The sequence below is a fragment of the Citromicrobium bathyomarinum genome, from assembly GCF_038594605.1.
In the GTDB taxonomy this organism is placed as follows: domain Bacteria; phylum Pseudomonadota; class Alphaproteobacteria; order Sphingomonadales; family Sphingomonadaceae; genus Alteriqipengyuania; species Alteriqipengyuania bathyomarina_B.
The window spans coordinates 779,895-869,287 of sequence record NZ_JBCFZM010000002.1; the positions used below are offsets into that span (position 1 = coordinate 779,895).

General features: G+C 65.8%; 102 protein-coding genes and 1 tRNA gene (1 of these 103 only partly in view). 59 read left to right on the forward strand and 44 right to left on the reverse strand.

Annotated elements, in window-relative coordinates; genetic code table 11:
- Positions 1-291: the beginning of a Rossmann-fold NAD(P)-binding domain-containing protein gene (locus AAG612_RS10925; protein ID WP_342510128.1), read on the reverse strand. It extends 492 nt beyond the left edge of the window; the window shows 291 of its 783 coding nt (coding positions 1-291); it begins with the start codon at positions 289-291; the stop codon falls past the left edge of the window.
- Between the two features lie 47 nt (positions 292-338).
- On the opposite strand from AAG612_RS10925, the gene pepN reads away from it, so the two are divergent.
- From pepN to AAG612_RS10970, 9 genes are all read left to right on the forward strand, one after another.
- A complete protein-coding gene (pepN, locus tag AAG612_RS10930; RefSeq protein ID WP_342510130.1) occupies positions 339-2,981 on the forward strand; it encodes an aminopeptidase N in 2,643 nt (880 codons plus the stop codon).
- Entirely contained in the window at positions 2,974-3,753 is a 780-nt protein-coding gene (gene pgeF / locus AAG612_RS10935) for a peptidoglycan editing factor PgeF (protein ID WP_342510132.1), read from the forward strand. The genes pepN and pgeF overlap by 8 nt, the downstream gene beginning before the upstream one ends.
- 216 nt (positions 3,754-3,969) lie before the next feature.
- Complete coding sequence (gene petA / locus AAG612_RS10940) at positions 3,970-4,548, forward strand: ubiquinol-cytochrome c reductase iron-sulfur subunit (protein WP_342510134.1); 579 nt, start codon at positions 3,970-3,972, stop codon at positions 4,546-4,548.
- Between the two features lie 18 nt (positions 4,549-4,566).
- Entirely contained in the window at positions 4,567-5,856 is a 1,290-nt protein-coding gene (locus AAG612_RS10945) for a cytochrome b (protein WP_342510136.1), read from the forward strand.
- Positions 5,857-5,884: 28 nt separating this feature from the next.
- Positions 5,885-6,754, forward strand: a complete 870-nt coding sequence (locus AAG612_RS10950) for a cytochrome c1 (protein ID WP_342510138.1) — start codon at positions 5,885-5,887, stop codon at positions 6,752-6,754.
- A 46-nt stretch (positions 6,755-6,800) separates the two neighbouring features.
- Positions 6,801-7,331: an adenine phosphoribosyltransferase gene (locus tag AAG612_RS10955; protein WP_342510140.1), complete on the forward strand. Its 531-nt coding sequence runs from the start codon at positions 6,801-6,803 to the stop codon at positions 7,329-7,331.
- Positions 7,332-7,445: 114 nt separating this feature from the next.
- On the forward strand, positions 7,446-9,302 hold the full coding sequence (locus AAG612_RS10960; RefSeq protein ID WP_342510142.1) for a cation:proton antiporter: 1,857 nt from the start codon (positions 7,446-7,448) through the stop codon (positions 9,300-9,302).
- Positions 9,303-9,327: 25 nt separating this feature from the next.
- A complete protein-coding gene (locus AAG612_RS10965) occupies positions 9,328-9,951 on the forward strand; it encodes an OmpA family protein (RefSeq protein ID WP_342510145.1) in 624 nt (207 codons plus the stop codon).
- A gap of 80 nt (positions 9,952-10,031) precedes the next feature.
- A tRNA-Gly gene (locus AAG612_RS10970) sits at positions 10,032-10,105 on the forward strand.
- Positions 10,106-10,137: 32 nt separating this feature from the next.
- On the opposite strand, the gene panC is transcribed toward AAG612_RS10970, so the two are convergent.
- On the reverse strand, positions 10,138-10,998 hold the full coding sequence (panC, locus tag AAG612_RS10975) for a pantoate--beta-alanine ligase (RefSeq protein ID WP_342510147.1): 861 nt from the start codon (positions 10,996-10,998) through the stop codon (positions 10,138-10,140).
- Between the two features lie 99 nt (positions 10,999-11,097).
- Between panC and AAG612_RS10980 the strand changes: the two genes are divergently transcribed.
- From AAG612_RS10980 to AAG612_RS11000, 5 genes are read left to right on the forward strand one after another with little or no spacing between them, the layout of a single operon-like run.
- The gene (locus AAG612_RS10980; RefSeq protein ID WP_342510149.1) at positions 11,098-11,910 is read left to right on the forward strand and encodes a division plane positioning ATPase MipZ; all 813 of its coding nucleotides are present in this window, start codon (positions 11,098-11,100) and stop codon (positions 11,908-11,910) included.
- Complete coding sequence (locus AAG612_RS10985; RefSeq protein ID WP_342510151.1) at positions 11,907-12,203, forward strand: J domain-containing protein; 297 nt, start codon at positions 11,907-11,909, stop codon at positions 12,201-12,203. Before AAG612_RS10980 ends, AAG612_RS10985 begins: the two co-directional genes overlap by 4 nt.
- Positions 12,200-13,603, forward strand: a complete 1,404-nt coding sequence (gene pgmG / locus AAG612_RS10990; RefSeq protein ID WP_342510153.1) for a phosphoglucomutase/phosphomannomutase PgmG — start codon at positions 12,200-12,202, stop codon at positions 13,601-13,603. Before AAG612_RS10985 ends, pgmG begins: the two co-directional genes overlap by 4 nt.
- 46 nt (positions 13,604-13,649) lie before the next feature.
- Positions 13,650-14,687, forward strand: a complete 1,038-nt coding sequence (locus tag AAG612_RS10995) for a DUF2059 domain-containing protein (protein ID WP_342510155.1) — start codon at positions 13,650-13,652, stop codon at positions 14,685-14,687.
- Between the two features lie 39 nt (positions 14,688-14,726).
- Complete coding sequence (locus AAG612_RS11000) at positions 14,727-17,165, forward strand: ligase-associated DNA damage response DEXH box helicase (RefSeq protein WP_342510157.1); 2,439 nt, start codon at positions 14,727-14,729, stop codon at positions 17,163-17,165.
- 9 nt (positions 17,166-17,174) lie between these two features.
- On the opposite strand, the gene AAG612_RS11005 is transcribed toward AAG612_RS11000, so the two are convergent.
- The 5 genes from AAG612_RS11005 to AAG612_RS11025 form a co-directional block, all read right to left on the reverse strand.
- A complete protein-coding gene (locus tag AAG612_RS11005) occupies positions 17,175-17,603 on the reverse strand; it encodes an ExbD/TolR family protein (protein ID WP_342510159.1) in 429 nt (142 codons plus the stop codon).
- A gap of 153 nt (positions 17,604-17,756) precedes the next feature.
- Positions 17,757-18,197, reverse strand: coding sequence for an ExbD/TolR family protein (locus AAG612_RS11010; RefSeq protein ID WP_342510160.1), 441 nt, complete (start codon positions 18,195-18,197; stop codon positions 17,757-17,759).
- Positions 18,198-18,243: 46 nt separating this feature from the next.
- On the reverse strand, positions 18,244-18,780 hold the full coding sequence (locus tag AAG612_RS11015; RefSeq protein WP_342510162.1) for an ExbD/TolR family protein: 537 nt from the start codon (positions 18,778-18,780) through the stop codon (positions 18,244-18,246).
- 81 nt (positions 18,781-18,861) lie between these two features.
- Positions 18,862-19,608: a MotA/TolQ/ExbB proton channel family protein gene (locus AAG612_RS11020; RefSeq protein WP_342510165.1), complete on the reverse strand. Its 747-nt coding sequence runs from the start codon at positions 19,606-19,608 to the stop codon at positions 18,862-18,864.
- 86 nt (positions 19,609-19,694) lie between these two features.
- Positions 19,695-20,363: an energy transducer TonB gene (locus tag AAG612_RS11025; RefSeq protein ID WP_342510166.1), complete on the reverse strand. Its 669-nt coding sequence runs from the start codon at positions 20,361-20,363 to the stop codon at positions 19,695-19,697.
- Between the two features lie 323 nt (positions 20,364-20,686).
- Here AAG612_RS11025 and AAG612_RS11030 point away from each other — a divergent pair, with 323 nt between their 5' ends.
- Both AAG612_RS11030 and AAG612_RS11035 read left to right on the forward strand, forming a co-directional pair.
- Positions 20,687-21,556: a hypothetical protein gene (locus tag AAG612_RS11030; protein ID WP_342510169.1), complete on the forward strand. Its 870-nt coding sequence runs from the start codon at positions 20,687-20,689 to the stop codon at positions 21,554-21,556.
- Between the two features lie 54 nt (positions 21,557-21,610).
- Positions 21,611-22,942, forward strand: coding sequence for a homoserine dehydrogenase (locus AAG612_RS11035; protein WP_342510171.1), 1,332 nt, complete (start codon positions 21,611-21,613; stop codon positions 22,940-22,942).
- An 11-nt stretch (positions 22,943-22,953) separates the two neighbouring features.
- On the opposite strand, the gene AAG612_RS11040 is transcribed toward AAG612_RS11035, so the two are convergent.
- Complete coding sequence (locus tag AAG612_RS11040) at positions 22,954-23,535, reverse strand: hypothetical protein (RefSeq protein WP_342510173.1); 582 nt, start codon at positions 23,533-23,535, stop codon at positions 22,954-22,956.
- 63 nt (positions 23,536-23,598) lie between these two features.
- Between AAG612_RS11040 and glpX the strand changes: the two genes are divergently transcribed.
- The 15 genes from glpX (at position 23,599) to AAG612_RS11115 (ending at position 38,284) form a co-directional block, all read left to right on the forward strand.
- Positions 23,599-24,594 carry a class II fructose-bisphosphatase gene (gene glpX, locus AAG612_RS11045; protein ID WP_342510174.1) on the forward strand — a complete coding sequence of 332 codons (996 nt, stop codon included), beginning with the start codon at positions 23,599-23,601 and terminating at the stop codon, positions 24,592-24,594.
- Positions 24,595-25,627: 1,033 nt separating this feature from the next.
- Positions 25,628-26,563, forward strand: a complete 936-nt coding sequence (locus AAG612_RS11050; RefSeq protein ID WP_342510176.1) for a ribose-phosphate pyrophosphokinase — start codon at positions 25,628-25,630, stop codon at positions 26,561-26,563.
- 19 nt (positions 26,564-26,582) lie between these two features.
- On the forward strand, positions 26,583-27,398 hold the full coding sequence (locus AAG612_RS11055) for an inositol monophosphatase family protein (RefSeq protein WP_342510178.1): 816 nt from the start codon (positions 26,583-26,585) through the stop codon (positions 27,396-27,398).
- Positions 27,398-27,847 (forward strand): gamma-glutamylcyclotransferase family protein, encoded by a 450-nt coding sequence (locus AAG612_RS11060; protein ID WP_342510180.1) that lies wholly within the window; start codon positions 27,398-27,400, stop codon positions 27,845-27,847. The genes AAG612_RS11055 and AAG612_RS11060 overlap by 1 nt, the downstream gene beginning before the upstream one ends.
- A 48-nt stretch (positions 27,848-27,895) precedes the next feature.
- Positions 27,896-28,654 (forward strand): SDR family NAD(P)-dependent oxidoreductase, encoded by a 759-nt coding sequence (locus AAG612_RS11065; protein WP_342510182.1) that lies wholly within the window; start codon positions 27,896-27,898, stop codon positions 28,652-28,654.
- 2 nt (positions 28,655-28,656) lie between these two features.
- A complete protein-coding gene (locus AAG612_RS11070; RefSeq protein WP_342510184.1) occupies positions 28,657-29,391 on the forward strand; it encodes an SDR family oxidoreductase in 735 nt (244 codons plus the stop codon).
- Positions 29,392-29,510: 119 nt separating this feature from the next.
- Positions 29,511-29,714: a 50S ribosomal protein L35 gene (gene rpmI / locus AAG612_RS11075; RefSeq protein WP_115490830.1), complete on the forward strand. Its 204-nt coding sequence runs from the start codon at positions 29,511-29,513 to the stop codon at positions 29,712-29,714.
- A 55-nt stretch (positions 29,715-29,769) separates the two neighbouring features.
- On the forward strand, positions 29,770-30,129 hold the full coding sequence (gene rplT / locus AAG612_RS11080; protein ID WP_010239708.1) for a 50S ribosomal protein L20: 360 nt from the start codon (positions 29,770-29,772) through the stop codon (positions 30,127-30,129).
- A gap of 113 nt (positions 30,130-30,242) precedes the next feature.
- Complete coding sequence (locus AAG612_RS11085; RefSeq protein ID WP_342510190.1) at positions 30,243-30,575, forward strand: GIY-YIG nuclease family protein; 333 nt, start codon at positions 30,243-30,245, stop codon at positions 30,573-30,575.
- Between the two features lie 40 nt (positions 30,576-30,615).
- Positions 30,616-31,737, forward strand: coding sequence for a phenylalanine--tRNA ligase subunit alpha (pheS, locus tag AAG612_RS11090; protein WP_342510192.1), 1,122 nt, complete (start codon positions 30,616-30,618; stop codon positions 31,735-31,737).
- Entirely contained in the window at positions 31,734-34,145 is a 2,412-nt protein-coding gene (pheT, locus tag AAG612_RS11095; RefSeq protein ID WP_342510194.1) for a phenylalanine--tRNA ligase subunit beta, read from the forward strand. The genes pheS and pheT overlap by 4 nt, the downstream gene beginning before the upstream one ends.
- Complete coding sequence (locus tag AAG612_RS11100; protein WP_342510196.1) at positions 34,142-34,891, forward strand: SDR family NAD(P)-dependent oxidoreductase; 750 nt, start codon at positions 34,142-34,144, stop codon at positions 34,889-34,891. Before pheT ends, AAG612_RS11100 begins: the two co-directional genes overlap by 4 nt.
- A gap of 140 nt (positions 34,892-35,031) precedes the next feature.
- Positions 35,032-36,594, forward strand: a complete 1,563-nt coding sequence (locus AAG612_RS11105; protein ID WP_342510198.1) for a peptide chain release factor 3 — start codon at positions 35,032-35,034, stop codon at positions 36,592-36,594.
- A gap of 109 nt (positions 36,595-36,703) precedes the next feature.
- Positions 36,704-37,288 carry a pyridoxamine 5'-phosphate oxidase family protein gene (locus AAG612_RS11110; protein ID WP_342510199.1) on the forward strand — a complete coding sequence of 195 codons (585 nt, stop codon included), beginning with the start codon at positions 36,704-36,706 and terminating at the stop codon, positions 37,286-37,288.
- Positions 37,289-37,393: 105 nt separating this feature from the next.
- Entirely contained in the window at positions 37,394-38,284 is an 891-nt protein-coding gene (locus AAG612_RS11115; RefSeq protein WP_342510200.1) for a hypothetical protein, read from the forward strand.
- Positions 38,285-38,319: 35 nt separating this feature from the next.
- Here the strand turns inward: AAG612_RS11115 and AAG612_RS11120 are convergent, their stop codons facing one another.
- The 4 genes from AAG612_RS11120 to AAG612_RS11135 are packed head-to-tail and all read right to left on the reverse strand — an operon-like array spanning position 38,320 to position 42,116.
- On the reverse strand, positions 38,320-39,912 hold the full coding sequence (locus AAG612_RS11120; protein ID WP_342510201.1) for a GMC family oxidoreductase: 1,593 nt from the start codon (positions 39,910-39,912) through the stop codon (positions 38,320-38,322).
- Positions 39,913-39,957: 45 nt separating this feature from the next.
- Complete coding sequence (locus tag AAG612_RS11125; protein WP_342510203.1) at positions 39,958-40,905, reverse strand: sterol desaturase family protein; 948 nt, start codon at positions 40,903-40,905, stop codon at positions 39,958-39,960.
- 7 nt (positions 40,906-40,912) lie between these two features.
- Positions 40,913-41,311 carry a hypothetical protein gene (locus AAG612_RS11130; RefSeq protein WP_342510205.1) on the reverse strand — a complete coding sequence of 133 codons (399 nt, stop codon included), beginning with the start codon at positions 41,309-41,311 and terminating at the stop codon, positions 40,913-40,915.
- A gap of 4 nt (positions 41,312-41,315) precedes the next feature.
- Positions 41,316-42,116, reverse strand: coding sequence for a TerC family protein (locus AAG612_RS11135; protein WP_342510207.1), 801 nt, complete (start codon positions 42,114-42,116; stop codon positions 41,316-41,318).
- 270 nt (positions 42,117-42,386) lie between these two features.
- Here AAG612_RS11135 and AAG612_RS11140 point away from each other — a divergent pair, with 270 nt between their 5' ends.
- From AAG612_RS11140 to AAG612_RS11170, 7 genes are all read left to right on the forward strand, one after another.
- Positions 42,387-43,190, forward strand: a complete 804-nt coding sequence (locus AAG612_RS11140) for a cold-shock protein (protein WP_342510209.1) — start codon at positions 42,387-42,389, stop codon at positions 43,188-43,190.
- Between the two features lie 161 nt (positions 43,191-43,351).
- Positions 43,352-44,545, forward strand: a complete 1,194-nt coding sequence (locus AAG612_RS11145; protein ID WP_342510211.1) for an aspartate aminotransferase family protein — start codon at positions 43,352-43,354, stop codon at positions 44,543-44,545.
- Between the two features lie 11 nt (positions 44,546-44,556).
- Positions 44,557-45,486, forward strand: a complete 930-nt coding sequence (gene argF / locus AAG612_RS11150) for an ornithine carbamoyltransferase (protein ID WP_342510213.1) — start codon at positions 44,557-44,559, stop codon at positions 45,484-45,486.
- Positions 45,487-45,545: 59 nt separating this feature from the next.
- Positions 45,546-46,475 (forward strand): Hsp33 family molecular chaperone HslO, encoded by a 930-nt coding sequence (hslO, locus tag AAG612_RS11155; RefSeq protein WP_342510215.1) that lies wholly within the window; start codon positions 45,546-45,548, stop codon positions 46,473-46,475.
- An 86-nt stretch (positions 46,476-46,561) separates the two neighbouring features.
- Positions 46,562-46,969 carry a DUF3617 domain-containing protein gene (locus tag AAG612_RS11160; protein ID WP_342510216.1) on the forward strand — a complete coding sequence of 136 codons (408 nt, stop codon included), beginning with the start codon at positions 46,562-46,564 and terminating at the stop codon, positions 46,967-46,969.
- A 55-nt stretch (positions 46,970-47,024) separates the two neighbouring features.
- Entirely contained in the window at positions 47,025-47,723 is a 699-nt protein-coding gene (gene queC, locus AAG612_RS11165; RefSeq protein ID WP_342510218.1) for a 7-cyano-7-deazaguanine synthase QueC, read from the forward strand.
- Between the two features lie 17 nt (positions 47,724-47,740).
- Positions 47,741-49,372 carry a spinster family MFS transporter gene (locus tag AAG612_RS11170; protein ID WP_342510220.1) on the forward strand — a complete coding sequence of 544 codons (1,632 nt, stop codon included), beginning with the start codon at positions 47,741-47,743 and terminating at the stop codon, positions 49,370-49,372.
- A gap of 30 nt (positions 49,373-49,402) precedes the next feature.
- Here AAG612_RS11170 and AAG612_RS11175 read toward each other — a convergent pair whose 3' ends face one another.
- The 18 genes from AAG612_RS11175 to AAG612_RS11260 form a co-directional block, all read right to left on the reverse strand.
- Positions 49,403-49,948, reverse strand: coding sequence for a superoxide dismutase family protein (locus AAG612_RS11175; protein ID WP_342510223.1), 546 nt, complete (start codon positions 49,946-49,948; stop codon positions 49,403-49,405).
- A gap of 89 nt (positions 49,949-50,037) precedes the next feature.
- Positions 50,038-51,159, reverse strand: a complete 1,122-nt coding sequence (locus tag AAG612_RS11180) for an OmpA family protein (RefSeq protein ID WP_342510225.1) — start codon at positions 51,157-51,159, stop codon at positions 50,038-50,040.
- A 223-nt stretch (positions 51,160-51,382) separates the two neighbouring features.
- Positions 51,383-51,835 (reverse strand): DUF2793 domain-containing protein, encoded by a 453-nt coding sequence (locus AAG612_RS11185; protein WP_342510227.1) that lies wholly within the window; start codon positions 51,833-51,835, stop codon positions 51,383-51,385.
- 23 nt (positions 51,836-51,858) lie between these two features.
- On the reverse strand, positions 51,859-54,009 hold the full coding sequence (locus tag AAG612_RS11190; protein WP_342510229.1) for a GTA baseplate fiber-binding domain-containing protein: 2,151 nt from the start codon (positions 54,007-54,009) through the stop codon (positions 51,859-51,861).
- The gene (locus AAG612_RS11195; RefSeq protein WP_342510231.1) at positions 53,997-54,425 is read right to left on the reverse strand and encodes an NlpC/P60 family protein; all 429 of its coding nucleotides are present in this window, start codon (positions 54,423-54,425) and stop codon (positions 53,997-53,999) included. The genes AAG612_RS11190 and AAG612_RS11195 overlap by 13 nt, the downstream gene beginning before the upstream one ends.
- The gene (locus AAG612_RS11200) at positions 54,425-55,240 is read right to left on the reverse strand and encodes a DUF2163 domain-containing protein (protein WP_342510233.1); all 816 of its coding nucleotides are present in this window, start codon (positions 55,238-55,240) and stop codon (positions 54,425-54,427) included. The genes AAG612_RS11195 and AAG612_RS11200 overlap by 1 nt, the downstream gene beginning before the upstream one ends.
- Complete coding sequence (locus AAG612_RS11205) at positions 55,237-57,570, reverse strand: DUF2460 domain-containing protein (protein ID WP_342510235.1); 2,334 nt, start codon at positions 57,568-57,570, stop codon at positions 55,237-55,239. The genes AAG612_RS11200 and AAG612_RS11205 overlap by 4 nt, the downstream gene beginning before the upstream one ends.
- A 108-nt stretch (positions 57,571-57,678) precedes the next feature.
- Entirely contained in the window at positions 57,679-58,254 is a 576-nt protein-coding gene (locus AAG612_RS11210; protein WP_342510237.1) for a tail tape measure protein, read from the reverse strand.
- The gene (locus AAG612_RS11215) at positions 58,247-58,441 is read right to left on the reverse strand and encodes a phage tail assembly chaperone (protein WP_342510239.1); all 195 of its coding nucleotides are present in this window, start codon (positions 58,439-58,441) and stop codon (positions 58,247-58,249) included. Before AAG612_RS11215 ends, AAG612_RS11210 begins: the two co-directional genes overlap by 8 nt.
- Positions 58,438-58,743, reverse strand: coding sequence for a gene transfer agent family protein (locus AAG612_RS11220; RefSeq protein WP_342510241.1), 306 nt, complete (start codon positions 58,741-58,743; stop codon positions 58,438-58,440). The genes AAG612_RS11215 and AAG612_RS11220 overlap by 4 nt, the downstream gene beginning before the upstream one ends.
- The gene (locus AAG612_RS11225; protein WP_342510243.1) at positions 58,740-59,147 is read right to left on the reverse strand and encodes a phage major tail protein, TP901-1 family; all 408 of its coding nucleotides are present in this window, start codon (positions 59,145-59,147) and stop codon (positions 58,740-58,742) included. Before AAG612_RS11225 ends, AAG612_RS11220 begins: the two co-directional genes overlap by 4 nt.
- Positions 59,148-59,258: 111 nt before the next feature.
- Positions 59,259-59,657, reverse strand: coding sequence for a tail completion protein gp17 (gene gp17 / locus AAG612_RS11230; protein ID WP_342510246.1), 399 nt, complete (start codon positions 59,655-59,657; stop codon positions 59,259-59,261).
- Entirely contained in the window at positions 59,657-59,812 is a 156-nt protein-coding gene (locus tag AAG612_RS11235) for a hypothetical protein (protein ID WP_342510248.1), read from the reverse strand. The genes gp17 and AAG612_RS11235 overlap by 1 nt, the downstream gene beginning before the upstream one ends.
- On the reverse strand, positions 59,809-60,348 hold the full coding sequence (locus AAG612_RS11240) for a head-tail connector protein (protein ID WP_342510250.1): 540 nt from the start codon (positions 60,346-60,348) through the stop codon (positions 59,809-59,811). Before AAG612_RS11240 ends, AAG612_RS11235 begins: the two co-directional genes overlap by 4 nt.
- 133 nt (positions 60,349-60,481) lie before the next feature.
- A complete protein-coding gene (locus AAG612_RS11245; protein WP_342510252.1) occupies positions 60,482-61,633 on the reverse strand; it encodes a phage major capsid protein in 1,152 nt (383 codons plus the stop codon).
- A gap of 105 nt (positions 61,634-61,738) precedes the next feature.
- Positions 61,739-62,131, reverse strand: coding sequence for an HK97 family phage prohead protease (locus AAG612_RS11250; RefSeq protein ID WP_342510345.1), 393 nt, complete (start codon positions 62,129-62,131; stop codon positions 61,739-61,741).
- A gap of 134 nt (positions 62,132-62,265) precedes the next feature.
- Complete coding sequence (locus AAG612_RS11255) at positions 62,266-62,574, reverse strand: DUF6127 family protein (protein WP_342510253.1); 309 nt, start codon at positions 62,572-62,574, stop codon at positions 62,266-62,268.
- A complete protein-coding gene (locus AAG612_RS11260) occupies positions 62,571-63,743 on the reverse strand; it encodes a phage portal protein (RefSeq protein WP_342510256.1) in 1,173 nt (390 codons plus the stop codon). The genes AAG612_RS11255 and AAG612_RS11260 overlap by 4 nt, the downstream gene beginning before the upstream one ends.
- A 55-nt stretch (positions 63,744-63,798) precedes the next feature.
- Here AAG612_RS11260 and AAG612_RS11265 point away from each other — a divergent pair, with 55 nt between their 5' ends.
- Positions 63,799-64,275 (forward strand): hypothetical protein, encoded by a 477-nt coding sequence (locus AAG612_RS11265; protein ID WP_342510258.1) that lies wholly within the window; start codon positions 63,799-63,801, stop codon positions 64,273-64,275.
- A gap of 152 nt (positions 64,276-64,427) precedes the next feature.
- On the forward strand, positions 64,428-64,733 hold the full coding sequence (locus AAG612_RS11270) for a GIY-YIG nuclease family protein (RefSeq protein WP_342510260.1): 306 nt from the start codon (positions 64,428-64,430) through the stop codon (positions 64,731-64,733).
- Between the two features lie 43 nt (positions 64,734-64,776).
- Here AAG612_RS11270 and AAG612_RS11275 read toward each other — a convergent pair whose 3' ends face one another.
- Positions 64,777-66,147 (reverse strand): DNA-packaging protein, encoded by a 1,371-nt coding sequence (locus tag AAG612_RS11275; protein ID WP_342510262.1) that lies wholly within the window; start codon positions 66,145-66,147, stop codon positions 64,777-64,779.
- Positions 66,137-66,643 (reverse strand): hypothetical protein, encoded by a 507-nt coding sequence (locus AAG612_RS11280; RefSeq protein WP_342510265.1) that lies wholly within the window; start codon positions 66,641-66,643, stop codon positions 66,137-66,139. Before AAG612_RS11280 ends, AAG612_RS11275 begins: the two co-directional genes overlap by 11 nt.
- 214 nt (positions 66,644-66,857) lie before the next feature.
- On the opposite strand from AAG612_RS11280, the gene AAG612_RS11285 reads away from it, so the two are divergent.
- Positions 66,858-67,499 (forward strand): YqaA family protein, encoded by a 642-nt coding sequence (locus AAG612_RS11285; protein WP_342510266.1) that lies wholly within the window; start codon positions 66,858-66,860, stop codon positions 67,497-67,499.
- Positions 67,500-67,537: 38 nt separating this feature from the next.
- Complete coding sequence (locus AAG612_RS11290) at positions 67,538-68,206, forward strand: aquaporin (RefSeq protein WP_342510346.1); 669 nt, start codon at positions 67,538-67,540, stop codon at positions 68,204-68,206.
- Here AAG612_RS11290 and AAG612_RS11295 read toward each other — a convergent pair.
- The 4 genes from AAG612_RS11295 to AAG612_RS11310 form a co-directional block, all read right to left on the reverse strand.
- A complete protein-coding gene (locus tag AAG612_RS11295) occupies positions 68,203-68,634 on the reverse strand; it encodes an OsmC family protein (RefSeq protein WP_342510267.1) in 432 nt (143 codons plus the stop codon). The genes AAG612_RS11290 and AAG612_RS11295 overlap by 4 nt on opposite strands.
- A 68-nt stretch (positions 68,635-68,702) precedes the next feature.
- Positions 68,703-69,488: a sulfite exporter TauE/SafE family protein gene (locus AAG612_RS11300; protein ID WP_342510269.1), complete on the reverse strand. Its 786-nt coding sequence runs from the start codon at positions 69,486-69,488 to the stop codon at positions 68,703-68,705.
- Positions 69,489-69,494: 6 nt separating this feature from the next.
- Complete coding sequence (locus AAG612_RS11305) at positions 69,495-70,019, reverse strand: rhodanese family protein (protein WP_342510271.1); 525 nt, start codon at positions 70,017-70,019, stop codon at positions 69,495-69,497.
- 8 nt (positions 70,020-70,027) lie between these two features.
- Positions 70,028-70,354: an ArsR/SmtB family transcription factor gene (locus AAG612_RS11310; protein ID WP_342510272.1), complete on the reverse strand. Its 327-nt coding sequence runs from the start codon at positions 70,352-70,354 to the stop codon at positions 70,028-70,030.
- Positions 70,355-70,422: 68 nt separating this feature from the next.
- Between AAG612_RS11310 and AAG612_RS11315 the strand changes: the two genes are divergently transcribed.
- The gene (locus AAG612_RS11315) at positions 70,423-71,307 is read left to right on the forward strand and encodes an MBL fold metallo-hydrolase (RefSeq protein WP_342510274.1); all 885 of its coding nucleotides are present in this window, start codon (positions 70,423-70,425) and stop codon (positions 71,305-71,307) included.
- On the opposite strand, the gene spt is transcribed toward AAG612_RS11315, so the two are convergent.
- The 3 genes from spt to AAG612_RS11330 form a co-directional block, all read right to left on the reverse strand.
- Positions 71,308-72,561: a serine palmitoyltransferase gene (gene spt, locus AAG612_RS11320; protein ID WP_342510275.1), complete on the reverse strand. Its 1,254-nt coding sequence runs from the start codon at positions 72,559-72,561 to the stop codon at positions 71,308-71,310.
- On the reverse strand, positions 72,561-72,803 hold the full coding sequence (locus AAG612_RS11325) for an acyl carrier protein (RefSeq protein ID WP_342510277.1): 243 nt from the start codon (positions 72,801-72,803) through the stop codon (positions 72,561-72,563). Before AAG612_RS11325 ends, spt begins: the two co-directional genes overlap by 1 nt.
- 86 nt (positions 72,804-72,889) lie before the next feature.
- Entirely contained in the window at positions 72,890-73,258 is a 369-nt protein-coding gene (locus AAG612_RS11330) for a response regulator (RefSeq protein WP_342510279.1), read from the reverse strand.
- 50 nt (positions 73,259-73,308) lie between these two features.
- Between AAG612_RS11330 and AAG612_RS11335 the strand changes: the two genes are divergently transcribed.
- The 4 genes from AAG612_RS11335 (at position 73,309) to AAG612_RS11350 (ending at position 75,887) form a co-directional block, all read left to right on the forward strand.
- The gene (locus tag AAG612_RS11335; protein ID WP_342510280.1) at positions 73,309-73,590 is read left to right on the forward strand and encodes a DUF3572 domain-containing protein; all 282 of its coding nucleotides are present in this window, start codon (positions 73,309-73,311) and stop codon (positions 73,588-73,590) included.
- An 80-nt stretch (positions 73,591-73,670) separates the two neighbouring features.
- On the forward strand, positions 73,671-74,249 hold the full coding sequence (locus AAG612_RS11340) for an HAD family hydrolase (RefSeq protein WP_342510347.1): 579 nt from the start codon (positions 73,671-73,673) through the stop codon (positions 74,247-74,249).
- Positions 74,246-74,710, forward strand: a complete 465-nt coding sequence (locus AAG612_RS11345) for a RidA family protein (RefSeq protein ID WP_342510282.1) — start codon at positions 74,246-74,248, stop codon at positions 74,708-74,710. The genes AAG612_RS11340 and AAG612_RS11345 overlap by 4 nt, the downstream gene beginning before the upstream one ends.
- 40 nt (positions 74,711-74,750) lie before the next feature.
- Positions 74,751-75,887 (forward strand): GNAT family N-acetyltransferase, encoded by a 1,137-nt coding sequence (locus tag AAG612_RS11350; protein ID WP_342510284.1) that lies wholly within the window; start codon positions 74,751-74,753, stop codon positions 75,885-75,887.
- Between the two features lie 3 nt (positions 75,888-75,890).
- On the opposite strand, the gene AAG612_RS11355 is transcribed toward AAG612_RS11350, so the two are convergent.
- Positions 75,891-76,217 (reverse strand): hypothetical protein, encoded by a 327-nt coding sequence (locus AAG612_RS11355; RefSeq protein ID WP_342510286.1) that lies wholly within the window; start codon positions 76,215-76,217, stop codon positions 75,891-75,893.
- Positions 76,218-76,541: 324 nt separating this feature from the next.
- On the opposite strand from AAG612_RS11355, the gene dksA reads away from it, so the two are divergent.
- From dksA to AAG612_RS11395, 8 genes are all read left to right on the forward strand, one after another.
- Positions 76,542-77,000, forward strand: a complete 459-nt coding sequence (dksA, locus tag AAG612_RS11360; protein WP_342510287.1) for an RNA polymerase-binding protein DksA — start codon at positions 76,542-76,544, stop codon at positions 76,998-77,000.
- A 140-nt stretch (positions 77,001-77,140) separates the two neighbouring features.
- Positions 77,141-77,518 (forward strand): PilZ domain-containing protein, encoded by a 378-nt coding sequence (locus AAG612_RS11365; protein ID WP_342510289.1) that lies wholly within the window; start codon positions 77,141-77,143, stop codon positions 77,516-77,518.
- Between the two features lie 48 nt (positions 77,519-77,566).
- Positions 77,567-79,045 carry an ABC transporter substrate-binding protein gene (locus AAG612_RS11370; RefSeq protein ID WP_342510291.1) on the forward strand — a complete coding sequence of 493 codons (1,479 nt, stop codon included), beginning with the start codon at positions 77,567-77,569 and terminating at the stop codon, positions 79,043-79,045.
- 47 nt (positions 79,046-79,092) lie between these two features.
- A complete protein-coding gene (locus AAG612_RS11375) occupies positions 79,093-79,509 on the forward strand; it encodes a DUF4112 domain-containing protein (RefSeq protein WP_342510293.1) in 417 nt (138 codons plus the stop codon).
- Positions 79,510-79,551: 42 nt separating this feature from the next.
- Positions 79,552-80,358: a tryptophan 2,3-dioxygenase gene (locus AAG612_RS11380; protein WP_342510296.1), complete on the forward strand. Its 807-nt coding sequence runs from the start codon at positions 79,552-79,554 to the stop codon at positions 80,356-80,358.
- Positions 80,358-80,987, forward strand: a complete 630-nt coding sequence (kynB, locus tag AAG612_RS11385) for an arylformamidase (RefSeq protein WP_342510299.1) — start codon at positions 80,358-80,360, stop codon at positions 80,985-80,987. Before AAG612_RS11380 ends, kynB begins: the two co-directional genes overlap by 1 nt.
- Complete coding sequence (kynU, locus tag AAG612_RS11390) at positions 80,980-82,257, forward strand: kynureninase (RefSeq protein WP_342510301.1); 1,278 nt, start codon at positions 80,980-80,982, stop codon at positions 82,255-82,257. Before kynB ends, kynU begins: the two co-directional genes overlap by 8 nt.
- Before the next feature lie 11 nt (positions 82,258-82,268).
- Positions 82,269-83,261, forward strand: coding sequence for an aldo/keto reductase (locus tag AAG612_RS11395; protein WP_342510303.1), 993 nt, complete (start codon positions 82,269-82,271; stop codon positions 83,259-83,261).
- Positions 83,262-83,308: 47 nt separating this feature from the next.
- Here the strand turns inward: AAG612_RS11395 and AAG612_RS11400 are convergent, their stop codons facing one another.
- The 4 genes from AAG612_RS11400 to AAG612_RS11415 all read right to left on the reverse strand — a co-directional run bounded on the left by AAG612_RS11400 (position 83,309) and on the right by AAG612_RS11415 (position 86,571).
- Positions 83,309-83,647, reverse strand: coding sequence for a hypothetical protein (locus tag AAG612_RS11400; RefSeq protein WP_342510305.1), 339 nt, complete (start codon positions 83,645-83,647; stop codon positions 83,309-83,311).
- A 94-nt stretch (positions 83,648-83,741) separates the two neighbouring features.
- Positions 83,742-84,731, reverse strand: a complete 990-nt coding sequence (locus tag AAG612_RS11405) for a S41 family peptidase (RefSeq protein ID WP_342510307.1) — start codon at positions 84,729-84,731, stop codon at positions 83,742-83,744.
- Between the two features lie 116 nt (positions 84,732-84,847).
- On the reverse strand, positions 84,848-85,672 hold the full coding sequence (locus tag AAG612_RS11410) for a universal stress protein (protein ID WP_342510309.1): 825 nt from the start codon (positions 85,670-85,672) through the stop codon (positions 84,848-84,850).
- A gap of 290 nt (positions 85,673-85,962) precedes the next feature.
- Positions 85,963-86,571 carry an HNH endonuclease gene (locus AAG612_RS11415; RefSeq protein WP_342510310.1) on the reverse strand — a complete coding sequence of 203 codons (609 nt, stop codon included), beginning with the start codon at positions 86,569-86,571 and terminating at the stop codon, positions 85,963-85,965.
- 128 nt (positions 86,572-86,699) lie between these two features.
- Between AAG612_RS11415 and gluQRS the strand changes: the two genes are divergently transcribed.
- The 4 genes from gluQRS (at position 86,700) to AAG612_RS11435 (ending at position 89,306) form a co-directional block, all read left to right on the forward strand.
- The gene (gene gluQRS, locus AAG612_RS11420; protein ID WP_342510311.1) at positions 86,700-87,536 is read left to right on the forward strand and encodes a tRNA glutamyl-Q(34) synthetase GluQRS; all 837 of its coding nucleotides are present in this window, start codon (positions 86,700-86,702) and stop codon (positions 87,534-87,536) included.
- Positions 87,537-87,539: 3 nt separating this feature from the next.
- Entirely contained in the window at positions 87,540-87,770 is a 231-nt protein-coding gene (locus AAG612_RS11425; RefSeq protein ID WP_342510312.1) for a hypothetical protein, read from the forward strand.
- Between the two features lie 19 nt (positions 87,771-87,789).
- Complete coding sequence (locus tag AAG612_RS11430; protein ID WP_342510313.1) at positions 87,790-88,365, forward strand: cob(I)yrinic acid a,c-diamide adenosyltransferase; 576 nt, start codon at positions 87,790-87,792, stop codon at positions 88,363-88,365.
- A 71-nt stretch (positions 88,366-88,436) separates the two neighbouring features.
- Entirely contained in the window at positions 88,437-89,306 is an 870-nt protein-coding gene (locus AAG612_RS11435; protein WP_342510314.1) for a 3-hydroxyacyl-CoA dehydrogenase NAD-binding domain-containing protein, read from the forward strand.
- Positions 89,307-89,393: the final 87 nt, after the last annotated feature.

Below are 89,393 nucleotides of genomic sequence, written 5' to 3' on the forward strand. Positions count from 1 at the left end.
TGCGCCCTGCTGATCGCCATAGACCCCGGTCGAGGACAGGTAGCCATACCAGGCCCGCCCGAAATCGCCGCCAAAGGTGCTCAGCACCGGGTCGAGGCCGCTCTCGCGATCGGGCGGAACGCTGGAAAGCACGTGGGTGGAGGAGCCAAGCGCGGCGTGCACGGCTTGCGCATCGGCGAAAGAGAGGTTGCCGTCGCTGCCGGTCGCGACCACTTCCCACCCAAGCGCCTGCACCTCTTGCGCGATCCGCTTGGCCGTATAGCCGAGCCCGAAGATGAATAATTTTGGCATCGCAGATCGCGGTGCCACAAATGCCCGCCTGAAGGAATGAGACAGCGATGGACCAGCCCAGCAATCCGCAGACCGCCGCCAACGGCCCCTCCGGCGCACCGATCCTGCCCGATGCCGCGCGCGAGCCGCATGAGCCTGCGATCATCCGGCGCAAGGATTACGAGCCGTTCGCATGGCGTGTGCCCGAAATCCGGCTGGATTTCGATCTCGGGCTGGAGACGACCCGGGTCGAGGCGACCCTGAAGGTTACGCCGAACCCGGACGCGGAGGCGGCGCCCGAAATTCGCCTCGATGGGGACGGGCTGGTTCTCGAAAGCGTGGCGGTAGACGGCGAGCAACGCACCGACTGGCGGCGCGAGGGCGAGGCACTGATCGTCCCGCTTTCGCCGGGCGAGCATGTGCTGAACGTCGCGACCCGCATCGCGCCCTCGGCCAACACGCAGTTGATGGGCCTCTACGCCAGCAATGGCATGCTGTGCACGCAATGCGAGGCGGAGGGTTTTCGCCGCATTACCTTCTTCCCCGACCGCCCCGATGTCCTCTCGGTCTATACCGTGCGGATGGAGGCCGACGCCGGGGCGTTCCCGGTGCTGCTGTCGAACGGCAATCCGGTCGAGCAGGGCACGCTCGAGGATGGCCGCCACTTTGCCGAGTGGCACGACCCGTGGCCCAAGCCGAGCTACCTCTTCGCGCTGGTCGCGGGCGACCTGGTGGCGCGGACCGACCGGTTCACCACTTGTGGAGGCCGCGAGGTCGAGCTGGGCGTCTGGGTCCGATCCGAAGACCTGCCGCGGACAAGCCACGCGATGGAATCGCTCAAGCGGTCGATGAAATGGGACGAGGAAACCTTCGGGCGCGAATACGACCTCGACCGGTTCAACATCGTCGCCGTGGGCGATTTCAACATGGGCGCCATGGAGAACAAGGGCCTCAACATCTTCAACACGAAATACGTGCTGGCGGATGAGGAAACCGCGACCGACGACGATTTCGACGCGGTCGAGGGTGTGATCGGGCACGAGTATTTCCACAACTGGTCGGGCAACCGCGTGACCTGCCGCGACTGGTTCCAGCTGAGCCTGAAGGAAGGCTTCACCGTGCTGCGCGACCAGCTGTTCAGCCAGGATCTGCATGGGGCTGCGATCAAGCGGATCGGCGATGTGCGGGTGCTGCGCGCGGTGCAGTTTCCCGAGGACAGCGGGCCCTTCGCCCATCCGATTCGCCCGGATAGCTACAAGGAAATCAGCAACTTCTACACCGCGACGGTCTATAACAAGGGCGCCGAGGTGATCCGCATGATGCGTGAGCTGGCGGGCGAAGCGGCCTTCCGCAAAGCCAGCGACCTCTATTTCGAACGCCATGATGGCGAAGCCGCGACCTGTGAGGATTTCGTGCGCTCGATGGAGGATGGCGCCGGCCTCGACCTTGCACAGTTTCGGCGGTGGTACGAACAGGCTGGCACACCGAAGGTGACAGTCGAGCAGGCTTACGCGGGCGATGCGATCACGCTGACCTTGCGCCAGAGCGTGCCTGCCACCCCCGGCCAGCCCGACAAGCAGCCGGTCCCGATCCCGCTCAAGGTCGCGCTGTTCGATCGCGAAAGCGGCGCGCATTCGGGCGAAACGCTTATCGTGCTGGACAAAGCCGAACAAAGCTTCACCTTCGATGGGCACACCTCTGCACCGATCCTCTCGATCAATCGCGGCTTCACGGCCCCGGTCGTGATCGAACGCGAAATTTCGCGCGACGATCTGGTCTTCCTGGCGGGCAACGACGACGACAGCTTCGCCCGCCACGAAGCGATGCAGGAATTGCTGCTCGCCTACCTCCTCGGCGATGAGAACGAGGATGCGCGCGAGGCGATCGGCACTGCGGCCGAAGCGATTCTCGCGGATGATGCGCTCGATCACGAAATGCGCGCCGAACTGCTCAGCCTGCCGCCCTTCGCCTATCTGGCAGAGCGTTCGGAGGTCTATGATCCGGGCGCGATGGTCGTCCGGCGCGAAGGCCTCAAGACATGGCTGGGCGAGCGGTTCGCGGATCGCTTCGCCTCGTTGCACGACACACTCGAAGCGCCCGCACGCGAGGCAGGGCCGGTGGGTAAGCAGGCGCGGCGGATGCGCAGCCTTGCGCTCGGGTATGTTGCAGCGGCAGACCCCGCAAAAGGCGCGCCGCGCGCGTTGGCTCAGTATCGCGAGGCGCAGGGGATGACCGAGCGCCAGGGCGCGCTGGCGGTGCTGGCCGGGCTCGACGGTCCCGAGCGCGAAGAGGCGCTGGCCGATTTCTACACCCGCTTTGCCGACAACGCGCTGGTGATCGACAAGTGGTTCACCCTACAGGCCACGGCTCTGCGCGAGGACGTGCTGGGCGAGATCGAGCAACTGGCGCAGCATCCTTCTTTCACCATGAGCAACCCCAACCGGGTGCGCGCGCTCTATGCGGTGATGGCGGGCAACCCGCTCGCGTTCCACGATGCAAGCGGAGCGGGCTATCGGATGATTGCGGACCTGATCCTCGAACTGAACCTTAAGAACCCGCAGCTGGCGGCGCGGTTCGTGCCCTCGCTCGGGCGATATCGCCGGGTCGAGCCGGGCCGGGCGGCGCTGATGCGCGCCGAGCTGGAGCGAATCGCCGAGGCGGGCGAGCTTTCGCGCGACGTCTCCGAACAGGTGAGCGCGAGCCTTGGCTGATCCGGGATCGGGCGGGCCTCAACCCTTCAGGGCCGCTGCGCTCGATGGCGTTCCGCACGGCTTCTTCGGCCGCGAAGGCGGCGTATCCATCGGCGCGGTCGCCGGGCTGCAGGTCGGCTTCGGGGCGGGCGACGATCCTGCGGCAGTCGCCGAGAACCGCGCGCGCGTCATTGCCGCCGTGCTGCCGGGGGCAGACCTTGCCACGCCCTACCAGGTCCACTCGCCCGACGTGGCTGTCGTCGCCGAGGCTGTCGAGGGCGATGAGCGTCCGCATGTCGATGCGCTGGTCACCGGGACGCCCGGCCTGCTCGTCGGCGTGGTCACCGCCGACTGTGCGCCCGTGCTGCTGGCCGACCGGCAGGCGGGCGTGGTCGCTGCTGCGCATGCAGGCTGGCGCGGCGCGAAGGAGGGCGTGCTGACCAATACGATCGAGGCGATGATCGCCCATGGCGCGACGCGCGGGAACATCGCTGCCGCCATCGGGCCCGCGATCGCGCAGGAGAGCTACGAGGTGGCTGAGGGCTTTCGCGACAATTTCTTGGCCGACGAAAGCGAGAACCATCGTTTCTTCGCCGATGGCGCGCCCGGACATTTCCAGTTCGACCTGCCCGCCTTCGTGGCGCATCGGCTCAGCGCAGCGGGCGTCACCGCGATAGAAGACCTCGCGCTCGACACCTATGCTGATCCCGCCCGCTTCTATTCCTTCCGCCGGGCGACCCACCGGGGCGAAGCGACCTATGGCAGGCAGGGCGCTTTCATCGGCTTGCGGTAGCGTTATTCCCCAAAAGACGTATCCTCTTGCATGGCCACGCACCTATGTTGCGCAAAAGGCCATTGGCAGCATGGGGCTTACACGCTAACAGCGCCCGCACATGGGAAGGGGGCCACCTCCCTGGCGCTTCCGGGCAAGGCCAACCGCCCGCTTTCCCTAACGATGCAATACGGGGTGGATTCGCAAGATCCGATGCCCCGCGACAAGGCAGGAACGATGGCAGAGGCAACCGGTGCCGCGACCGCGGAACCCCACGAAGCAGGCGACACCAGCGATGGCGTTCGCCGCCGCGACTTCATCAACATCGCAGCGCTGAGCGCGGCCGGTGTCGGCGGCGCAGCAGTGATCTTTCCGCTGGTGAGCCAGATGGCGCCATCGGCGGACGTGCTGGCCGAAAGCACGACCGAGGTCGATGTGTCGGCGATCCAGCCGGGGCAGGCGATCAAGGCGGTCTTCCGCAAGCAGCCGCTGTTCGTGCGTCGCCTCACGCCGCAGGAAATCGAAGAAGCGAATGCCGTGCCGCTCGGCTCGCTGCGCGATCCGCAGACACTGGAAGAGCGGACCAAGTCCGGTCATGTCGATATGCTGGTGACCATGGGCGTCTGCACCCATCTGGGCTGCGTGCCGCTTGGCGCCGCAGAGGGCGAGAACAAGGGCGAGTTCGGGGGTTATTTCTGCCCCTGCCACGGGTCGCAGTTCGACACCGCGGCTCGCATTCGCAAGGGCCCTGCGCCCAAGAACCTCGTGGTTCCGGACTACGAGTTCACGTCCGACACCACGATCGTTGTGGGTTAAGGCAGAGAAAGACGTAACATGAGTTTTCCCTGGGCCAAGGAATATACCCCGGCGAGCGGGTTCACCAAGTGGGTCGACGAGAAGCTGCCCCTGCCGCGCTTCGTCTACAACGCTGTGGGTGCGGGCTACCCCGTGCCGCGCAACCTCAATTACATGTGGAATTTCGGCGTGCTCGCGGGGTTCTGCCTCGTGCTGCAGATCGTCACCGGCGTCGTGCTGGCGATGCATTATGCCGCCAACGCGCAGGTCGCTTTCGGCACGGTCGAGCACATCATGCGCGACGTGAACTGGGGCTGGATGATGCGCTACATGCACGCCAACGGCGCCAGCTTTTTCTTCCTCGTGCTGTACATGCACATCTTCCGCGGTTTCTTCTATTCATCCTACAAGGCCCCGCGCGAGATGATCTGGCTGCTGGGCGTGGTGATCTTCCTGCTCGCCATGGCGACTGCCTTCATGGGTTACGTGCTGCCCTGGGGTCAGATGAGCTTCTGGGGTGCCAAGGTTATCACCGGGCTGTTTTCCGCCATTCCGCTGGTCGGCGAGCCGATCCAGGTCTGGCTCCTGGGCGGCTTCGCGCCTGACAATGCCGCGCTCAACCGCTTCTTCAGCTTGCACTTCCTGCTGCCCTTCGTGATCGCGGGTGTCGTGATCCTGCACATCTGGGCGCTGCATATCCCCGGGTCTTCCAACCCGACCGGCGTCGAAGTGAAGAGCGAGAGCGACACCGTGCCGTTCCACCCGTATTACACGGCGAAGGACGGCTTCGGACTGGGCATTTTCCTGCTGCTGTACTGTGCCTTCGTGTTCTTCATGCCGAACATGCTGGGCCACCCTGACAACTACATCGAAGCCAACCCGCTTTCGACGCCCGCACACATCGTGCCCGAATGGTATTTCTACCCGTTCTACGCGATCCTGCGTGCGTTCACCTTCGACTTCGTCCTCGAAGCGAAGCTGTGGGGCGTGCTCGCGATGTTCAGCTCGATCCTGCTGTGGTTCCTGCTGCCCTGGCTCGATCGTTCGAAGGTGCGCAGTGGCCACTATCGCCCGCTGTTCCGCATCTTCTTCTGGATCTTCATGGCCGATCTCGCGATCCTGTTCTATCTCGGTGGGGCCCCTGCCGAAGAGCCCTACGTGATGTTCAGTCAGCTCGCGACGGCATACTACTTCCTGCACTTCCTCGTGATCCTGCCGGTGGTCTCCTCGATCGAGAAGCCCAAGCCGTTGCCGTTCTCGATTACCGAGGCGGTACTCAAATCGGACAAGCAGGCCGTGCTGGGCGAAAACACCCAGCCCGCCACCTGAGACGACGGATAAAAGTTAAGGACACCCGATGATCCGCATTCTTGCAGCCTTGGCCGGACTCGTCTTCGCAGGCGTCGCTCTGATCTCGTTCGTTAGCGGCGCGATCACCTTCTTCAATGAAGAGCCGATCCACTCGGCCGAACACGAGTTCCACGCCCATCCCCATGCGCCCGAGGGCGGCTTCCAGTTCGACGGCCCGTTGGGCACGTGGGACCGGGTCCAGCTGCAGCGCGGCCTGAAGGTCTATGACGAGGTTTGCTCGGCCTGCCACAGCCTCAAATTTGTCGCCTTCCGCGATCTTCAGGATCTCGGCCTGAGCGAAGGCCAGATCAAGGCCTACGCTGCAACCAAGCAGGTGCCCGGGATCGACCCGAATACCGGCGAGGCAATCATGCGTCCGGGCGAGCCGACCGACTATTTCCCCTCGCCCTACCCCAACGCGGTGGCCGCCGCGGCTGCGAACAATAACGCGATTCCGCCCGATCTTTCGCTGATGACCAAGGCGCGTCACAACGGCAGCGACTACGTCTATTCGCTGCTGACGGGTTACGCCGATCCCGCCACCTACGAGCATGATGGCAAGCGTCTGATGGAAGAGTTCCCCGAGTTCGAAACTCCGCTCGGCCTCTATTTCAATCCGTACTTCGCGAACCTCAACCTTGCGATGGCGCCCCCGCTCGGTGTCGATGGGCAGGTGACCTTCGATGATGGCACCGAAGCCACCGTGTCGCAGATGTCGAAAGACGTCGCCGCCTTCCTGACCTGGACGGCGGAACCCAAGCTGGTCGAGCGCAAGAAGACCGGCTGGGCGGTGATGATCTTCCTGCTGTTCGCGACCGTGCTGGCCTATTTCGCCAAGCGCCAGATCTGGTCGAGCGTGAAGCCGAAGAAGGCCTGATCCGATCGCAATCGGAGAACCCGCGAATGCTGGCGCACTGCTCGATATGGAGCAGTTGCGCGCCAGCATTCGGACCGTGCCGGATTTCCCCAAGCCCGGCATCCAGTTCCGCGACATAACCACACTGCTGGCAGACCCGGCGGCGCTGAGCACCAGTGTCTCCCTGCTCGCCGATCACGTGCGCGCCTCTGGCGCAGACGCGGTTGCGGGGATGGAGGCGCGGGGTTTCATTTTCGGCGCGGCGGTCGCGATTCGCGCGGGGCTGGGCTTCGTTCCTATCCGCAAGCCGGGCAAATTGCCGGTCGAAACCGTAGGGGTCGAGTACGATCTCGAATACGGAACCGACCGGCTGGAGCTGGATCCGAGCGGCCTCCGGGACGGGATGCGGGTCGCGCTGGTCGACGATCTGATCGCCACCGGCGGCACCGCGCTGGCCGCCGCAAAGCTCGTTCAGCAATGCAGTTGCGAAGTTTCGACAGCCGCCTTCGTGATCGACCTGCCCGATCTGGGTGGCGCGGATCGACTGCGCGGGTCGGGCATCGATGTGAAGACGCTGGTTTCCTTCGAAGGCGACTGACCGAAGGGGCTTGAGCGAAAAGTCGGGGGCAAAAGTCCTTGGCACCCGGGGAGAACCGGAACACAATCGCTCAACCTGCCGTTGAAGGCAGGTCGAAGGGGGGCTGAAAGCACCATGGAATCGTCAGCACTCGTGATCGCCGCGATCGGCGCGCTGGGTATCGGCGCGCAGTGGATTGCGTGGCGGACCGGGTGGCCGGCGATCGTATTGATGCTCGCCGCCGGGTTCCTTGCAGGCCCCGTGCTGGGGCTGTTCGATCCGGAGGAGACCTTCGGATCGCTGCTGGAACCGATGATCGGTATCGGCGTGGCGCTGATCCTCTTCGAAGGCGGCCTGAGCCTGGATTTCCGCGAATTGCGCCATTCGGGCAGTGCGGTCTGGCGCCTCGCGACGATCGGGGTGATCGTGGGCTGGGCGCTGGGCGCGATCTCTGGCTACTACGTCGCCGGCATTGTCTGGCCGGTCGCGATCCTGTTTGGCGGGATCCTGGTGGTGACCGGACCGACGGTGGTCCTGCCACTCCTGCGGCAATCATCGGTGCAGACGCGACCCGCCTCGATCCTCAAGTGGGAAGCGATCGTCAATGACCCGACCGGCGCGCTCGCTGCAGTGATCGCCTACGAATACTTCCGCAAGGTGGCCGAACAACCGGGCGCGTCACTGTTCGAGGTCGTTCCGCCGCTGATCTTCGCCGCAGTTATCTCGGGCCTCATCGGCTACGCGGCGGCGTGGCTCATTTCCTACCTCTTCCCGCGCGGTGCGGTGCCTGAATACCTCAAGGTGCCGGTGCTGTTCTCGATGGTCATCGCGGTGTTCGTGCTGTGCAACATGATCGAGCACGAAGCCGGACTGGTCGCCGTGACCGTGATGGGTGTCGCGCTCGCGAACATGGACGTCTCCTCGCTGCGGAGCATCCATCCGTTCAAGGAGAACATCGCGGTCCTGCTCGTATCGGGCATCTTCATCCTCCTGTCCGCCTCGCTCAGCTGGGACGACCTGCAATATCTCAACTGGCGGTTCGGCGCCTTCCTCGTGGTGCTGCTGTTCTTCGTGCGGCCCGCTACCGTCCTCATCAGCCTGCTCGGCAGCCCGATCCCGTGGAACGAGCGCCTGTTTCTCGCCTGGATTGCACCGCGCGGGATCGTCCTGGTCGCGATCTCCGGTCTGTTCGCCCTGCGTCTGAACGAGCTGGGATACGGCGACGGCAACGTGCTGATCGGCTTGAGCTTCGCGGTCGTTGTTTCGACAATCGTGGCGCACGGCTTCACGGTCAATCTGGTGGCCAAGCTCCTCAAGGTCCGCGGGACCAGCCGCCCCGGTCTGCTGATTGCGGGCAGCACGGCGTGGACCATCGCCCTCGCCAAGCAGATGCATGCGCTCAAGACGCCCGTCATGATCGTCGATTCGAGCTGGCAGCGCCTTGCGGCCGCCCGGCGCGAGGGCCTGCCGTTCTATCATGGCGAGATTCTGAACGAAGCCACCGAGCACAATCTCGATCTCAACCCCTATCAGGTGCTGGTCGCTGCGACCGAGAACGAGGCCTATAATGCGCTCGTCTGCAACGAATTCGCGCACGAAATCGGGCGTGACAGCGTGTATCAGCTCGGCGAAGCGTCGGACCACGATCGCAGAGCCCTGCCGGACTCGCTGCGTGGTCGCGCGCTGTTCGCCTCCGGTTTCGGCGTCTCCGAGGTCGAGCAGCGGCAGCAGGAAGGCTGGACCTTCCGCCGCACCAAGCTGACCGAGGAATTCACGATCGACGACGCGCGCGAGAAGCTGGGCGACAAGGCCCAGATGCTCCTGCTGCTGCGCGAAAACGGCAATATGCGGTTCTTCACCCATGCCGCGAAGCCCGAGCCGCGCGCAGGCGACATCGTCATCACCTATTCCCCGCAACATCTTAAGAGAGCCGAAGCCGAATCTGCCAAGCGGGAGGCCGGATCCGGCGCCGGGAAGCCAAAACCCGCATGATATGGGAATCGAAGGAGAGGTGGCCATGCGTGGCCCGATAATTTTGATCGCGCTGAGTGCGCTTGTGATGGCTTGCGACAACGAGGAGCCCGCTCCCGCGCCCGAGCCGACACCGACCGAAACCGAAGCGCCTGACAGTCAGGAGCAGACATCGATCATCCGCCCGGAGATGGATGTCGAGCGTGCCCCGATTCCGCTGGAACCCTTACGGGTCACGGTTCCCTTTGCAGAGGGCGGATCGGACATCGACGATGCGGCGCTTGCCGAGCTGCGCGGCCTTCTGGAATCCGACCAGTGGAAGCAGGTCGAGCGGGTCATTCTGCGCGGCCATAGCGATGCCGCCGGACGCGACGCGGTCAACATGCGGATTTCCGAAGAGCGGGCGCAGGCCGTCGCGGACTGGTTGATGGAGCGCGGGCTGGAGGAAGACGAGATCAAGGTGATCGCCTTCGGTGCTCAGAACCCGATCCAGCCAAACCTGCTGCCTAACGGCGAACCGAACGAGCGCGGTCGGTCTGCCAACCGCCGGGTCGAGGTTACGATCCTCGTTCCCGAAGGCGCGACGATTCCCGATCCCGGCCCGACCGCGACGCCCACACCCAGCGGCCCTCCGACGGCCGCCTCCAACAGCGAAAGGCCCGCGCAATAGGCTAGCGGGCCGGTTTCAATTCGGATCGCGGAAGCGATTGACGCACGCCGCCCTGCGATGGCAAAGGCAGTGCCCGGAGCGCGGGTATAGCATAGTGGTAATGCTCCAGCCTTCCAAGCTGGCTAGAGGGGTTCGATTCCCCTTACCCGCTCCACACTACCTCAATAAGCCGAGGTCCCGAGAACCTCACGCTGCGCCGACCGCCATGTTGTCGATCAGGCGCGTGCCACCAATATGCGCCGCGACCAGCAGCCGTGCGGGCGCATTGTCGACGGCATCGATCCGTCGCAGCGATGCCGCATCGGCCAGCGCCGCATAATCGACCTTCGAGAATCCACCTTCGCGCAAGGCCGTCTCCAGCGCCTCGAGCGCTCGATCGACCGGCGTCCCGCTTTCGATTCTGGCGATGGCGTCGCGCATCGCTGCGGGCAGCGCGGCGGCCTGCGCGCGCTGCCGATCGTCCAGATACCGGTTGCGGCTCGACAGTGCGAGCCCGTCCGCCTCACGCACGGTCGGCACGCCCAGTATCGCGCCGACGGCCGGATGTGTGAGATCGAGATCGCGTGCCATCGTCCGGATCACGGCCAGCTGCTGCCAATCCTTCTCGCCGAACAGCGCAAGGTCGGGCTTCACCTGGTTGAACAGCTTGCACACCACTGTCGCTACGCCTGCAAAATGTCCGGGACGGCTGCTGCCGCAGAAATCCTCGCTGACACCGTCCACCGCAATGCTCGTTGCGAAACCGTCGGGATACATGGTCGCGGCGTCGGGCGCCCACAGCGCATCGACGCCCTCGGCTTCCAGCAGGCGCGAATCCGCCTCCAGCGTTCGCGGATAGGCATCGAGATCCTCGTTCGGACCGAATTGGGTCGGATTGACGAAGATCGAAACCACCACCCGATCCGCCTTGTCGCGCGCGGCGCGGACCAGCGTCAGGTGTCCTTCGTGCAGCGCGCCCATCGTGGGAACGAGCGCGATCGACTCGCCAGAACCGCGCCATTGGGCGACGCAGCTTCGCAGGTGATCGAGCCGGTGAATCGATTGCATGGGTCAGGCCCCTCCGATAGATGATTGCTAACCGCCTAGCGACCACCGGGCCGCTTTCGCAATCAGTCCGTTCGCAATCGTAAAAAGGATCGCCACCTCGTGACAGGCCGCCGCACCCACCGGATCGTGTTCGCTAACGAAAAGGGAGGGACGGGCAAATCGACCACTGCGGTGCATGTCGCGGTGGCGCTTGCCTATCAGGGTGCGAAGGTGGTCGCGATCGACCTCGATCATCGGCAGCGCACGATGCACCGCTATTTCGAGAACCGCGACGAAACCGCAAAACGCCGGTCGATCACGTTGCCGACCGCACGCTGCGAAGTGTTTTCGGACGGCGACGAGGCGGCGCTGGAAGAGCGCGCGCGCGAACTGGCCGACGGTGCCGATTTCCTGCTGTTTGACACACCCGGTCGTGACGACCCGCTGGCGCGGCATGTGGCGAAGGAAGCCGACACGCTGGTCACCCCATTGAACGACAGCTTCGTCGATTTCGACCTCATCGGGCAGGTCGATGCGGAGAGTTTCAAGGTCCGCCGGCTGAGCTTCTATGCAGAAGCGATCTGGGAGGCGCGGCTCGCACGCAGCAAGACCGCGATCGAGCAGGATCGCCCGCAGATGGACTGGGTGGTCGTGCGCAATCGTACCGGCCACACCGAAGCGCGCAACATGGTCCGGATCGAGCGCGCATTGTCCGAACTGAGCAAGCGGGTGGGCTTTCGCGTCTCTTCCGGCCTTTCCGAACGCGTGATCTACCGCGAGCTGTTCCCCTCCGGCCTGACCTTGCTCGACAAGGGTTATCTGGGCGATCTCGGCACCAGCCATCTGGTCGCGCGGCAGGAACTGCGCGAACTGGTGCACAACCTTCGCCTGCCCATGCCCGAAGGCGCGAACCGCGCGCTCAAAGCAGCATGATCAAGTTCCTCGTCCTCGCCGCAGTGCTCAGCGTGATCTGCCGCTGGGCGCTCGGACGTTGGCCGTGGGATTTCCTCAAGTCCAAGCCCACAAGAGGGCAGTCCGTGTTCCGCGCCCGCAAGGTGCTGGGCGTTTCCGCGCAGGCCAGCCATGCGCAGATCGTCGAGGCGCACAAGCGGCTGGTTCGCCAGGTCCATCCCGACAAGGGGGGGACGAGCGCGCAGGTGCACGAGGCCAACGCCGCGCGCGATATCCTAATCGATCACCTTCCGGAAAGTGAGAAACCCTCATGAGTCACAGCTTCGACCCGACCATCCTGCGCGAATACGACATTCGCGGAATCATCGGCGAAACGCTGGAGGCGGACGACGCGCGCGCGATCGGGCGCAGCTTCGGCACGCTGTTGAAGCGGGCGGGCGGGTCATGCGTCGCGGTCGGCTATGACGGTCGCCAGAGCTCTCCGATGCTCGAACATGCGCTGGTCGAGGGCCTGACCGCGAGCGGGTGCGACGTGGTGCGGATCGGCATGGGCGCGACGCCGATGCTCTATTACGCAGAAGCCTCAGCGCAGGATGTGGATGGCGGCATCCAGATAACCGGCAGCCATAATCCCCCCAACTACAATGGCTTCAAGATGGTGTTTCAGAGCCGGCCGTTTTTCGGGGAAGACATCCAGCGGCTCGGCAAGATCGCCTCTGCCGGCGACTGGGATGACGGGACCGGAACAGTGACCGACAGGCCGCTGCTCGATGCCTATGTCGAGCGGCTGCTGGAAGGGATCGACGGTATCGATGCCGCCGCCCTGGCCAACCTCAAGATCGGCTGGGACGCGGGCAATGGATCGTCCGGCCCCGCGCTCGAAAAGCTGGTCGCTCGGCTCCCGGGGGAGCATCATGTCCTTTACGCAGATGTCGATGGCACGTTTCCCAATCATCATCCCGATCCGACGGTGGAAGCGAATCTCGCCGATCTGCGGACGCTGGTCGCCGACAACAACCTCGATTTCGGTGTCGCATTCGACGGCGATGGCGACCGGATCGGGGCGATCGACGGCAAAGGCCGTGTCATCTGGGGCGACCAGCTGCTGATGATCTATGCGCAGGATCTGCTGCAGCGGCGCGCCGGGGCCACGATTATCGCGGATGTAAAGGCCAGTCGCGCGCTGTTCGATCATATCGCAGCGCATGGCGGCAAGCCGGTGATGTGGAAGACCGGCCATTCGCTGATTAAGTCCAAAATGAAGGAAACTGGCGCGCCGCTCGCAGGGGAGATGAGCGGCCACGTGTTTTTCGCCGACACCTATTACGGTTACGATGACGCGCTCTATGCCGCCGTCCGTCTGATCGCGGCGAGTGCGCGGCTGGGCCAGTCGGTCACGCAGCTGCGCGATGCCATGCCCGCAATGGTCAACACGCCCGAAATGCGTTTCCAAGTCGATGAATCGCGCAAGTTTGCCGCGATCGACGAGGTCAAGGCACGGCTGGCGGACAGTCCGGACGAGGTCGACGGGACCGATGGTGTTCGCGTCACCAATGCCGATGGCTGGTGGCTGCTGCGCGCCTCGAACACGCAGGACGTGCTGGTCGCGCGCGCCGAGAGCGAAAGCGAGGAAGGGCTGGCCCGGCTGATGGAGCAGATCGACGCGCAACTCGCGGCCTCGGGGCTGGAGCGCGGGGCGCAGGCCGGCCACTGACCGGCGCTTGCCAACGAAGTTCACGGGACGAATTGGGGGAATGGCGATGAAGAGATTTGCGATTGTTGCCGCGGTCGGTGCGCTTGCACTGGGTCAGCCTGCTTTTGCGCAGGACGGCGCAATGGAGGAAGTCGATCCCGACGCGCAGATCATGGTGGATGAGGAAGGCCCGGACGAAGGCGAAATGGATGCCGAGGCTCTCGCCATGGTTGCCTCGATCTTCACCGCCATGTTCCAGGCCGATCCGCTGACGCCCGAGGCCGAGGCACGGTTGCCGGTCGCCACTTCGATTGCGGCGAGCCTGGTGCCCGAGGGCGTCTATGGCGAGATGATGGGCCAGATGATGGACTCGTTTCTGTCTCCCATCCTGGAAATGGCGGAGATGGATGGCGGCGGCATGAGCGCGAGCGACCTGACCGAGTATACCGGCCTCCACGGGCAGGACCTCGACAGCCTTACTCAGGAAGAGCGGATCGAACTGACCGAGATGTTCGACCCGGTTTACGAAACGCGCAGCACGGCACAGTTCGACATGATCGTCAGCACCGCAGACGCCGTGTTCGCGACGCTCGAACCCGGTGTGCGCGACGGACTGGCCAAGGCCTATGCCAGCCGTTTCGATGCCACCGAGCTGGCGGAACTGCAGGCGTTCTTCGCCACGCCGGTCGGCGCGAAATATGCGCGCCAGAGCATGGTGATCAATACCGACCCGCAGGTGATCTCGGGCATGATGCAGTCGATCCCGAGCCTGCTGGAGCAGCTTCCGGTGCTGCTCGAAGGGTTCGAGGATGCCGAAGCGGGCCTTCCCGAACCGCGCGGTTACGAAGACCTTACGCCGTCGGAACAGCGGCGTGCGTCCGAAATTCTAGGGGTCGACCAGCTCGAGCTGCGCGAGAGCATGGCTGAGGTGGAAGCCAATGAAAAGGAATTGATCGAGGCCGCGGCAGCGGCCACTGAAGCCAACCTCGACGCAATGGCTGATGACGTCGATGCCGCAGCCGATGAAGCCGAGGCATCGGTGGACGAGGGCGAAGAGCAAGCCGAAAGCTTCGAGGACGCGATGGAGGATATCGGCGAGGAATAGCCGCTCGGCTCCATCGGCTGGCCCGTGCATTATAGTGTCATGACGGGCAACGGCATACCGCCAGAAATAGACGAGTGGTTCGCGGGTCGCGGGTGGCGCATCCGCAGCCATCAGCGCGCCATGCTCGAGGCGAGCGATCGCGGCGATCACGCGTTGCTGGTCGCGGATACGGGCGCGGGCAAGACGCTTGCCGGGTTCCTCCCCACGCTGGCCGACTTTACACCCACCCGCCTTGGGGATGCGAAGCCGCCTGACGGCCTCCACACGATCTACGTTTCGCCGCTGAAGGCGCTGGCGCAGGATGTGGCGCGCAATCTTGTCGCTCCGATCGAGGAGATGGGCTTGAACGTCCGCGCCGAAACGCGCAGCGGCGACACCTCGTCGGACCGCAAGAGGCGCCAGCGCGACAAGCCGCCGCACGTGCTGCTGACCACGCCCGAAAGCCTCTCCTTGTTGCTCTCCTACCCCGAGAGCTTCGCTATGTTCGCTGGCTGCAAGCGGATCGTCATCGACGAGATCCACGCCTTTGCCACCGGCAAACGCGGCGATTTGCTCGCCCTGTGCCTGGCCCGGCTCCTGCACATCGCGCCCGACATGCAGCGCGCGGCGCTGTCGGCTACGGTCGCCAACCAAGAGGGCTTTCGTGAATGGCTCGCGCCGTGGGGCGAGATCGATCGTGTGGCGGTGGTACAGGGAGAGCCCGGTGCGCCCGCCGAGGTCGAAATCCTCTTGCCGGAGGAGAGTCGCGTGCCCTGGGGCGGCCATGCCGCGACCTGGGCGATCCCGCAGCTCTACGATGTGCTGCGGGCCAACCAGACCACGCTGATCTTCACCAACACGCGTTTCCTTGCCGAGTACATCTTCCAGCACCTGTGGGATGTGAACGAGGACAAGCTGCCGATCGGCATCCATCACGGTTCGCTAAGTCGCGAAGCGCGCGAAAAGGTGGAAGCCGCGATGGCGGCGGGTGAGCTGCGCGCGCTGGTCGCTACCGCCAGCCTCGACCTGGGGGTCGACTGGGGCGATATCGACTGCGTGGTGCAGATGGGTGCCCCCAAGGGCTCATCGCGTCTGCTCCAGCGTGTGGGACGGGCCAACCACCGGCTCGACCAGCCGAGCCGTGCGCTGCTGGTTCCGGGCAATCGATTCGAATTCCTCGAAGCGCAGGCGGCGAAAGATGCGGTCGACGAAGGGCAGCGCGATGGCGAGGATTTCCGCCCCGGGGGGCTCGATGTGCTCGCCCAGCACGTAATGGCTTGCGCCTGCGCCGCACCGTTCGACGAGGACGAGCTGCTCCGGCAGGTGCGCAGTTCGCTCCCCTATGCGTGGGTGGACGAGGATGTGTTTGCGCGCGTGCTCAACTTCGTCGCCACCGGCGGCTACGCGCTCAAGGCCTATGACCGTTTCCAGCGGATCGTGCGTGATCGCAGCGGCGAATGGCGCCTCACCCATCCGCAGCATGCCGCCCGCCATCGCCTGAATGCCGGGATCATCATGGATGCCGAGATGCTGGAGGTGCGCTTTCGCAATGGACGCTCGCTCGGCCGGGTGGAGGAACGCTTTGCGGCGCAGCTCTCGCCCGGCGACACCTTCCAGTTCGCCGGCACCACGGTGGAGGTGGAGCAGCTGCGCGATATGGAGGTGATCGTGAAGGCCTCCGCCAAGGCTGCGATGATCCCCAGCTATGGCGGCGCGCGCATGCCGTTGACCACGCATCTGGCCGACCGGGTGCGTGCGATGCTGGTCGACCGGGCGGGCTGGGGACGCTTCCCCGACGATGTTCGCGAATGGCTGGAAATGCAGGACTGGCGCAGCGCGATGCCGGGGCCGGAGAACCTGCTGGTCGAGAGTTTTCCGCGCGGCGGGCGCGAGTACACGGTCTATTACACCTTCATCGGCTGGAACGCGAACCAGTCGCTCGGCATGCTGATCACCAAGCGGATGGAGGATCGCGGCCTGATGCCCGGCGGGTTCGTGGCCAACGACTATTCGCTAGCGGTATGGGGCCTCAAGCCGGTTTCCGATCCCGCGCCGCTGCTATCGCCCGATATACTCGCGGACGAATTCGTGGACTGGGTGCAGGATTCGCACCTGTTGCGCCGGTCCTTCCGGGAGGTCGCGGTGATCGGCGGGCTGGTCGAGCGGCAGCATCCCGGCAAGCGCAAGACCGGCAAGCAGGTCACCTTCTCGACCGATCTGATCTACGACGTACTGCGCAAGTACGAGCCCGACCATGTTCTGCTGGAGGCCGCGTGGGCCGATGCGCGCACGCGGATGACCGATGTGGGGCGGTTGGGCGATCTGCTCGACAGGGCACAACGGGACCTGGTGCATGTCGAGCTCGACCGGGTCAGCCCGCTCGCGGTGCCGGTGATGGTGATGATCGGGCGGGAGGCGGTTCCGCAAGGCTCGGTGGACGACGAGCTGCTGCTCCAGGCGGAAACCCTCGCGGGCGAAGCGATGCGGCCTGAGGCCTAGCCAGCGCGCCTACTCGGTTTCGAACTCGCGATACTTTTCGTTGCCGACGAAGCCGAACTTAGTGACCGGCGAGGCCCTGATGATATTGAGCGTACGCGCGGCCAGATCATAGCTCGCATTCGCTTCAGGCTCGAACTGCAACTCGGGCTCGGGGTCGAGTTCGCTGGACACTTTCAACAGCAGGACAAGTTGCTTCTCGTCCACTTCCTCGCCGTTCCACAACACGGCACCACCTTCGGTCACGACGATCTTGTTCGAAATCTCGCTCGGCTCGGCGACCGCACCGTTGGGGAGATCGACGTCAGTTGCATGGACGGCGATCGGGATCGTGATGACGAACATGATGAGGAGCACGAGCAGGACGTCGATCAGGGGCGTCATGTTCATCTGCGCCATCGGCGCGGATCGGGGCGAGTCTTGCGAAGCGGCGAAAGCCATCGTCATTCTCCCATGCGCGAGCCGTTTTGCGGCTCTGACCTTAGAGATAGTATAACATCGAGGGCATTTGTACAGCGCACACGAAAAAGGGGCGGATCGCTCCGCCCCTTGTCGACCGGCTGCGCTGGCGCGCCGCCTGTATTTTCGCGAAGTTTACTCGCCGCTACCGAAGGTGCGGTACTGTTCGTTGCCGACGAAACCGAACTTGGTCACGCCCGACGCCTTGATGATGTTCAGCGTGCGCGCCGACAGGTCGTAGCTGGCAAGCGCTTCCGGCTCGAACTGAAGTTCGGGTTCGGGCTCGATGTCGCGGGTCAGCTCGAGGTTGCGGACGAGCTGGCTCTGGTTGATCGTATCGCCGTTCCACAGGATTTCACCGTCCTGGGTCAGAACGATCTTGTTCTTCACCGGGTCGATCTGTTCCTCGGGCGGGGGGTTCGGATCGGGCTGCGGGAGGTCGATATTGACCGCGTGCGTAGCCACCGGGATGGTGATGATGAACATGATGAGGAGCACGAGCAGGACGTCGATCAACGGCGTCATGTTCATGTCCATCATCGGCGCGCCATCGTCACTGCCACCTGACATAGCCATTGTTGGAGTCTCCTAGTCCTTCACAGGGGCTGTTGAGCCCCAAAAATCAGCCGTTCGGATCGACCGGGTTCGAAATGAACCCGACGGTCGGATAGCCAGCGGCCTGAACGTTGTAGATCGCACCCGCCACACAGCGCCACGGGGCGTTCACGTCGCCACGAATGTGGACCTGCGGGATGAGGTCGGGCTCGGCCATGATCGCTTCTGCACCACCGGCACGCTGAACGATGTCGTCGAGCCGTTCGAACGCACGGTCGTAAAGCTCTTCCGAGCTGACCGGCGTGGTGTTGCCGAAGTAGACGCGGCATTCGCCATCGCGAGCTGCGCCGGTGAAGCCCGAATTGATCGTGCCGGCCGTACGGCCTTCGGAGTCGGTCGTGCTGACGGTGATCAGCAGGTTCTCGACCTTGTCTTTCGATTCGACCGATTCGAAGATCGGCAATTCGAGTTTCTCGATCGTCTGGATCGCGACCGGAACCGCGATCAGGAAGATGATGAGAAGCACCAGCATCACGTCCACCAGCGGAGTGGTGTTGATGTCTGCCATCGGCGTATTGCCGTCGCCTCCCGTGGAAATCGCCATGGTCTGCGTCCTATCCGTTAATATGCCTGCGAAACAATCGTTCGGGGCCGCGCGCGGCGGGCCGGGCGGCCCCGATACGGATTACTTCTTGGCGGTCTTGGCGGCCTGCTGCGCCGAAGCGGCAGTCATCGGGCGCACATTGCCGTTCGAATTGATGTAGGCCAGCAGATCGGTCGAGAAGCCGGTCAGCAGCTCCGCGATCCGCTTGTTGCGCGACATCAGCCAGTTATAGGCGAACACCGCGGGCACAGCGACGAGCAGACCGATGGCGGTCATGATCAGCGCTTCACCCACCGGGCCCGCGACCTTGTCGATCGAGGCCGAACCGGCGAGGCCGATGTTGATCAGCGCGCGGTAGATCCCGATCACGGTGCCGAGCAGACCGACGAACGGTGCGGTCGCGCCGACCGTCGCGAGGAACGCGAGGCCGCCGTTGAGGCGCGACATGATCGCGTCCTGCGAACGGCTGAGCGAACCGTGCATCCAGTCGTGCGCTTCGAGACTGTCGGTCATCTTGCCGTGCGAGGCCTGTGCGGCAACGCCGTCGTCGACCATCTGGCGCCATGCGCTGTTCTTGTCGAGCTTGGTGGCACCTTCTTCGAGGCTGTTCGCGCGCCAGAACTGCGTCCGGACCTTCTTGTACTGACCGAGCACCTTGTTCTGCTCGAGCAGCTTGGTGATCAGGATGTAGAACGAACCGACCGACATGATGACCAGCACGGCGAGGATGGACCAGGCGATCGGACCGCCCTGTTCCATCGCTTCCATGAAACCGAATTCAGTCTGCGGACCTGCCTCGCCGGCGGCCGCCATAAGATTGATGAACATCGCGAACTCTCCAAAAAAGAATAGCTGTTAACAAATTTTGGCACGCATCCTTGGTCGCCGGATGCGGGATGCGTGCCATCCTAAAATCAGTCCGGAAGCACCCACTGCACCGTACCGGAGAACGTACCGCCCCGGTTGAAGCGAGCGCGACGCTCGATCAGGCGGCAGGACGCGTCCTTGAGCTCACTCGGTGCCGAACCGCCGGTAATCGAACACCCGGTGACCCGGCCATTGTCACCGATGGTGAGGCGGAACGAAACGGTGCCCGTATAGTCACGCGAAACCCAGCTCGAACGGTAGTCCGAGGTCGTGATCCACGAACCGGCATTGTTCGTCGGCCGCAGCGGCTCTGCCGGGGGCGGCGGAGGCGGCGGCGGGGGCGGCGGCGGCGGAGGCGCGGGAGGCGCAACCGGTGCCGCTGGCGGAATGCGCAGCGCAGGCGGCGCAGGCGGCGGAATCGTCTGCTGCGTCCGGATCTGCGGCGGGTTGGTCGCCACGGAAACGGGTGGCGGCGGCGCAACCGGCGGCGGCGGAGCCGTTTCCGGCTGCGGCTGCTCTGGGGGCGGCGGTTCTTCCTCCGGCTCCGGCGGCGGCGGTTCCTCGATATCGACTGTCGTCACCCGTTCCACGACCTTCTTGGCGGCTTCGTAAGCCAGGCCGGTAATAAGGACGTAGCCGATGACGACATGAATGAGACCGACGATGATGATCGCGACAATCTTGTTGCCGCTCATCTGTTGATCTGAATAAGCCATGCAGTCGCATCACTCCATCAAGCACCGGGCGCGGCCCGGCGATCATGTCCGGCGGCTGCACCGGACGGCGATTGTCAAACTTCTCCAGCCAATTCTAATGCTGCTCCGGATAAACCGGAGACGCAATCAGTGCAGCCAGAGAAGCCTTGTTCGGGTAATTTCGTACCGTCCACCCGAACGAGGCGGGTCTTAAACAGGATGGCAATCCTCTGCAAACCCTTTGTAGGTTCAGTCAGGATTAACGGCCGGACCTGTCTGCAGCCTGACAATTATTCCGTCGAAACCCTACATGGGTCCGACCGCTATTAACTCTGGAGAGCGCCTTGAAGTTCCTCCCATCGATCATGTTCGCTGCCGCGCTTGCAACCGGTGTCTCTGCGGCGACGCCGCTCGCCGCGCAGAATCAGACCGCTCCGGCGGCCGCGCCGCAGCAGGCGACCGACCCCGATCTGATCGACCTTGCCGATCATGCGGAGCTTGTTCTGCGCGTAAAAATACGCCGCCAGAGTGATGTAGCGCCCGAGCGCGCCCCCGGCCTGCGGCCCGGATACGCCCGCTTTTACATCGAGGCAGATACGCTCAATCTCATTGCGGGCAGCGCCCCGGTGGGCGAGCAGGTGCGCTACCTCGTCGACCTTCCGCTCGACGCCCGCGGCAAGAAGCCCAAGCTGAAGAAGCGCGAGGCGCTCCTGTTCGCGCGGCCCGTCGCAGGGCGACCGGGAGAGATCCAGCTCGTCGCGCCGGACGCTCAATTGCTCTGGAACGAGGCGCTGGGGCAGCGCACCCGTCTCATTTTGGAACAGTTGGTAGCGTCCGACGCGCCCCCCCGGATTGTCGGCGTGCGCGATGCGCTGTCGGTCGCAGGGACGCTCGCGGGCGAATCGGAGACGCAGATCTTTCTCGAAACCCTGAACGACCAACCTGCCGCGATCAGCGTGGTACGCAGGCCCGGCATGGCGCCGGTATGGGGCGTGTCCTTCTCCGAAATCGTCGACCAGGCCGTGCGCGTGCCGCCCCGTGGCTCCCTGGCGCATTACCGGCTTGCCTGCGCGCTGCCGCGCTCGCTGCCCGGCGAAGCCAATCTGGCGCGCGATCCGGCCGACCGGGCGCGGGCCGCGGACGATTATCGCTATGTGCTTTCGCAGCTCGGCCCATGCCAGCGCCAGCGCGCGGCCCCGACGCTGGGATTGTAGATTCCGCGCGCAAAAGCTTGCCTTCGCAGGCATGACGCCTAAGCGGATGCGCCCATGACAGAACCAACAAGACCTGGGCCATTCAGACTGGGGATCGCGGGGCTCGGCACCGTCGGTACCGGCGTCATCCGCCTGCTCGACGAACATGCCGACCTTTTGGAAGCCCGTGCCGGGCGGCGCATCGAAGTTGTCGCGGTCAGCGCGCGCGATCGCTCGCGTGACCGCGGTATCGACCTCGACCGCTGGACCTGGTGCGCCAATCCGGCGGAGCTCGCAGGTCTCGCGGGGCTCGACGCGGTGGTCGAGGTCGTTGGCGGCACCGATGGCCCGGCGCTCGATCTTGCACAGGCGGCGCTGAAGGCCGGCCGTCCGGTCGTAACCGCGAACAAGGCGATGATCGCAGCGCATGGCTTCGCCCTCGCCGAAACGGCCGAGGCGAATGGTGCCGCGATCCTGTTCGAAGCCGCCGTATGTGCGGGTACGCCCATACTCCAGACCTTGCGCGAAGGCATGGTCGGCAACCGGGTCGACCGGATCGAGGGGATTCTCAACGGGACCAGCAACTACATCCTTTCCGCCATGGAACGCTCGGGCGAGGATTTCGCGGAGACGCTGGGCGAGGCGCAGCGCCTCGGATATGCCGAAGCGGACCCCGCGCTCGACGTCGATGGCGGCGATGCTGCGCACAAGCTCGCGATTCTCGCGGCGCTGGCCTTCGGGCTGCGGCCCGATTTCGCGGGGGTCGAGGTCGAGGGCATCCGCGATATTCGTGCAGCGGATATCCTGCAGGCCGAACGGCTCGGCTATTCGATCCGACTGGTCGCGATGGCCGATCTCGAGCGGCAAGAGGGCGCGCCGGCCCGCTTGCTCCAGCGCGTACGCCCGTGCCTGCTTCCGGCCGATCACCCGCTCGCCGATATCGACGGGCCGACCAACGCTGTGCTCGCGCAGGGCGACTATGCGGGGCCGATCCTCATCCAGGGCGCGGGCGCGGGCAGCGAATCGACCGCCAGCGCCATCGTAGCGGATATCGTCGCGCTGGCACGGGGAGAGGCGCGGCCTGCCTTTGCCGTGCCGAGCGCCGGGCTCGTGCCTGCCGAGCGCGCCGATTCGGGTGCGCGGGAGGCGCGCTATTACCTGCGCTTCGTCGTGGCCGACCGCCCCGGCGTGCTGGCCGAGCTCGCCGCCGCGATGCGCGACGCGCGGGTCAGCATCCAGAGCCTGATCCAGGAAGGCGAAAGCGTGGGCGAGGACGAGGCGGGCATCACCATCGCGGTGGTCACCCACAAGGCCCCGGCGCGCAATGTGCGCGAAGCACTGGCGCAGCTGAAGGATTCGCCGAGCATCGCGGAGCCGCCGCTCGCCATGCCGATCATGATGAGCTGAGCGGCGGCGGGTCAGCGCTCTGGCGGATCGCTCTCGGTCGTGCCGTCCCCAGTGTCCGCCTCGCTGGCGATGACCACCGCTTCGCCTTCGTCGTAGCGGCTGCCGCGCGGCGGAAGCCCGCGTGCGATCCGGTCCGCATCCGACCCCGGCGGAGCCTCGGGCAGGGCACCCACATCGATGTAATAGACCGGCGGCGGCGGACAGGGCGGCACCACGCACAGGCCGCTGACCGTTGCCGGGCCGGTGAAGATCCCCTCTCCGCCCACATAGGGTGCGGACCCATCCCAGCTCAGGTGGCTGTCGTCGCCCCGTTCGAGGCGCGAACGGCCCCGGAAACTCGCCGGATCGTCTTCGATCGGGGCGCACACGATGATGACCGTTCCGCCGTCCGCGTCGGTCTGCGATTCGACGCAGTCCGCGGGGCGTTCGGGGGGAGGAGCCTCCACCGACAAGACCTCTTTCGATCGCGCGATCAGTTGCTCGGCGACTTCGGAAGGCGTCGGCTTCTCCGCCTCGGACGACCCGAGCGATTGTGCGCTCGCCGGTATCGGCAACAGCAAAGGAGCGGCGAAAACCAGCGACCTTATCGACATCCGCACGCTCTCCGACTAGTCGCTTCAACGACTGCAAACGACACCCGAGGGGCTGAATCACCTATGAACACCGCAACCGCCGCGATGGCCAACGAACTCGCCAACGAACTTGATCGCGTGCTGGTGCTCGAAATGGTGCGTGTCACCGAGAAGGCGGCGATTGCGGCTTCTAGGCTGGTCGGTCGCGGAGACGAGAAGGCCGCCGATGCCGCCGCCGTGGAAGCGATGCGGCGCGCTTTCGACAAGCTCGACATCGACGGTACCGTGGTCATCGGCGAGGGCGAGCGTGACGAGGCGCCGATGCTCTATATCGGCGAGAAGGTCGGCGGCGCGCCCGGCACGGGCCCCAAGATCGACATCGCGCTCGATCCGCTGGAAGGCACCACGATCACTGCCAAGGCCGGGCCCAATGCACTCGCCGTGCTGGCGGCGGCCGAAGAAGGCAACCTGCTGAACGCGCCCGACACTTACATGGACAAGATCGCGGTCGGCCCCGGCTATCCCGAAGGCGTGATCGACCTCGCCAAGTCGCCGACCGAGAACGTGAAGGCGGTCGCGAAGGCCAAGGGCGTGGAGCCCGGCGATATCATCGTCTGCGTGCTCGACCGCCCGCGCCACGCCGACATGATCGCGGAGCTGCGCGCGCTGGGTTGCGGGGTCACGCTGATCGGCGATGGCGACGTTGCGGGTGTGATCGCGACCACCGACCCGAACACCACGATCGACATGTACATGGGCCAGGGCGGCGCGCCCGAGGGCGTTCTCGCCGCAGCCGCCTTGCGCTGCGTCGGCGGGCAGTTCAACGGCCGCCTCGTCTTTCGCAACGAGGACGAGCGCGCCCGCGCCGCCAAGTGGGGCATCGAAGACCTCGACCGGATCTACAAGCTGGAAGATCTCGCCAAGGGCGACTGCATCTTCGCCGCCACGGGCGTCACCTCGGGCTCGCTGCTCGAAGGCGTGAAGCGCCTGCCGGGCGGCCGGATGACGACTGAGAGCGTGGTCATGCGCTCCTCCAGCGGCACCGTGCGCTGGATTCGGAGCGAGCACCGCGCTCGGTAAGAAGCGGGGACGTGCCTCCGGAGCGACGGCCTTCGCACGCTCGACAGCGACTCGCGCTGGATCAACAGCGAGCACCGCGCGCGATAGTCTGTGGACTGGCGCGGTCGTTGCCTCGGGCATGAGGGCGCTCGCACGCCTGAGAACGGCTTGCGCTGGATGAGGAGCGAGCTCCGGGTGCGGTAGGCCGGGGGGAGGCTCCATCGGTGCCTCCCGCGCAGCGGCCCGAGCATCCGGGCTCCTTCGTGTCCTTTCGTCATCCCGGCCCCCGAGCCGGGATGGTGCTTTCTGCTTCTCCCTTTTGTGGGCAGCCGAAAGAAGCACCGACCCCGGGTCACGCCCGGGGTGACGTGTGTGTTGAGGCAGGCGCGGTGACACACAGACCGGGGGTGTTTGCAAAAGCCGTCCCTCCGGTTCGCGCTTGCGCGACTGCGACCCGGAGCTTTCCTTGGCCATCCGTCGTACCAGCCGCAACAGCGCGGAATTGTCGGCTTTCCGGCGGATGCCGACTATGCGTCCGCGATAGACGACCGGCTGCACCAGCGGCGTTTCGAGCCGTAAGAGCAGCGCCGCATCTGTCACCTTCCGGAAGTCTTCGCGTTCCGCCGCGACCCGGCCCGTACCCGGCTGCGTCAGCACCCGGTCCCACGCGGCGGCGAAGGACGCTGCGTCCGCACGCGCGCGCAGGCGATAGGCGCTCGCCCGGCTCATCCCGACGCTGCGTGCTGCCGCGCTTGCCGATCCGGTGAGATAGAGGTGGACGAGGAAGGCGCACTGGCGCACCACGCTCCACCCGTCGCGCCGCGCCCGCAGGGGCACGGGACGAAACCAGCCGGGGCGACGGCGGAGCTTGTGCGTCGGGGACCTGCCCATCGCCAAGCTTAGGCCACACCCCGCCGCCGGTAGGAAAGGGGTTTGTGGGGGGCACCGCGCCCGCCTGCGTAATCAGGTCGGCGCGATCCACACATTGCAATCGCGTGACGCGGGGGTTAGCCGCTGCGGGGACCCCTCTCTTCGTCAAAGGACCGCTCGCCCCATGAAACTGATGGCCGGCAATTCGAACCTGCCCCTCGCCCGCGCGATTGCGGCCTATCTTGAAATCTCGCTGACCGACGCCAGCGTGCGGCGCTTCGCGGACGAGGAAGTCTTCATCGAAATCCACGAGAACGTGCGCGGCGAAGACGTGTTCGTGCTCCAGTCGACCAGCTTCCCGGCGAACGACAACCTGATGGAGCTGCTCATCGCGATCGATGCGCTGAAGCGCGCCTCGGCCCGGCGGATCACCGCCGTGGTCCCCTATTTCGGCTATGCCCGGCAGGATCGCAAACCCGGCCCGCGTACGCCGATTTCGGCCAAGCTGGTCGCCAACCTCATCACGCAGGCGGGCGCGGATCGCGTGCTGGCGGTGGACCTGCATGCAGGCCAGATCCAGGGCTTCTTCGACATCCCGACCGACAACCTGTTCGCCGCGCCGGTGATGGCGGCGGATATCCAGGCGCGCTACGGCGACAAGGATCTGATGGTCGTCAGCCCCGACGTGGGCGGCGTGGTTCGCGCCCGCGCGCTGGCCAAGCGGCTCGACAACGCGCCGCTCGCGATCGTCGACAAGCGGCGCGACCGGCCGGGCGAATCGGAAGTGATGAACATCATCGGCCAGGTGAAGGGCCGCCACTGCGTGCTGATCGACGACATCGTCGATTCGGGCGGCACCTTGTGCAACGCCGCCGACGCGCTGCTGGAGCAGGGCGCCGAATCGGTCGCGGCCTATATTACTCACGGCGTGCTGTCGGGCGGCGCGGTGGCGCGGGTCGACGGTTCCAAGCTGACCGAACTGGTGGTGACCGATTCGATCCCGCCTGCCGAGGCCGCCAAGGACGCCAAGCGCATCCGCTACCTCACCATCGCCCCGCTGATCGGCGAAGCGGTACGCCGGATCGCCGACGAAAGCTCTGTGTCGAGCCTGTTCGACTGATGCGCGCCGGGTCGCCGCTATGAAGCTCGACGACGAACTGGCCGTCGCCCACCGGCTGGCGGACATCGCGCGCGAGGCGATTCGCCCGCATTTCCGCAAGGCTACGGCGGAATTCAAAGGCGATGCCTCGCCAGTCACCATTGCCGACCGCGATGCGGAAGACGCCATGCGGACGATCCTGATGGCGGAATATGCGCAGGACGGCGTGATCGGCGAGGAATATCCCGAGCACGAGGGCCGCTCGGGCCGCCAGTGGGTGCTCGATCCCGTAGACGGGACGATCAGCTTCATCGCCGGACGCCCGATCTTCGGAACGCTGATCGCGCTGCTGCACGACGGCTGGCCGGTGCTCGGCATTATCGACCAGCCGATCAGCGGCGAACGCTGGGTCGGGCGAATCGGCATGCCGACCACGCTCAACGGCAAGGACATTCGCACGCGGAGCTGCAAGAGCCTCGAGGCCGCGATTCTCGCCACCAGCAGCCCGCACTATTTCGATTCGCAGGGCGCGGATGCCTACATGCGGCTCGCCCACGCGGTTGGCGGCAACAAGCGGCAGGGTATGATCGTCTATGGCGGCGACTGCTATAATTACGGCCTGCTCGCGAGCGGGCATCTCGACATCGTGTGCGAATCGGGGATGAAGCTGCACGATTATGCCGCGCTGGTCCCGATCGTGGAGGGCGCGGGCGGCACCATGTCGGACTGGCAGGGCCATCCGCTGGACGCGAACAGCGACGGCACCGTCCTCGCGCTGGGCGATCCGGCGCGGCTGGAAGATGTGCTCGAAACGCTCGCCGGGCATTCGCACGATGCAGGAGAACACGGGCACTGATGCGCCACCCCGCGCAACGCCTCTTCGTCTACGGCGTGCTGATCCGCGAATTGGCGAAGGGGCGCGCGGGGGAGCTGATCGCGGGGCTCGACGCAGGGCGCCCCGCAAGCGTGCGCGGCAGGCTCTACGCTCTCGAAAGCGCGGCGGACGGGGGCTGGTATCCGATCCTGCTGCCCGAGTCGGACGGGGGCATCGTACGCGGCATTCTCCACGACGCGCGCAGCGTCGACTGGCCCGCGATGGACGACTTCGAGGATGCGCATGACGGGCCCGACGCCGAATATGTCCGGCGCGAGATTGCGGTGACGCTGGCCGACGGCGCGTCTGCCACCGCGTTCGTCTATTGCTATGCGCGCTCGATCCCCGCCGATGCAGAGCCGATTCCCGGCGGCGATTTCGCGGCATGGCTGTCGCAAACCGGGCGCGTGGCGATCGGCGGACGCGAATAAGTCTCGGAACCGTAGGCACTTTGTGTCCGCTCCGCGCGTTGCGGAGGCATGACTCAGAAAACCATCTTCATCACCGGCATCGGCAATGGCATCGGCCGTGCACTCGCCGTTTTCTACACCCAGCTCGGCTGGCGGGTCGCAGGGCTCGACCCCGACGACGAAGCGCTGACCGAACTTCGCGACGGGCTCGACGGCGATCTGCTGCTCGTTGCAGGCGATGCGGGGCGCGAGGCGGATGTGATCGACACCGCCGATCGTCTGTCCGAATGGCTCGACGGCGCACCGCTCACCTGCCTCGTCAACAATGCGGGCATCGCCAATCCCTATGCAGGGCCGCTCGAAGACCTGTCGCTGGCCGACTTCCAGAGCTGGATCGATGCCAGCCTGACTGCCGCGTTCCTGTGCAGCCGCGCGATGCTGCCCTTCCTGCGGCGCGGCGAGGGTGGCTCCGTCGTCAACATCTCATCCACCCGCGCGGTGATGAGCGAACCCGACTGTTTCGGCTATGCGGCGGCCAAGGGCGGGCTCGACGCGCTGACCCATGCGATGGCGGTCTCGCTCGGTCCGGACATCCGCGTCAACGCGATTCGCCCCGGCTGGATCGAGACGCGCAACTGGCAGAAGGAAGGGGCCCGCGAAAAGGTCGACCACCGCGAGCAGGACAAGGCGCAGCACCCGGCTGGCCGGGTCGGCCGTCCGGCGGATATCGCGGACACGGTGCACTGGCTGATCGGTGCAGGCTTCGTCACGGGCCAGGCGATCAATGTGGATGGTGGCATGACGCGCACAATGATCTACGAAGACTAGGCATGAGTGCGGGGGGACATCTCGATCTGACCGGCAGATGCGCGCTGGTGACCGGCGCGGCGCGCGGGCTGGGCAAGGCGATCGCCCTTCGCCTGGCGGAGAACGGCGCGCGCGTGCTCGTCTCGGGCCGCGACGAGGCGGCGCTTGCCGATGTCGGCGGCGGCACGCAGCCGCTGGCATTCGACCTCGACGATTCGCGCGAATGCGAGGCGGCGCTGCGCGAGGCGGGCGATATCGATATCCTCGTCAATAATGCGGGCATGCGCGACCGCCGCGCGCTCGCCGACCTGCCGCGCGAAGCCTTCTCCGCCATGCTCGAAACCAACCTCGCCGCGCCGTTCGACCTCGCTCGCCGGGTGGCGCAAGGGATGATCGAGCGCGGCTGGGGGCGGATCGTCAATGTCAGCTCGATCGCGGGCCAGATCGCGCGCGGCGATGCGGCCTATACCGCGAGCAAGGGTGGATTGGACGCGCTCACCCGCGCGCTGGCAGCGGAGCTCGGGCCCCATGGCATCACGGTCAACGCGGTCGCGCCGGGATACTTCGCGACCGAAACTAATGCGGACATGGTCGCCGACGAGGATATCGCCGCGCACCTGAAACGCCGGACTTCGCTCGGCCGTTGGGGCCAGCCGGAGGAAATCGCGGGCGCGGTCGCCTTCCTCGCCTCGCCCGACGCAAGCTACATCACCGGGCAGGTGCTGGCGGTCGATGGCGGCTATCTCGCGCACTTCTGACTTGCCTTTGCGCGCAAAATCGCTAGATCGCGCGCCTTCACCGACACGTATTTCACCACCGGCCTGGCTGAAAGGGCTGCCAGGGCTGGTTCGGACGTGTCTCTGCAAAGGAGATGAAAATGCCCAAGCTGAAGACCAAGAGCGGTGTGAAGAAGCGCTTCAAGTTCACCGCGACCGGCAAGGTCAAGCATGGTGCCGTTGGTAAACGCCACCGCCTGATCAGCCATAATGCGAAGTATATCCGCCAGCACCGTGGCACCGACCTGCTTGCCAAGCAGGATGTCGACCACATCAAGAAGTGGGCCCCCTACGGGCTGAAGTGATCGCTTGAGAGATACGTCTCTCGCGTCACCCGACTTTGTCGAAAGGATATAGAATATGCCTCGCATCAAACGCGGCGTCACCACGCGCCAGAAGCACAAGCGGCTCCTAGACCAGGCCAAGGGCTATCGCGGTCGCCGCAAGAACACGATTCGCGTTGCCCGTCAGGCGGTCGAAAAGGCCGGCCAGTACGCCTATCGCGACCGCAAGGTTAAGAAGCGCAACTTCCGCGCACTGTGGATCCAGCGCATCAACGCGGCCGTGCGCGCCGAAGGCCTGACCTATTCGCAGTTCATGCACGGCACCAAGCTGGCCGGCATCGAGCTGGACCGCAAGGTGATGGCCGACCTCGCCATGAACGAGGAAGCGGCCTTCAAGGCGATCATCAAGCAGGCCAAGGACGCGCTTCCGGCGTAACCCGAGCCAATCTGCTTGAACGAACAAGGGCGCCAGGCATTGCTTCGGCGCCCTTTTTCTTGTCCGCCCACGTCATCCCTGCGTAAGCAGGGACCCAGCTCCGGGAGTGGCGGATGACACGGGGCTTGCAACCGGCGGTCTATCTTCTCGCCTCGCGCCGCAACGGCACGCTCTATGTCGGCGTGACGTCGGACCTCAGGAAACGCATCGCCGAGCACCGCGATGGGTTGATTGAAGGGTTCACGAAAGACTACGGCGTGACGCGTCTCGTCTGGTTCGAAGAGCACGCCACGATGGACGCAGCGATCCTGCGCGAAAAAAGGATCAAGAAATGGAAGCGCGAATGGAAGATCAACCTCATTCGCGAGCAGAATGCCGACTGGCGGGATCTGGCGGTGGATTTGGGCTTCGGCATGTTGCCGCCAATTCCTTCGTGTCGATCCTGAACGATGGAGATGGGTTCCTGCCTGCGCAGGAATGACGAGCATGACAGATTCTTCCGAACACGAAGCAAAGCTCACCCAGACGCTCGAGCGGCTGCACGCCGCCGACGATCTCGACACTCTCGAGGCGATCCGGGTGGAGGCGCTGGGCAAGCAGGGCTGGCTCAACGCGCTGATGAAGACGCTGGGCAAGATGAGCCCCGAAGAACGCCAGACCGAAGGGCCGCGCCTGCAGGGGATGCGTGCGCGCGTTGCCGACGCGATCGAGGACCGCAAGGCCGTGCTCGAAGCTGCCGCGCTCGAAGCGAAGCTGGCGACCGAGATTCTCGATCTCACGCTGCCCGCGCCGCAAGCGCCGCAAGGATCGGTCCATCCGGTCAGCCAGGTGATGGACGAGATTGCGGAAATCTTCGCCGATCTGGGCTTCGCAGTCGCCACCGGCCCCGAGATCGAGGACGAGTGGCACAATTTCAGCGCGCTCAACATGGCGGAAACGCACCCCGCGCGCGCCGAGCACGACACGTTCTATTTCCACGATCGCGATGCCGACGATCACCGCATGCTGCTGCGCACGCACACCTCGCCGGTGCAGATTCGCACGATGAAGGGGTTGTCCGCGAACAAAGGCGAGCCGGTGCGGATCATCGCCCCGGGCCGCGTCTATCGCAGCGACAGCGATGCGACCCACACGCCGATGTTCCATCAGGTCGAAGGCCTCGCGATCGACCGCGACATTCACCTCGGCCATCTCAAGTGGACGCTGGAAACCTTCTTCAAGGCTTTGTTCGAGCGTGACGATATCGTCCTGCGCCTGCGCCCGTCCTACTTCCCCTTCACCGAACCTTCGGTCGAGTTCGACGTCGGCTATTCGAACGAGGGCGGACGCCGAGTCGTCGGTGGCCACGGCGATGCCGAAGGGCACGACTGGATGGAGCTGGGCGGAAGCGGGATGGTTAATCGCCGCGTCCTCGAACACGCAGGATACGATCCTGACGAGTGGCAGGGCTTCGCCTTCGGCCTCGGGATCGATCGCCTCGCCATGCTCAAATACGGAATGAACGACTTGCGCGCCTTCTTCGATGGCGATGGCCGGTGGCTGTCGCACTACGGCTTCTCGCCTTTCGACCAACCGACGCTTTCGGGCGGGGTAGGAGCACGCGCATGAAGTTCTCGATCGAATGGCTCAAGTACTTCCTCGACACCGATGCCACGGTGCAGGAGATCGCGGATACGCTCAACGCGATCGGCCACGAGGTCGAGGGGATCGAGAATCCGGCGGACACCCTCGCCGGGTTCAAGGTTGCCGAAGTGCTCACCGCAAGCCCGCATCCCGATGCGGACAAGCTGCAGGTGCTCTCGGTCTCGACTGGTGAGGGCGATCCGCTGCAGGTCGTCTGCGGTGCGCCCAATGCGCGCGCGGGGATGAAGGGCGTGCTCGGCCTGGCCGGTGCGGTGGTGCCCGCCAACGGCATGGAACTGCGCAAGTCCAAGATTCGCGGCGTCGAATCGAACGGCATGATGTGTTCTGTGCGCGAGCTTGAGCTGGGCGAGGAGCACGACGGGATCATCGAGCTGCCCGCCGATGCGCCGACCGGTGCCGATTTCGCCGAATATCACGCCGCCTCGCCGATCATGGACGTGGCGATCACCCCCAACCGCCCCGATTGCATGGGCGTGATGGGCATTGCACGCGATCTCGCCGCAGCAGGGCTCGGCACGTTCAAGCCGATCGAAGTCTCGCCGGTTGCGGGCGAGGGCGCATGCCCGGTCGAGATACGCACCGACGATGCCGAGGGCTGCCCCGCCTTCTACGGCCGCGTGATTCGCGGCGTGAGCAACGGCGCTTCGCCTGAGTGGATGCAGCGTCGCCTGAAGGCGGCGGGCCAGCGGCCTATTTCCGCGCTGGTCGACTGCACCAACTACCTGATGCTCGCCTTCGGGCGGCCCGCGCACGTCTATGATCTCGCCAAGCTCAACGGCCCCGTGGTCGCCCGCCGCGCGCAGGACGGCGAGCAGATCGAGGCGCTGAACGAGAAGAGCTACACGCTCGATTCGACCATGACCGTGATCGCCGACGACACCGGCGTGCACGACATCGGCGGGATCATGGGTGGCGAGCATTCCTCGGCCCAAGCGGATACCGCCGACGTGCTGCTCGAGATCGCGTATTTCGACCCGGCGCAGATCGGCGTAACGGGCCGCAAGCTCGGCCTCGCGACCGATGCGCGCAGCCGCTTCGAGCGAGGGGTGGACCCGGAGTTCCTCGACGACGGGCTCGCGATCCTGACCGATCTGGTGCTCAAGACCTGCGGCGGGACGCCCACCGAGGTCGTGCGTGCGGGCGAGCCGCCGGTCGAGGGCAAAGTCGTCACCTTCGATCCGGCGATGACCGCGAAGCTGGGCGGTGTCGAGGTGGCAGAGGATCGCCAGCGGGCCATCCTGACCGCGCTCGATTTCGAGGTCGCGCAGGACTGGACCGTCACCTGCCCGCCGCGCCGCCACGATATCGAAGGGCCTGCCGATCTGGTCGAGGAAGTCGTCCGGATCGAAGGGCTCGACAAGGTCGCCAGCGTTCCGCTGACCCGCGCGCCGGGTGTCGCCAAGCCGACCGCCACGCCCCAGCAGAAGCTGGAGCGCCGGGTCCGCCGCGCCGCCGCTGGGCGCGGTCTGCACGAGGCGGTGACCTGGTCGTTCCTGCCGGTGCCCGAGGCGGAGCATTTCGCCGATGGGGCGCAGCTGTGGGTGCTCGACAACCCGATCAGCGAAGACCTGAAGGCGATGCGTCCCTCGCTGCTGCCGGGCCTGCTGACTGCGGCCAAGCGCGCGTCGGATCGCGGCGCGGCGGGTGCGCGGCTGTTCGAGATCGGGCGGCGCTATTTCCGTGGGGAAGGCGGCCATAGCGACGAGCGCGCGACGCTCGGCCTCGTCCTCGCGGGCGAGAAGACGCCGCGCGGCTGGGCGAATGGCAAGGCGCAGGGTTTCGACGCCTACGACGCCAAGGCCGAAGCGCTCGCGCTGCTCGAAGCGGCGGGCGCTCCGGTCGACAACCTGATGGTGATGCCTGTCCTGAGCCCCGCCGAAGGGGGTGAAGCGGGCTCGCAGTTCCATCCCGGCCAGTCGGCCACGCTGCGGCTCGGCCCCAAGAAGGTGCTCGCCCGCTTCGGTGCGCTGCATCCGAACACGCTCAAGGCGTTCGATATCGATGGGCCTGTGGTCGCGGCGGAGATCTTCCTCGACGCGATCCCTGCGAAGAAGAACGCCGGCTTCGCGCGCGCTGTCTTTAGTCCGCCTGCGCTCCAGCCGGTGATGCGCGACTTCGCGTTCCTGGTCGACAGTTCGCTGCCTGCGGGCGATCTCGTGAAAGCGGCCAAGGGCGCGGACAAGCAGGCCATCACCGATGCGCGCATCTTTGATCGCTTTGACGGGCAGGGCGTTCCGCAAGGCAAGACCTCGCTCGCCCTCGAAGTGACGCTGCAGCCGGGCGAGAAGAGCTTCACCGACGAAGAGCTGAAGGCGATCTCGCAGGCTATCGTCACGGCAGCAGAAAAGCTGGGGGCGGAGTTACGGGCATGAAGACGGCGCTGATTACGGGAGCGACCTCGGGCATTGGCGAAGCGACTGCGCGCCTGCTCGCCACCAATGGCTGGCGGGTGATCGGCACCGGGCGGCGGCAGGAGCGGCTCGACAAGCTGGCCGACGAGCTTGGGGCGGATCGCTTCCTCGGTCTCGCGTTCGATGTCCGGGATGCCGAGGCGCGCAATGCCGCGATCGACGGGCTGCCCGAAGACTGGGCGCAGATCGACCTGCTGGTGAACAATGCAGGGCTGGCCAAGGGCCTCAACCCCGCGCAGTCCGCCGACCTGTCCGACTGGCAGGTGATGATCGACACCAATGTCACCGCGCTGGTCGAACTGACGCGCAAGATGCTGCCCGGCCTGATCGCGCGCAAAGGCGCGATGGTCAATATCGGCTCGGTCGCGGGCAGCTACGTCTATCCCGGCGGCAACGTCTATGCGGGCTCAAAGGCCTTCGTGAACCACTTCACGCTGGCCTTGCGCGCGGACCTGCACGGCACCGGCGTGCGCGTGACCAGCATCGAGCCGGGTATGGCGGAGACCGAATTCACCACCGTGCGCACCGGCAGCCAGGACAAGTCGGACGAGTTCTATTCGGGCGCCCACCCGATGACGGGCGAGGACATTGCCGAGACGATCCGCTGGGTCGCCGAACTGCCGCCGCACCTCAATATCAACCGGCTGGAGATCATGCCGGTGACGCAGGACTTCGCGGGCTTCCGCGTGGCGCGGGACGAGAACTGACCCACAGAACGTCACCCCGGGCTTGACCCGGGGGCGGTGCTTTTCTTCGGTCCAAGTCGTTGTCATTTGCGTCATACCAGAAGGAAGCACCAACCCCGGCTCGGGGGCCGGGGTGACAAGAATTTTGTAACGAGACACCTATGACCTCCGAACGCCGTACCTTCGCGATCATTTCGCACCCCGACGCGGGTAAGACCACGCTGACCGAGAAGTTGCTGCTTCGCGGCGGGGCGATCCATCTTGCGGGCGAGGTCAAGGCGCGCGGGGCCGCGCGCAGGGCGCGCTCGGACTGGATGAGTATCGAGCAGCAGCGCGGCATCTCGGTCACGTCTAGTGTGATGACGTTCGAGCGGAACGGGATCACCTTCAACCTGCTCGACACGCCGGGGCACGAGGATTTCTCCGAAGACACCTACCGCACGCTGACAGCGGTCGATTCGGCGATCATGGTGCTCGACGCGGCGGCCGGTATCGAGGCGCAGACGTTGAAGCTGTTCGAGGTCTGCCGCCTGCGCTCGGTCCCGATCATCACCTTCATCAACAAGATCGACCGCGAGGGGCGCGAGCCGTTCGAACTGCTCGACGAGATTGCCGAAAAGCTCGCGCTCGACACCGCGCCGATGAGCTGGCCGGTGGGCATGGGCGGGCTGTTCGAAGGCGTCTACGACTTCGAGGAGAACGAGCTGTACCTGCCCGAAGGTGACAGCAAGGAATTCCAGGGCAAGACCGTGAAGGTCGACGGACCCGAAGACGAAAAGCTCTCCGAATATCTCAGCGCCGATGGCGTCGCGCGGGTGGCCGAGGAAGGGCTGCTGGCGCGCGAGGGCTATGCTCCGTTCGATTTCGAGGCCTATCGCAATGGCGACCTGACGCCTGTTTATTTCGGCTCCGCGCTGAAGGAATTCGGCGTCACCGCGATCATCGATGCGATTGCCAAATACGCACCGGCCCCGCGCCCGCAGCCGACCGATGAGGGCGAGATTGCGCCGGACCGTGACGAAGTGACCGGCTTCATCTTCAAGGTGCAGGCCAATATGGACCCCAACCACCGCGACCGGATCGCGTTCATGCGGCAGGTTTCGGGCACCTTCAAACGCGGCATGAAGCTGACGCCGAGCGGCCTCGGCAAGCCGATCGCGGTGCATTCACCGATCCTGTTCTTCGCGCAGGACCGCGAGATCGCCGACAATGCCTACCCGGGCGACATTATCGGCATTCCCAACCACGGAACCTTGCGCGTGGGCGACACGCTGAGCGAGAAGAACGAGGTCCGCTTCACCGGCCTGCCCAACTTCGCGCCCGAAATCCTGCGCCGTGTGCAGCTGAAGGACCCGACCAAGACCAAGCAGCTGAGGAAGGCGCTCGACGACCTCTCCGAAGAGGGCGTGATCCAGGTGTTCTATCCGGAGCTCGGCGCGCAGCACATCGTCGGTGTGGTCGGCCAGCTCCAGCTCGAAGTGCTGATCTCGCGTCTCGCCGCCGAGTACAAGGTCGAGGCCGCGCTCGAACCGGCGCCTTTTGCCACCGCGCGATGGGTCAAGGGCGGCGACAAGGCGCTGGACGAGTTCGAGAAGTTCAACCGCGCGCATCTGGCCAAGGATCGTGACGGCGACATGGTATTCCTCGCCAAGAGCCCGTGGGACGTGAACTATCAGGCGGACAAGAACCCGGACCTGACCTTCTCCGCCACCAAGGAGCGGTAAGACCCACCCCGTCTTTCCCTCAAAGGCGGGAATCCCGCTTTCCGCAAACGGGCGGGACCCCCGCCTTTGCGGGGGTGACGGATGAATGGGGGTGAGGTAAATCTGCCCCATGGCCGACTTCTTCGACACGCTGACCGAGCAGCATATCGCGATGATCGCGAAGCAGCCGGTGTTCTTCGTCGCGACGTCGGCAGCCGATGCGCGGATCAATCTCAGCCCGAAAGGTTACGATGCGTTCCGCGTGCTGGCGCCGGATCGGGTCGCGTATCTCGACATCGCCGGGTCGGGCAACGAGACCCACGCGCACCTGAAGGCGGATGGCCGCATCACGCTGATGTTCTGCAATTTCGAACAGCCCGCCCTTATCCTGCGCATCTATGGCCGGGGCGCCCCGGTGCTGCCGCAGGACCCCGCTTTCGACGCGCTTGCCGCGCATTTCACGCTGCTCCCCGGCACGCGCCAGATCTTCGATATCGCGGTCGAAAGCGTGCAGACGTCCTGCGGTTGGGGGGTGCCCTTCATGGGCTACGAAAAGGACCGTGAAACGCTGAAAAAGGCGCATCGCGGGCGCGACCCCGACGCCTATGTCGCAAAGCGCCAGCGCCAGACGCAAAGTATCGACGGCCTGCCGGTGACGCCGCCCGATCGCTATATTGCCGGTGATGACGAAGACGCGAACGAAGCCGTCGAATAGAACCCCGCTTCCCGCGCGTAAATCCTGGCTTCATCAAAGCAGTGCTTCTGGATGGGGGCGGGCCATGTTATGGTTAACGCACGAAGCAATGATGGGGAGTGAACCATGATGCGTTCGCTAATTCTCGCGTTTTCGCTTGCTGTAATGGGCATCGCGCCTGCTTCGGCGCAAGTTCTCACCCCGGCTGCCACCGGTGGGCTGCCCGAAGATTTTCAGGGCAAGGTCCAGTATTTCGGCAATCATAGCGGGGAAGTCGTTGCCATCGTCCCGGGCACACCCCGGCGCACCGACACCAAGTGTCCCAAGCGCGAGGGTGGCTGCCCCGAACTGATCGGCGGGAGCTTCCAGGCCGAGCTCGAATTCGACGGCGACATCGTGAAGGGCAAGTATCGCGGCACGGGCGGCATGCGCCCCTCGACGCTGATCGGCCGTCGCAACGGCGCCACTTGTCGCCTGTTCGACACCACCGACGGCTCCGTCTGGAGCGGCCGCTGCGATCGCGAAGCCTTTATCGGCACCGTGCGAAGCGTCCCCAACGCGCCCGAGCAGATCGATCTCGCGTTCGAAACGGTCGGCGTGAACACGGTCGACTTCTACGAACGCGATCGCACGCGCGAGCTGATCGCGGCCTATGATCGCTTCGGCGGGATCGCCTTTGGCGATGCAGCGGGCGAATCGCGGCTCGACGCGCTGCTGCAACTGCACGGCTACTTCGTGGATCGCGACCTCGCCTATCGCCCGGGCACGCTGCGCAATGTGGAGCGTGAGAGCGACAAGAAGAACAGCCCGATCTATTCGGTCTACGGCGATTACACGCGGCTCGACGGGGCGAGCGCATGGGCGCGCGCGCGGTTCGAATATGGCCGCTTCGTGTGCCTCGAAACCTCGGTCGAGCCCGGATACTGCCGGGTGATCGACTCGATCCCGCCCGCGCTCGACCCGGTCGACGACCTGTTCGATTTCAGCGGCGCAGCGGGCCCCACACAGGGTTTCTGAGGACGCGCCGAAAAGGCCCGCTCGACCTTCCCGGGTCAGTTCGCCTTTTCGGCCTGCATCACGAAATCCGCGCAACGCTCCCCGATCATGATCGCGGGGGCGTTTGTGTTGCCGGAGACGATCTTCGGCATGACCGAGGCATCGGCGATCCACAGCCCGTCGATCCCGCGCGCCTTCAGCGCAGGGTCGACCACCGCCTCTTCGTCCGAACCCATGCGGCACGTGCCGACCGGGTGATAGACCGTGTCGGCGCGCTCGCGGATCAGCGCATCGAGCGCGGTATCGTCCGACAGGTCGACCGGATGGCGATCGGCCAGACCATAGCCCGCCAGCGGCATCACATCGGCGATCCGGTGCGACACGCGCACGCCTTCGCGCAAGGTCGCGATGTCGCGTTCATCGTCGAGGAAATTGGGGTCGATCGCAGGCGCTGCTGCCGCGTCGGGGCTGGCGAGGCGGACCGTGCCCCGGCTTTCCGGACGGAGCACGCAGGCGTGGAGCGAGACGCCATGTCCGCTCAACCTCTCGCGCCCGTGGTCCTCCAGCATCGCAGGCACGAAGTGCCACTGCACGTCGGGTGCGGGCGCATCGGGCATCACGCTCCAGAACCCTCCCGCCTCGGCATAGGGCGTGGTCATGGCGCCGGTGCGCTTGCGCCGATGTTCAAGCACCGCGCGCGCCATCCGCAGCGTGCCCTCGGCGCTCCTGCCGATCGGCACGCGGCTGGCGCTTTCCCAGCAGGAAACATAATCGATATGGTCCTGCAGGTTGCTGCCGACCGCCGGCCGGTCGAGCGCGACCTGGATATCGAGTGCGCGCAGATGCTTGCCCGGGCCGATGCCCGACAGCATCAGGATCTGGGGCGAATTGAACGCACCGGCCGACAGGATCACGCCGCGGCGGGCATAAATCGTCTCGCGACGCCTGCCCCGCCGGATCGCGACGCCGGTCACCCGCCCGCCCTCGATCACCAGTTTCTCGACCTGCGTGTTGGTGCGGATGTCGAGGTTCGGCGCGTCGCGAATCGGCTCGACATAGGCGCGCGACGCGGACCAGCGCTCGCCCTTGCGCTGGGTCACCTGGAACACGCCGAAGCCGGCCTGTCTCTCGCCGTTGAAATCGTCGCGCTCGGGGTACTGGAGCGCGGCGGCGCTTTGCACGAAGGCGTCGCTCGCTTCGTTGGTCCAGTGCTGGTCGGAAACGAACAGCGGCCCGCCCGCGCCGTGATATTCGTCCGCGCCGCGCTCGTTCGCTTCGGCCTTTTTGAACCATGGCAGCACGTCTTCGTAGGACCAGCCGTCGCAACCCATTGCGGCCCAGTTATCGTAGTCCCACGCATTGCCGCGAATATAGACCATCGCATTGATCGCCGAGGACCCGCCTAGGCCGCGGCCGCGCGGCTGGTAACCCACGCGCCCGTTCAGGCCCTTTTGCGGCACGGTTTCGTAACGATAGTTCTGGCTGCCGCGCAGGAAGGGCATCATGCCCGGCGTTTTCACCCGCATGTCGTTGTTGCGACTGCCTGCCTCGACCAGGCAGACGCTGCGCTGGCCGTCCACCGCCAGCCGCCCGGTCACCGCGCAACCCGCACTGCCGCCGCCGATCACGATATAGTCGTATTGGTTCATCCGCCTGTCCTCTCCCTGGAGATATCCTCTCCGTTTACGGAAAGGTTAGGCGGCGCGGCGAGGCCCCGCAATCGGCTTTTCTGCAGGAACGCCTTCCGGCTCGCCTTCTCCCTGCCGCGCCAGCCAGCGCGCGCGGATCATGTCGGAGGTCTCGCGGCTGCCGTCATGGCTCCAGCCCGGCTCGCGCAGCAGGTAGGAAAGCTTGTGCTTCCAGGGCGCGCGCCAGATATCGCCCAGCATTCCGACCCATTCGTGAAACACCGACCAGAGCAGGTTGAAGCTGCCCAGCTGTTTCACGATGCCGTAGCGGATCGGTTCTTCCTCGTGGCTGCGCTCGGCTTCGAAGGTGCCGAACATCCGGTCCCACACGATGAAAACGCCCGCGTAATTGCGGTCGAGATAGCGCGGGTTGGTCGCATGGTGGACGCGGTGGTGGCTCGGCGTGTTCATCACCGCCTCGAACCAGCGCGGCATCCTGCGAATCGCCTCGGTATGGATCCAGAACTGGTAGATCAGGTTGAAACCGCCGCAGATCGCGATCATCGCGGGGTGGAAGCCGAGCAGCACCAGCGGCAGCGCGAACAGCAGGCCGAAGGTGAACGCTCCGGTCCATGTCTGCCGCAGCGCGGTGCTGAGATTGTAATGCTGGCTCGAATGATGGTTCACGTGGCTCGCCCACATCCACCGGATGCGGTGGCCCGCGCGGTGGACCCAGTAATATTTGAGGTCGTCGAGCACGAAGCAGACCGGCCACGCCCACCATGCGAAGCCGATGTCGAACAGCCGGTATTCGTAGGCGTTGATAAAGACCCACACCGCGAACCCGCCGAACAGCAGGCCCGCCACCGTGCTGCCGAGCCCGAAGGCGAGGCTAACCAGAGTGTCCCGCGGCTCGTAAGCGCTGGGATTGCGAAAGCGCGCCCAGATCATCTCGATCAGGACGAGCGCGACGAAGCCGGGGATCGCATAGGTGGTGGGGTCGAAATCGGGCATCGGAGGGTCAATCTAGCGCGTCGATGCGCGATGCCCAAGCCCGCGCATCGTCGCCGAGGTCGAGGGTGACGCGACCGTAGCGGCGGTCGGTGGTCACGACGGTCAGGATCGCGCCGTCGAGCAGCGCCTGCGCGCCCGGCTCCAGCACCCGGCCCGCGAAATGCGAACCATGGCGCCGCAGGACCATGATCCGACCTCGCGCATCGGTTAAAATCGCGCCTTTTCCATCGCGCGAACAGACGGCTTCGACGGGATCGAACCCGGTATCGGCCTCGTACGCGCGGCCCATCGCATCCTCGCCGTCGGCAAGGTGGGGGCCTGTGCCCAGCTTCAGCGCCCACGCAATTCCTGCGAGCACAAGAATCGCGGCCAGCGATCCGATCAGCTGAAGGAGCGCGGGATCCATGGCCTCACTCGCTCCCGGTGGCGGCCCCGTCTCCGGCGCGCCGGTTGTTGCGCCTCCACATGTTGAGCATCTCGACCCCGACCGAGAAGCCCATTGCCGCGTAGATGTAACCCTTGGGAACGTGGAAGCCGAACCCGTCGGCGATCAGCACCAGCCCGATCATCACGAGGAAGGCGAGCGCCAGCATCACCAGTGTCGGATTGTTCTCGATAAATTTGGCGAGCGGATCGGCGGCGACCATCATCACGCCCACGGTGATGACGACGGCGGTGATCATGATCGGCAGCTCGTCGGTCATGCCCACGGCGGTGAGAATCGAATCGATCGAGAACACCATGTCGAGCGCGATGATCTGCACGATTGCCGCGCCGAAGGTGAGCTGCGCGGTCGTCTTTACCTTGTCGAACATGTCGTCCGATTCGTCGGGCTCGACATTGTGATGGATTTCCTTGGTCGCCTTCCACAGCAGGAACAGCCCGCCAGCCAGCAGGATGAGGTCGCGACCCGAGAAGGCGGTTTCGAAAGATGGGACGCCATGCTCGGTCATCGGGCCGACAAGGCCCAGATCGAACAGCGGAGTCTGCAAGGTGACCAGCCAGCCGATCAGGAACAAGAGAGCGATTCGCATCACGAGCGCCAGCGCAAGGCCGATTCTGCGGGCGCGGGTCTGCTGGTCCTCGGGCAATTTGTTCGAGATGATGGCGATGAAGATGAGGTTGTCGATTCCCAGGATCACCTCGAGCATGATCAGCGTCAGCAGCGCTGCCCAGGCAGCGGGATCGGTCAGCAGAGCAAGGATATCCATGCCCTCAGCCATGGCGCGAGGCGCTGACCTGCGCAAGCGCACGCGACTGAACTGTCTGCGAAATTGTCACAATCTTGCGGAATGAAAGGCGACATTGCGATTTGGTTCGCGCCGAACCGCATTCTGCGGTAAGGGTAGAACTAGCCTGGCGGGGGATTAGCGTCACGGACGTCGATAATTTGCCACGGAGCAATGCCGGGAGGTGACCGTCCGCACCACCCGACATTTCGATTTGAGGACGGATGGAAGTAGCAGGGTTTTTGGCGAGTTATGGGTTACGATAAAGGACGTCGGCGCGGGCGCGACAAGCGGGACAATATCGGCGAGGATGGCTTCGAGCCGTTTCCCGGTGGCGGTGATTTCGGCGGCGGTTTTCAGGATCGCGGCGGCTTCGACGATCGCGGTGGCGGTTTTCAGGATCGCGGCGGCTTCAACAATGACCGCGGCGGTTTTCAGGATCGCGGTGGCGGCGGCGGAGGCCGTGGCGGCTTTGGCGGCGGCGGCCCGCGCGGTGGACCCGGCGGCGGCGGCGGCGGCGGTTTCAACCGCATGCCCGCACAGGTCGTCGGTACCGGCAAAGGCCAGGTGAAGTTCTTCAACAGCCAGAAAGGCTTCGGCTTCATCCAGCAGGAAGGCGGCGGGGACGATGTGTTCGTTCACATCAGCGCCGTCGAACGTGCCGGGCTCGAAGGTCTGGCCGAAGGCCAGGAGCTGGAATTCAACCTGGTCGATCGCGGCGGAAAGATTTCCGCGCAGGATCTCCAAATCGTCGGCGACGTCATCCCGGTCACCGGTGGCGGCGCAGGAGCGCCCGGCGGCGACGCTGCGGGCGGAGCGCCCCGGCGGGAGCTGACCGGCGAGAAAGCGACCGGGACGGTCAAGTTCTTCAATTCGATGAAGGGCTTCGGCTTTCTCGTGCGCGATGACGGCCAGCCCGATGCCTTCGTGCATATCAGTGCGGTCGAACGCTCTGGCCTGTCGCAGATCAACGAGGGCGAACGGTACGAGTTCGATCTCGAAGTCGACCGACGAGGCAAGCATTCGGCGGTCAATCTCGTTCCCGTGCAGGACTAGGCCTGTACCCGAATGAGTGGCGCGTCCGGACGGGTCGGACCATCCGGTTTGACCCGCAACGGGTGACGCAATAGATTGTCGGCAATAGCGATGAATGGCGGTTCCCTCGCGGGGCCGCCATTTCTCTTTCCAGCAGGTATCAAGAAGCTCGGAGTTCCCCCATGTCGATCAGCCCTCTCATGCCCGTCTATCCCCGTTGCGGCGTGCGCCCGGTCAAGGGCGAGAATTGCCACCTGATCGACGAGGACGGCACGCGCTATCTCGATTTCGCGAGCGGGATTGCCGTCAATCTGCTGGGTCACAGCCATCCAGCGCTGATCGGCGCGATCCAGAAACAGGCCGAGACGCTGATGCACGTCTCCAACCTTTACGGCAGCCCGCATCAGGAACGCCTGGCGCAGATGCTGGTCGACGCGACCTTTGCCGACACCGTGTTCTTCACCAACTCGGGCGCAGAGGCCGTCGAATGCGCGATCAAGGCGGCGCGCGCGTTCCACCAGCACGAGGATGGCGACCCTGCCCGGACCGAGCTGATCACCTTCACCAGCGCCTTCCATGGCCGCACGATGGCGACGATCAGCGCATCGAACCAGGCGAAGATGCACCACGGTTTCCTGCCGCTGCTGGAAGGATTCGCCTATTGCGAATTCGACGATCTCGAGGCGGCGCGCGCGATGATCGGTCCGCAGACCGCGGGCTTCCTCGTCGAACCGATACAGGGCGAGGGGGGTATTCGTCCGGCCAGCCAGGCGTTCATGCAGGGCCTGCGCGATCTCGCCGACGAACACGGCCTGATGCTGGTGCTGGACGAGGTGCAGTGCGGCGTGGCGCGCACGGGCAAGCTCTACGCGCACGAGCTGTACGGCATCACGCCCGATATCATCGCGACGGCCAAGGGTATCGGCGGCGGCTTCCCGCTGGGCGCATGCCTTGCCACCGAGCACGCGGCGCGCGGCATGACCTTCGGCACCCACGGATCGACCTATGGCGGCAATCCGCTGGCGATGGCGGCGGGCACGGCGGTGATGGAAACGGTCGCCAACGAGGACTTCCTCGCCGGTGTGCGCGACAAGGGCGCGCGCCTCAAGGCCCGGCTCGAGCAGTTCATCGGCAACTACCCCGATCTGTTCGATCACGTTCGCGGCGAGGGCCTCATGCTGGGCCTGAAGATGAAGGTGGAAAGCCGCCCCTTCTTCCAGCACCTGCGCGACAAGCATCAGCTGCTGACCGTGGCGGCGGGCGACAACACCCTGCGCGTGCTGCCGCCGCTGGTCATCGGTGATGCCGAGATGGACGAGTTCTTCGACAAGCTGTCGGCCGGGGCGGCCGACTACACTGTTCCCGAACCTGCATGATGGAGGGCGCAATGGACGTTCGGCATTTCCTCGACCTCGGCGATGCGGGTGGCGATGCGATTGCGGCGATGATCAATGACGCGCAGGACCGCAAGGCAGCGCGCGTCGGCTGGCCCAAGGCGAGGGCGGATGCGGACGCACCGCTCAAGGACCACGTCCTCGCGATGGTGTTCGAAAAGAGCTCCACCCGCACGCGCGTCAGCTTCGATATCGCGATGCGCCAGCTTGGCGGCAGCGCGGTGGTGCTGGACGCGGGGACGTCGCAGCTCGGCCGGGGCGAGAGCGTGGCGGACACCGCGCGCGTGCTCAGCCGGATGGCTGACGCGATCATGGTGCGAACCGACGACCACGCGAAGATCGAGGAAATGGCGCACCACGCGAGCGTGCCGGTCATCAACGGCCTGACCGATCGGTCGCATCCCTGCCAGATCGTCGCCGACCTCCTGACGATCGTCGAGCACGGCAAGGCCTTGCCCGGGCTCGAGGTCGCCTGGCTCGGCGATGGCAACAACGTGTTGCATTCGATTCTCGAGGCAGCGGGGCTGATGAAGTTCAACGTGCGCATCGGCACGCCCACAGGTTACGAGCCGGCGGCCGAATTCGTCGAGATTGCGCGCGCGGGCGGGGCGCAGGTCACGCTGACGAACGACGCGGCCCAGGCAGCGCGCGGCGCCGATGTCATCGTCACCGATACGTGGGTATCGATGGGGCAGGACCATGCGGAGGCCAAGCTGGCGGCGATGGCGCCATTCCAGGTCGATGCCGCGCTGATGGCCAAGGCGGATCCGCAAGCGCGCTTCCTCCATTGCCTGCCCGCGCATATTGGCGAGGAAGTGAGCGAGGAGGTCTTCGAAGGCCCGCAATCGGTCGTTTTCGACGAGGCGGAGAACCGCATTCACGCGCAGAAATCCGTCTTGCTCTGGGCGTTCGGAATGCTCTGATCGCCTCGCGCGGCACGGCAGGGCTTGGGTGGGCCCGCCGCGTCCCCATATAGCGCGCCGTGACCGATACTGCGAAACAGCCCGATACCGCCTTGAGCGAGACCTTCACCGATCGCCTGCTCGGCGCGTCGATCCCCGCGCGCGACGCGCGCCTGCGGCTCGTCCGGCTGGACGAAACGCTGGCGGAAATCCTCGCCGCACATGATTACCCCCCCGCCATCCGCCACGTACTGGCAGAGGCGTTGGTCATCGCCGCGCTGGTCGGCGGACTGGTCGATGAGGGGGAGGGAGCAGCCGGCGGTCAGATGACGATGCAGGCGCAGACCAAGGCCGGCGTCATCAAACTGCTGGTGTGCGATTATCGGCAGGGCGAATTGCGCGGCTATGCCGATTTCGATGCCGACGCTCTCTCGGCGCTTGGCGCGAATCCCTCGCTACCCGCGCTGTTCGGAGAAGGATTCCTCGCAATTACCTTCGACGTCCCCGAGCGAGGCGGGCGCTACCAGGGCATCGTCCCGCTCGAGGGCAACAGTCTGGCCGAAGCGTGCGAGCTCTATTTCGAGCAGTCCGAACAGGTGCCGACCATGGTGCGGATTGCGGTGAGGGCGGAAGGCAAGCGGACGCTGGCCGCCGGTCTCCTCGCGCAGCACCTGCCCGATGGCGAGGTTGGCCGCGAGCGTCTGCATGTCCGGCTGACCCACCCCGAGTGGGAACATGTGCAGGTCATGGCCTCTTCGATCCGGCACGAAGAGCTGCTCGAGGAAGAGGTTTCGCTCGACGCACTCGTCTGGCGCCTGTTTCACGAGGAGGACGAGGTGCGCGTGTTCCCCGGCGCCACGCTCTCGCGCGGCTGTCGATGCAGCGTCGAGCACTATGAATCGGTCCTTGGTCGATTTCCGGAAGCGGAAAAAGCCGAGATGCGCGACGAAAACGGGGACATTCTCGTCGATTGTGCGTTCTGCTCGAAGATCTTCACGATTGCGACGTGAATTGTTCAGGTTCGATGGTGTGTTGATCGTGTAGTCCGGCGGAGCAACGGCCTTTGCGTTCGCTCGCTGAATTGAGAGATAAGGTTATGCGACGTCTGACGAAGAAAGCTGCTGTCGCGCTTGCCGTGAGCATCGGCGCCGTCCTCGCCACGCCTGTGGCCGCCAATATCGCACCAACCGCAGTCTTCGGGGAGTTGCGCCTCGGCACCTGGGAGATCCGCGAGCGCGGGGCGGACCGTCCCCGCCGCATCTGCCTCCGATCCGAACGCGATCTGGTGCAGTTGCGCCACCGGGGGCAGTCGTGTCGGCGCATCGTGATCGAAGACAGCGCGGCGGTTGCGACCGTTCAGTATAGCTGCTCTGGCGCCGGCTATGGCCGCACGCGCATAAGGCGCGAGAGTGCGGAGCTGGTCCAGTTGCAGAGCGACGGGATCGAGCGCGGTTCGCCGTTCTCGCTTGAGGCGGAAGGACGCCGGGTCGGCGCCTGTAAGTGACCCTCATGCGCGAACGGTCTTGCAGGCCTGCCGCCTGACCCGCTAGCCCGCTTCGATGGCTGCCAGAAAACGTTCCGATATTGCCGCCGTCCTCCTTTCGGGAGGGCTCGATTCCATGGTCGCGGCCGCGCTTGCTAAAGAAGCGGGGCGCGAGGTCCATGCGCTGACGATCGATTATGGCCAGCGTCACCGGCGTGAAATCGAGGCTGCGCGAGGCATCGCACGGACGCTGGGTCTGGCCAGCCATTCCGAAATCGCGCTCGATCTGCGCCAGTTCGGCGGGTCTGCCCTGACCGCCGATATCGACGTGCCCAAAAGCGGGGTGGGCGAGGATATCCCGGTCACCTACGTGCCCGCGCGCAATCTCGTGTTTCTTTCGCTGACGACTGCCTTTGCCGAGAGCATCGGCGCCGGACGGATCACCATCGGCGTCAATGCGCTCGATTACTCGGGCTATCCCGACTGCCGGCCGGAGTTCATCGCGGCGTTTGCCGAAGCCGCGCGGCTCGGCACCAAGGCGGGCGTCGGGGGCGAGGGTTTCGCCATCGACACACCGCTTCAGTTCATGACCAAAGCCGATATTGCGCGCGAATGCCACCGGCTCGGGCTCGATCCGGCCCTGAGCTGGTCGTGCTACGATCCGACGCCCGCCGGCCTCGCCTGCGGAGCATGCGATTCGTGCCGCTTGCGCCGAAAGGGCTTTGCCGAAGCCGAGCTTGTCGATACCACCCTCTACTCAGAGGAAAATACCTGATTGGACGGAGTGAGGGATTGAGTACAGCCGCGAATGTCGAGCGCCCGGAGAGCGCGCCGGTCGACCCCAATGCCAAGGTACCAGCCTATAGCTGGTACGCGCTCAGCGTGCTGGTGCTGATCTATGTGCTGAACTTCGTGGACCGGCAGATCCTGTCGATCCTCGCCAACGACATCAAGGCCGACCTGGGCGTGGATGACGCGTTTCTGGGGTTCCTCTACGGCACCGCCTTCGCGATCTTCTATGCGCTGTTCGGTATTCCGCTCGGCAAGCTGGCGGATAGCTGGCACCGCATCCGGCTGATGACCATCGGTCTGGCGCTGTGGTCGGCCATGACCGCCCTGTCGGGCTTTGCGAAGAACGCAGCGATGCTCTCGGGCGCACGCGTGGGGGTCGGGATCGGCGAGGCAACCGCAAGTCCGGCTGCCTATTCGCTCATTTCCGACTGGTTTCCTGCGCGGCTGCGCGCCACCGCGCTCGCGATCTATTCGTCCGGCCTCTATGTGGGCGGTGGGATTTCGCTGGTTATCGGCGCGCTGGTGGTGGAGAACTGGAATGCCGCCTACCCCGATGGCGGTCCACTGGGCCTCGCCGGTTGGCAGGCCGCTTTCATCGCGGTAGGCCTGCCCGGCCTGCTGCTCGCCGTGTGGGTCTTCACGCTGAAAGAGCCGGTGCGTGGCCTGATCGACGGGATGCCGTCAGAGCGGGTCGAGAAGCCGTTTCGCGGTTTCATCGAGGAACTGCTGCAGATCATCCCGCCATTCACTATTTTGGGCGCCGCGCGGCGGAGCCCGGCAGCCCTGGTGGCCAATCTTGCGGGGCTGGTCGGGTTCTTCACTGCGGCGTGGCTGATCACGCTACTGGCGGAAACCGGACAGGGCTTCATCATGGGCGCTATGGGTTTCGATGTAGCGATATCAGACCAATGGTTCCTGCTGGCGGTCGGCTATTACGCGATCTTCAGCTGGGCGAGCGCGCTGCGTTCGCGCGATGCGGAAACCTTTGCCCTGACCTGGGGCTCACCCGCATTTCTGTGCACCATCCTGGGCTACGGCATGGTCGCCTTCATGTCCTACGCCACATCCTACTGGGGCGCTCCCTATGGTGAGCGTGTGTTCGAGATCTCGAAGAGCGAGCTGGGCCTGTTGCTGGGCGCGCCTGCCGCGGTCACGGGCTTCCTCGGCGTCGTGCTCGGCGGTCGTGCGGCGGACTGGCTCTTTACCAAGCTGCCCGGCGGCCGGCTTTATGTCGTTCTGTTCGGCCTACTCGCGCCGGCGCCGGTCATCTGGGTGATGTTCACCACCGAGAGCAAAACACTCTTCCTCATAGCGGCCGCAATCGCCCAGCTCTTTGCGTCGAGCGCTTTGGGTGCCGCCGCAGCGACCAGCCAGTCGCTCGTCCTGCCACGGATGCGTGGCGTCGCGACGGCGACCTTCTTCCTTGCGACAACGCTCGTCGGGTTGGCGCTTGGCCCCTATCTCGCGGGGCTGATATCGGCGAAATCGGGCGAAAACCTTTCGCTCGGCATGCTGAGCCTGCTCTGGGCCGCGCCGATCGGTTTGGTTCTGCTGGTCTTCGCGCTCAAGCTGGTTCCGGCGGCGCAGGAACGGGTGCTCGAGCTGGGTCGGGCGGAGTCGACTGGCGGATAGCGGCAGCCGACTCCGGCACGATTTACACGATCAAGCCTGCGTAAGCACGCCGCAGGCGATGCGCGAACCTGCCGCGCCCGATGGATCGGTGCGACCATCGTCGGGGTCGGCGTGGATGACCACCGCCGTTCCGTCGGCATCGAAGACATTTTCGAGCACATAGGCGCGTGATCCGCCGACGGGCACTTGCATGCTCGCAGTACCGTTCGCGCGGGCGGTGAGGTTGGGCAGGTCGCCGAGATGATTTCCATCATCGTCGAGCAGGCCGTGGCTTTCGTTCGAGGGATTGAGATGTCCGCCTGCCGACTTGAAGTCGGGCAAGGTGCATTTGCCGGTGGTGTGCAAATGGAACCCATGCTGTCCCGGCGTGAGGCCTTGCGCGGTGACCGCGAGTTCGACCTTGTCGCCGATGGCGAGAAGCCTGGCCTCGCCGGTGGGATTGCCCGAACCATCCATCAGTGTCGCGGTCGCGATCGTTTCGGATTCGGGTGGTGGAACACTGGCGCAGGCGGATAGGGCGAGGGCCGGGGCGAGCATGCTCGCCAATGTCAGGGTGCGTCTGGTTGGAAAAGTCATGGGCAGGTCTCCTTGATCTACCTGCCCAACGAAAAAGGGGCCGGATTGCTCCGGCCCCTTCTCGTGTTTCGTAGCGGAGTACCGCTCGATTACATGCCCGAACCCGGACCGTACGTGATTTCCACGCGGCGGTTCTGCAGTTCGCGGACACCGTCGGCGGTCGGAACGCGCGGGTTCGCTTCACCGAAGGCTTCGCTGCTGATGCGCATGTCGGGAACACCGCGACCCGTCATGTACTGACGGACCGATGCATTACGACGTGCCGCGAGGCCGAGGTTGTACTGCACGGTACCCGAACGGTCGGTGTAACCGGCCAGCATCACCGAGGCGTTGCCGCAGTTCTGGTAAGCCGAAATCGCGTTGTTGAGGACCGAGGCCGCTTCGGGCGTGATGTCCGAACGATCCCAGTTGAAGAACACGATGTAGGGCCCCGTGTTGCACGGCGGCGGGGGCGGAGGAGGCGGCGGCGGCGGCGGCGGCGGGGGAGGCGGCGGCGGCGGCGGCGGCGGGGGCGGAGGCGGCGGCGGTGCAGCCTGCTCACCGAAGTTGTACGTCAGCGTCCCCATGATCGAGTGCGAACGGAAGTCGCCTTCGACCGTGTCACCAAAGGCATTGACCAGGTTCACGCTGTCTTGGTTGAAGAAGCGATACTTCAGGCCCGCGTCGATGCGATCGCTGATCGGCGCGCGAAGACCTGCGAGGATCTGCCATGCAAAGCCGGTGTCCGAATCATCCAGGCCGTTGGGCGAGGACAGATCGATAGCCGACGTGACCTTGGTGCGGGAAACACCGACACCACCACCGACGAAGGCCTGCAGGCTGTCGTCAGCGCCGAAGTCGGCGAGAGCGTTGACCATGAAGCTCAGCGCGTTCGCGTCGCCCGTCGCGGGATACACACCGGTCACACCAGCGCCCGGGGGGTTCGGGAAGCTTACGCTGCCCACAGTGAGATTTTCAACTTCCGCTTCGCGGTAGCTGGCTTCGGCTTCGAGACGGACAGGGCCGAAGTCGTAGCCGACGAGACCGCCGAAGTCGTAGCCGGTCTCAAAATCGGCAGTCAAATCGTCTTCAATGCCGTTGATGTCGAAGTCGAGGTCCTCGACGAGCATCACGCCGCCTTCGACCTGCACGTAGAACGAATTGTCCCGTGCAAGTGCCGGCGTTGCGAGCATCGTCGAAGCCATCGCCATTCCGATGACGAGATTGCGCATTACTGAAAATCCCCTTTTGTAATGATTGGGAGCCACCAGGAGGCCCCCACTTAACTTTTCCCCAGGTCTGAGGCAAGCAAACAGGCCATCATTCAAGCAAAGCGATGGTACTGTTGCACGATTGCCTCAACGTGGGATCAAGCAATTTTCGGAAGCCGGGCCATAGCCCCGTTCCTCCCATCGGCCAAACGCCAATTCCAATTTCCGGTTCCCGGGTATTGGTTTAAGTGCCCATTCCGGATGTTCGCAGCTCGTCGATCAAGACGGCAATCGCCGCCCTCGCTTCGATGTCGATCGTCGCGCCGCCCGTGGGTGGTGCAGGAAGCGCAAGGGCTTGCCATCCATCGATCCAGCGGCGGAAATGCGCGGCTGCTTGGTCGAAGACCGTCATTCCCGGTTGCGGGGCCGCGAACATCCATGTGCCACCTGTGAACATCGCGAGCTCCCCATCGTGTCCGGCCCACGCGTCCAGCGCGTCCGCGCCAACGATCCAGCATTCGCCATCGGCGGAGCTGGCGGGTGGCGCGGCGGTTTCGCCCACCACGCTGGGCGCCAGCAGCGAATCGATCCGCGCCAGCGCCTCGTTGACCGTTGCTTCCTTCTGCGCCTGTGCGGCGAACAGGAAGGGCAGGTTCATACGCGCGGATCGGGCGGTGAAGACGATCGGGTCGGTCATTGGTACGGGCTCCGGATGGTGGCTTAGCGAGGGAGGAGAGTCGGCAGCGATACGGCATGGCTGCCGATCTGGCGGACCCACAGGGGCTCGGTTGGGAAGGCGGCGCAAAGCGCGGCCCAATCGGCGAGTGGCAGGCTGAAGCGTGGCTCGGGAGTGTCCCATAACGAGACAGGCGCAGCGACCGGCCCGAAACCGACGCGGTAGGCCTCCCGCTCCTCGACCAATGGCGTTTCGACCCCGTCGAGCCAGCGCCATGCGCCGCGCGCGCGCCTGATCCAGTGCCACTCGGGGTCGCCCGACGCACCTTGGCCGAAGCACGGATGGACAGGGGCGAGCGGACGGAGCGTCGTTCCAGGCGATACCAGTTCGGCATAGCTCGGCTCCGCTGCGCCCACGCTGCTGTGGGCCGCAAGTTCGAGGAACGTCTGCTCGCCAAGCGGCAGCAGCCGTTCGTCGAGCAAAACCGCCGGTGTGCCCTCGCCATGGCCAGAGCTCGCCAAATGCTCGGTCCCGCCGCGACCGCGCAGCAGCCCGGTCAGCCGCCAGCGCCCGTTGCCGCTGGGTTCGGCTTGTCGAAACTGGAGAATTTCCTCCCCGAGTAGCAGCCGATTGGCTCCGTTGAGGAGGGCGCGCTCGTCGACCGATTGCAGCTGCGCATCCGGCGGCCAGAGCGCGAGCTCGAGCGTCGCGCCGGGTTCGATCAGCAGCGCAGGAGACGCACCGAGCGCGCTCAGGCTGTGGCCCTGCACTGCCGATTCCGTAGTCGAAAGCCCCAGGGGAACGAGCGATTCGCCCTCCATCCCGAAAAGAGCGACAGATCCGCGCGTCCCCGGCATGCTGACTGCGGCATAGCGCAAGGGGATGTTGTTCGCCCCGGTGCCGTCCCACGCCAGCTCGAGATAGCGCAGCCGCAGGTCGCCGGGCAGATCGTCCGGTGGGATGAGGGCGTTGCCGGGATCGGCCAGAGCCGCGCCGGGGGTGGCTCGCACGACGCGCGCCATGTGCAGGTCCACTCCCTCGGCATGCGATTCGCAGCTCAGCACGCGCCAGATCCGTTGATCGCCTTCGCGCAGGACACATCGGCCCGGCGCGAATTCCGGTGCGAGTTCGGCAATGCGGTAGGCCAGCGTTTCGCGTGCGCTCGACGCCTGCCGCCGGATCTCCGCGATGCGGTCCTGGGCCATCGGGGCGGCAAAGGCGCCGCCGAACTCCACCACCGCCCCATCGCTTCCCGAGGCGCCGGGTGCGCGCTGGAACGAGGGCTGGAAGTCGCGTGCGGGGTCGTAATAGCGCAGCGCATGGGGCGCATCGTCGGCTATCGGTCCCCGCCGCAGGATCGGCTCGGCCCGTTCCTCGCTCTCGGCGCGGCCAGCGACCGCGACCGGCAGTAGGCTGGGTTCGGTGCCATCGATCGGGGCGAGTGCAATCGCATCTGCGGTCGTGGTGGCTGCGAATGGAAACACGCGCGCCACATCGTTCAGCAACACAGTGCGGGTGCCGCCCTGATCCGCGTAGCCGCGAAGGCCCGTCATCGGCACCGATGAGTCGGGCGTCAGCTTTGCTCCAGCCAGCAGATCGACGAGATCGAGCGCGCCGTCGGGCCCGATAACCTCGAAACTGAGCGCGGGGATCCGGTTGCCGAAGCTGGACAGGTCCAGATCTTCGAACACAGCATAGCTCAGCCCCCGAAAGGCGCAGGCCTGTGCGCCCCGGTCTGCGGCGATCGCCGGGTCGACCGGCTGGTCGCCATCGCCCGCATGCAGCCGCATGGTGCCGCCGACCTTCAGATCGCCCGCCGCGCCGCGCAGCAGGGCGCCATCGGCCCAGATGCGTCCCATGACTGCAATCGGACGGCTCGACAGGCCCACTGCGAAAGAGATCGAATAGCTGTAGGTTTTCGTCTTGGGCTGGCCCTTGCCGCCGCTGGTCGTGCTGCTTTCGACCAGGTCGGTCGCCCAGATGATCGTCCCCGGCATCCGCATCGTGCCGTAAACGCGGGGGACTGGCTGGCCATAGCTCGAGGTGGTGACCGCTAGCTCTGCAAGCCTTGGTCCTTCGCGCGTCGGCCTGCCAATCACGCTAGAATCGACCGCCCGGCCCAGCAATGCGCCGACTGCGCCACCGAAGGCCCCGCCAACCGCCGTGCCGACAGCGGACAGAATCAGCGTTGCCATAGTGTGTCTCCGTCAGGGTCGAGCCGCCAGGCGGCGAGGATGGGCCAGCTATCGGGCAGGGGAGCGCGGACCACTTTGCCAAGCCCTGCATGGGCGTGGACAATGTCGCCGTGCCCAGCCGCGATGGCGGTATGCAGCTGCGCGGGGGCGGTGCGCAGCAGGAGGATGTCTCCCGCGCGGCGGGCACCGGCTGTTTGGACGAGCCCCGCTGCATGCAGGGCCTCTAGCGGAATCGTGAAGCTCCGCCGGCGGGGGCGGTAGTCGGCGGGCAGATCGATCCGGACCCCGACCGCTGCGAGGCTCGCGAGGACCAGCCCGATACAGTCGAGTCCGTGCGCCAGGTCGCGGCCCTGCAACCGGAAGGGTGTGCCGACAAGCTCGCTCGCCGCATGGGCGAGCGCTTCTGATCGGTGCATCAGCTGCGCGACGGATACCGCGCGACGAGGTCGTTCCCCGGCAGGAAAGGCTCGCCGCGGAAGTTCGTCGCATTGCCGAACCGGCTCGAACAGGTCGCAATCGTCCGGTCGCAGCCCTCGCGCAGCTGCGCGCGCGTGCCGGGCGCAACGCCATCGGGGAGCGGCCCGTCGAGGATCAGCATGTCGCCATCCTGCGCGATGATCGCATGGCGCAGGCCGGTTGCGGGGCCTTCCAGCCAGCGAACCTCGCCGAACACGAAGCGCGCCGCTGCGACGCCATCGAAGCGCACGCCATTGGCGGCGAGATCGATGTCGGCGAGCGCGGCCTCATGCGTGAAGCGCGCGGGCGAGAGGTTGCAGCCCGGACCGCAGAAACGCGCGCGGCATCCGGGGCTCGTGCGCGGAACCGGGTCGAACTCCAACGCGGCCTTGGGCGAGCGTAATTGCGCGGAGAAGCCATCGGCGACCTCTTCGGTCTCACCCAGAGTGCCGCCGAACAGCGTGTGTGCCTCGCCGCTCTGCCAATCGATCCGCCCCATGCTCGCCGAAGCACCGTCGAACCGGCCCGCGGCAAGATCGACGGCGGATATCGTATCATGGGTCAGCGCACCCTCGATCTGCGCATCGTCGCCGCTGAGCTCGACCGTCTGGCGCAGTGCAGCGGGGCGGATCCCCGGCGCGGCGCGCAGGACCAGGCCATCCAGCGCAAGGTCGCGATCATGACTGGTAAACCCCAGCGTTACGCCGTCACGCCGTTCGATCCGCCAGAAAAAAGCGCGCGTGGCGAGCTGATCGCCATTCGCCGCCGCGCTCATGCCGCCTCCCTGATTTCGATCAGCGGAACGCTGGGCGCCTGCCCTGCCGCGAAGCCCGTCGCGCTGATCGCCAGCCGATCTTCGGCAAACCGAACGGGCACGTCGAACAGGAAGCCCGCGCGCACTTCGACGCCGTTTGCCGGAGGATCGTCGAGCACCACCTCGCCCAGCGGATCGAGCGTGAAGGCGGTGGTTTCGACGCCGTTCACGGCGACTCGCACGCTGCCCGCTCGCGGCCGCGTAATCCGGCGCACCTGCGGCTCGGGCCCGTCGCCATAGCGTTTGACGAGCGCGAAGCGCGTCCGCTCGCCGTCGCCGAGGCCCAGCCGCTGGTCGCCGGGTTGCGGCGCGGCTCCGCCCGAGGACTGGTCGAATGGATCGGCGAGGCGAAAGCCGCGGGCCGGGCCGTGGCGCGCGCGGAAGAAGGCGAGCAGGGTCGCCAGTTCGGCTTCGGAGCGGATCCCGGGGCCGACATCGTAGCGCAGGCGTGCATCCGCCCATTGCGCGGTACGACGCTCGTGACCCGAAGCGGTGACGAGGATCGAGGTGGAGAATTCGGGGCTGGCGCTCGCATCGCTGCCCAGCGCCAGCGGGTAGGGCACATCGTCGAAATTCTGCATGGCATCCTCGGCATCGAGATCGGGGGGAGGGGCGAGGCGCGTGTATCCGTCGCGCGCAACCTGCGGCAGCGCCCAGACGAAGCGGCGCTGCACGCCGCGCTGCTTCGCTTCGTCCAGCGCGGCATCGATCCGGGGCCAATATTTGAGAGCATCTTCGGGCAGCAGCACGAAGCCGGAGAGGTAATCCTGCCGGTCTATCGGATAGCCGAGCTTGCCATCGACATGGGCGTAGGCGGCGCGGCGGCGCGCATCGGCACCGGCGGTCAGCCAGTCGTAATCCTCCAGCTGCAGCCGGTCGAAGGCAGGATAGGCCCAGCCGGCGGGCAGGTTCGCGCGCTCAAGCTCGGGCATCTGGCGATCGAGGATCGTGGGCGTGAAGGCGAGCAGCATGACCTCCGCCGGGCCGCTCGCCGCATCGCGCACGGCTTGCGCCAATGCGGCGGTGGAAGCGGCCAGCAGCGCGCCTGCCTGGTCGAGCAGCGCCTTCTGCGCTTCGTCGAGCGGCGCGCGCATATCGGCGATGGCCGGCGGATCGCCGCCGAACGCGACTTTCGCCGCATCGTCGTAAAGGCAGGGCGCATAGCTGCCCGCCGTCACCCACCACCACGGCTCGCCGATCTGGAAGTGGACCGGCAGGCCCTCGCTTTCAGCGATCTGCACGAAGGCCGCCGCGACCTGCCGCAGGTAAGCCATCGCCCCTGCATGGGCTGGCGAGAGCAGCGTCGAGGGCGGTTCCCACCCCGTCAGCGCGGGCGATCCGTCGGCGCTGCGCTGCTTCCAGTCGTTCCAGCAATGCGCGTCGAGCAGTTCGTAGGACAGCGACCAGACGATCTCGAATCCGGCGGCAGCGGCTTCGGCAGCGAAGCTATGGTGCCAGGCGGCGCAGGAATCGTTGAGCGCGCCGCCCGCAAGGCTCACGTAGTGGCCTGCGCCAAGTGGTTCGAGCCGGAAATAATGGCTCATCCCGACATAGTGGAGCAGCTGCGACCGATAGCCGAGATGGCGGATCTGGCGGATCAGCCGCGCGGGCGTCTGGTTGAAAGCGTCGTCATACGCGGTTGCGATCCGCTCGCCATGTTCGGGGACAATGCAATCGCCGATTTCGAGCATGGCGCGCGCGCCGTCGCAGGAAATTTCGCTCAATTCCGCCCAGCCATCGACGCGGGCGGGCAACTGCTCGGTGCTACCAGAAACATAGCCTTCAGGAACGAGCGAGATGAACATCCGGTCGATATCGGCAGCGTGGATGGCCTCGCCGGGCAGGCCGAAGCCGCTTTCGAGTTGCGAAAACGGCAGCGTGACGAGGGCGTCCTCGGGCGAACCCTCCGCGTAATTCCACAGGCGGACATACCAGCTTCGTGCGGCCCCGCTCGCATCGCGACCTTCGATGGTCAGCGTCGGGCCGTGAACCGCGTCGAGCGCGACGATCCCGCCGCTGCGCCAGCGGAAGCTGAGCACTGTGTGCGTGTAATCGCGGTCGGTCGTATAGGCGTGGAGCGGGTGGTCGAGCGTGTCCTCGGTCTCCCAGATCAGCCCCGCCAGCTCGCCCCTGTGGTGGAATTCGCAGGTCACCCGCAGGGCATCGGGTGCGGTGGTGACAACGCTCGCCATCATCGGGCGGGGAAAATTGACCGTCCAGAAGCGCGGATCGAAGCGCTGGATGAAGTCGTGCTCCTGCCCGTTGCGGGCAGAGGCAAGCCAAAAGCTCATAGGAAAGTCTCCGGCAGGAAAATCGCCCACCCATGGGGGGCAAGGCCGACTGGCCGTCCGAAGCGGTCCGACCGAAGGGAGGACCAGCCGCGCAGGGTTTGCAAAAAGCTACAGCTCCATTGCGCGGCGCACGGCGGCGGCGATCTGGCGGCTGGAGCGTTCGAGCGCGACCGGCGCTGCCGTCCCCGCAGGGGCGGCGAGCTGAATGGAAACGTCCACGCGCTTCGCTTCGCCATGTTGCGCCAGCGGTACGATCCGTCCGTCGCCGGGCGGTACGAACAGCTCCGGCCCGCGCTCGCCCACGAGATAGCCGCGCTGCGCGCTGACTGCGCCGCCGGTCGCGCGCCCCGGCAGGCCGCCACCGAGACCCAGCGCGCCGCCGAAGAGCGGGCCGAGAAGATCGCCCAGCGGGCTCTTGTTTCCGAACAGCTCGCCAATCCCGAGCTTGAGCGCCTGGGCCGCGATCCGGTCGATCGCCTTGAGCGCGGTGGCCTGCAGATCCTCGAACCCCAGGCTTCCCCGGCGGATCGCGGTCAGCAGCCCGCGTTCGAGGACATCGCCGGCCCGCGCAAACCCGGACACCAGTTCGCTGTCGAGATCGCGGCGCATCCGCGCAATGTCGTCGGAAAATCCGCGCGTGCTCGCCCGCACGTCGATGATGAGTTCGTCGACCATATCAGTCATCGGGGGCAGCCTTCATCAGGTGTTCGAGATCGGCGCGGGTCATGCCCTCGCCGGTGGCCGCAATCGGCCCGAGCGCGATAGCCAGCTCGGCAGGGGTGGCGTGCCAGAAGGCTTCCGGTGGCCAGCCGAGCGCCTGCGCGGCGAGTGCGGCGAGCGGAGGAACACCGTCGCGAAAATCGCCGCTCATCGGCCTTGCAGGATCGACGCGAGCAGCGCGCGCAGGGGCTCGGTCGCGGAGGCGAGCCCGCCCGATACAACGGCCTCGCCCACTGCATCGCGGGTCAGGCCGTCGCGGCTCTGAAGGCAGTGCCAGAACAGCGTGGCGATCTCGGCGAGGCGCAGCTGCCCCTCGCTCGCCCGTTCGACCAGCGCGAACAGCGGGCCGAGTTCTTCCTCGGCTGCGACCAGTGCTGCGAAGCTGGGGCGCAGCGTGCGGACCTCGCCCGCAATGCGGATCGATGCCTCGCCGCGTAACGGGTTCGCACTCATACAGGCGCCACCGCGCCCGAACTTTCGAGCTGGATGGTGTAGTTGCGCTCGCCGTTGAAATCGCCCGAGTAGTCGAGTCGCTGGACGAGGAAGTGTCCGCGCAGCCGCGCGCCATCCTCGAACGACAGTTCGTATTCGTCTATCGTCCCCGCGAGCGCGTGGGCCTGCACCCGTGCCTCGGCCTGCGAGCCGAGGAAGATGCCCCCCGCACTGACCGAGACCGAGCGGGTGCCCGCGCCCGACAGCAGCTCGCGCCACCCGCCCGAACCCTTGTGCGTCACCGCCACGCTGTCGCCATTGATCGACATCTGCGTGGTGCGCAGCCCGGCGACGGTTTCGTAGGTGGGCGGGGCTGCGCCATCGCCGATCTTGAGAAGGAAGGCGGAGCCTGATTGGGCGGTCATTTCGATACCTTTATGAAAATCCGCTCACCCTGAGCTTGTCGAAGGGTCGTCCTGCTTATGTGACGGCGGAAGAAGGAAGTACGGGGCTTCGACAGGCTCAGCCCGAGCGGATTAGGGTTGGGGTGTTTCCAAGACGCGGAAGCGGTATTCGCGCAGCAGCGCGCGGGTGTTGCGTTCGCCACGCTCGGCGCGACCGCGCAGGAAATGCGCGGTAACGACCCGAAAGCCGGTCTGCGCGGCGGGCAGCGAGAGCACCCGCGCATCGACCTGTCCGGCAATATCCGCGCCGGCCGCTGGATCATCGCCATGCAGGCGCAGTTCGAAGGCGACGCGGACCTCGCGCCCCGGACGTTTTTTGGTGCTCCAGTCGATCGCGGCGGACGCCACCAGCGCAAGCCACGGCGTGGAGGCGCGTTCGGTCTCGGCCTCGTCGACCACGTTAACGACTTCCGTCAGCGCATCGTCGGCGCGCAGGTGGTCGATCAGCGCGGCGCGCAGGGCGGTCTCCATCAGTCGTCTCCGAAATTGGGCCAGAGCTTGGCGGGCGAACGCCAGCCATGGCCATCGAGGCGAGCGGCGCGGACGCGTGCATCGAGCCTGCGCAGCGCGCGCCTTTCGAGCGCGAGGGCAAGCCGGTCGAATGCCGGGACACGCACGCGGATCATGCGAGCCTCAGAACGCGCCACGGACGCCATAACGCAGCGATGGCTGCCGGGGGTTCGGCGAGAGAGGCCTCACCCTCGCGGTGGAGGTAGGCGGCGAAGCGCAGGATGCCGTGGCGCAACCCGTCGGGCAGGTGTGCCCAATCCGCCGCGAGCCCGGCCTCGAGCGTCACGACCACGCGGCTGACGAAGGGCCCGCGCCGCAGGCGCAGCTGCGCCGATCGATCGCCCGAGAGATGCAGATCGTATTCGTCATCGCCCAGCGCGGTGCGCGCGCCCTCGGCATCGAGCATCTCGACACCGGTCACCTGCGCAATCGGACGGGTGGCGAGCCGCGTCCACTCGTGGCTCGCATCGCGGACCTCCTCGATCGTCGCGGCCAGCGGCGTGAGGCCGGTAAAGGCCTCGCATGCTTCCACCCCCGCCCCGATCAGTGCGGTCAGCTGCGCATCGTCTGCGCTGCGGGTGATGCCGAGCCAGTGCTTGAGCTCGGCCAGCGCGGGCGAGAGATCGCCGGTAGCCAACACCATGCGGGTCATGGGCGGTCTCCTGAATTGTCGTAAGAGGAAGGCGCCCGCGCCGCAGGGTCCTCGACGGCCAGGGGAGAAGCCGGAGGTGCCGCAGCGGCGCGGGCGCGCAGGGTGCGGGGGCGAACCCCGCGCCCTGTCGGCGTCAGGCTTCGATCCGCAGCAGCTTGATCGCTGCGCTGTCGAGCACCTGTCCGCCGATCCGCTTGGTCGCGTAGAAGTGGACGAATGGCTTGTTGGTGAAAGGATCGCGCAGCACCTGCGTCGCGCTGCGTTCGGCGATCAGGTAGCCGTGGCGGAAATTTCCGAAGGCGATAGGATATTCGTCCGCCGCGATGTCGGGCATGTCCTCCGCCTCGACCACCGGATAGCCGAGCAGGCGGTCGGGCTGCCCCTCGACCAGCCCCGGCTGCCACAGGAACGCGCCGTCGCTGGTCTTGAGCTTGCGCACCTCGGCCAGCGTGGCGGAGTTCATCACGAAGCTGGCACCTTGGCGATGGCCGGCCTTGAGCGTGTGGACCAGGTCGATCAGCGTCAGGTCGGGATCGTCACCGAGCCCGGTCGCGCTGCCGGTGCCGATGTACTGGAGCGTGCCGAAGGCGCGGCTGTCGTCGCCCAGCGCCGAGGTTGCCGCCTCGAGAAAGCCCTTGGGCTGGTTGATGCCGGTGCCGTTGACGAAGGCCGATCCTTCGGCGCGCGCGAACTCCATCGCGATCTCGCTCGCGAGCCAGGTTTCGAGATCGAAACCCACATCGTCGAGCATGGCCTGCGACGCCGCCGGGTTGGCGTAAAGGTCGCCCGTCGGCGGAGCGATTTCGGCGAAGGTGGGCGCGCCGGTTTCGTCACGCGTGCCGGTCTCGCTTGCCCAGCCGCTCGCCGTGCCGCCGGTGGTGATGAGCTTTCGGTAACCTGCGGTGCCGGTCTGCACGACCTGAGCGATGGCGCGGATCGGGCTGATATCGGTGAGCGCGCGGGCGATCATCGCGTCGATCTGGCGCGGGACCGCATATCCGCCGTCGCTGGGCGAAGTGCCGGAAAGCGACTTGATCTCATGGGTGGCGCCACGCCGCAGGTAGCCGTCGACGAAGCCCTTCACCTCGGCGGGCGCGCTGTCGCTGGCGCCAAGCGCGGGGCGCTGCGCCGCGCGGCCGATGCGCTCGACGCGCGCCTTTACCTCATCGAGATCGGTGCGGATCGCGCCGACGTCGGCTTCGAGTGCATCCTGCCGGGCGACGATGTCGAAGCTGGCGTCGAGCGGGTCGGATGTGGTGTCGGTAATGGGGGTCTGGATATCCATGAAGAACCTTTCTTGTCGGCACGGGAAACACCCCCTCTCCTTGAAGGCGAGGGGGTTGGGGGGTGGGGCAGGCGTAGGGAAGGTAGCGAGGGTGGTGCGGTCGCCTCAGGCGATGAAATGCACCCGCGCGCCGTGTTGCAGCGGGTGGGTGACGAGGCTGATTTCGAGCAGCTCGACCGCGAGCAGTTCGCGGCCTTGCGGAGTGTGCCGCGCATACCGCGCACGGTATCCGAAACTCAGTCCGCTGACGGCGTGCGCGGCCAGCAAGGCGGTGGCGCGGCTGGCGGGCCGGTCGATCTGCGCCACTACGCGCAGACCCCTCGCATCCTCGCCGATCCGCTCGACCGTGCCGATCCGCTGGCGCGGATCGTGCTGCCAATAGAGCGGCAGTGGGTCGCGCCGGTCGCGCAAGGTGGCTGCAAACGCGCCGCAACGGATCGTGTCGCGCGCCGCATCGGCCTTGTCGAACAGCGCGGCATATCCGGCGATCCGCCAAATCCTCCCCTCCCCCCATTCTACTGGGGCGGGGAGGGGGTCGAGGGGTGGGGGTTGTGTGCGAGCAGTCGAGGCCGAACCTCCACCCCCGGCCCCTCCCCCAAGCGAGGGGAGCGCGCGGGTAGACGCCGACACACTCACTTCAGCAGCCCCGGCACGCCGAGCCGCACCGCAATGCCGAGCAGCAGCAGCGCGCACATCCCGCGCACCAGCCAGTCGATCGCGGCCTTCCACGCGCTCGCCTTGGCATCGCGCCAGGCTTGCAGCAGCTCGCGCAATTCGTCGATATCGCCCGACGCCGCCTCGTCCGACAGGCCGATGCGGACGAGCGCGCGGTTGGCACCCAGCTCGCCCGCTTCCTCGGCAATGGCGCGCAAGGTAACGAGTTCGGCACCCTCGGTACGCGCCTGCGCCAGCAGCGCGGCGAGCATGTCTTCATTGGTCATTGTGGGTCCTCCTGCGGAGCCAGCCCAAGCATTGCGCGGCGTTCCTCGGGCGTGAGGAAGTCCGCCTCGCTCACCTGCTTCCACAGCCGCTCGCGATCTTCGGAGAGCGCGGGAACCCGGTCGAGGTCGACTGCGATCTGCGCATCGGAGAACCATGGCGCCATCCCGGCGGCGAGCCCGCCGAAGATCTTGTCCGCCAGCGGCAGCAGTGTGAGCCGCCACAGCGCGCGGTTGGCCTCGCGGTAATTGGAATAGGTGTTGTCACCCGGCAGGCCGAGCAGCATCGGCGGCACCCCGAAGGCGAGCGCAATGTCGCGCGCGGCCGCCGCCTTGAGCGTCGCGAAATCCATGTCGGCGGGGCTCAGGGCCATGCTCTGCCAGCTGAGTCCGCCTTCGAGCAGCATCGGCCGTCCGGCATTGCCCTGACCCTGGAAGGCGCTGGCGAGCTCGGCCTTCAACCGCTCGAACTGGTCGGCGGTCAGCCCCTGCCCATCGCCCGGCGCATAGACCAGCGCGCCCGAGGGCCGTGCGGCGTTCTCCAGCAGGGCATTGTTCCACCGGCTGGCCGCGTTGTGGATCGCGATCGCCTGCGCCGCGGCGCTCAGGGCTCCCGCGCCGTAGTGATCGTCGCCGGGGTTGAGGCATTTGAGATGGATCAGCTCGGGCCAGCCGTCCTCGTCCTCCAGCGGAATGACATGGGTCTGCGCGCCGAGGTGATAGGCGAAGGCTTCGGGCCAGCCGATCGGGCCGGGGCGGATCGTCACCCGCTCGGGCCTCAGCGCGAACAGCTCGACCGGCCTGCCGCTGGCATCCTTCAGGATCTGGATGAAGGCATTGCCGTGGAGCAGCAGGTGAGCGGCTATGGTCTCGACCAGCGACTGGCCTGCGCTGGGCGCGGTGACGAGCGCGAAGAGCTCGTCCGCATCCTTCGTTTCCGGGGTCGAGACGGGCGCAGCGCCCACCCCCTCGGCCACGATCCGCACCGCCCGCTGCGCGACCGGATTGGAGGCATAGCCCGCCTCCAGACTGGTCACGTAATCGAAGGGCGGGGCGGAGGCCCCGCGCATCTCGAAGGCGGAAGCCCACGGCGAGGCGAAGCCGCGTGCGATGGGCACACGGGCGCTGCCCCCGCCCTTGAAGGCGGAGATCAGGTCGGTAAACATGGACATGGCGTCTCCCGGGATCAGGCGGTCCCCCGGGCAGGCGGCCCGAAAGGGGGAAGAGATGAAGCGTCAATTCGGTTTGCTGGTGCTGGGGATGGCCGCAGCACTCGGGTCTGGTCAGGCAGCCGCCGCGCAGGAGCGCGAACGCGTGGTCGAGGTCTCGGACTCAGGGTGTCGCATCGAGGTGAGCGATGGGACGAAGGCCCTGCTCATGCAGGCCGATGCCGACGGTGCTGCAAAGATCGGGCTGATGTTCAAGGCCGCGGTCGATACGCCGGGCCGGAAGCGCGAGGGCTATTTCTACATGCGCCTCGATTTCTCCACCGGCGGCCCGGTGACCTATCGCGACGGGTTCGAGGGCGTCTATGCCCAAGGCTATATTGCCGACATGAGCGTGGACGACCTCGCGTGGATGCTGAGCGAAACGCAGGGGCGGTTTTCCTATTCGGTCGGCGGGACGGCGCATCGCTTCGAAGCGAAGACGGGCGAGGACATTCCCGAGTTCGGTGCGTTCAGGGACTGTCTAAAGGCGTTGTAGTGCTTGTGGCACGTGGGCCGCTCGCCACCGGCATGCGGGCGCACCCCCAACCTTGCAGGCTGATATGATGGAGGTGGGGGAGGACATGGGGTTCTCCGCCTATCGGTCACCCCGGACTTGTTCCGGGGTGGTGCTTGTTTCATTCGTTGCGCATGCGGGCCTTCGATCCGACCGTGTACATTCTCGCGAGCTGCTATCGCGGTGCGCTCTATACCGGCGTCACGTCGGACCTGCTGACGCGGATCTACCAGCATCGCTGCGGCACCTTCGATGGCTATGCGAAGCGACGCGGCATCGCCTCGCTTGTTTGGTTCGATCGATACGAAGACATCGAGATCGCAATCCGGCGCGAGAAAACGATCAAGCGCTGGTCGCGCCAGTGGAAGTTCAACATAATCGAAGAGGAAAATCCGGATTGGCACGATCTCGCGGTGGATTTCGGTTTCGAGCGGCTTTGAAGTTCAGCACCACCCCGGAACAAGTCCGGGGTGACTCGGTGGCTCACATCCCCCGCACCCGCGGCCTTCCGCCACGCCCCAGCATCAGCTCGGTCAGCGCCCAGACCAGCGCATCGGCGCGGTCGGGCGAGCGGCCCGGGCCTTCGTAGCCTCCACCAATTGTAAGCCCGCAAAGCTGGTCCTCCAACTTCGCGAACAGCCCGGCGTGGCGCACGCGGCCTGCCTCGTACAAAGCCGCGACCGGCTCGGCGCGGGCGATCTTGCCGCGGCTGGCGTGGACCAGCCTGACCGGCAGCGAGACGTCCGCCGCGCGCAGCACGCTTTCGACCATCGCGCCGCCCTGATTGGCCTCGGCGATCACGCGGTCGGCTTCCCATTTCTCGGCGGCTCGGGCGACGGCGCGCGCCCATTTCTCGGGTGAGGCGCGCTCCACGCTTTCGTCGGCGAGGACGGTGGCGAGGCCATCCTCGTCTGTCCCGCACACCACGATGCCGCAGGCGTCGCCGCGGGCGCTGGCGGGGGGATCTACGCCTATGGCGATGCGGGTGAGAGCGGTAATCGTGGTCGCGGCCCCACCCCCCGACCCCCTCCGCTGAAGGGGAGGGGGAGTGGTGCGGCACGTCTCCAGCATCGCGCGGGTCCAAAGCGCGCCTTCGATGTCGGTCAGCAGTTCGCCGTCCAGTTCCTGCCGCCCGAGAGTGGTGCGGGCGAACTGGCGGCGCATCCGGTTGACGAAACGGGCGGGGAGGTTGCCCTCGTTATCCCATGTCGTCCCGCGCGTCACCGCGACCTCGCCCGTCTCGCTGTCCTCCAGCAATCGCCGGACCAGCGGCACGGCGCGCGGCGTGGTCGTCGCAGCCACGCGGGGGTGCTCGCCCAGACGCAGGCCCATCTGCAGGTTGTCCCACGCCGCCGTGGCGCGCTCGCCTGCATTGTCCCACTTGGCGATCTCGTCGCACCAGGCGTGGCTGTGCTGCGGTCCGCGCAAGGCTTCGGGCTCGGCGGCGGAGTAGCAATAGCCGCGCGCGCCGCCGGGCCACGACAGCCGTCGCAGGCTCGGTTCCCACTGCGGAGCCTGATCCGGCGCGCACACCGCGAGGATGCCGCTCTCGCCTTCGATCATGACGCTGCGCACCTCGCCCAGCGAGGCACCGACCAGCGCGATGCGCGCGTGCCGATCGCTCCGCGCGATGGCGCGCACCCATTCGGCCCCGGCGCGGGTCTTGCCGAAGCCGCGCCCAGCGCAGATCAGCCAGGTGTGCCAGTCGCTCTCCGGCGGCATCTGCTCGGTCCGCGCCCACAGCGGCCAGTAGCGGGCGATCGCCCGAGCTTCCGCTTCCGCCAGCGAGGCGTACCAGTCGAGCCGCGCCTCGGGGGCGAGCCTGAGCAGATCGCCCAGCCATTCAGCGCCCATCGCGCCCGTCGGCCTGCGATGCGGTGCCATCCTTCGCGAGCCGTTCGCGGATCGTGGCGAGCTTGCGTTCGAGCGAGGCGAACACCTCTGCCTCGTCCTGCCCGTGGCGTTTCGCCCGCTCGGTAGCGATCGTCTCACGGTGCGCGGCGAGCAGGCGGATCGCGTTGGCGATGTCGAGCTTGCGCTCCGGATCGTGCCCGCGCAGCTGGGCGAGCACCTCCATCTCCAGATGTTCGTACCCTTCGCAGAGCGCAGCGCGCCACGCGGCGGCGAAATCGGCATGTTCGCGCCGCGTCTTATACGCCCGGCTGAGCGAGATACCCGCTGTCTTCGCCGAGGCGCTGACATTGGAGGTCGCGGCAAGATGCTGGAGGAAATAGGTCCGCCAGTGCTTGTTGACCGGGCCTTCGCCTTCGGCCGCCTTCTGCGCATCGGTAAAGCGCACGTTCTTGCGCTTCGCCCGTGTCGGGGGCGAAGGCCGGATATTGCTGGTCATGGAGGAAGCGCCCCGAGTGTCGGAGATGAGCCCTGGCGAGGCAGCGCTGGCCATCCGGGCCGTCCGCACCATCGCGATGTTCCGGTTCTCTAACCAAAGAGCGTCGCGATGTCAATCGTAAAATAACCGATATGGTAAATTGTCAGGTGATGCGATTGCTTGCGCGGGTTCGCGGCCTCGCCTAAGCGGCGCCAACACGGGCGAGGGAGCGGCCATGCTGCGCAAATTGTACGAATGGACGATGGAGAAGGCGGCGCATCCGCATGCGCAGTGGTGGCTGGCGCTGTTTGCGTTCGTCGAATCGAGTTTCTTCCCGATCCCGCCGCACCCGCTGCTGGGCCTGATGTGCCTCGCCGAGCCGAAGAAGGCGATCCGCTTCGCAATGATCGCCACGGGTGCCTCGGTCGTCGGCGGACTGTTCGGCTACGCCATCGGTGCGCTGCTGTACGAGAGCATCGGCCTGTGGCTCCTGAACGCGCTGGGCTATGCGGACGCCTTCCCGTGGGCGGCCTGCACCGTGAACGCGAACGGCGGCTGGGCGGTCTTCGCCACCGCCAGCACGCCGATCCCCTACAAGCTGATGACAATCACGGCGGGCTTCGTGAGCATGAACCTCGCGACCTTTATCATCGCCAGCATCGCCGGGCGCGGGCTGATCTTCATGACTGTGGGCGTTCTGTTCCGCCTGTTCGGCGCGCCGATCAAGATCTTCATCGACAAGTACCTGGTCCCGCTGACCACGCTGTTCGTCGTGCTGGTGGTGGGCGGCTTCCTCGCGATCACGCAACTGGCGCATGACGACGGCGAGAGCGACGCGAACGACCCCTGCGCGTCGGCTACGCTCGAGGACCTGTGACCGCACTGCCCGAGCCTACCCCGCCAGCCGAACATCCGCTGTCGCGGCGGCTGGCGGCGGAGGGTATCGGCAGCTTCTTCCTCTTCCTCGGGGTCTTGGGCTCGGGCATCATGGCCGAGACTCTGTCGGGCGGGAATGCGGCCATCGCGCTGCTCGCAAACACGATTGCGACGGGCGCGATTTTGTATGTGCTGATCGCGATGCTCGGGCCGATCTCGGGCGCGCATTTCAACCCGGCGGTGACGCTGGCCTTCTGGCTCCGCCGCGAGATCGCCGCGACCCCGGCGATCCTCTACATGATCGTCCAGGTCGCGATCGGCGCGCTGGGTGCCTTTGCCGCGCACCTGATGTTCGAGCTGCCGATCCTGCAATTGTCGGAAAAGAGCCGCTTCGGCGTGGGGCAATGGGCGGGCGAAGGTATCGCGACCTTCGGCCTGGTGCTGACGATCCTCGTCACGCTGAAGCGGCTGCCCGGATCGGTCCCGGCCAGCGTCGCGCTCTATATCGTCGCCGCCTACTGGTTCACGTCGAGCACCAGCTTCGCCAATCCGGCGATCACCATCGTGCGCAGCCTCAGCGATACTTTCGCCGGGATCGACCCGGCGCACGTGCCCGGCTTCATCGCGGCGCAGCTGGCGGGCATGCTGCTGGCGGTGGTGGTGGGCGGCTGGCTGAGTTCCGATCCGCCCACCGGGCAGACCGCTTAGCCGTTAAACGTCGTTTCCAGCGTGATCTCGGTGTCGAGCAGCTTGGACAGCGGGCAGTTTTCCTTGGCACTCCTGGCGCATTCCTCGAACGTCGCCTGGTCGAGGCCATCGCCGCCGCCGGTTACCGACAGTGCGGACTTGCTGACCTTGAACCCGTCGCCGTCCTTATCGAGCGTCACCTCGCAGGTTGTCTCGATCGTCCCGTCCGAATGGCCCTTGTCGGCCAGCTGGAAGGCGAGCGCCATGGTGAAGCAGCTGGCGTGGGCCGCGCCGATCAGCTCTTCCGGGTTGGTCCCGGGCGCATCCTCGAACCGGGTGTTGAAGCCATAGGGCTGGTCTTTCAGCGCGCCCGATTGGGTCGAAACGTGGCCCTTGCCGCTCTTGCCGAAGCCTTCGTATCTGGCGCTGCCGCTATTGGTCGTGCTCATCGTAATGATCTCCTTGTGTGAAGGAGACGCGGGCCAGCGCCAGTCGTTCCGGCCCCGCTGGCGCGCTCTCAACCGAGCAGCGCTTCGCCGACAACGCCGGCACCAATGGCCACCACCAGCCCTGCAAACCCGATTTCCAGCGCCCGTTTGCGCGTCGCCAGCAATTGGCCGATCCAGCGGCCGAGGATGCTGCCGCCGACCCCGCCCGCAACGAGCCAGAGCACGAGCTGCCAGTCCACGAGGCCGGAGAGAGCATAGGACCCGGCGGTTGTCGCGCCGAGGGCGGTGACCGCAACCAGCGAGCTGCCGATGGCAAGCATGATCGACATGCCGGTCGCGAAGATGAGACCGGGCACGACCAGAAAGCCGCCTCCGATACCGAAGAAGCCCGCGAGCACGCCTACCGCGAGGCCCGTCGGCACGATCCGCGCGAGCATTGGTGCGGCATTGTCGCGGGTCATGCGGACAATCGCGTTCTCGTTGGCCGTGCGCCGCCGCATCATCAAGCCGCCGACGACAACCATCAGGACGCCGAACAGCGCGAGCAGCCGCTCGCCGTCGAAAGCCATGCCGGCCCGCGCGCCGAGCGCCGCTCCGACCGCTCCGGAGAGCGCGAAAGAGAGCGCACAGGGCCAGCGCACATTGCCGCCTCGCGCGTGGCCAGCAAGGCCGACGAGCGCATTGAGCGCGACCGCGACCGCCGAAGTGCCGATCGCGACGTGCGGCGACTGCACCCCGACGACATAGACCAGCAGCGGCACGGCGAGGATCGAGCCTCCGCCTCCGACCAGCCCGAGGACCAGGCCGATCAAGCCGCCTGACAACAGGGTCAGGATAATACCTGCCGCGTCCATCGCCGGTCAGCCGTGCTGCGGCTTGCGGTTCCACGGCATGACCGCGAGCAGATGCGCCATGCCGCACCAGCCCGTCGTGCCCGCGAAAGCCAGCCCCGCACCGACGAACCCGGCAAGCGCGAACCAGCCGGGCGCAACGATCAGCCCCAGCACGATACCGATCATCACCAGTGATCCAGCGGCGATTTGCACCTGCCGCATGATCTCGAGCGGCTGGCTGCGGTCTTCCGCAACGGGAAGCCCCGCCTTGCGCCAACCTTCGAGCCCGCCTTCGAGAAGAAACGCCTCGCCCGGATGGCAGCAGGCGAGCCTGTCGGCATTGCTCGCCGTGCGCATGCCGGAGCGGCACATGAACACGACAGGGCCGTCCGTTTCGAGCCGGTCGATCCGGTCGAGCGGCCGGTTTTCGGCCCCTTCGGCCCGCGCGCGGGCGAACTCGTCGGCGCCGCGAATATCGATCAGCTGCGCGCCGTTCGCCAGCAGCTCACGGGCTTCGCGCGGCGAAATGGTTTTGGGGGTGGTGGGGGACATTCGGGGGTTCACTCCTGACAATAAAGTTCGTGCAAGGTCGCCAGCAGGGTCCGGCAGCGGGGGTCTGCGATCCGGTACCAGGCCGTCTGCGCCTCACGCCGGAAGTCGACGAGGCCCTCGGCCCGCATCTTCGCGAGATGCTGCGACAGGGCGGACTGCGAGAGGCCGACCTCTTCGGCGAGCGCGTTGACCCGCATCTCGCCATGCTCGGCCAGCTTGCACATCACCATCAGCCGACGCGTGTTGCCGAGCGCCTTGAGCAGCTCGGCGACACTGGTGGCGTTGGCCTCGAAGGATGCGAGGTCGGCGGGGGCGAGGATGGGTTGGTTTTTCATTAGCTCTTGCTAAATAAGCATTGGCTAATATATGTCAAGCGACACAGACCACTTGATGGAGAAAGATCATGACGAATCCCCGAATTCGCGCATTCTTCGACGAACCGACCAATACCGTCAGCTACCTCGTCTGGGACCCGGCAACGGGCAAGGGCGCGGTGATCGACCCCGTGCTCGATTTCGATCTTGCATCGGGGGAGGCCGACGTCCGGTCTGCCGAAGCCATCCTGGCGGCCGCCGAGGAAGCCGGGGTGACGGTCGCGTACGTGCTCGAGACCCACGCCCATGCCGATCACCTGAGCGCGGCGCCCTTCATCAAGGCGAAGACCGGCGCGACCATCGGCATCGGGGCGCATATCCGCGACGTGCAAAAGATCTTCCGCCCGGTCTTCGGCCTCGACGACCTGACGCCCGACGGATCCGATTTCGACCGCCTGTTCGAAGATGGCGAGCAGTTCGCGATCGGCGAGCTGGAGGTGGAGGTGCTCCACGTACCCGGCCACACCCCGGCGGACCTCGCCTACAAGGTGGGCGATGCGGTGTTCGTGGGCGATACGCTGTTCATGCCCGACTATGGCACCGCACGGGCGGACTTCCCGGGCGGCGACGCGCGCCAGCTCTACCGCTCGATCCGGCGCATCCTCTCGCTACCCGGCGAAACGCGGCTGTTCATGTGCCACGACTACAAGGCACCGGGGCGCGACGACTATGCGTGGGAAACCACCGTTGCCGAGCAGCGCGAGAAGAGCGTGCATGTGCACGACGGCGTGAGCGAGGACGAGTTCGTGGCAATGCGCGAGGAGCGCGACGAAGGCCTCGCCGTCCCGCGGCTGCTCCTGCCCTCGGTCCAGGTGAACATCCGCGCGGGCCGCTTCCCCGAAGCGACCGAGAACGGGGTTTCCTATCTGCGCATTCCGATCAAGCCGGTGCGCCACGCCGTGACCGACGGCTGATCAGAGTATCCCGACAGCCTTGCCTGCGCGTTCGAACATGCCGAGGATGGTGGAAACCTCTTCCTCGCTATGTTCGGCGCACAGCGAGCAGCGCAGCAGCGTCATGTTGGCGGGCGTTGCCGGCGGGCGGGCGAGATTGACGTAGAGCCCTTCCTTCAGCAGCGCCTCCCACATCTGCGCGCCCTTGGTCAGGTCGGGCATGATCACCGCGACGATCGCGCTTTGCGGGGTCTCGGTGCCGAGCTGGAAGCCCAGGTCCTTGAGGCCGGAGTGCAGCCGCTTGGAATTCTCCCACAGGTGCGCGCGCTTGTTCGACCCGTGCATCAGCTTGCGGATCGAGGTCGCGGCGGTCGCGACCACCGAAGGCGGCAGGCTGGCGGTAAACACGTAAGGTCGGCACACCAGCCGCATGATCTCGAAATCGAGGTGGTTGGAAACGCAGAAGCCGCCCACCGTGCCCACGCTCTTCGAAAACGTGCCGATCACGAAGTCGACATCGTCGAGCACGCCCTGGTCCTCGGCGACGCCGCGTCCATGTTCGCCGATGAAGCCCATCGAATGCGCCTCGTCGACCAGCACCATCGCGCCCGCTTCCTTGGAAATGCGAACCATTTCCTTGAGCGGCGCGACATCGCCCAGCATCGAATAGACGCCTTCGAGGACGACCAGCTTGCCCGCATCGGCGGGAATGCGCTTCAGCCGTTTTTCGAGCGCTTCGATATCGTTGTGGCGGAAGGGCACGATCTCGGCCCGGCCCATCGCGCAGCCATCGTAGATCGAGGCATGGCTGTCGATATCGATCACCACGTAATCGCCCTTGCCGGCGATGGTGGAGATGATCCCGAGGTTGGCCTGATAGCCGGTGGAAAAGACCATCGCATGGTCCATTCCGTAAAATTCCTTGAGCGCGTCCTCGCACTCCCGGTGGCCCTGATAGGTGCCGTTCAGAACGCGGCTGCCGGTCGTGCCGGTGCCGAATTCTTCCAGCGCCTGCTTCCCTGCGGCGATGACATCTTCGTCGAAGGTCATCCCCATGTAGTTGTAGGTGCCGAGCAGGATCGTCTCGCGCCCGTTGCAGATCGCGCGGGTGGGCGAAAGGACCTTTTCCATCACCAGGTTGAACGGGTCTTCCACCCCGCTGGCGAGCAGGCCCTCGCGCATCTGGATGAGCTCGTCGAACTTCGCGAACAGATCGCCCTTGGCGCGGCCTTCACGTTCAACCGGAGCGTCCGGCTGGCTGATGCCTTCGCTCATCAGGCTTCGACCAGTTTCTTCACGGCATCGACGAGCTGGCCGTAGGTCTCGATCTCGGCCTGCTGGTTCATGCTGATGATGATGTCGAATTCGTCTTCGATCGCGGCGACGAAATCCATCACCGTCAGGCTGTCGAATTCCAGGTCGCCCTGGAAGGTCGTCGCATCGGTGATCGTCACATCGTTCTTGTTGAACGGCTCTATCAGCGTGCGGATTCGACGGTCGATTTCGGCACGGTCCATAGCGGGATTCCTTCGTTTCTTCTTAGCGCGGGGCAAAGCTTGTTCGCCCCGTATTTGTCAAGCGCGCCAAAGTGACGGGGGGCCGCCTACTCACCGATCAGCGCGATAACCTTGGCCGAAAACGGGCCGATGGAGACCGGTTTTGCAAGGTAATCTTCCGCCCCCGCAGCGCGAATGCGATCCTCGTCGCCCGTGCCTGCATAGGCGGTGACGGCCAGCACCGGAACGGCGGACAACTCGCCGTCGGCCTTCATCTGGGCGATCAGGTCGAGGCCGGAGACATGCGGCAGCTGGATGTCCATGATCGCGAGGTCGGGGCGGAAACGCCGAGCCGATTCGATCACCGCATTGCCATCCGCGCACCCCAGCACTTCGTACCCCTTGGCGCGGAGTACATCGCAGAACAATTTGCGGTTGAGATCGTTGTCCTCGACAACAAGGATACGCTTTGCCACGTGTCGCCCCACTTTTTACCTGCACCCCGGATAGGCCAGCCACGCCCCCCATGACAATCGCAACGCCCCAAAATCCAGAGCATTCAGACGCAGAGGCGCTGGCATTGTCGGCGCTCGGCTGGATTCTGACCGACGAGCGGCGGGCGGATCGGCTGCTCTCCCTGACCGGGCTGACGCCCGAGGTGCTGCGCGACGGCATCGGCGAGCGCGGCGTGCAGGCCGCGGTGCTCGAATTTCTCGCCGGGCACGAGCCTGATCTGGTGCTCGCCGCCGATGCGCTGAATGTCGAGCCCGGCGCGATCATCGCTGCCAAAGAGGAACTGTCGCGGTGAGCGCTTCCATTTCCAGCCTTTCCGGTTCGAACGGCGCACGCCCGCTCGTCATCACCGATTGCGACGAGGTGCTGCTGCGCATGGTCGCCCATTTCCGCGACTGGCTGGGCGAGGCGCATGACATAGACTTCGCCTTCCAGTCCGATTTCGGCGAGGCGCTGACCCGGCGCGAGGATGGCGCGGTGGTCGAGCAGCGCGAAATCTGGCGGCTGCTCAACGCCTTCTTCGATACCGAGATGGACCGGCAGGATCCGGTCGCAGGAGCGGTTGAGGCCTATGGCCAGCTCGCGGAAAAGGCGGATGTCGTGGTGCTGACCAACCTGCTCGATCACCGGCAGGACGATCGCGCGCGCCAGCTCGCCCGCTACGGGATCGATGCCAAGGTCTATACCAACCAGGGCCCGAAGGGCGCGGCGATTGCGCGCATTCTAGAGGAATACGGCCCGCGCCGCTCGGTCTTCATCGACGACCTGTCGCAGCATCACACCTCGGCGCGCGAGCACGCACCCGATACGCACCGCCTGCACCTGTGCGGCGAGCCCGATCTCGCGCCGCATATTGCGTGCGGCGAAAAGGCGGGCGACGCGCATGCCCGGATCGACACCTGGGAGACCGCGCTGCCCTGGATACTCGAACGACTGGAGGAACCGACCCCATGACCATTCAAGCCCGTCTCGACGAACTCGGCATCACATTGCCCGAGGCCGCAGCCCCCGTCGCCAGCTATGTGCCCGTCGCGGTGCATGGCGATCTCGCCTACGTCTCGGGCCAACTGCCGTTCATCGACGGAGAGCTGGTCACCGGGCGGCTGGGCGACGACGTCAGCCTCGAAGATGGCGCTGCGGCCGCGCGCGCCTGCGGCCTGATGATTCTCGCCCAATTGCAGAATGCACGCATTCCGCTCGACCGGGTGGAGCGGATCGTGAAGCTTGGCGCATTCGTCAATTCGACCCCCGATTTCACCGATCAGCCCAAGGTCGCCAATGGCGCGTCGGAACTGATGTTCGACGTGTTCGGCAAGGCAGGGCGTCATTCGCGCGCCGCAGTCGGCGTGGCGAGCCTGCCGCTCGGGGCAGCGGTCGAGATCGACGCGATCATCGCGCTGCATCACCACCACTAGCGCTGCCCAGCGGGGCCCGCGGCTCCCCCTATCGATCGGCATGGCGGATATCGAACTCAACGCACGGATACATGGCGGCGTCGCCGGCATCGACGCGGGCGAATGGGATCGGCTGGCGGGCGACGATAACCCGTTCATGAGCCACGCCTTCCTCTCCGCGATGGAGGATTCGGGCAGTGTCGGGCCGGGCACGGGGTGGCAGGCCGCGCCGATCACGGTCGCCGATCAAGCGGGCACGATGCACGCCGCCTTGCCTGCCTACCTGAAGATGCACAGCCAGGGCGAATATGTGTTCGATCAGGGCTGGGCCGATGCCTATCAGCGCGCCGGCGGGCGCTATTACCCCAAGCTCCAGATCGCAGCACCATTTACCCCGGCGACGGGCCCGCGCCTGTTGCTGGAAGATGAGGCGTTTGCCGCTCCGCTGCTGCGCGCGGCCGAGCAGGTGTGTCACGAACACGGGCTTTCGGGCGCGCACGCCACTTTCATTGCGCCCGAGCAGGTGCCTTTGTTCGAGGATGCAGGCTGGCTGATGCGCAGCGATCTGCAGTTCCACTGGGAAAATCGCGACTACGCCGATTTCGACGCTTTTCTGGACACGCTCGCGAGTCGCAAGCGCAAGAACCTGCGCAAGGAGCGGGCGAAAGCGCAGGAAGCGGTCGAGATTCGCCATCTGACCGGCGCCGATCTGACCGAAGAGGTGTGGGACGCGTTCTGGGAATTCTATCAGGACACGGGAATGCGCAAATGGGGCACGCCCTATCTGACGCGCGAGGCCTTCACTCTGCTGGGAGAGCGGATGGGCGAGAAGATCCTGCTGATCTTCGCCTATATCGACGGCCAGCCGGTGGCGGGCGCGATGAACGTGATCGGCGGGACGACGCTGTTCGGACGCTACTGGGGGTGCCTCGCCGACATTCCCTTCCTGCATTTCGAGCTATGCTATTATCAGGCGATCGACGCGGCGATCGCGCGCGGTCTCGCGCGGGTCGAGGCAGGCGCGCAGGGCGGGCACAAGCTGGCGCGCGGATATGCGCCGGTGCAGACGCGCTCGGCCCATTACATCGCCGATCCGGGCCTGCGAGACGCGGTGGCGGAATTTCTGGAGCGCGAGGCGCAGGGCATCGCGGTGGAGCAGAACTTCCTCGAAGAGCGCACGCCCTTCAGGAAAGGATAGTCATCACGCGCTCTTGCGCTGGCCGATCAGCCACTGACGTGCGCGGCGCTGGGCTTCGGCGATCTCGCGGGCGGTCATCTCGTCCGAAATATCGGTCCGGCACCATGCCGCTTCGCGATGGCCCTGCGAGGCTGCGAGATTGAACCACTGATGGGCCTCGATCATGTCGCAGTCCATGCCATGCGCGCCGGTCGACCAGATCACCCCGAGTTCGTAGCACGCCTCTATATCGCCCTCGGTCGCGGCGCCGATCAGGCGGGCAATGGTGAGGTTGGCAATATCATCGGTCGCAGGTTGTGCGCCGGTCGTGTCGATTGCAGTCAGTCGCATGAGAAACCCCTATATTCGTCCCCTTCGCTGCGGATCGTCGCCCGCTGGGTTCCACTCAACGCCCTTATGGTAAACAAGCCATTAAGGCGGGCGCGACTTTTTCGCAGGCCCCGGGGCAATGCGCGGCGGATCGGAGCGCCGCCGTTCGGAGCGCGTTCAGCCCGCAACCCTCACCCGCCATTTCGTTTAATCGGGAGCCGGATCGGGATAAGCGCTTGTTCGCGCATGCATGCCTGCTAAGAGCCGCGGCGCAACGCATGCACCCTTTTTCGTAACCGTGCTGCGTGGGGGCAAACGGGTGGGACCGAGAGAGTAGAGGACGCAATGGCTGCAAGGGCGCTCAGCGATAGCGAAATACTGGCGCAGGCCAACAAGGCCCTGCCGCCCGACTACGCGCCTGACGACGACGAAGAGTATATGAGCGAGCGGCAGCAGCATTTCTTCCGCAAGCTGCTGATCGAATGGAAGCGCTCGCTCCATTCGGAGGCGGGCGGCACTCTGCAGAGCCTCGCCGACACCCCGATGCGCGAACCCGACATGACCGACCGTGCGTCGAGCGAGACCGACTGGGGCATCGAGCTGCGCACGCGCGACCGCCAGCGTAAGCTGATTTCCAAGATCGAAGCGGCGCTGCGCCGGATCGACCAGGGCGAATACGGCTATTGCGAGGTTAGCGGCGATCCGATCGGCCTGCAGCGCCTGATCGCACGACCGGTCGCGACGATGACGGTCGAAGCGCAGGAAGCGCACGAGCGGCGCGAGAAAATCTCCCGCGACGATTGAAGACCGCAGGCAGGGCCCGCGACGCGCGGGTGGGTAACGGCGTTTAACTTTCCTTAGGCACTGCGGGTCTAGAAGAAACCAGACCCTCAACGGGTTCAATGATTACCAACCCAGCAAACGCGAAGGTTTCAGGACGCTTCATGACTGCCATCGACACCCGATCGCTGAAGCGCGACAGCCTGTTTCTGTCCGCCGATCTCACGCTTGCCGACGGAGGCGAAGCGATTCGCGTGAAAGTGCGCAATCTCTCCGACGGCGGCATGATGGCCGAAGCGCCCTTGCGGGTGGAACGTGGCATGCGCCTTGGCGTCGATCTGCGCAATATCGGCCAGATCAAGGGCTCGGTCGCCTGGACCCAGGACAACCGCTTCGGGATCGTGTTCGATCATGAGATCAATTCGAAGAAGGTTCGCGAAACCGCCGGTTCGGGCGATCATACTCCGCGCTACGCGCGGCCCTCCACGGTCGCCCCGGCGTCGGCCGCGAAATTCAGCACCGGCACCATCCGCAAAATCTGACGATTGCCGCGCTGACCGGCGCGCAAAGGGCTGCTAGGGCCCTTGTCCGTGACCATTCGCGCCGCCTTCTCCTGCCTCGCACTCTGCACGCTCGCGCCGCTGCTTGGCGCGTGTAGCGGGAATGCGGACGAAGACGGCCTGCCGGTGGTCGTCATCGGCGAACCCGAATCGATCTTCGAGGATGGATTGCGCCTTTCGTCGGGCGCGCAACTGGTGCGCGATGCGACCAGTTCGGGCATCGTTGCGCTGAATGCACAAGGCGAGGTCGTTCCCGGGCTGGGCGAAAGCTGGATCGTTACCGATGATGGTCGCAGCTTCATCTTCCGCCTGCGCCAGGTCACCTGGCCCGACGGCGAGCCGCTGACCGCACAGGATGCGCGCGCAAGCCTGCTCAGGACAATTACCGAACTGCGCGGCACGTCGCTGGGGCTCGACCTGCGCAAGGTGGAGGATATCCGCGCCATGACCGCGCGGGTGATCGAAATCCGCCTGACCGGACCGATGCCCGAGTTTCTCCAGCTGCTCGCCCAGCCGGAACTGGCGATCATCCGCGATGGTGAAAGCATCGGCCCGATGCGGATGGAGCGCGAAGGCGAGACAGCGCTGCTGGAGCCTACGCCGCCCGAGCGAATCGGCCTGCCCGAACGTGAGAGGAGCGATACCGCAAGGTCGATCCGGCTGCGCGCGCTGCCGGGGGTGGAGGCCAATGAGGCCTTTGCATCGGGCGGGGCGGCGGCGCTGCTCGACGGGACGATCTTTACCCTGCCGCTCGCCGATACGGGGCCGCTGGCGCGGGGCACGGTGCGGCTCGACCCCGCGGTCGGGCTGTTCGGTATCGTCGTCACCAACGACCAGGGTTTTCTCGCGGAGGTCGAGAATCGCGAGGCGCTGTCGATGACGATCGATCGCGCCGCGCTGGTCGAACAGTTCAGTCTGGGAGGCTGGCAACCCTCCGCCCGGATCGTGCCGGCCAGCCTGCCCGGCATTGCCAATCCGCAGACCGGGCGCTGGCCCGGCATGTCGCTCGAGGCCCGCCGCGAACAGGCGCGCGACCGCGTTACCGCGTGGACCCGGCAGACCGGGCAGCGGGCGCGCGTGCGGCTGTGGCTGCCGGACGGTCCGGGTGCGGACCGTCTGGTGAATGCACTTTCGATGGATCTGGCGACCATCGGCGTGGATCTGCGCCGCGCGCAGTTTCCGCAGGGCGCGGATCTGGTGATGATCGATCGCCTCGCCCGCTATCCGAGCGCGCGCTGGTTCCTCAACCAGTTCAACTGCGCGCTGCTGCCCGGCCCATGCTCGCCCGATGCCGATCTGCTGGTCACCGAGTCGCTCTCGGCCAATGGCGCGCAAGAGGCCGGCAATCTGCTGGTGGAGGCGGAGGGTGCGCTGATCGCGCAAGAGGTGTATATTCCGCTCGGTGCGCCGGTTCGCTGGTCGCTGGTGCGCAGCGGGCTCGAGGGTTTTTCCGAAAATTCCTGGTCCCGACACCCGCTTTATGCGTTGGCCGGGGTAGAGGCATGGTAAACCGGGCCTGTTTTGCGACGGGTCCGATCTGAACGGGGACCGATCGAATGGGCGATACGCGCACGATGAACTTGCTGGGGGTGGAAGTACCGGCCGGCAACGATCCGGCTTCGGTCTATCGCCGGATCCAGATGATGGAACAGCTGATGGAGCGCAGCATGACCATCCCGGGGATCAATTATCCCGTCGGGATGGATGCGATCGTCGGCCTGATCCCGGTGCTGGGCGATATTTTCGGCGTCGCCATGGGCACCTACATCGTCTGGGAAGCGCGCAATCTGGGCATGCCCAAGTGGCATATGTCGCGGATGATCGGGAATGTCGCCATCGACGGCGTGATCGGTTTCGTGCCGCTGGCCGGCGATATGGCCGACTTCGCCTTCCGCTCGAACACCCGCAATCTCAAGATCGTGAAGAAGTACATGTGCAAGCACCACCCGGACGTGTCGATCGTCGATTGCTGAGCGCATTTGGCGCTTCGGCAGCAAGACGCTAGGGCAGCGGCCATGTCAGCCGACCAGAAAAAGGGAGACGTCACCTACGCCTCCTACCTCGATCTCGACCGCATCCTCGCCGCGCAGCATCCCCGCTCCGACGCGCAAGACGAGATGCTGTTCATAATCGTCCACCAGGCGAGCGAGCTGTGGCTCAAGCTGTGCCTGCACGAGCTGTTCGCGGCGCGCGAAGCGATCGCCGACGATCGCCTGCGCCCCGCCTTCAAGATGCTCGCCCGCGTGGCGCGCGCGCAGGAGCAGCTGATCCAGAGCTGGAACGTGCTCAGCACGATGACCCCGCACGACTATTCGCAGCTGCGCCCGCATCTGGGCACGTCGAGCGGGTTCCAGTCCGCCCAGTATCGGCTGATGGAATTCATCCTCGGCGGGCGCAAACCCAACATGGTCACGATGCATGAAGCCGTGCCCGAGGTGGCGGAGAAGCTGCGCGCCGAGCTCGCCCGGCCGAGCCTCTATGACGAGACGGTGAAGTTGCTTGCCAAGCGGGGCTTCGACATTCCCGCTGCGGTGCTCGACCGCGACCGCAAGGAACGCTGGGAGAAATCCGAGGCGGTCGAGGCGGCGTGGGCGCAGATCTACTCCAACCCGCACGATCACTGGGACCTTTACGAGCTGGCCGAAAAGCTGGTCGATCTCGAATATCATTTCCAGCGCTGGCGCTTCGGGCACTTGAAGACGGTGGAGCGGATCATCGGGTTCAAGCGCGGGACGGGCGGCACCGCCGGCGTCGGCTATCTCGAAGGCGTGCTGAAAGAGGTGTTCTTCCCCGAACTCCTTTCCGTCAGGACCGCCATTTGATGGCGAAAATCCGGGATATTTCGCAGGTGCTCCGTCCCGAGTTGCCGGTATGGCCGGGCGATACCGCATTCGGCTTCGAGCGGACGTGGAAGATGGAAGACGGCTCGCCGGTCAATGTGGCGCGCATGACGATGAGCACGCATTCGGGCACGCACGCCGACGCGCCGCTGCATTATGCCGCCGATGGCGCGGATGCGGCGCACATGAGCCTCGACCCGTATCTCGGCACCTGCATCGTGGTCGATGCGCGGGGCGTGGAGGGCGCCATCGACATCGGCGATCTCCCCCGGCTCGACTACGCCAACCGCGTGCTGTTTCGTACGTGGGATGCGTTTCCGCATGACGAATGGCGCAGCGATTGGCTGCCGATCGCGCCCGAAACCATCGAGTGGCTGTCAGCCCACGGCGTCGTGCTGATCGGCACCGATGCGCCCTCGGTCGACCCGCAGGAGAGCAAGACGATGGATGCCCACAAGGCGGTGCTGAAACACGACATGCGCATCCTCGAAGGGCTGGTTCTGGATGATGTGCCCGAGGGGCATTACGAACTCATCGCGCTGCCGCTGAAGGTCGGCGGCGGCGATGCCGGGCTGTGTCGCGCGGTGCTGCGGGAGTTGCCCGATGCTTGAGCGGGCACGCGAACTCGATGCAGCCGATAGCATCGCGCACTTTCGCGAGCGCTTCGATCTGCCCGAAGGGGTGATCTACCTCGACGGCAATTCGCTCGGGCCGCTGCCCAAGGCATCGCGTGAGCGTCTGCACTGGGTGATCGACGCCGAGTGGGGCGAAGGTCTGATCCGCAGCTGGAACGAGCTGCCGGGCGGCGGTGGCGACTGGATCGCCATGCCGCAACGCGTGGGCGCGAAGATTGCCCCGCTAATCGGCGCGCAGCCGCACGAGGTGATCGCGTGCGATTCGGTCTCGGTAAACCTCGCCAAGCTGATCGGCGCGGCGCTTTCGCTCAATCCGGACCGTAACGTCGTGCTGAGCGAGCCGGGCAATTTCCCGACCGACCTCTACATGATTCAGGGCGACACCCGCGTCGAACAGCGGCTAGCGCCGCGCGACGCGATGGTGGACGCGCTGGATGAAGACGTCGCGCTGCTGCTGTTGACGCATGTCCACTACAAGACCGGCGAAATGTTCGACATGGAGGCGCTGACCAGGGCCGCGCACGATGTCGGCGCGATCGTGCTGTGGGACCTCTCGCACTCGGGCGGTGCAGTGCCGGTCGACCTGAACGGCGCGCAGGCCGACCTCGCGGTGGGCTGCGGCTACAAGTATCTGAACGGCGGCCCCGGCGCGCCCGCTTACGCCTTCGTTGCCGAACGGCACCACGGCGATTTTGCGCAACCGCTGACCGGCTGGATGGGCCACGCGAAACCGTTCGCCTTCTCCGACGAATACGAACCCGCTCCGGGCGTCACCCGCCTGCTGGCCGGCACGCCGCCGGTGCTGGCGATGGTGGCGCTCGAAAGCGGCGTCGAGCTGATTGCCGAGATCGGGATCGAGCCGCTGGTCGCCAAGTCGCGCGCGCTGAGCGAGTTCTTCCTGGAGTGCTGCGTTGCCCACGGCGTGCTCCAGCTCCCCTCACCGAACCCTCTCCCGCAAGGGGAGAGGGCTTTTGCCGATGAGTTGGACCTCGTCAGCCCGCGCGACCCCGCAGGACGCGGCAGCCAGCTGAGCTTCCGCCACGAAAACGCCTACGCGCTGTCGCAGGCCCTGATCGCGCGCGGCGTGATCGGCGATTTCCGCGATCCCGACATCCTGCGCCTCGGCTTTGCGCCTGCGTATCTGCGCTTCGAGGATAGTGCCGAAGCCGCCCGCCACCTCGCCGAGGTGCTGGAAACCGGCGAGTGGCAGCGCGACGAATTTGCTACCAGAGCTGCCGTCACCTGAGGAGAAAGTCGATGAAGTACCGCACGCTGGGCCAGGGTCTCGAAGTTTCCGCCATCGGAATTGGCTGCATGCCGATGGTTGCGGGCGGGAACATCACTTACGGTGCTGCGAACGCGGACGACGCGGTCGAAACCATTCATCGCGCGATCGAACTCGGCGTCACCTTCTTCGACACCGCCGAAATCTACGGGCCCTTCCAGAACGAGGAGCTGGTCGGCCGTGCCATTCGGGGCAAGCGCGACGGCCTCGTCATCGCCACCAAGTTCGGCTTCGCCTTCGAAGGCAACCAGATCGTCGGCGCCGACAGCAGCCCGGCGAACATCCGCCGCGCCTGCGAGGGTTCGCTCAAGCGGCTGGGGATCGAAACGATTGATCTGTTCTACCAGCACCGCGTCGATCCCAAGGTCCCGATCGAGGATGTCGTGGGGGCGATGGCTGACCTCAAGGCGGAAGGGAAAATCCGCCATCTGGCGCTGTCCGAAGCGGGCGAGGAGACGTTGCGGCGCGCACACGCAACCCATCCGATCACCGCGCTGCAGAGCGAATATTCGCTGTGGGAGCGCGGGGTGGAGGATGGCATCCTGCCCGCCTGCCAGGAGCTCGGCACCGGCTTCGTGCCCTATAGCCCTCTCGGGCGCGGCTTCCTGACCGGCAGTTTCCGCAGCCGCGACGATCTGGCCGAGAACGACTGGCGGCGGCAGGACCCGCGCTGGTCGGAAGAGAATTTCGCCGCCAACCTCGCCATCGTCGACACGATCCGCACCGTCGCCGACCGCAACGGGGCCAGCGTGGCGCAGGTCGCGCTTGCGTGGCTGATCGCACAGGGCGATCACGTGGTCCCGATCCCCGGGGCGAAGCGTATCGCGACCATGAGCGATTCCGCCGCCGGCGCCGATCTCGAACTGTCAGACGCCGATCTGGCCGAGCTGTCCGCAGCGGTTCCGCCGGGCGCCGCGCAAGGCCAGCGCTATAACGAACGCGGGATGCGAATGGTGCGGATTTAGGGCGGGCGCCCCCCCGGTCCGACCCGGATTGTCCCGGCCCAGACCGTTTAACGGCACTGCGATGGAGAGAGCTTGAGATCGGTTCCTTTGCGGGACGCGGCGATCCTGTCTCCAACCTTGCAGCCGTGCAGCCGCGAGGGAGACACCCGCTTTCGTCCCACCAGGCCATCGTCTGTCATCGCGGCCACCGCCACTCGGGGTGGCAGGCCCCCGTCATTATCGGTGGTGCTCAGGCCGGTTATTCTCGCTTCAACCGGAGCATAATCGGTCGCGAATTCCCGATGGAAGCGAAGCTGGTACAGTCCGATGACGGCACCTGCCATCAGCAAACCGCCTGCAACCCAAAGCAGGCTTTGCAGACTTCTGCGATGAAGGATCTGCCTCATGCGTCGATCTCGACATCCGACCATACCCGGTCGCGCCAGATATCGGGCAGGCAGTCGGGCGGGAAGGGCTGCCGCGCAACCGCTGCCGGAAAACCTAGTTTCCCGTACATTCGCTGCCGAGCCATGCGAGCGCCGGTTCGAGCGCATCGCCGTCCACTGCCACCTCCGGCACCAGCGCGCCTTCGATCATCGTGCCATCGCGATAGGCCACTTTGCTCGATGTGACGCCAAGGATGGCGCCGTCGCTCAGTTCGAAGGGCCGCACGGCAGTCGTATAGTTCGCGGATTTCGCGCCGAAGCTGCGGCTGTGTTCGCGACCGGTGAGCGCGATGGCGACCATTTCGCCGGTGCTGGAGGTGCGCGGTCCGAACAGGATGGCGACCGGGGCGTCGCCATTGGCAAGTGCGTATTGCGGCTCGCCCGTGTCGATCTCGCTCCCGGTCCCTGACGAGATTTCAGTCTCGCCCCGGACCCAGGCCGCTCTCCCCTCGACGCCGACGAAATAGCCGAACGGTCCGGGGCCGAGCAGCGGATCGAGCCCGTTGAGCATGGGCCACATATTGCCCCCGCCGTTCTGCCTGAGATCGACCACCCAACCGCATTTGGCCGACGAATCGAGATTCTGGAGAATGCCGACGAGACGCTCCCGATATTGCTCGCCGACGTCTTCATTGCCGCCGACGGTCATCAGGGGCGGCAGCATCAGATAGCCGATATCGCCATCGAGCGGCTCGCCCTCCGGCATGGCCGGCGCGGCGGCATTGCCACCTTCGCCGGAAGGCGCGCGGGCCTGCTGGCGCGGTTGAGGGATGAAGAGATAGCCGTGATTGTCGCCCATCGCGACCACCGCGGCACGCAAGGCGGCATGCGTTTCGCCGGTGGTCCCGGCGTGGGCCGAAAGGACCTTGGTCGCGCGGCGCACGGCGTCCCAATCGATGTCCTGCCGGTTCATGTGATATTGCTGGAGGATATCCAGCGCGCGTTCGACATAGGCCTCAGGCGTCCCGTCTCCTGGCGACGGGTCCTCTGGCGCTTCGGCTTGGCCGACGGCAGGATCGGTCCGTGCCGAGACGGTCGGCGCCATGCTCAGCGCGAGGAGCGCCGCCGCAAGCGGCCATTGAGCAAGCGATTTTCTCAAGCTCGTTCCTCCAGCTCGATAACCTGGCGGAACCGGTTGTGGTTCGGCGTATCGGTAAGGCGCTAGCGCCGGTGCTCGGGGTGAATCACCAGCGTATCCACCGGGAGCGTGCGCAGGAGGTCGCTTACCGTGCTGCCCAGCAGTGCCTGTCGCAGCCCGCCGTTGCCGTGCGAGGTCAGCGCACACAGATGCGCGTCGTATTTCTCCAACGCCTCGGTGATTGCGCCTGTGGGTGAGCCGTGGACGACCTCCATCGTCATCTGCTCGCGGCATTCGGGCGAGACGTCCAGCTGCTCGGTAAAGCTGTCGCAATGGCGCTGCGCGGTCGCGGCCAGCTCGTCCTTCACATAGGCGGCCTGTTGCCACGCCTCGTAGGGTACGTGAAACGCATGGACGAGATGAAGCTGCGCCTTGGGGAACATCGCGACGGCGGCTTCGACCGCGCGCGCCGAAAGCTTGGACAGGTCGGTCCCGATCACGATGTGCTCGTAGCTCGCCTTGGGCCGCTCCTTCACCACCAGCACCGGATAGGTCGAACGGCGCAGGACTTCGTCGACCGCCGTGCCGAGGAAATAATCGCCGACCGAATTGTACCGCGCGACGGAGAGCACGAGGCAGAACGCGTCTTCATCCTCGGCCGCCTGGGCGATCGTGTCGGGTGCCGGACCTTCGGGCAGAAGGCAGCGATAGTCAGGCGCATCCTGCGGCATGACCGCCGCGATGCGCGCCTTCAGCAGATCGCCCGGCGGGCCGTCGCGCCATTTTTCGTTGGCGTGGATCACGACCAGTTTGCGGCCGGTATCCTTTGCCAGCTTCGCCGCGCGATCCAGCGCGCGGTCCGAACGGGGCCTGAAATCGGTTGCGACCAGAATGGGGTGATCTGCCACGGGTTCCTTCCTCTCGGAATGCAGGGGTACAGGATCGCAGGAGCTGCCTCAAGGTCGCCGCGCGGCTGGCATTGGCCGACGATCACGGGCGATGCCCCTCATTGCGCTGTCCTACAATCCGCCGGGTATGCCAGGCAGGCGCCGATGGTTCCCAAACAACGAAAGACCGCAGGTGGTGCGAAAGGTGACGCGGTCGGGCTCAAGAAAGGTGGCGGGCGATTGGTTTCAAACGGGAATTTCGCCGGGCGTAGTTCTTGAAAACCCCCTGATCGGTGTCGCAGCCTATGCCGCTATTCCTCCAGCTCGATGTCCCAATAGAGCCAGTCGCGCCAGGTTTCGTGGAGGTAGTTGGGCGGGAAGCTCTTGCCATGCTGTTGCAGCTGCCAGCTGGTCGGGCGGATCGGTTCGAGCATCAGCTGCATGCCCGCCTGCTTCGGTGTGCGCCCGCCCTTCTTCATGTTGCACGGTGCGCAGGCGGTGATGATGTTCTCCCACGTCGTCTTGCCGCCGAGACGACGCGGGACGACATGATCGAAGGTCAGGTGGCTGGGGCTGCCGCAATACTGGCAGGTGAAGCGATCGCGCAGGAACAGGTTGAAGCGGGTGAAGGCGGGAAACTCGCTCGTGCGGACATATTGCTTGAGCGCAATCACGCTCGGCAGCTTCATGTCGAGCGAAGGCGAATGGATTTCGCGCTCGTAGCTCGCCACCACCGCCACCCGATCGAGGAAGATCGCCTTGATCGCGGTCTGCCATGGCCAGATCGACAGCGGATAATAGGACAGCGGAGTATAGTCCGCGTTGAGAACAAGTGTCGGGCATGCCGACAAATTCCTCGTCGGGTCATCGTGTGCGCTGCGAACTCGCGCCGCGCGGTCGATCAGATCGGCTTTGAACACTTCCTGCGTGTCCTCCCTGATGTGATGAAAGGACCACTTGCCTGCAAAAGCGTCAAGCCTGTTACATGCGCAGTATCCACAGAGCTTTTTGGCGAGTCGCGGCTTTTTTGCACTAAGCAGGTCAAGCAATGATCGTTACCCGCTTCGCCCCCAGCCCCAACGGCCCGCTGCACTGGGGCCACGCATATTCGGCCATCGTCGCGCACGATCGGGCGCGCGAGTCGGGCGGCAGGTTCCTGCTGCGGATCGAGGATATCGACGGGCCACGCAGCAAGCCCGAACTGGCGGACGAGTTCCGCCGCGATCTCGCATGGCTGGGGCTGGAGTGGGACGAAGTGCCTGCGCAGGGCACCCGGCTGGCGAGCTACGAGGCGGCACTGGAGACGCTCGATTCGCTCGGCGTGCTCTACCCGTGCACCTGCACCCGCGCCGAGATTGCCGCTGCCGCCACGCGGACAGGTGCCGAGGGACCGATCTATCCCGGCACCTGCAAGCATCGCGAGGTGCCACCGGGCACGCCCGCTGCCCTGCGGCTCGATCTCGACAAGGCGCTCGCCATCACCGGTCCGCTCACCTGGCAGGATGCGATCGCGGGCACGCAAGCCATCGACCCGGCGCCGCTGGGCGATCCGGTGCTGCGCCGCAAGGATCTGCCCGCGAGCTATCACCTTGCCGTCACGCTCGACGATGCGGCCGACGGCGTGACGCTGGTGACCCGCGGGCTGGACCTGTTCCACGCCTCGCCCATCCACCGGTTGCTGCAGGCGCTGCTTGGCCTGGCCGTACCGCAGTGGCATCACCATCCGCTGCTGCTCGACGAGGAAAGGCGCAAGCTTGCCAAGCGGCGCGGCTCGCCCGCTATCGCCGACTACCGGGAGCGGGGAGAGGACGGGCGCGCATGGGCGGAGAAACTGCGTACCGCCCAATGGCCATGTGGCATTTCGATTGGTAAGGCCCACATCTAGCCCATGAATACGATCCTCATCATCGCCATCGTCCTGCTCTCGATCATGGTCGTGGTTTCGCTGGTGCGCGGAATCATCGCCTTCCTGAAGACCACCAAGGTCGATCTGGAAAACAACACGGGCGACACCGTGACCGAGATGCAGCTGCTGCAGAACAAGGCCATGTTCGACCGGATCAAGTATCAGGGCCTCGCGATCCTGGTGGTCGCGATCCTGCTTGCGGTGGCTCGCTGAGGCGGGCATCCGGGCCGTCATGGTCAAGCTCAACAAGATTTACACCCGCACCGGCGACGACGGCACCACCGGCCTCGTCGACGGCAGCCGCAGCCCCAAGCACGCCGCGCGGATCGAGGCGATCGGCGCGGTGGACGAGGCGAACAGCGCGCTGGGCCTCGCGATCCTCGCCCTCGACGAGGTGGATGACTTGCGCCGGGTGCAGAACGACCTGTTCGATCTGGGCGCCGACCTCGCCACGCCCAAGGGCGCGCTCGACGGCGAAGGGTTCGAGCCCGGAGAGATGGTGCTGCGGGTTGTGCCCGCGCAGGTCGACTGGGTGGAACAGGCGATCGACACGGCGAAGGAGCAGCTCGAGCCGCTGACCAGCTTCGTGCTGCCCGGTGGCGGCGAGGCGGCGGCGCGGCTGCATGTCGCGCGGGCGACCGTGCGGCGGGCAGAGCGGGCGATGACCGCGCTGGCCAGCCACGAACCGGTCAATCCGGCGGCGCTGCATTACATCAATCGCCTGTCCGACCTGTTGTTCTGCCTCGCGCGGCTCGCGAATGATGGCGGCAAGACCGACGTGACATGGGTACCGGGTGCGAATCGATAACTCCCGGCTAGCCAGCGGGCATTGCGCCCGCTAGCCAGCGGCCTTTGCTGCACATGCGAAGGACGAATTTCATGAAGACCATCGGTGTTATCGGCGCGGGCCAAATGGGTTCGGGGATTGCCCAGACCATCGCGCAGCACGGGATAAACGTCCTGCTGACCGATCGCGAACTGGCGATTGCGGAGCAGGCACGCGACGGGATCGAGCGTTCGCTGGGCAAGCTGGTCGCGAAGGCGAAGATCGAAGCCGCCGATGCCGAGGCGGCGCTCGCGCGGATCAAGCCGGTCGGCGATGTCGCGCCGATGGCCGAAGCGGACATGATCATCGAGGCCGCAACCGAAAAGGAAGCGATCAAGAAGGGCATCTTCGAGAATGCCGGCAAGGTGCTGGGGCAGGACGCTATCCTCGCCAGCAATACCAGCTCGATCCCGATCACGCGGATGGCGAACTGGTCGCCCGATCCGGGCCGTTTCATTGGCCTGCACTTCTTCAACCCCGTGCCGGTGATGGGCCTCATCGAAGTCATCCCGGGGCTTGCGACCGACAAGGATGTGACCGAGCGGACGATGGCTTTCGCGCATCTGCTGGGCAAGGAAGTGGTCCTCTCGCAGGACGAGCCCGGCTTCGTGGTCAACCGCATCCTGCTGCCGATGATCAACGAAGCGGTCTTCGTGCTCGGTCAGTCGACCGCCAGTATCGAGGATATCGACCTTGGCTGCCGTCTGGGCCTCAATCATCCGATGGGCCCGCTGCAACTGGCGGACTTCGTGGGGCTGGACACCTGCCTCGACATCATCCGCGTGCTGCACGAGACGACCGGCGACACCAAATACCGCCCCGCGCCGCTGCTGGTGAAATATGTCGAAGCCGGGTGGCTGGGCCGCAAGACGGGCCGGGGGTTCTACGATTATTCGGGCGAGGCGCCGGTCCCGACGCGCTAGGTTTTAGTATTCGGCACCGGCCCGCACCCCCACCCGGCCAACCCACAGCATAATACCGATGGGTTGGCCGGGTGGGGGTGCGGGCCG

Coding starts and splice junctions, on each gene's coding strand:
- pepN (WP_342510130.1), top strand. CDS start 339: ATGGACCAGCCCAGCAATCCGCAGACCGCCGCCAACGGCCCCTCCGGC.
- petA (WP_342510134.1), top strand. CDS start 3,970: ATGGCAGAGGCAACCGGTGCCGCGACCGCGGAACCCCACGAAGCAGGC.
- AAG612_RS10945 (WP_342510136.1), top strand. CDS start 4,567: ATGAGTTTTCCCTGGGCCAAGGAATATACCCCGGCGAGCGGGTTCACC.
- AAG612_RS10950 (WP_342510138.1), top strand. CDS start 5,885: ATGATCCGCATTCTTGCAGCCTTGGCCGGACTCGTCTTCGCAGGCGTC.
- AAG612_RS10955 (WP_342510140.1), top strand. CDS start 6,801: ATGGAGCAGTTGCGCGCCAGCATTCGGACCGTGCCGGATTTCCCCAAG.
- AAG612_RS10960 (WP_342510142.1), top strand. CDS start 7,446: ATGGAATCGTCAGCACTCGTGATCGCCGCGATCGGCGCGCTGGGTATC.
- AAG612_RS10965 (WP_342510145.1), top strand. CDS start 9,328: ATGCGTGGCCCGATAATTTTGATCGCGCTGAGTGCGCTTGTGATGGCT.
- panC (WP_342510147.1), bottom strand. CDS start 10,998: ATGCAATCGATTCACCGGCTCGATCACCTGCGAAGCTGCGTCGCCCAA.
- AAG612_RS10985 (WP_342510151.1), top strand. CDS start 11,907: ATGATCAAGTTCCTCGTCCTCGCCGCAGTGCTCAGCGTGATCTGCCGC.
- pgmG (WP_342510153.1), top strand. CDS start 12,200: ATGAGTCACAGCTTCGACCCGACCATCCTGCGCGAATACGACATTCGC.
- AAG612_RS10995 (WP_342510155.1), top strand. CDS start 13,650: ATGAAGAGATTTGCGATTGTTGCCGCGGTCGGTGCGCTTGCACTGGGT.
- AAG612_RS11000 (WP_342510157.1), top strand. CDS start 14,727: ATGACGGGCAACGGCATACCGCCAGAAATAGACGAGTGGTTCGCGGGT.
- AAG612_RS11005 (WP_342510159.1), bottom strand. CDS start 17,603: ATGGCTTTCGCCGCTTCGCAAGACTCGCCCCGATCCGCGCCGATGGCG.
- AAG612_RS11010 (WP_342510160.1), bottom strand. CDS start 18,197: ATGGCTATGTCAGGTGGCAGTGACGATGGCGCGCCGATGATGGACATG.
- AAG612_RS11015 (WP_342510162.1), bottom strand. CDS start 18,780: ATGGCGATTTCCACGGGAGGCGACGGCAATACGCCGATGGCAGACATC.
- AAG612_RS11020 (WP_342510165.1), bottom strand. CDS start 19,608: ATGTTCATCAATCTTATGGCGGCCGCCGGCGAGGCAGGTCCGCAGACT.
- AAG612_RS11025 (WP_342510166.1), bottom strand. CDS start 20,363: ATGGCTTATTCAGATCAACAGATGAGCGGCAACAAGATTGTCGCGATC.
- AAG612_RS11035 (WP_342510171.1), top strand. CDS start 21,611: ATGACAGAACCAACAAGACCTGGGCCATTCAGACTGGGGATCGCGGGG.
- AAG612_RS11040 (WP_342510173.1), bottom strand. CDS start 23,535: ATGTCGATAAGGTCGCTGGTTTTCGCCGCTCCTTTGCTGTTGCCGATA.
- glpX (WP_342510174.1), top strand. CDS start 23,599: ATGAACACCGCAACCGCCGCGATGGCCAACGAACTCGCCAACGAACTT.
- AAG612_RS11050 (WP_342510176.1), top strand. CDS start 25,628: ATGAAACTGATGGCCGGCAATTCGAACCTGCCCCTCGCCCGCGCGATT.
- AAG612_RS11055 (WP_342510178.1), top strand. CDS start 26,583: ATGAAGCTCGACGACGAACTGGCCGTCGCCCACCGGCTGGCGGACATC.
- AAG612_RS11060 (WP_342510180.1), top strand. CDS start 27,398: ATGCGCCACCCCGCGCAACGCCTCTTCGTCTACGGCGTGCTGATCCGC.
- AAG612_RS11065 (WP_342510182.1), top strand. CDS start 27,896: ATGACTCAGAAAACCATCTTCATCACCGGCATCGGCAATGGCATCGGC.
- AAG612_RS11070 (WP_342510184.1), top strand. CDS start 28,657: ATGAGTGCGGGGGGACATCTCGATCTGACCGGCAGATGCGCGCTGGTG.
- rpmI (WP_115490830.1), top strand. CDS start 29,511: ATGCCCAAGCTGAAGACCAAGAGCGGTGTGAAGAAGCGCTTCAAGTTC.
- rplT (WP_010239708.1), top strand. CDS start 29,770: ATGCCTCGCATCAAACGCGGCGTCACCACGCGCCAGAAGCACAAGCGG.
- AAG612_RS11085 (WP_342510190.1), top strand. CDS start 30,243: ATGACACGGGGCTTGCAACCGGCGGTCTATCTTCTCGCCTCGCGCCGC.
- pheS (WP_342510192.1), top strand. CDS start 30,616: ATGACAGATTCTTCCGAACACGAAGCAAAGCTCACCCAGACGCTCGAG.
- pheT (WP_342510194.1), top strand. CDS start 31,734: ATGAAGTTCTCGATCGAATGGCTCAAGTACTTCCTCGACACCGATGCC.
- AAG612_RS11100 (WP_342510196.1), top strand. CDS start 34,142: ATGAAGACGGCGCTGATTACGGGAGCGACCTCGGGCATTGGCGAAGCG.
- AAG612_RS11105 (WP_342510198.1), top strand. CDS start 35,032: ATGACCTCCGAACGCCGTACCTTCGCGATCATTTCGCACCCCGACGCG.
- AAG612_RS11110 (WP_342510199.1), top strand. CDS start 36,704: ATGGCCGACTTCTTCGACACGCTGACCGAGCAGCATATCGCGATGATC.
- AAG612_RS11115 (WP_342510200.1), top strand. CDS start 37,394: ATGATGCGTTCGCTAATTCTCGCGTTTTCGCTTGCTGTAATGGGCATC.
- AAG612_RS11120 (WP_342510201.1), bottom strand. CDS start 39,912: ATGAACCAATACGACTATATCGTGATCGGCGGCGGCAGTGCGGGTTGC.
- AAG612_RS11125 (WP_342510203.1), bottom strand. CDS start 40,905: ATGCCCGATTTCGACCCCACCACCTATGCGATCCCCGGCTTCGTCGCG.
- AAG612_RS11130 (WP_342510205.1), bottom strand. CDS start 41,311: ATGGATCCCGCGCTCCTTCAGCTGATCGGATCGCTGGCCGCGATTCTT.
- AAG612_RS11135 (WP_342510207.1), bottom strand. CDS start 42,116: ATGGATATCCTTGCTCTGCTGACCGATCCCGCTGCCTGGGCAGCGCTG.
- AAG612_RS11140 (WP_342510209.1), top strand. CDS start 42,387: ATGGGTTACGATAAAGGACGTCGGCGCGGGCGCGACAAGCGGGACAAT.
- AAG612_RS11145 (WP_342510211.1), top strand. CDS start 43,352: ATGTCGATCAGCCCTCTCATGCCCGTCTATCCCCGTTGCGGCGTGCGC.
- argF (WP_342510213.1), top strand. CDS start 44,557: ATGGACGTTCGGCATTTCCTCGACCTCGGCGATGCGGGTGGCGATGCG.
- AAG612_RS11160 (WP_342510216.1), top strand. CDS start 46,562: ATGCGACGTCTGACGAAGAAAGCTGCTGTCGCGCTTGCCGTGAGCATC.
- queC (WP_342510218.1), top strand. CDS start 47,025: ATGGCTGCCAGAAAACGTTCCGATATTGCCGCCGTCCTCCTTTCGGGA.
- AAG612_RS11175 (WP_342510223.1), bottom strand. CDS start 49,948: ATGACTTTTCCAACCAGACGCACCCTGACATTGGCGAGCATGCTCGCC.
- AAG612_RS11180 (WP_342510225.1), bottom strand. CDS start 51,159: ATGCGCAATCTCGTCATCGGAATGGCGATGGCTTCGACGATGCTCGCA.
- AAG612_RS11185 (WP_342510227.1), bottom strand. CDS start 51,835: ATGACCGACCCGATCGTCTTCACCGCCCGATCCGCGCGTATGAACCTG.
- AAG612_RS11190 (WP_342510229.1), bottom strand. CDS start 54,009: ATGGCAACGCTGATTCTGTCCGCTGTCGGCACGGCGGTTGGCGGGGCC.
- AAG612_RS11195 (WP_342510231.1), bottom strand. CDS start 54,425: ATGCACCGATCAGAAGCGCTCGCCCATGCGGCGAGCGAGCTTGTCGGC.
- AAG612_RS11200 (WP_342510233.1), bottom strand. CDS start 55,240: ATGAGCGCGGCGGCGAATGGCGATCAGCTCGCCACGCGCGCTTTTTTC.
- AAG612_RS11205 (WP_342510235.1), bottom strand. CDS start 57,570: ATGAGCTTTTGGCTTGCCTCTGCCCGCAACGGGCAGGAGCACGACTTC.
- AAG612_RS11210 (WP_342510237.1), bottom strand. CDS start 58,254: ATGACTGATATGGTCGACGAACTCATCATCGACGTGCGGGCGAGCACG.
- AAG612_RS11215 (WP_342510239.1), bottom strand. CDS start 58,441: ATGAGCGGCGATTTTCGCGACGGTGTTCCTCCGCTCGCCGCACTCGCC.
- AAG612_RS11220 (WP_342510241.1), bottom strand. CDS start 58,743: ATGAGTGCGAACCCGTTACGCGGCGAGGCATCGATCCGCATTGCGGGC.
- AAG612_RS11225 (WP_342510243.1), bottom strand. CDS start 59,147: ATGACCGCCCAATCAGGCTCCGCCTTCCTTCTCAAGATCGGCGATGGC.
- gp17 (WP_342510246.1), bottom strand. CDS start 59,657: ATGGAGACCGCCCTGCGCGCCGCGCTGATCGACCACCTGCGCGCCGAC.
- AAG612_RS11235 (WP_342510248.1), bottom strand. CDS start 59,812: ATGATCCGCGTGCGTGTCCCGGCATTCGACCGGCTTGCCCTCGCGCTC.
- AAG612_RS11240 (WP_342510250.1), bottom strand. CDS start 60,348: ATGACCCGCATGGTGTTGGCTACCGGCGATCTCTCGCCCGCGCTGGCC.
- AAG612_RS11245 (WP_342510252.1), bottom strand. CDS start 61,633: ATGGATATCCAGACCCCCATTACCGACACCACATCCGACCCGCTCGAC.
- AAG612_RS11255 (WP_342510253.1), bottom strand. CDS start 62,574: ATGACCAATGAAGACATGCTCGCCGCGCTGCTGGCGCAGGCGCGTACC.
- AAG612_RS11260 (WP_342510256.1), bottom strand. CDS start 63,743: ATGTCCATGTTTACCGACCTGATCTCCGCCTTCAAGGGCGGGGGCAGC.
- AAG612_RS11265 (WP_342510258.1), top strand. CDS start 63,799: ATGAAGCGTCAATTCGGTTTGCTGGTGCTGGGGATGGCCGCAGCACTC.
- AAG612_RS11270 (WP_342510260.1), top strand. CDS start 64,428: ATGCGGGCCTTCGATCCGACCGTGTACATTCTCGCGAGCTGCTATCGC.
- AAG612_RS11275 (WP_342510262.1), bottom strand. CDS start 66,147: ATGGGCGCTGAATGGCTGGGCGATCTGCTCAGGCTCGCCCCCGAGGCG.
- AAG612_RS11280 (WP_342510265.1), bottom strand. CDS start 66,643: ATGACCAGCAATATCCGGCCTTCGCCCCCGACACGGGCGAAGCGCAAG.
- AAG612_RS11285 (WP_342510266.1), top strand. CDS start 66,858: ATGCTGCGCAAATTGTACGAATGGACGATGGAGAAGGCGGCGCATCCG.
- AAG612_RS11295 (WP_342510267.1), bottom strand. CDS start 68,634: ATGAGCACGACCAATAGCGGCAGCGCCAGATACGAAGGCTTCGGCAAG.
- AAG612_RS11300 (WP_342510269.1), bottom strand. CDS start 69,488: ATGGACGCGGCAGGTATTATCCTGACCCTGTTGTCAGGCGGCTTGATC.
- AAG612_RS11305 (WP_342510271.1), bottom strand. CDS start 70,019: ATGTCCCCCACCACCCCCAAAACCATTTCGCCGCGCGAAGCCCGTGAG.
- AAG612_RS11310 (WP_342510272.1), bottom strand. CDS start 70,354: ATGAAAAACCAACCCATCCTCGCCCCCGCCGACCTCGCATCCTTCGAG.
- AAG612_RS11315 (WP_342510274.1), top strand. CDS start 70,423: ATGACGAATCCCCGAATTCGCGCATTCTTCGACGAACCGACCAATACC.
- spt (WP_342510275.1), bottom strand. CDS start 72,561: ATGAGCGAAGGCATCAGCCAGCCGGACGCTCCGGTTGAACGTGAAGGC.
- AAG612_RS11325 (WP_342510277.1), bottom strand. CDS start 72,803: ATGGACCGTGCCGAAATCGACCGTCGAATCCGCACGCTGATAGAGCCG.
- AAG612_RS11335 (WP_342510280.1), top strand. CDS start 73,309: ATGACAATCGCAACGCCCCAAAATCCAGAGCATTCAGACGCAGAGGCG.
- AAG612_RS11340 (WP_342510347.1), top strand. CDS start 73,671: ATGGTCGCCCATTTCCGCGACTGGCTGGGCGAGGCGCATGACATAGAC.
- AAG612_RS11345 (WP_342510282.1), top strand. CDS start 74,246: ATGACCATTCAAGCCCGTCTCGACGAACTCGGCATCACATTGCCCGAG.
- AAG612_RS11350 (WP_342510284.1), top strand. CDS start 74,751: ATGGCGGATATCGAACTCAACGCACGGATACATGGCGGCGTCGCCGGC.
- AAG612_RS11355 (WP_342510286.1), bottom strand. CDS start 76,217: ATGCGACTGACTGCAATCGACACGACCGGCGCACAACCTGCGACCGAT.
- dksA (WP_342510287.1), top strand. CDS start 76,542: ATGGCTGCAAGGGCGCTCAGCGATAGCGAAATACTGGCGCAGGCCAAC.
- AAG612_RS11365 (WP_342510289.1), top strand. CDS start 77,141: ATGACTGCCATCGACACCCGATCGCTGAAGCGCGACAGCCTGTTTCTG.
- AAG612_RS11375 (WP_342510293.1), top strand. CDS start 79,093: ATGGGCGATACGCGCACGATGAACTTGCTGGGGGTGGAAGTACCGGCC.
- AAG612_RS11380 (WP_342510296.1), top strand. CDS start 79,552: ATGTCAGCCGACCAGAAAAAGGGAGACGTCACCTACGCCTCCTACCTC.
- kynB (WP_342510299.1), top strand. CDS start 80,358: ATGGCGAAAATCCGGGATATTTCGCAGGTGCTCCGTCCCGAGTTGCCG.
- kynU (WP_342510301.1), top strand. CDS start 80,980: ATGCTTGAGCGGGCACGCGAACTCGATGCAGCCGATAGCATCGCGCAC.
- AAG612_RS11395 (WP_342510303.1), top strand. CDS start 82,269: ATGAAGTACCGCACGCTGGGCCAGGGTCTCGAAGTTTCCGCCATCGGA.
- AAG612_RS11400 (WP_342510305.1), bottom strand. CDS start 83,647: ATGAGGCAGATCCTTCATCGCAGAAGTCTGCAAAGCCTGCTTTGGGTT.
- AAG612_RS11405 (WP_342510307.1), bottom strand. CDS start 84,731: ATGGCGCCGACCGTCTCGGCACGGACCGATCCTGCCGTCGGCCAAGCC.
- gluQRS (WP_342510311.1), top strand. CDS start 86,700: ATGATCGTTACCCGCTTCGCCCCCAGCCCCAACGGCCCGCTGCACTGG.
- AAG612_RS11425 (WP_342510312.1), top strand. CDS start 87,540: ATGAATACGATCCTCATCATCGCCATCGTCCTGCTCTCGATCATGGTC.
- AAG612_RS11430 (WP_342510313.1), top strand. CDS start 87,790: ATGGTCAAGCTCAACAAGATTTACACCCGCACCGGCGACGACGGCACC.
- AAG612_RS11435 (WP_342510314.1), top strand. CDS start 88,437: ATGAAGACCATCGGTGTTATCGGCGCGGGCCAAATGGGTTCGGGGATT.